Here is a 115343-nt window from a genome sequence, read left to right on the forward strand (position 1 = left end):
GCGCCGTCGTCGAGCCCTCCTTCTGGCTCGGTCAGCCCCGCACCTCGCCCGCCACCTTCCTCGACTACTTCGACTCCCTCCTCGGCTGGGAACCCTTCCGCGCCGCCCAGTACGGCATCGCCCACCACTGCACCATCGCCCTGAACCCCAAGGAGGCGAACGACCCGCGCTGCCGTCCCGTCCTCGACGAACTGCCCCGGTATCTCGTCAAGGACCACGTCGTGGCCGTCGGCGAGATCGGCTACGACTCGATGACCCCCGCCGAGGACACCGCCCTCGCCGCCCAGCTCCAGCTCGCCGCCGACCACGAGCTGCCGGCCCTCGTGCACACCCCCCACCGCGACAAGTCGGCCGGTTTGCGCCGCACCCTCGACCTCGTGCGGGAGTCCGCCCTGCCGCCGCACCGCGTCCTGCTCGACCACCTCAACGAGCCCACCGTCAAGGAGGCCAAGGACAGCGGCTGCTGGCTGGGCTTCTCCGTCTATCCGGACACCAAGATGGACGAGGACCGGATGATCGCGATCCTGCGCACCTACGGGGCCGAGCAGGTGCTGGTGAACTCCGCCGCCGACTGGGGGCGCAGCGATCCCCTGAAGACCCGCAAGGTCGGCGATCTGATGCTCGCCGAGGGCTTCACCGAGGACGACGTCGACCAGGTCCTGTGGCGCAACCCCGTCGCGTTCTACGGGCTCAGCGGCCGACTGAACCTCGACATCGCCGCGACCGACGCCACCCACGAGGGCAACTCCATCCTGCGCGGCGGGGAGTGAGCCATGCGCTTCCGCCATCCCGACGGCTCCACGGTGCACCTCGCCTACTGCACCAACGTCCACCCCGCCGAAACCCTCGACGGTGTCCTCGCCCAGCTCCGCGACCACTGTGAGCCCGTCCGCCGCCGCCTCGGCCGCGACCGGCTCGGCATCGGCCTGTGGCTCGCCAGGGACGCCGCCCACGCCCTCGTCACCGACCCGTCCGCGCTGCGCGTTCTGCGCACCGAACTCGACCGGCGCGGCCTCGAAGTCGTCACCCTCAACGGCTTCCCCTATGAGGGCTTCGGCGCCGAAGAGGTCAAGTACCGCGTATACAAGCCGGACTGGGCCGACCCCGAACGCCTCGACCACACCACCGCCCTCGCCCGCGTCCTCGCCGGGATCCTCCCCGACGACGTCACCGAGGGCAGCGTCTCCACCCTCCCGCTCGCCTGGCGCACCCCTCAGGACAGCCGACGGGCCGGCACCGCCCACACCGCCCTGCGCACCCTCGGCGAACGCCTCGACGCCCTCCAGGAACTGACCGGCCGCTCCATCCGCGTCGGCCTGGAACCCGAGCCCGGTTGCGTCATCGAGACCACCGGCGACGCCATCGCCCCGCTGACCGCGATCGCCCACGACCGCATCGGCATCTGCGTCGACACCTGCCACCTCGCCACCTCCTTCGAAGACCCGCACACCGCCCTGGACGCCCTCGCCCAGGCCGGCGTCCCCGTCGTCAAATCCCAGCTCTCCGCCGCACTGCACGCCGAACACCCCCATCTCCCCGAAGTCCGCGACGCCCTCGCCGCCTTCGACGAACCCCGCTTCCTGCACCAGACACGCACCGCCACCGCCGCCGGCCTGCGCGGCACCGACGACCTCGGCGCAGCCCTCCAGGACGACGCCCTGCCCGACGCCTCGCCGTGGCGCGCCCACTTCCACGTCCCGCTGCACGCGGCCCCCGCCGCGCCCCTCACCTCCACGCTCGCCGTACTGAAGACCGCCCTGGCCCGCCTCGTCGGCGGCACCAGCCCGCTCACCCACCACCTGGAGGTCGAGACCTACACCTGGCAGGCCCTCCCACCGGAGCTGCGTCCCCGCGCCCGCACCCAGCTCACGGACGGCATCGCGGCCGAACTCACCCTCGCCCGCGACCTGCTGACAGACCTCGGACTGAAGGAGCTGCCGTGAACGCCCCCGCCACCGCGCGCCCCACCCCGCTCCTCGTCCTCGACGTCGTGGGCCTCACCCCCCGTCTCCTCGACCACATGCCGCACCTGAAGACCCTCGCCCAGTCCGGCTCCCACGCCCCACTGGGCACCGTCCTGCCCGCCGTCACCTGCGCCGCCCAGTCCACCTTCCTGACCGGCACCACGCCCTCCGAGCACGGGATCGTCGGCAACGGCTGGTACTTCCGTGAACTCGGCGACGTCCTGCTGTGGCGCCAGCACAACGGCCTGGTCGCCGGCGACAAACTCTGGGACGCCGCCCGCCGCGCCCACCCCGGCTACACGGTCGCCAATATCTGCTGGTGGTACGCCATGGGCGCCGACACCGACATCACCGTCACCCCCCGTCCGATCTACTACGCCGACGGCCGCAAGGAACCCGACTGCTACACCCGCCCGCCGGGCCTCCACGACGAACTCACCGAGAAACTCGGTACCTTCCCGCTGTTCCACTTCTGGGGTCCCGGCGCGGACCTCGCCTCCAGCCGGTGGATCATCGCCGCGACCCGCCACATCCTGAGCACCCGGCACCCCGACCTGACCCTGTGCTACCTCCCTCACCTCGACTACGACCTGCAACGCTTCGGCCCCGACGACCCGCGCTCCCTGAAGGCGGCCGCCGACCTCGACGCGGCCATGGCCCCGCTGCTGGCCGACGCCCGCGCGGAGGGCCGTACCGTCGTCGCGCTCTCCGAATACGGCATCACCCGCGTGAGCCGGCCCGTCGACATCAACCGCGCACTGCGCCGGGCGGGCCTGCTGGAGGTGCACACGCAGGACGGCATGGAGTACCTCGACCCGATGGCGTCCCGGGCCTTCGCCGTCGCCGACCACCAGATCGCCCACGTCTATGTGCGCCGCCCCGAGGACCTCGACGCGACCCGCGCCGTGCTCGACGGACTGCCCGGGATCGAGCAACTCCTCGACGACGAGGGCAAGAAGGCCCACCATCTCGACCATCCGCGGGCCGGCGAACTGGTCGCCGTCGCGGAGCCGGACGCCTGGTTCACGTACTACTACTGGCTCGATGACGCCCGCGCGCCCGACTTCGCGCGACTCGTCGAGATCCACCGCAAACCCGGCTACGACCCGGTCGAGCTCTTCATGGATCCCCTCGACCCCTACGTCAAGGTCAAGGCGGCCACCGCACTGGCCCGCAAGAAGCTCGGCATGCGCTACCGCATGGCGGTCGTACCGCTGGATCCCTCACCTATTCGCGGCAGCCACGGCCGCCTTCCCGTGAGCGACGACGACGGTCCGCTCCTCATCTGCTCCACCCCCCGCGCAGTCGGCGGCCGTGTGGCGGCCACCGACGTGAAGTCACTGCTGCTCCAACTGGCCGGTCTGTCCTGACTGGTCACCAGTGAAGCACTCACCACTGACAACGCCCTCCGACATCGAGGAGTTCCAGGTATGAGCCGCAACTCCCAGCCCGATCCCGAACTCACCCACCGCCTCACCAGACGAGGCATGCTCGGCGTGGCCGCCGGCGCCACCGCCGCAGCCCTGCTGGGCGCCGCCACGACCCCCGCTGCGGCCGCCACCGAGACCGCGAGGGGCTCGCACGGCCGTGGCCGCCCCGTCCTGCCTCCCGGTCGCCTCGGCATCCAGCTCTACAGCCTGCGCGACAAGGTCTCCACCCTCGGCTTCGGCCCCGTCTTCGCCGAGCTGGAGAAGTACGGCTACGACGAGGTCGAGTTCGCCGGCTACACCCAGGGCTCGGCCGGCCCCATCACGCTCGCCCAGCTCAGGCGGCTGGCGCGGAACCACGGCCTGAACCCCATCGGCAGCCACGTCGGCTACTACTCCAGCGACCCCAACGCCTACACCTTCGCCCAGAACCTCACCAAGGTCCTCGACGACGCCGAGGCCCTCGGCCTGAAGCACATCGGCACCGCCGCCGGACCGTTTCGCTACGGCTCCACCGTCGACGCGTGGAAGCGCGCCGCCGAGGACTTCAACACGTACGGCGCGGCGGCGAAGGCGCGCGGCATGAAGTTCTACCAGCACAACCACTCCGAGGAGTTCTCCTTCGCGAGCGACAACCCCAAGGTCAGGCTCTACGACGTACTGCTCGCCGAGACCGACCCCGACCTCGTCCACCTGGAGATGGACATCTACTGGGCCTACGTCGGTCAGTTCCGCTTCTCCCAGCGGCCCGACGGCACACCCGCGCCGTTCGAGCCCCTCGACTACGTCCTGCGCCGGCCCGACCGCTACCCGCTCTTCCATGTCAAGGACGGCGTGAGCGACCCGTCGACGCAGCACGGCTACCGCATGGTCGACGTCGGCGACGGCGACATCGACTACAAGCGGTTCATCTCCGCCGTGACCCGGCTGCGCGGCCGGCGGTTCGCCCACCACTGGCAGGCCGAGCACGACAACCCGACCGAGTCCTTCACGTTCGCCCGGCGCTCCAGCGCCCACCTGCACTCGCTGCGGGAGAAGTGCTGACCGCTCCCACGGACACGAGGAGGTCCTCCCCACGCCGGGAGGGCCTCCTCGTAGCGCACCGTCGGCCGACGGCGCCCGCCGTCACCTCACGCCGTCTCCTCGCCGAGCGGCTGCGGGTTGGGGGTGATGCGCTTGGGCCGGGGCCGTCCCGGTGGGTGCAGGAACAGGGCCATGAAGCCCGCCAACAGGGAGATCGAGCCGGCCAGGATGAACGCGCCGGAGTAGTCCCAGGCGGCCACCACCACGGCGCCCATGCCGGAGCCGAGCAGCCCGGAGACCAGTTTCGACGAGTACACCAGGCCGTAGTTGGAGGCGTTGTTGTTCTCGCCGAAGTAGTCGGCGGTCATGGCCGCGAACATCGGGAAGATGGCGCCGCCGCCGAAGCCGGAGATGGACGAGAACAGCAGGAACAGCGGCAGGTTGCCGATGTTCCCGGAGAACAGGATCCCGTACTGGGACAGGCCGAGGACGACGCAGACGAAGATCAGGCACTGCTTGCGGCCGTACCGGTCCGAGAGCCAGCCGATGACCCCGCGGCCCGTGCCGTTGACGATCGCCTTCAGGGACATGGCGGTCGCCACGATGCCGCCCGCGAAGCCGGCCTCGTCACCGAAGGGCACCTGGAAGGCGATGCCGAAGATGTTCACGCCCGAGGTGCACAGCAGACAGAACCACATGAGGGCCACGCGGCCGGTCCGCCACGCCTCCATGGGGGTGTACTGGTGCACGGCCGGCGGGTTCTTCTCCAGCGCGCGCCGGGCCCGCGCGTCGTCGGGCTTCTTCAGCGGGTCGACGTCGGCCGGCCACCAGTTCTTCGGCGGGTCGCGGAAGAAGTAGCCCGACGTGGCGACGACCGCGGCGAGGAAGATGCCCACGCAGACCAGCACCCAGCGGAAGTTGGTGAGGTCCATGTAGCCGGTGAAGAGGAAGACGAACGGCACCGAGCCGTACGCGAAGCCGCCGTTGACGAAGCCCGTCTTGCCGCCCTTGCGCTCCGGATACCACTTGGCGACCATGTTCACGCAGGTCGCGTAGACCATGCCCGCGCCCATGCCGCTGAACATGCCGAAGCCGATGTAGGCGACGATCACATGCGGCGCGAAGGCGAGCGACAGATAGCCCAGCAGGGTGCCGACCGCGCCGAGCATCATGGCCCAGCGGGCCGGCAGCTTGCCGCTCTCGCGCAGCTTCCCGGCGGGGAAGGCGACCGCGGCCTGGAAGAACACCCAGACGCCCAGCATCCAGAAGATGTGCCCGCTGCTCCAGCTGTGCGCCGTGTGCAGCGTGTCCTCGGCAGACGCGAAGGCGTACTCGGCCGAGCTGATGCCCATCATGCCGACCCAGGGCAGGATGACCATCCACTTGCGTTTGCGACCCATGATGTCGATGTCGGACTCGCCGATGCGGTAGACGCGTCCGTTCGCGTCGGTCACCTCACGGTAGGGAGCCGACGTCGGCAGATCGGTGGTTGTCATGTCGTGTTGCACCCCTAGCGTCGAAAGTTCTGGCCAGCGCCCCCTGTCCAATGCCTTTCGTGCGCGCGCGGGTCCCGGAGCCGGCCGACGCGCACCGTCGGCCGGCTCCCTCCCCCCTCACCTCATGAGCCGCCCCCCAAGAGCCCCGCCGCCCGCGCCCACCGGTACTTCGCACCGAGCACGGCCACCGGCTTCTCCGTCGTGTACGGGTACGCCACGACCCCCCGCTCGTACAGGTACTGGCACGCCTCCTCCACCTCGACATCGCCCGCGAGCGAGGCCACCACGGGCTTGTCGATCCCGCGCTGACGGAAATCGGCCACCACGCGCGCGGTGAGCTCGGCGAAGACCATGGGAGGGGTCACGATGGTGTGCCAGTAGCCGAGGACGAGCGCATGGATGCGCGGATCCTCCAGGCCGAGCCGGATCGTCGCCTCGTACGTCGACGGCGGCTCGCCCCCGGTGATGTCCACCGGGTTGCCCGCGGCCCCGAAGGGCGGGATGAACTTCCGGAACTCCTCGTCCAGATCCGGGGGGATCTCCATCAGGGACAGGCCGTTGTCGGTCACCGCGTCCGAGAGCAGTACGCCGCTGCCGCCGGCCCCGGTGATGATCACGACGTTGTCGCCCCTGGGGGTGGGAAGCACCGGCAACGCGCGCGCGTACTCCAGCATGTCGTTCAGCCCGGGCGCCCGGATGACCCCGGCCTGCTTCAGGATGTCGTCGTACACCGCGTCGTCGCCCGCGAGGGCGCCGGTGTGCGAGCCGGCGGCCTTCGCGCCCGCCGCCGTACGGCCCGCCTTCAGGACCACCACCGGCTTCTTCGGCACGGTCTCCCGTGCGGCCTCCACGAAGGCGCGGCCGTCCTTGAGGTCCTCCAGGTGCATGGCGATGCACTCGGTGTGCGGGTCCTCGCCGAACCAGGTCAGCAGGTCGTCCTCGTCCAGGTCCGACTTGTTGCCGAGGCCCACGATCGCCGACACGCCCGTCTTCGTGGTCCGGGCGAAGCCCAGGATGGCCATCCCGATGCCGCCCGACTGCGAGGTCAGCGCGACCCCGCCCTTGACGTCGTACGGCGTGCAGAACGTCGCGCACAGGTCCTGCCAGGTCGAGTAGTAGCCGTAGATGTTCGGGCCGAGCAGCCGGGTTCCGTGCCGTTCGGCGATCGCCACGATCTCGGCCTGGAGCTCGTGCTCGCCCGTCTCCGCGAACCCGGAGGGAATCAGCACGGCGTTCGGGATCCCCTTGCGCCCCACCTCCTCCAGCGCCGCAGCGACGAACTTGGCGGGGATGGCGAACACGGCCACATCCACCTCACCGGGAACGTCCGTGACACTCTTGTACGCCTTGCGGCCCAGAATGTCATCGGCCTTGGGGTTCACCGGGTGGATCTCCCCGGAGAAACCGCCGTCGACGAGGTTGCGCATCACCGAGTTGCCGATCTTGCCCTGCTCGTTGGAGGCGCCGATCACGGCGACCGAACGCGGCTGCATCAACCGGCGCATGGAGGTGAGGATCTCCTCGCGCGCGTAGCGGAGGCGCTGCTTCACCGGCGCCTCCGACAGGATCACCCGGATGTCGGCGGCGACCGCGCCCTCCGGGGTGGCGATCACCGGGTTGAGGTCCACCTCGGCGATCTCCGGGAAGTCCGTGACGAGTTGGGACACCCGGCGGATCTGCTCGGCGATCGCCCACCGGTCCACACCCGCCGCGCCGCGCACCCCGCGCAGGATCTCCGCCGACCGGATCGAGTCCAGCATGGACAGCGCCTCGTCGGCGTCCACGGGGGCGAGCCGGAAGGTGACGTCCTTGAGGACCTCGACCAGCACCCCGCCGAGCCCGAAGGCCACCACCTTCCCGAACGTCGGGTCCGTCACCGCGCCGACGATGACCTCCTGCCCCTGGGGGAGCAGTTCCTGTACCTGTACGCCCTCGATACGGGCGTTCGCGTTGTACGCGCGCGCGTTGTCGATGATCGTGTGGAACGCGGCCCGTACGTCGGCGGCGCCCTCGACACCGACGATCACCCCGCCGGCGTCGGTCTTGTGCAGGATGTCCGGCGAGACGATCTTCATCACGACGGGCCCGCCGAGCCGTGCGGCACACGCCACGGCCTCGTCGACGTCGGTCGCCAGCTCCTCGCCGGGTACGGCGATCCCGTACGCGTCCGCGATCACCTTGCCCTCGGGAGCGGTGAGCGCCGTGCGCCCCTCGGCCCGGACGGTGTCGAGGAGCGTACGCACCCTCAGCACCCGGTCTTCGGCCATCACGTCAGATCACTCCGTTCGACTTGAGCAGGCGCAGCTCCTCGTCGCCGAGGCCGAGCTCGCCGACGTAGACCTCTTCGTTGTGCTCGCCCAGCAGGGGTGAGCTGGTCACCTCCACGGGGGAGTCGGACAGCTTCAGCGGGCTGCCCACGGTCACGAACTCGCCGCGCTCCGGGTGCGGCACCCGGACGACCATCTCGTTGGCGGCCAGCGAGGCGTCCTCGATGATCTCCTTGGTGGACAGGATCGGCCCGCACGGGATGTTGTGGGCGTTGAGCTTCTCCAGCACCTGCCACTTGGGCAGGGTCGAGGACCACTCCTCGATCAGCTGGAACATCTTGTTGAGCTTGGGCAGCCGGGCCTCCGGCGTCGCCCACTCCGGGTCGTCGGCCAACTCGGGCCGGCCGATCAACTCGCTGATCGGCTGCCAGCCGACGGGCTGCACGATGACGTACACGTAGTCGTTCGGGCCGCCCGGCGCGCACTGGACCGCCCAGCCGGGCTGGCCTCCGCCGGACGCGTTTCCCGAGCGGGGAACTTCCGTGCCGAAGTCCTCGTTCGGATATTCAGCAAGCGGCCCGTGTGCCAGGCGCTGCTGGTCCCGCAGCTTCACCCGGCACAGGTTGAGTACAGCGTGCTGCATGGCCACGTTGACCCGCTGCCCGCGCCCGGTGCGCTCCCGCTGGTACAGAGCGGCGAGGATGCCCGCCACGGCGTGCACGCCTGTCCCCGAGTCCCCGATCTGGGCTCCCGTCGCCAGCGGCGGCCCGTCCTCGAAACCGGTGGTCGACATCGACCCGCCCATGGCCTGCGCGACGACCTCGTACGCCTTGAAGTTGGTGTACGGGCCGTCGCCGAACCCCTTGATGGAGGCATAGACGACACGCGGATTGATCTCCTGGATGCGGTCCCAGGTGAACCCCATACGGTCGACCGCGCCCGGGCCGAAGTTCTCGACCATGACGTCGGAGCGCCGGATCAGCTCGGTGAGGAGTTCCTTGCCGCGCTCGGTCTTGGTGTTGAGGGTGATGCTCCGCTTGTTGCAGTTGAGCATCGTGAAGTAGAGGGAGTCGACGTCCGGGAGGTCGCGCAGCTGCTTGCGCGTGATGTCCCCGGTCGGCGCCTCAAGCTTGACGACGTCCGCGCCGAGCCACGCCAGGAGCTGGGTCGCGGAGGGCCCGGACTGGACGTGGGTCATGTCCAGGACGCGGATGCCTTCGAGAGCCTTTGCGGTCACCGGATCACCTCACTTGTACATGGTCTGGTTCATGGTTCCGGGGGCGTACGCGTCCGGGTCGACCCAGACGTTGATCAGCGACGGCTTGCCCGACTCGCGGGCGCGCCGCAGCGCGGGGCCGATGTCGGCGGGGTCACGGACCTCCTCGCCGTAACCGCCCAGCATCTGCGCGAACTTGTCGTAGTGGACGTCGCCGAGGGTGTTGCCGACCCGCTCGCGCTCCTTGCCGTACTTGGCGGCCTGGCCGTAGCGGATCTGGTTCATGGAGGAGTTGTTGCCGACGATGCCGACGAAGGGGAGGTTGTAGCGGACGAGGGTTTCGAAGTCCCAGCCGGTGAGCGAGAAGGCACCGTCGCCGAAGAGGGCGACGACCTCCTTGTCGGGTCGCGCCTGCTTGGCCGCGAGCACGAACGGCACCCCGACGCCGAGCGTGCCCAGCGGGCCCGGGTCCATCCAGTGGCCCGGTGACTTGGGCTGCACCACCTGACCGGAGAAGGTGACGATGTCGCCGCCGTCGCCGATGTAGATCGAGTCCTCGGTGAGGAAGTCGTTGATCTCGCTGACCAGCCGGTACGGGTGGATCGGCGAGGCGTCCGAGCGCAGCTGCGGCAGCCGCTTGTCCAGCGCGGTCTGCTCGGCGGCGCGCAGCTCGTCGAGCCACTCCTTGCGCTTCGACGCGCCGCCGTTGACGCGCCCTGAGGCGGCCTCGGTCACCGACTTCAGCACGAGTCCCGCGTCGCCGACGATGCCGAGGTCGATGTCGCGGTTCTTGCCGACGGTCCGGTAGTCCAGGTCGATCTGCACGACGGTCGCGTCCGCCGACAGCCGCTTGCCGTAGCCCATGCGGAAGTCGAAGGGCGTACCGACGATGACGATGACGTCGGCGTTGGAGAAGGCGTACCGGCGCGACAGCTGGAAGTGGTGCGGGTCGCCGGGCGGGAGCGTGCCGCGTCCTGCGCCGTTCATGTACGCCGGGATGTTCAGCGTGCGGACCAGCTCGATGGCCGCCTCGGTGCCGCGGGTCGTCCATACCTGGCTGCCCAGCAGGATCGCGGGCTTGGCGGCGTGCACCAGCAGGTCGGCGAGCTTCTCGATCGCCTCGGGGTCGCCGGCCGAGCGGGTCGAGGCGCGGTAGGCGCCGTGCTTCGGCACGCGCGCCTTGTCCGCGGGCACCTTGGCGTCGAGGACGTCGCGCGGGATCTCCAGGAAGGAGGGGCCGGGCGCGCCGTGGTAGCACTCGCGGAACGCCATCGACACCATGTCCGCCGCGCGTGCCGTGTCCGGCACGGTCGCCGAGAACTTGGTGATCGGCGTCATCATGTCGACGTGCGGGAGGTCCTGCAGGGATCCCATCTTGTGCTGGGTGAGGGCGCCCTGACCGCCGATCAGCAGCATCGGCGACTCCGCGCGGAAGGCGTTGGCGACCCCGGTGACGGCGTCGGTCGTCCCCGGGCCCGCGGTGACGACCGCGCAGCCGGGCTTGCCGGTGATCCGCGCGTAACCGTCGGCGGCGTGCGCGGCGACCTGTTCGTGACGGACGTCGACGACCTCGATGCCCTCGTCGACGCAGCCGTCGTAGATGTCGATGATGTGGCCGCCGCACAGGGTGTAGATGCGGTCGACCCCCTCGGCCTTCAAGGCCTTGGCGACGAGATGACCGCCGGAAATGACGTCCTGGGTGTCGTCGGGCATGGCGAAGTCCTGTCCCTTCCTAGGGGGTTGGAACGCTCTCGCGGTACATTGCATACAGTCGACGAATACTGTATGAAGCTTGTTATCCCGCATCCGGTGGGTGGTGTCCAGGGGGCGTGCGGCAGTTTTCGGGAGTCTCCGGGTCGCCCCGGAAGACTCAGGAGTCAGGAGCCGAGATGGACCTGTACGAACACCAGGCAAGGGAACTCTTCGAGGAACACGGCATCTTGGTGCCGAGGGCCGAGGTCACCGACTCGCCCAAGGAGGCGCGTGCGATCGCCCGCCGACTCGGCGGCCGGGTCGTGGTCAAGGCGCAGGTCAAGACGGGTGGGCGCGGCAAGGCGGGCGGTGTGAAGCTCGCCGCCGACCCGGCCGCCGCCGAACTGACGGCACGCCAGATCCTCGGCATGGACATCAAGGGCCACACGGTCCGCAAGGTCATGCTGGCCCAACCTGTCGACATAGAAACCGAGTTCTACGCCTCCTACGTCCTGGACCGCGCCGCCGGTCGCTTCCTCGCGATCGCCTCCGCGGAGGGCGGCATGGAGATCGAGGAGGTCGCCGCGAGCAGACCCGAGGCCGTGGCGCGCATCCCCGTCGACCCGGCCGAAGGCGTCACCTCCGCCAGGGCGGGCCAGATTGCCGAGGCGGCCGGACTGCCGCCGCAGACCGTCGACGTGCTCGTACGGCTGTGGGAGGTGCTGGTCCGCGAGGACGCCCTGCTCGTCGAGGTCAACCCGCTGGTCCGCACGGCACAGGGCCGGATCCTCGCCCTCGACGGCAAGGTCACCCTCGACGACAACGCCCGCTTCCGCCAGACCCGTTGGGGCGCCCAGGGGGCGCAACACGACGACCCGCTGGAGGCGGCGGCCGCCGAGCGGGGCCTGAACTACGTCAAGCTCGACGGCGAGGTCGGCGTCATCGGCAACGGCGCCGGACTCGTCATGTCCACGCTCGACGTCGTCGCGGGCTGCGGCGCCCGCCCCGCCAACTTCCTCGACATCGGCGGCGGGGCCTCCGCCCAGATCATGGCCGACGGTCTCTCCGTCATCCTCTCCGACCCGACCGTGAAATCGGTCTTCGTCAACGTCTTCGGCGGCATCACGGCATGCGACGCGGTCGCCGACGGCATTGTGCAGGCGCTGGACGCCGTGCGGTTGACCAGGCCGCTGGTCGTCCGGCTCGACGGCAACAACGCCGCACGTGGCCGCGCGATCCTCGACGCACGCGCACATCCCCTGGTCCAGCAGGCCACCACCATGGACGGCGCCGCCCGCACGGCCGCCGACCTCGCCAACGCCGCCTGAGGAGACGCACATGGCCATCTACCTCACCAAGGAGAGCAAGGTCCTCGTCCAGGGCATGACCGGTGGCGAGGGCATGAAGCACACCCGGCGCATGCTCGCCGCCGGCACCGACGTCGTCGGCGGCGTCAACCCGCGCAAGGCGGGCCACACCGTCGACTTCGACGACCGTGCGGTGCCCGTCTTCGGCTCGGTACGCGAGGGCATGGCGGCGACCGGGGCGGACGTGACCGTCGTCTTCGTACCGCCTGCCTTCGCCAAGGCGGCCGTCGTCGAGGCCGCCGACGCGGGTATCGGCCTCACGGTCGTCATCACCGAGGGCATCCCCGTCCACGACTCGGTCACCTTCACCGCGTACGCGAAACAGAAGGGCACCCGGATCATCGGCCCCAACTGCCCCGGCCTGATCACCCCAGGCCAGTCCAACGCGGGCATCATCCCGGCCGACATCACCAAGCCCGGCCGGATCGGCCTGGTGTCGAAGTCCGGCACGCTGACGTACCAACTCATGTACGAACTCCGCGACATCGGCTTCTCGACCTGCGTCGGCATCGGCGGTGACCCGGTCGTCGGCACCACGCACATCGACTGCCTGGCCGCCTTCCAGGACGACCCCGACACCGAACTGATCGTGCTGATCGGCGAGATCGGCGGCGACGCGGAGGAACGGGCCGCCGCGTACATCCAAGAGCACGTCACCAAGCCGGTCGTCGGCTACATCGCCGGTTTCACGGCTCCCGAGGGCAAGACCATGGGGCACGCCGGCGCCATCGTCTCCGGCTCGTCCGGCACGGCGCGGGCGAAGAAGGAGGCGCTGGAGGCGGTCGGCGTACGGGTGGGGAGCACACCGACCGAGACGGCCCGGCTGGTGCTGGCCGCGCTGCAATCCGCCGAGTGATGTCACTCATAGTCGCCGACAGGTGACTGTCGCGTTTCTTGACGCGTGAGTAGCTTCCTTCGTACGACGCTTCGTACGACGCCGCACATGGCTTCGTACGACGCCTCATACGACGCCCCGCACGGCAGTGCGAGCCGTGCGCGGCGTCGGGCCATGAACACCCCGCCCCGACTGTGCACCGAGAGCGGAGCTCACCAATGGCACCCACCCTCACCCTCAAATCAGGCACCTCCTGGGCCGACGCCTGGCAACGCTGCCTCGCCGTCGCCCCCGAGGCCTTCCGGGACGACCGCGTCCTCAACCACTGGAACGCCACCTGGCAGGCGGACGGCCATGCCCTGCCCGCCACCACCCCCGTCGACGGCACCCCCATCGCGGGCCCGCCGCGCCTGGACCGCGCCACCGCGCACCAGGCCGTCCGCGCCTCGCTCGACCAGCACCGCGCGTGGCGGCACATCCCGCTCGACGAACGCCGCGCCCGCGTCGCCGCCACCCTCGACGCGCTCACCGAGCACCGCGAACTGCTCGCGCTGCTGCTCGTCTGGGAGATCGGCAAGCCATGGCGGCTCACGCAGGCGGACGTGGGCCGGGCCATCGACGGAGTGCGCTGGTACGTCGACGGCATCGAGCCGATGCTCGCCGGGCGGGCCCCGCTGGGCGGGCCGGTGTCCAACATCGCGAGCTGGAACTACCCGATGAGCGTGCTCGTTCACGCAATGCTGGTACAGGCACTGGCAGGCAACGCGGTCATCGCCAAGACCCCGACCGACGGCGGTGTCGCCTGTCTGACCCTGGCCTGCGCGCTCGCCGCCCGCGAGGGGCTGCCCGTCACCCTCGTCAGCGGCAGCGGGGGCGAGCTGTCGGAGGCGCTGGTGCGGGCGCCCGAGATCGGCTGCGTCTCCTTCGTCGGCGGCCGCGACACCGGCGCCGCGGTGGCCACGGCCGTCGCCGACCTCGGCAAGCGGCACATCCTCGAACAGGAAGGACTCAACACCTGGGGCATTTGGAACTACTCGGACTGGGACGCGCTCACGGCGGTCGTGCCCAAGCTCTTCGACTACGGCAAACAGCGCTGCACGGCCTACCCGCGCTTCGTCGTCCAGCGTGCGCTGTTCGACGAGTTCCTGGCGGCGTACCTCCCGGCGGTCCGCACGCTCACGGTGGGACACCCGCTCGCGGTCGAGAAACGTGACGACCCCTACCCGGCGCTGGACTTCGGGCCGTTGATCAACGCCGCCAAGGCGAAGGAGCTGCACGACCAGGTGGCCGAGGCCATCGACCGCGGTGCCGTCCCGCTGCACCGCGGCAAGCTGGGCGACGCCCGCTTCCTGCCCGGCCAGGACACCTCGGCGTACGTCCAGCCGGTCACGCTCCTCAATCCGCCGCCCTCCTCCCCGCTGCACCACGCGGAACCCTTCGGCCCGGTCGACACCATCGTCCTCGTCGACACCGAGGCCGAACTGCTGGCCGCCATGAACGCGTCCAACGGCGCGCTGGTCGCCACCCTGTCCACGGACGACCGGGCGACGTACGAACGGCTCGCCCCGCAGATCCGCGCCTTCAAGACCGGCCACGGCACGCCACGCTCCCGCGGCGACCGCGAGGAGCTCTTCGGCGGCTTCGGCGCGTCCTGGCGGGGCGCGTTCGTGGGCGGTGAGCTGCTGGTACGGGCGGTGACGCAAGGGCCAGTGGGGGAGCGGTTGCCGGGGAACTTCCCCGAGTACCACCTGATGCCGTAAGGGTGACTACGTCCTGCAACGGGGAGATGGCAGTCCGTTGCATTGGGTCGCTCCGGCCTGGTCGGCGCCCCGTCCCAGGGGACGGAAACGCAGGTGAAGGGCACTCCGAAACCTTGGTATTGTTGTCCGTGTCGCCGCGCGGAGGATCTCCGGCAAGGCGGCAGACACCTGGTCCGGGTGGCGGAATGGCAGACGCGCTAGCTTGAGGTGCTAGTGCCCTTTATCGGGCGTGGGGGTTCAAGTCCCCCCTCGGACACAGATCATCGAAATACACAGATCACTGAAATGGTGGTCGGGAGCGATCCCGGCCACCATTTTGCGTTGTACTCACCCGTGCCGTCCGCGAGCGCGTGCGGCTGCGCCGAGGCAGTCGAGGGACTCGATGTGCCCTTCCGCTAGCGGGCCGACTCGGGCAGGACGACAAGCACGTCGCCGGCCGCGCGTTCGCCGTCGGGGTCGCTGGGGAGGCCCTGCGGCGCGTCGCGCACGACCATCGCCGTGGAGCCGCCGCCGTCCAGGTTGAGCGCGTTCACCGCCCCCAGGCTGCGCATGACCGCGGCGGTCTCGGTGATCGACAGCCCGGCGCTGTGGCCGGGCCGGCGGCCGTCGACGGTGAGCAGGACGACGCGCCCGTCCCGGGTGACTCCGGCGGCGGTGCGCGGATTGCGGCGCAGGTACCAGCCGTTGTAGAAGGCGGTGCGGTCCGCGCCCTTGACGTTTTCGGGGCTCCACCCGTCACGGACCGGGTCGAGGGCCGTCTGGCCGTTGCGGAGCAGCAGCGGACCGCCGTTGACGACGGACATCTTCGCCGTGAGCGGCAGCGCGGTCCCCTGCTCGGCGTCCACGACCGTGCTCCGCACCGTCAGCCGGGCACCGATCGGGGCGTGGGCGCGCAGCCACTGGGCTCCCGTCCCGGTGCCCTGGAGCACGGTGCCCCGCGCGGGGACGGAACCGCCTCGGCTGTCCCGCAGTGCGGTCACCCGTCCGTCGGCGTCGAGGGTGACCTGGTATCCGGGGCCCTGCGGAGCGGCGGTGCCGAACTTCGCGGTGACGGCGACGAGTTCATGGGCGTTGCCGCAGGTGTGGTCGTGCGCCGGGTGGGAGAAGGGGGTGGCGTTCCCGACGCCGCCGCAGTTCACGATCAGGCCCGGCTGCCGGTTGAGGCCGGTCACCTCGCGGGTGGCGCCGTCCGCCGCACGGACCGTGATGCTGGTCCTGAGCCGGCGTACCGAGGTGCCCCGCCCGAAGTCGCCGGGCACGACCAGGGCGGGCCGCCCGTTCACGGCCTCCGAGACCAGGGTGCCGCTGATCACCGAGATGCCGGCCGGATCGCCGTCGGTGCCCGCCACCCAGTTGCCGGGAGTCGTGTCAGTGCCACCGTTGACGAAGTAGCCGCCGTTGACCGCGGCGAGGGCACCGGTGCGGCGCGCCACCGAGCTGGTGGTCTCGCGGCCCGGCACGATTCCGTTGGTCAGCTCCGACCGCAGACTGCCGCGGAACCGCGCGGGGTCGACGACGAGCACGTCCAGGGACCAGGGGCCGGTCGTGGCGTGCCCGTCCTCGCCGCTGTGCTGGACGCTGCTGCCGGACAGCCCGCGGGCCGCGATCTCGTTCCTGACCCGGTCGGCGGCGGCCTGGTCGGAGTACCGGCCCACTCGCACCATCCAGCCGAGCGGCCGGTCGCGCGGGCCCCGGGGATCCGGCCCGGCGGTGCGGTCACGCCGCGGCTCGTACCCGGCCGCGCGGACCTTGCCCTCCAGCTCGGCGGCCTCCCTCTCGCTCGTGGCGAGGCCGACCGTGACGGTCCAGAAATCGTCCGCCGACGCCCGGCCGCGCTCGATCGCGATGTGGGTCACGCCCGGAGCGATCTCCCGGGAGGTGCGGGTCTCAGCAAGGGTGGCGGGTCCCAGCGGCAGCCTCTCGGCGGCCGCCGCGTCGGACTTCCGCCCGGCGGGCCGGGACTCTATGCTCGCGACGATCGTGGCGGCGACCACGAAGCCGGTCGTCGCCCCGCCGAACAGCCAGCGTCGTGCCGCTCGGAACTGCATCGGGCATGCCCTTTCAGGAGGGGGTCGGCTGCGACTGTGCACGCCACACATGTCGCGAATCCGACGGCCCACCCGACGCGTGGTGGCGAAGGGGTTGCCGTATGGGTCGCACAGCGCCCCGCGCACGGCTCGCGGGCTTGGTCCCCCGCCCCCGGGCACATGTCGTCGTCGCGGCGCTGGTTTTCGGCCATGATCGGCTGCGGCGCCATCATGCCATACGGCGATCAGGCGCTCGCATCCGGATCAGGGCAGCCCCGCTCCCCGTCAGGCGCTGTCGCAGGATCACGCCGCGTCGTCCGGGACTCACCGTCCCTCGCACCCGACGGCCCGAAAGCCAGGTCCTAGGAGCGCCGGCCCTCCAGGTCGTCCCCCAGCCTGATCCGTGCCACGACAGGCAGGTGATCACTGCCGGTCTCGGGGAGGGTCCGTACGTCGACCACAGCGGCGCCCCGCGCCATCACCTGGTCGATCCTGGCGACGGGGAAGACCGTGGGCCAGCTGAACTCGAGTTCCTCGTCCGCCGAGGCCAGCTGTGAGGTCAGCGGCGCCAGGCCACGGTCCCGGGTCGTGCCGTTGAGGTCTCCCGCCAGGATCACCGTGGCCGACTTCTCGCGGGCAAGCTTCTCGCCCAGCAGTCCCGCGCTCTCGTCCCGCCACCGGGTGTCGAATCCGGCGGCCGGCCTGATTCTGACCGACGGCAGATGCGCCACGTACACGGCGATGTCGCGCTCGGGTCCGACGCGGACAACCGCCCGGAGCCCTCGGTTCCAGTCGCCCGTGACCGCCTCGGGCCGGATGTCCGCCCTCCCCGTTTGCGTCAGCGGATAGCGAGACCAGAGACCGACCGTCCCGACGACCACGTGGTGCGGGAAGCGGCTTCGGAACGCCTTTTCGTACGCCGGGAGGGCCTGCCCCGTCAGCTCTTGGAGGGCCACGAGGTCGGGATCTGCGTCCATGAGGGTACGCGCGGTGGCAGCCGGGTCCTTGTTCACGTCGCTCACGTTGTGCTGCACCACCGTGAGGTCGTGTTTCCCGGGACTCCGGGGCAGCAGGGACGGGCCGAACGTGGCGGTCCAGACCACCGCCGCGGCAAGTGCTGCCAGCACAGCGGTTGCCGAACGGCGGACGGCGGCCAGGGTGAGCAGCGGGAGAATCGGCGCCCCGAGCCAGGGCAGGAAGTTCTCGATCAGGCTGCCCGGGTTTCCCACGGTGTCGGGCACGAGCGAGGGGCACAGCAGGAGGAGGGCGACCAGCACAGACAGCACCGCGTCGGCGCGCCCGCGAGTCCATGCCGTCCGCCCGCCCGCGTCCCGCCGTCTGAAGCTCCGGTTCCGGAAGCGGTTACGAAACCATCGCGCGGCCCGTTCCGGGGAACGGGCCGCGGCGCTGTCGGCCTTGCCGATGGCCACCCTCCCCGCCGAGTCCCAGTTGGTCTACGGCGACAGTACGCGGCGGCAGGTGACGGTCTCACCGGGCGGCAGGGCGACCTGGTGCCGGCTCACGCCCCGCCCGGGAGGGCACGGTGCTCCGTTACCGGTACGTCAGTGGCGCGGGAAGTAGGCCTTCGGCAGCCTCATCCCGCGGTCGGCCATGATCTCCCGCACCCGGTCCGGGTAGTTCGTGATGATGCCGTCGACGCCCATGTCCATCAGCGCCTCCACCGTGGCCGGGTCGTCGCAGGTCCACGGGACGACCTTCAGGCCCCGGGCGTGCGCCTCGGTGATCATCGCGCGGTCGGGGTAGAAGCGGAAGCCGGGGTCGCCGATCTTGCCGTTCTGCGGGAAGCCGTAGTTGGGGGAGAGGGCCTTGACGCCGGGGATGGTCGCGGCGGCCTTCACGAAGTCGCCGTCGTAGTCGTCGGCGTCGATCCCGCCCAGCCAGGGGGAGGCGCCGGGCTTGCCGACCTGGAGGAAGTCGTGGTTGGTCAGCGCCACCAGCGGCCACCTCGGCGCCAGCTTGTGCATCGCCTTCAGCGCGCCCCAGTCGAAGGACTGGATGGTCACCTGGCGCTCCAGACCCGAGGCGCGGATCTCCTCGAACACCCGGCGCACGAACAGCTCACGCGGCGCGGTCTGCTCGGGCGCGCCCGCCTCGACCTTCGTCTCGACGTTGAGGGTGACCTTCTTGGCCTTGTAGCGCTTGACCAGGTTCAGCACGTCCCGCAGTTCGACCATCCGGGCGCCCTTGATCTGCTCCTGCTCGGGGTGGCCGGGCAGCTGCTGGTAGCCGCAGTCCATGGTCCTGATCTGCGCCAGCGTCAGGTCCTTGATGTACTTGCCGACGTACGGGTACATCGGGTCGCCCGGCACGACCGGCCCCGTGTCCCGGCACTTCTGGGCGCTGACCTGCCGGTCGTGCGTGACGACGACCTTGCGGTCCTTGGTGACCTGGGTGTCCAGCTCCAGCGTGGACACCCCCAGCCGCAACGCCTTGCCGAACCCCTCCAGGGTGCTCTCGGTCGTCATGCCGAGGCCGCCGCGGTGGGCCTGCAGGTCGAAGCGCGCCTTGTGGGAGAACGCGCCGGGGCCGTCCGCCGGCGTCGCGTGGGCGGCCGTCGGGACGGCGAGCACCGGCACCAGGACCAGGCCGGCGAGGACATGTCGTGCGGACATCGAAACCTCACTCGTTCGGTTGGGGCGATCCCAGGACGCTAGTTCGGCACCGGTGCGCGCCCGAAGACCTGGATGTGATGCGGCTGTGAACGCCGGAGGAAGCCGAGGGTGACGACGCCCGGAAAATGACAAGCCGCCCGCCCGCCGGACGCTGCATCATGACAGTCCGCCGCCCGCCGTGCCAACGGGCGCGCGTCCGAACACCGGGGGCTCCAGTGACCGTGACCAACATCCTGCTGTCCGGCGTCGTCGGCTCGACCGCGTACGGACTCGCCCACCCGGGCTCCGACGTGGACCGGCTCGGCCTGTTCGCCGCGCCCACCGAGACCCTGCACGGCCTGCACGGCCCGAAGGAGTCCCACGTCACCACGGCACCCGACCGCACCCTGCACGAGGCGGCGAAGTGGTGCCGCCTCGCCCTCGGCGGCAACCCGACCGTCATGGAACTGGTCTGGCTGCCCGAGGAGTTGTACGAGGTGAGGACCTCTCTCGGGGACGAGCTGATCGGCATCCGGTCGTCCTTCCTCAGCGCCCGCCGGATCCGCGACGCCTATCTCGGGTACGCCACGCAGCAGTTCCGCAAGCTCGTCAGCCGCGGCGACGGCTCGTTCTCCGCGGACACCCGCAAGCGCACCGCCAAGCACGCCCGCCACCTCAGGCGGCTGTGCAGCCAGGGCTACGAGCTGTACACCACCGGCCGGTTGACGATCCGGGTCGCCGACCCCGAGAGCTACCACGCCTTCGGCGAGCAGGTCGCCGCCGACCCGTCGGCCGCCCTGCCGCTGCTGCGCCACTTCGAGGCGGCCTTCGACGAGACGCGGGGCGTGCTGCCCGAACAGCCCGACGACAGGGCCGCCGAGGCATGGCTGCGGCGGGTCCGGCAGCACTTCTACACACCGGGCACGGTGCCCGCGTGATTCCCGGACTCGTCCGAGACGGCGTTCCGGACGGCGGGCCGGTCCGGTCCGCAAGGTGCCCTGCGCGCCTGCGCGACGGCCCTGCTGGAGCCGGTCGTCGAGGTCACGGTCACCGTGCCCGAGGACGCCGTGGGCGGGGTCCTCGGTGACCTCGCCGCCCGGCGCGGCCGGGTCACCTGCTCGGTCACCGGGCGGGCTCGGCGGTCGTCACCGCCACCGTGCCGCTGGCCGAACTGTTCGGCTACGCGACCCGGTTGCGCAGCCGCACCAGGGCCGGGGCAGCGTGGTGGATGCGCCGTTCGTCCCGCACGACCGGTGGACTGGCCGCGAACTGTGCTCCGTACCCCTCCCGGAAGGTGCGCGGTGGGCCGCTGTGATCCACTCACAAGGGCTCATGCATATGATGTGCAAGTGCGTGACTACTGCATCCGAACCGCCACCCCCGAAGACCTCGACGGTGCGCGAGCCGTGATGCTCGACACCGTCTACCGCGACTTCGGCACCGGCTACGTCCCCCGCTGGCACGGCGACATCATCGACCCGGCCGCCGCCTATCTCGAACCCGCCCGGCACATCCTCCTCGTCGCCGTCGATCCGGTGGAGGGAGCCGTCGTCGCCACGGCCGCCCTCGACTCGCGCGGCCCGGCGCACCCGCCGAACCCGCGGCACATCGCCGAGCGGTTTCCCTCCGGGGAGACCGCTCAGTTGCGGCGGGTGTACGTCCGGCCCGAGCACCGGCGGCGCGGGCTCGCGCGGCGGATGGTCGGGGAGCTGATGGCGTTCGCCGAAGCAGATGGCGGATATCGGGCCGTCTACCTGCACACCGACCCGAGCGTGCCGGGCGCCGAGGGGTTCTGGCGGTCGCTGGGGAAGGTCGTGCACGACGGACGCGAGGAACCCGGTGGCGGTCAGGGCATCGTCCACTTCGAGATACCGATGGCGAAGTAGTCGATACGTTCCCCCTCGCCCGCCCGGCTGCTTGCCTCGCTGCTCGCCGGGTGCTTCTCCGCCAGCCCCGAGACGGCGGGCATCGCCGGTGCCGCCGCCGACGGCACCCGCCTCCGTGTCGCCCTCGCCTTCCCGCCCGCCGAGAACCTCTCCGCGTACGGCGCCGACGCTTCACCATCCTCAGCCGCCTCGGCGTCACCGAGGGCCTGACCGCGCTCGACTCCAACGGTGCCGTCGGCCCCGCGCTCGCCGCCTCCTGGCAGCGCGAGGACGACCGGAGTTGGCTGTTCGCCCTGCGGGAGGCCACCTTCCAGGACGGCACGGACGTCACCGCGCCCGTCGTCGCCGCCTCCCTCACCCATGCCACACAGGCCAAGCCCGAGCCCGCCGCCCTCACCGGCGTCAGCCTCACGCAGCTGCCCGTCACCCGCTGGGCCGGAGACCGGCTCGCGCTGCGCCGGTCGATGGCGGCGGGGCCGGCGCTGATCGCCGCCGGGTTCGCGGTCGCGGCCGTCGCGCGGCCCGCCGGGCGGACCGGCGTGGTGGGGTTGCTGCCCGCGGTCGGGTTCGTCGTGCTGCTCACCGTCGGGCAGATGCTCGTCGCTCCGGCCGCCCGGGCCTGGGTGCCGGATCTCGCGGAGACCGGGCGGCTCGGGCTGCATACCGGGGCGCTGTCCTCAGTCTCCGGCCTGATCGTGCTGGCCGGAAGCGCCGCCACCGGCCTGCTACTCGACGCCGGCTTGCCACCGGCCGTGCCGTGGCTGGTACTGGCGGGGGTGTCGGGGGCGGCGATCGGGTTGCTGCCGCGTCGTGCGTGACGTCTCGTGGGCCCGCGCAGCCTCTGACTGGCCGTGGGGTTGATGCCGCGCAGCCTCTGACTGGCCGTGGGGTTGATGCCGCGCCGCCTCCGACTGGCCGTGGGGTTGATGTCGCGTGGTTCGTGGTGGGGCCGTGGGGTTGATGCCGCGCCGCCTCTGACCGGTCGTGGACTCGCTGCCGTACCACCCCTGATCGGGCGTCACCCGGCGACCGGCTCCAGCACCCGCCCGGCCCGCTCGGCATGGAGCGCCGCCTCAGCAGTCCGCCGTACCCGCGACGTCCGCCACAGCCACACCACATCCCGCCCGAACGACCACACCAGCAGCCCCAACGCCAGCGCCACCACCGCCGCGTTCGCCGCCCACGGCAGCAGGTCCGCCCCCGCCACCAGCAGGAACACCCCCTGCGCCGCGGCCACCGTCTTGCGTGCCGTGCTCGGCGGCAGCGGCGCGTTCAGCCACGGCAGGAAACGGGCCGCCGCGACGAAGGCGTACCGCATACCGCCGATCAGCAGCACCCACGGCCCCAGTGACATCGACACATACACACTCAGGACGAGGATCAGAAACGCGTCGACCTCCATGTCGAACCGCGCCCCGAGCGCCGACGACGTGCCCGTCCGCCGCGCGACCTTGCCGTCCACCCCGTCGAGGATCAGCGCCACCGCCGTCAGACCGACCAGCAGCGTGACCGGCGGCGCGCTCTCGAAGGAGTCGGCGACCAGCGCGGTCACCCCGCCGACCAGGGTGGCCCGGCCGAGGGTGACCCGGTTGGCCGGGCCGAACGAGCGCAGCCCCGACCGGTGCAGGGCCCGCGAGAGCACCGCCCAGGTGGCGACGGCGAAGGCGAGGCCGGTCAGCCAGCCCGCCGGTCCCATGCCGATCGCCGATCCGAGCACGGCCAGCAACAGGATCTGCACGCCCGCGCCCATCGCGGTCTCCTGCTGGACCAGCCTCGCGTCATACGTGTTGTTCAGGGCCACCGCACATTCCTCCGGCCAGGTGACAGAGTCGATCAACGCCGCGTACTGTGCGCGGCCTGTGCACACCTCGGTACGTGAACCACTTGCCGATCGTTCAGGAGGCCCGCCGATGATCCGCGCCGCACGTGCGTTCTGGCTCAGCTGCCCCGGGCACGGGGAGACACGGGACGTCGAGCTTCCGGATCCCGCCGAGGACGAGGTGCTGGTCCGCACGCTCTACTCCGGCGTCAGCCGCGGCACCGAGACGCTGGTCTTCCGGGGCGGGGTGCCGCGGAGTCAGTACACGGCCATGCGGGCACCGTTCCAGGAGGGCGACTTCCCGGGGCCGGTGAAGTACGGCTACCTCAACGTCGGGATGGTGGAGGAGGGACCGGTGGACCTGGTGGGCCGTACCGTCTTCTGCCTCTACCCGCACCAGACGCGCTACGTCGTCCCCGCCGCCGCCGTGACACCGGTACCGGAGCACGTGCCCGCCGCCCGTGCCGTACTCGCCGGGACCGTGGAGACCGCCGTCAACGCGCTGTGGGACGCGGCGCCGCTGATCGGCGACCGGATCGCCGTGGTCGGCGGCGGCATGGTCGGCTGCTCGGTGGCCGCGCTGCTGGCCCGCTTCCCGGGCGTGCGCGTGCAGTTGGTGGACGCCGACCCCGGGCGGGCCGAGGTCGCCGAGGCGCTCGGCGTGGACTTCGCCGAGCCCGCCGACGCGCTCGGCGACTGCGACCTCGTCGTGCACGCCAGCGCGACCGACCAGGGCCTCGCCCGGTCGCTGGAACTCCTCGCCGCCGAGGGGACGGTGATCGAACTGAGCTGGTACGGCGACCGGCGCGTCGCCCTCCCGCTGGGCGAGGCCTTCCACTCCCGGCGCCTGACGATCCGCAGCAGCCAGGTCGGCACCGTCTCCCCGGCCCGCGCCGGCCGCACGTACGCCGACCGGCTCGCCCTCGCCCTCGACCTGCTCGCCGACCCGGCGCTCGACGTGCTCGTCACCGGGGAGTGCGCCTTCGAGGAACTCCCGGACGTGCTGCCCCGGCTCGCCTCGGGGCAGATCCCGGCGCTCTGCCACCGGGTGCGGTACACGGACGAGGCCTGACCTGGAACCGCCTGACCTCAGAAAAGACGTACGAGCCGCTGAACAAGGGAAGGACAGGAGCCGTACTACTCGGCATCCATGCCCCGCACCTGGAGGGTCGTTTCGTTGTTCAGTGTCACCGTCCGCGATCACATCATGATCGCCCACAGCTTCCGCGGCGAGGTGTTCGGGCCCGCGCAGCGCCTGCACGGAGCGACGTTCCTGGTGGACGCCACCTTCCGGCGGGAGCAGCTGGACGACGACAACATCGTCGTCGACATCGGACTGGCCACGCGGGAACTCGGCGCCGTCGTCAGCGAGTTGAACTATCGCAACCTCGACAACGAACCCGATTTCGCCGGGGTCAACACCTCCACCGAGTTCCTGGCGAAGGTCATCGCCGACCGGCTCGCCGAGCGCGTGCACAAGGGCGCGCTGGGGGAGGGGGCCAAGGGGCTCGCGGGCATCACGGTCACGCTGCACGAGTCGCATGTCGCCTGGGCCAGTTACGAGCGTGGCCTGTGACCGACACCACCGTGGAGCAGCTCTCCTACGTGCCCGCCCAGGCGGCCCCCAGGAACGGCGAGATCGTCCCCATGTCCCTGCGTACGGTGCACTTCGTCATGCCGGGCGGCGTGGACGACCCGGCCACGCCCAGCGGCGGCAACGCCTACGACCGGCGGGTCTGCCTCGACCTGCCCGGCTTCGGCTGGCGGGTCCACAAGCAGCTGGTGGACGGCTCCTGGCCGCGCCCGGGCGCCGCGGCCCGCACGGAACTCGCACGCACGCTGCGGGACTTGCCGGACGGCGCGGTCGTGCTGCTCGACGGGCTGGTCGCCTGCGGCGTACCGGAGATCGTCGTCCCCGAGGCCGAACGGCTGCGGCTCGCCGTCCTGGTGCACCTGCCGCTCGGCGACGAGACCGGACTCGAACCGGCCGTGGCCGCCGACCTGGACGCCAAAGAACGCGCGGTCCTGCGGTCCGTGGGTGCGGTGATCGCCACCAGCGACTGGGCGGTCCGCAGACTCGTCTCCCACCACGGCCTCGCCCCCGACCGCGTCCATGTCGCCGCCCCCGGCGCCGACATCGCGCCCCTCGCCTCCGGCACCGACGGCGTCTCACGCCTGCTGTGCGTCGCCGCCGTCACCCCGCGCAAGGGACAGCACCGGCTGGTGGAGGCGCTCGCCGCAGTGACCGACCTGCCGTGGAGCTGCCTGTGCGTCGGCGGGCTCGGCCAGGACCCGGAGTACGTCGCTCATCTGCGGGACCTGATCAGGGAGTACGGCCTGCAGGACCGCATCCGCCTCGCGGGTGCGCAGTCCGGCGCCGAACTCGACGCCAGCTACGCCGCCGCCGACCTCATGGTCCTCGCCTCCTACGCCGAGACCTACGGCATGGCGGTCACCGAGGCGCTCGCGCGCGGTATTCCCGTGCTGGCCACGGACGTCGGCGGCGTCCCCGAGGCGGTGGGGCGCGCCCCCGACGGCGGCGTCCCCGGCATCCTCGTCCCGCCGGAGGACCCCGCCGCGCTCGCCGCCGAACTGCGCCACTGGTTCGGCGAGGCCGACGTCCGCCGCCGCCTGAAGTCCGCCGCCCGCGGCCGCCGCGCCGCACTCGGCGGCTGGGCCACCACCGCCAAACACCTCGCCGGTGTCCTCAGCCGGCTCCCCGACGAACCCCGGAGGGCGGCATGAACGGAACGACGACGGCTGCGCAGGACACGGGGAACGCCGGGAGCATCCCTCCCCGACCGGGGGCGAGGGGTGCGGCGAACGAGCGGGACGGCTCGCCGAACGTGCCGCTGCGCGGGCCGGGCGCGAGCGGCCCGGAGGGCGGACCGGCGAGCGGGCGGGAGCGGCGGGAGCCTGCCACTGCCGAGGGCGCCCCACCAGCCGGGCCTCGCCCGGGGCAGCCGGACGCCGAGGCCGTCCGCGGCTCGGGGCCGCAGAACACCCCGGTCGGCTCCCGGGCCGGCCGCCAGGGGGCTGCCGCTGGTTCCGGGCCCGCCGCGCACGCCGCCGTGCACCCCGCCGACTCCGCGTCCGCTCCCACGCCCGTCATCCCGGGTGCGGGCCCCGTCGCCCCCCGCCCGGGCGAGCGCCCCACTCTGCGGCTGCGCGACTCGGAACCCGGTGACGAGCAACCCCGGTACGCCCCCGAGTGGCTGGAGCTGCGGGAGGGGGCCGATGCGGCTGCGCGGGCGCACGAGTTGCTGGATCCGTTGCGGATCCGGCTGGCCAATCTGCCGGGGCGGGCCGACGGGCTCGTCGTCCACGACCTGGGGTGCGGCACCGGGTCGATGGGACGGTGGCTCGCGCCCCGCCTCGACGGGGCCCAGCACTGGATCCTGCACGACCGCGACCCCTACCTCCTGCACTTCGCCGCCGTCGCCTCCCCGCGTTCCGCCGCCGACGGCAGCCGTGTCACCGTCGAGACGCGGCGCGGTGACGTCGCCCGCCTCACCCCGGACGCCCTCGCCGGTGCCTCCCTCGTCACCGCCTCCGCACTGCTCGACGTCCTCACCCGCGAGGAGGTCGACACGCTCGCCGCCGCCTGCGCCGGGGCGGGCTGCCCGGCGCTGCTGACGCTCTCCGTGGCCGGCCGGGTCGACCTCACCCCGGAGGACCCGCTCGACGCGGAGATCACCGAGGCGTTCAACGCCCACCAGCGCCGCACCGGCCTGCTCGGACCGGACGCGGTCACGGCGACGTGCGAGGCGTTCACCGAACGCGGCGCGACCGTCCACGTCCGGCCCAGCCCCTGGCGGCTCGGGCCCGGCGAGACCGAGCTGACCACCCAGTGGCTGCGCGGCTGGGTGGGCGCCGCCGTCGAAGAGCGCCCGGAGCTGGCGGCAACGGCCGAGAAGTACCTGGCCGCCCGTCTGGCGGCCTGCGCGGCGGGCGAGTTGCGCGTCACCGTCCACCACAGCGACCTGCTGGCGCTGGCCCGCCCGACCGGCCGAGCGTCATGAGCGCGCCGACGGTGAGCGCCCGTACGACGACAAGGACGGCTCACGCCTCCCCCCGCCTCACCGCGCGCGCCCTGCGCACCCACCTCGGCACCCTGGCCGGCGTCGCCATCCTCGCCGTCCTGCTGTGGCGCATGGGCACCGGCGTCTTCCTGGACGGGCTGCGCCGGATCGACGCCCCGACGCTGCTGGCGGCGCTCGGCATCGGCCTGGTCACCACCGCGTTCAGCGCCTGGCGTTGGCGGCTGGTGGCGCGCAGCCTGCACATCAGGCTGCCGCTCGGACCGGCGCTGGCCGACTACTACCGCGCCCTGTTCCTCAACGCCGCCCTCCCCGGCGGCGTCCTCGGCGATGTGCACCGGGCGGTACGGCACGGGCAGAGCACCGGCGACCTCGGCCGTGGCGTCCGCTCGGTGGTCCTCGAACGGACCGCCGGTCAGATCGTGCTGGCCGCGGTGGGGGTGGCGGTCCTGCTGACCGTCCCGTCCCCGGTGCTCGCCGAGACCCGGCACGTCGCCCTGCTGCTGATGTTCGCCGCGGTCGGCGCCCTCGCGGTCGGCCTCGCCCTGCGCATGAACCGGACGCCCGCCGCCCGCCGGCGCCGCGCCCTTCTCGACGAGGCCCGCGACGCCCTGCTCTCCCGTCGCAACGGGCCCGGCGTCATCGGCTCGTCCGTCGCGGTCCTCGCCGGGTACGTGGCGATGTTCCTGCTCGCCGCCCGCGTCACCGGCACCGCCGCCTCCGTCACCGTACTGCTGCCGCTCGCGGTGCTCGCCCTGCTCGCGATGAGCCTGCCGCTCAACGTCGGCGGATGGGGTCCGAGGGAGGGCGTCACCGCCTGGGCGTTCGGCGCCGCCGGACTCGGCGCGAGCAACGGCCTGACCGTCGCGGTGGTGTACGGCGTACTGAGCTTCGTGGCCAGCCTGCCCGGCGCCGTCGTCCTCATCGCCCGCTGCTGCAAACCCCTGAACCCCGCCCCCGGCCGCGACCACCCCCACTCACCTGCCACCACACCCGGCAGCGACTCCGCTCCCTCGGCTCCCGCCGCACTTGGCGGCGACTCCGTTCCCTCGGCTTCCGCCGTGCCCGGTGGCGACTCCGTTCCCTCGGCTTCCGCCGTGCCGGGCCATGACTGCCTCCGCTCGGCTTCCGCCGCACCTGGCGGCGACTGCCTCCGCTCGGTTTCCGTCGTGTCCGGTGGTGACTTGGTTGGGTCGGCTTCCGTCGTGCCGGGCCATGACTGCCTCCGCTCGGCGTCGGCCGCACCTGGCGGCGACTGCCTCCGCTCGGTTTCCGTCGTGTCCGGTGGTGACTTGGTTGGGTCGGCTTCCGTCGTGCCGGGCCACGACTGCCTCCGCTCGGCTTCCGCCGCGTCCGGTGGCGGTTCCGTTCGCTCGGCTTCCGTCGCGTCCGGCCACGGTCACGCCTGCTCGCCAGCGGCCCCGCCCGGTCGCGACCACGCCCGCTCGCCTTCCGTCGCGGCCGACCGCGACAACCTCCGCTCGCCAGCCGCCCGGCCCGGCCACGACTACCTTCGCTCGGCTCCCGCCGTACCCGAACGCGACTACGCCCGCCCGCCTTCGCCCGCACCAGGCCGCAACTGCCCCCGCTCGCCCTCCGCCACCCCCGACCGCGACTACGCCCGCTCGGTGTCCGCACTCTCCGACGTGAGCAGCGCGAAATACTCCCCGAACGATTCCGCGAGACTCGCCAGCAGCGCCTTCCCTTTATCCGCGTCGCCCAACGAAGGACGGCCTATGACCCCCGAATCGGTATAGGCGGACATCCCCAGGCTGAGCAGATGACGACGGTCGTCCGCGACGAAATCGGCGGTCTCATGGCCGGGCCTGACCAGTTCCGGATGAGTGTGCAGCAGGACGGAGGTCTCGATTTCCCCCGCGTGCATGTCGGTGAGCAGCGAGGTCCGCACCCCGGCCCGCTCCCGCGCCGTCTCCCAGTCCTCCGCGGCGGGGAACAGCGCCATTCGCTCACCCCGCGCGGAGGATTCCTGAACGACGTTTCCCAGGACATAGTTTCCGCCGTGCCCGTTGACCACGACCAGCGCCTCGACGCCCGACCGGCGGAGCGACTCGGCTATGTCCCGTATCACCGCGTGAAGGGTCACCGAGGAAATGCTGACGGTCCCCGGCCAGCCCGCGTGCTCGTGCGAGCAGGAGATCGTCACCGGAGGAAGGAGGTGCACCGGGTATGTGTCGGCGATCTCCCGCGCGACGGCGCAGGCGACGAGCGTGTCCGTCGCCAACGGAAGGAAAGGGCCGTGCTGTTCGAAACTCCCCACGGGAAGGACGGCGACCTGCCGTGAGACATCGGCGCCCCGCGTCCGTACGTCCTCCGTGGTGTCCCCGGGCACCAGCCCGTGCCGCACCGCACCGGATCCAGCCGACCGAATTCCCGAACCACTCATTTCTTCACGGCCTTTCGTCTCTGCTTAGGAACCAGATCATGACAGAAAACATCGGCGTCATAGGCAAGAAGTCAGCGCAGCGCACCGGCGTGGAACGCGTCGTAAATGCCCCGCTGCCCACGGTGTACGGGCAATTCCGGGCGGTCGGCTACCTCGACCACGACCGCGGCGACGAACAAGTGGCCCTGGTCCACGGCGACATCGGCACCGACGACGTCCTCACCCGGCTGCACTCGGAGTGCCTGACCGGCGACGCCTTCGGCTCCCAGCACTGCGAGTGCGGCGACCAGCTCGCCTCCGCGCTGCGCGCCGTCGCCGCCGAAGGAAGCGGCGTCGTCGTCTACTTGAGAGGGCACGAGGGCCGCGGCATCGGCCTGCTCGCCAAGCTGCGCGCGATGGCCCTGCAGGCGGAGGGCCTGGACACCGTCGAGGCCAACCTGGCGCTCGGCCTGCCGGTGGACGCCCGCGACTACGGCGTCGCCGCGGAGATCCTGCGCGACCTGGGGGTGGCGAGCGTCCGCCTGATGTCGAACAACCCGCGCAAGCGGGAGGCGCTGCTGCGGCACGGCATCACGGTCGCCGAGCAGGTGCCGCTGCTGATTCCGCCGTGCGAGAACAACATCACGTATCTGCGGACGAAGCGGGAGCGACTGGACCACCATCTGCCCCACCTGGACGCGGTCGCGCACTGGTCCTGACCCCGGGCCGGGGGTGTCCTGACGGGACAGACGGGGGACACAGGAGAGCAGCCCCGGCGGCCGGGCCGGGGCAACCGTTGCCAGTCCCCGCCGAGCTCACCAGCTCGGCGTGCCCAGCCGGCTGACCGACCCGGCCAAGGCCCGCCGTCCCTGGACGGCCCGCTGCCGCCGGGCCTCAGCCGTGCGGCCGGGACGGCGGCCCGGTCCGAGGAGGGGCGCGCGGAACCGGAGCGTGAGGGGATCCGGTTCACGCGTCCTTGAGCGCCTCGTGGACCAGCTGCTTGAGGTCCCGGAACATCGTGTGCGAGGTCCGCGGCCGCACCTGCGTCATGAACTGCACCGTCAGATCCCGGCTCGGGTCGACCCAGAACGTCGTGGTCGCCACCCCGCTCCAGCCGAAGGTGCCGAGCCCGGCGGGCGCCAGTGTGCGGGCCGGGTCGATCACGACGGAGACGCCGAGTCCGAAGCCGACGCCGTCGTTGCCGGGCTCGTCGTGGGCCGGGCGGCTGCCGAAGGAGCGCAGGTCGGCGCCGCCGGGCAGCTGGTTGGCGGTCATCATGTCCACCGTCTCCGGGGCGAGCAGCCGCGCCCCGTCGAGTTCGCCGCGGCGGCGCAGCAACTCCATGAAGCGGTGCACGTCGTACGCGCTCGCCACCATGCCGCCACTGCCCGACAGGAACCGCGGCCGGCCCCGCAGCGGCAGTCCGGGGATCGGCTCGATCCCGGTGCCGTCCTCCTTCTCGCCGTACATCTCGGCCAGCCGGGCGGCCTGTTCGTCGCTGACCTGGAATCCGGCGTCCGGCATCCCGAGCGGGCCGAAGATCCGCTCGGCGAAGTGCACGTCGAGCGGCTGCCCGGACACCACCTCGATCACCCGGCCGAGCACATTGCTGGCCACCGAGTAGTTCCACTGCGTGCCCGGCTCGAACTGCAGCGGCAGGCTCGCGTACACGTCGATCGTCTCGGCCAGGTTCGCGCCCGGTGGCACCGACGACTCCAGACCGGCCCCGCGGTAGAGGGCGTCGACGGGATGGGTGTGGTAGAAGCCGAAGGTCAGGCCCGAGGTGTGGGTCATCAGGTGCCGGACGAGTATCGGCCCGTCGGCCGGGTGGGTGCGGGTGTCCGCCCCGGAGCCGCTCTCGTAGACCCGCGCGTCGGCGAAGGCCGGGAGATACCGGGCGACCGGGTCGTCCAGCGACAGCCGTCCCTCCTCCATGAGCATCAGCGCGGCGACCGACGTGACCGGCTTGGTCATCGAGTAGATCCGCCACAGCGTGTCGGGCTCGACCGGCAGCCCGGCGGCGAGGTCGCGGTGGCCGTGCGTGGTGAGGTGCGCGACCCGGCCACCGCGGGCGACACAGATGAGGAAGCCGGGCAGGCGGCCCTCGTCGACGTAGTGGGCGAAGTGCTGGTCGAGCCGGTCCAGCGCCTTCCCGTCCAGCCCCACCTCGCGCGGGTCCACCTCTTGTCGCAGCAGTGCCATCGCCCCACCTCCGCTTTCGTTCGTCGAGGTGCGATCGGAGATACCCCCGACCGTGCGCCCTCAGACCTCATCGTCGCCCAGGAATCCGCACACCGTCGGAAAGATGATCGTGATGTGCCCGACTCGCGATCTTCGTCTCGGCGCGGCCCGGCAGCAGGAGAGCCGCCACCGCACCGGCCACGGCGACTCCCGCGAGGGCGAGCAGCGGCACACGGCCCGCGCCCATGAGCGCCGTGGCCATCGCCACGCCGAGCACCGGCCCGACGTTCATCGCCGTCTGCTGCAGACCGCCCGCCACTCCGGCCGACGCCACCGGGGCCTGCCGTACGACGACATGGGTCGCCGCCACCATCACCGTGCCGACCCCGGCCCCGAGCAGCGCGAAACCGACGCCGAGGGGGAGCGGGCGGGCGGCGACGAGCACGAGGACGCCCGGGGCGAGGACGGTCATCGCCGCCACGGTCGTACGGCGGGCGCCCGCCCGGCGCAGCAGCACCGCGCACACGGGTGCCGCCGTGATCATCAGCACCGCGAGCGGCAGGCCGAGCAGCGCGCTGCGGAGCGGGTCGAGGCCGAGGGCGCGCTGCAGGACGTAGGTGCCGACGAAGAGCGTTCCCGACAGGGCGGCGGATGCGGCGGTGAGTACACCGAGCGCGGCGGCGACGGGGGGTGGAGCCGATGACGTCCGGTGGGACGAGGGGCCGTGCGGTACGGCGCTCGTGGGCGGCGAACGCCACGGCGGCGAGGGCCGCCACGACCCACGTCGAGGGCGTCCGGGTGATCAGGGCGTGCACCAGGCAGGCCAGGGCGAGCGCGAGCAGCAGCGCGCCCGGGAGGTCCAGACGGACGGCCGACGTGCGCTGTTCCTGCCGACTCCCCCTGAGCGCGAGTGAGCCGAGGACCAGCGCCGGGACGACGTTGAGGAAGAACACGGCCCGCCGGCCGAAGGAGTGCACCAGCGCCCCGCCCACGACCGGACCCGCGGCGGCCGCCAGCCCGATGGCTGCCGTCCGCGCCGCGAGGGGCCCGCGCAGCCGGTCCGGCGGGAACGCGGCCCGCAGCATGCCGAGCGCGGCGGGCTGGAGCAGCGCGCCGAAGACGCCCTGCGCGATCCGCAGCCCGATTTCTCGGGTTCGTGCATAGACAGCGTCTACCGACTTCGCGTAGACACTGTCTGCCTCCAGTCCCGCGGGAATGCGAAGGGATCGCGGCGAGGTTGAGCGAGTCATGAGTGAGGACCCACTGCTCAAGCTGCTCTCCACAACCCACAGCGGGGTGCTGGTCACCCTCCGGCGCGACGGCCGACCGCAGCTGTCGAACGTCATGCACGCCTACTACCCCGACGAGCGCACCATCCGGATCTCCGTCACCGACGACCGCGCCAAGACGCGCAACCTGCGCCGCGACCCCCGCGCGTCGTACCACGTCACCACCGCCGACCGCTGGGCCTACACCGTCGTCGACGGCACGGCCGACCTCACACCGGTCGCCGCGGACCCGCACGACGAGACGGTCGAGGAACTCGTCCGTCTCTATCGCGACATCGGCGGTGAACACCCCGACTGGGACGACTACCGCGCCGCCATGGTCCGCGACCACCGCCTCGTGGTGCGGCTACGGGTGGAGCGGGCGTACGGCGCCCCCAAGGGCTAGCTGCCCATGGCTTTGCGGACCGCGTCCCTGGTGCGGTCCATGAGGGCGGCCACGGGGCCGACGGCCACGTTCGCGGCGGCCGACTCGACGCCGGGATGCGGGCGCGTCGGGGCCATGGCCTCCGCCGCCTTGACCGCCTTGGCCATGGCGGCGAGGTTGGTGACGTCGGTACTGCGGCGGATGTGCGTGAACTCGTAGCGTTCCTCCGCCCGGGCGTGCTCCTGCACATCCGTGCGCAGTGCCCTCAGCCGGGGCAGGAACTGGGGGTCGTCGGTGTCCATGTCGTCCAGCTCGGCGAGGGTCTCCTTGGCCGCGCGTTCCTCGGCGAGGCGGTCCTCGACGACCTGATCGCCGCCTGACAGCGCCCGCCGGGCGAAGGGGTGGACGACTTCCTCCTCCGCGGTCTCGTGGACGGCCAGCAACCGCACGAGGCGGCGGAAGGCGTCGCGGCGGGCGTCGCCCTGACTCTGCTCGACCTCGTCGAAGAGGTTGCGGATGTCCCCGTGCTGGCGCATCAGCAGCGCGACGACGTCCATGTCCTTGGCCTGGTCGGCACCGGCCTGGGGGGTGTGCAGCTCGGACATGTGCGACCGCCTCACTTCTCGCGCATCGAGGGGTCGGGGTGCTCGCCCTCGGACTGCACGCGGTACTCACGTCCGAACATCGCGTCGTGTTCGGCGATGACCCGCTCGCTCGGCGGCTGCTCACCGCCGTGGATCTGCTCCTGCATCTGCTCGAACCGCTCGTGCGCCTCGCGCACATAGCCCGCGCCCAGCGTGGTCAGGTCCATCTGGGTGTCGAGCAGTTCGCGCACGTACTGCTTGTTCGGTTCGAAGGTGAGCACGTTCGGCAGCGCGGGCGCCAGGATCTCCTGCGGCTCACGACCGTCCTGCCGGCGCATCAGGTCGCAGGCCTGGTGGAGGTGTTCCAGCTCCATGTTGAGGTGGAGCTCCCAGATCGCCTTGACCTTCGGATCGCTCTCCTGCTCCATGAAGGAGTAGTACAGGTAGCACTCGTTGTACTCGTGGTTGACCAGCTGCTCCCACCACGTCTCACCCGGGTCGACGAGGGACTCGTAGTGTGTGACGTGCTCCTCCTCGATCAGCCCGATCTCCTGGTAGAGCTGACGGGCGATGGGCTCCATGTAGGTGGGGCCGGTGTTCATGTAGAAGTTCATCGTCTGCTGCTCCGCGGACATGACCGTCAGCGCGTGCAGCTTCGACAGCGGGTTCGTGGCGTCCTTGTCGTAGGGGTCGCGCACGTTGTCCACGGGGTTGCGGTGGTGGTACTTGGTGGGGCGGCCCGGCATGACCTCGGTGAGGTTGTCGACGATCGACTCCGCCTTGCGGTGCTCGATCATCTCGTACAGGTTCGCGTACCGGTACAGGTGGTCGAAGTCCTCCAGCACGCCGAACTCGTATGCCTGCTTCAGATACGGGTCGGGTTCCATCCGGGCGACCCACGCCGTCAGGTCCACCGCGACCTGCTCGTAGGCGATCGTCGTCTCCAGCACCGACGACACCCCCGGCAGCAGCCAGTTCACGGCCTTCTGCTGCTGGTGCTCGATGTAACGCGTGTGGGCCAGCTGCCGTTTGACCTCGGGATCGACCGTGTTGCGGGCCAGCTGGTGGCTGAACAGGATCGCCTCCACCTCGATGCCGTTCATGGTGATGATCCGGCACCGGGTGTAGGGGTCGCAGCGGTCGGGGTCGATGGGCTGTACGTTCAGCTCCCGCCAGTTGCGCAGCTGGCGGTCCAGCGGGATGCCCCGCTGTTCGAGTGGATTGAAGGTCATGCGGCCTCCTGGGGAGCGGCGCGACTCGGACGCCTGCGGGTGCCCCGCCTCGGACGACGAGCACAGGTCTGCACCTGAGTCTGTGCGTCATGGGTGCGTTCCGGCCACCGCTGGCACCCGGGGAAGCCCCTGGTTCCCCCTGGTGGGTCACCCGACGCGACAGGGGGACCGGCAGGTGCCATGGCCGCAAGAACGGCGCGGCTCACCCGCACCCGCCTCCTGCCCTCAGCGCCCCAGCACCGCCGTCGCGGCCCCGATGGCGGTGGCGCAGGCCAGCAGGGCACAGCCGCAGGCCGCATGGCGTTTGAGGAGGGTACGCCGCAGCTCCGCGTACCGCGCCTCGTACGCCTGGTGCAGTTGGTCGGCTCGCCGGACCGAGCGACGCAGGATCCGGCGGGTGACCTCCAGGCGCTGGTCGATGTGGTGGCGTGTGAGGTCCTCGGCCTGTGCGGTGGTCAGCCACGGCAGACGGGAGCACAGCTCCTCGGCCTCACGTCGTGCCTCCTCCTGTTCGGCGCGGGCGATGAGATAGCCCTCGACCTCGTTCGCGAGCGCGTCGGCCATCCGGTGGTGATCCCCGTCGGCCGCTCTTCTCACCGCTGGTCACCCTCGTGGTCGATCGGTTCCACGACGTCGCGCCTGCCGGTGTACTGCTGCTGCTCCAGTTGGGCGATGTCCGGGTGGTGGAGGTCGAAGGCGGGGGATTCGGAGCGGATCCGCGGGAGCGTGGTGAAGTTGTGGCGGGGCGGCGGGCAGGAGGTCGCCCACTCCAGGGAGCGGCCGTAGCCCCAGGGGTCGTCGACGTCGACCTTCCGGCCGTACTGGGCGGTCTTCCAGACGTTGTAGAGGAACGGCAGCGTCGACAGGCCGAGCAGGAACGCGCCGATGGAGGAGACCATGTGCAGGGCCGTGAAGCCGTCGGCGGCGAGGTAGTCGACGTAGCGGCGGGGCATGCCCTCGGCGCCCAGCCAGTGCTGCACCAGGAACGTGGTGTGGAAGCCGATGAACAGCGTCCAGAAGTGGATCTTCCCCAGGCGCTCGTCGAGCATCGTGCCGGTCATCTTGGGCCACCAGAAGTAGAACCCGGCGAACATCGCGAAGACGACGGTGCCGAACACCACGTAGTGGAAGTGGGCGACGACGAAGTACGTGTCCGTGACGTGCCAGTCCATCGGCGGCGAGGCCAGGATCACCCCGGACAGACCGCCGAACAGGAACGTGACGAGGAAACCGGCCGACCACAGCATCGGCGTCTCGAAGGAGAGCGAGCCGTTCCACATGGTGCCGATCCAGTTGAAGAACTTCACGCCGGTCGGCACGGCGATCAGGAAGCTCATGAAGGAGAAGAACGGCAGCAGCACCGCCCCGGTCGCGAACATGTGGTGCGCCCACACCACCACGGAGAGCCCGGTGATGGCGAGGGTGGCGGCGATCAGCCCGGTGTAGCCGAAGATCGGCTTGCGGGAGAACACCGGGATGATCTCCGTGATGATCCCGAAGAACGGCAGCGCGATGATGTAGACCTCGGGATGGCCGAAGAACCAGAACAGATGCTGCCACAGCAGTGCCCCACCGTTGGCCGGGTCGAACACCTGCGCTCCGAAGCGCCGGTCGGCCTCCAGCACCAGCAGAGCCGCGGCCAGGACCGGGAAGGCCAGCAGCACGAGCACCGAGGTGAGCAGCACGTTCCAGGTGAAGATCGGCATCCGGAACATCGTCATGCCGGGGGCCCGCATCCCGATGATCGTGGTGATGAAGTTGACGGCGCCCAGGATGGTGCCGAACCCGGACAGGGCCAGACCCATGATCCACAGATCGCCGCCCAGCTCCGGGCTGCGCTGGTGCAGGCTCAGCGGGGTGTAGGCGGTCCAGCCGAAGTCGGCGGCGCCCTCGGGCGTGAGGAGGCTGCCGAGCACGATCAGGCCGCCGAACAGGAACAGCCAGTACGACAGCATGTTCAGCCGCGGGAAGGCGACGTCCGGAGCGCCGATCTGCAGTGGCATGACGGCGTTGGCGAACCCGGCGAACGTCGGGGTGGCGAACAGCAGCAGCATGATCGTGCCGTGCAGGGTGAACGCCTGGTTGTACTGCTCGTTGGAGAGGATCTGCAGGCCGGGGCGGGCCAACTCCGCCCTGAGCGCCAGCGCCAGCGCGCCGGCGACGACGAAGAAGGCGAACGAGGTGATCAGGTAGAGATGCCCGATCTTCTTGTGATCCGTGGTGGTCAGCCAGGACACCACCACGCGGCCCGGACCGCGGCGGCCTTCGACCGGCACCAACGTGGAAGGCTCCGCTCCAACGGCCATGAGTTCCCCAAACTGTGATGAAAGCCAAGAAATCGCATCGCAGCCACCAAGATTGCGCAACTCGGACGATCGCGCACGTTCATCACGTGCGCGGTCCTCCGTGTCGCCTCAGCGCGAGCCATACCGGCAGTCCCTACCGGGCGGGCGGGTACTCGGCGCACTGAGCGGAGGAAGGAAGGACCATGAGCGAAGATTCGCGGTACGACACCACTGGTGAGGTCCCCCTCAAGGGCTACGCCGTGCTCGCCGGCACGTTCGCCGCGGGCGTCGCGCTGTTCGCCGTGACCGCGCGACGTCGTGGGGTGCAACTTCCCGACCGGATTCCGCCCTGGGATCTGGCGCTGCTGGGCACGGCCACGTTCAAGGCGTCCCGGCTCCTGTCCAAGGACAAGATCACGAGCTTCCTCCGCGCCCCCTTCACCCGCCGCGAGGAGGACGCCCAGGCCGGCGAGGTCATGGACGCACCGCGCGGTGGCGGAGTCCGGCGCGCCCTCGGGGACCTGGTCGCCTGCCCGTTCTGTACGTCCACCTGGGTGGCCGGCGCTCTGATCGGTGCCTACGTCGGCGCCCCCAGGGCCACCCGCCTGGTGTGCGCCGGGCTGAGCGCCGTCACGGTGAGCGACTGGCTGCAGTACGTGTGGAGCGCGACCGAGCAGCGCGTGGAGGGGTGAGCGGCTTGAAGCGCCCGGTCCCCGGGCAGCCGCCATGAGCGCGGGCACCGGCACGCCTCACCCCTGGTCGGCGTGCGTGGGGCTGTGCGCGACCTCGTCGGGGCAGCCCCGTCCGCCGCCGTCGCTCGCGCGGTCACGCAGCCAGTCGCGCACGGCCAGCGCGAGCGCGCCCAGCACCGGCAGGATGCCGCAGCCGACGGCGAGCACGACGGCGGACCGGTAAGGGGCGTGGTCGCCGCCGCCGAGCGCCATGTAGAAGAGGCCGGGCAGCGCCGCCGTGCCCACGGCACCGCCCAGCCGCTGACCCGTCTGCAGGGCGCCCCCGGCGACGCCCGCCATCCGCACCGGTACGTCCCGCAGGGTCATGGTGACGTTGGGCGAGATGACACAGCCGCTGCCGAGACCGCCGACGAACAGCGCGGGAGCCTGGAGCCAGACCGCCATGTCGCCGGGCACCCAGCGGAGGATGAGCACGGCTCCTCCCAGGCCCACGGCGACGGCGGCCAGCCCGCACACCGTCAGCAGCCGCCCCAGCCGCTCCACCAGCCGTCCGGCCACCGCCGCGGCCACGGCGGAACCGATGGCGAACGGCGTCACGGCGAGCCCGGAACCCAGGGGTGAGTAACCCAGCCCGTTCTGGAAGTACAGCGCGAACACCAGCCACACCCCGCTGAACCCCACGAAGTACAGCGTGGCGATGGCGGCGCCCGTGGCGTATCCGCGCGTCGACGTGGCCAGCCGGGGATCGAGGAGCGGCTGACCGTGCCGCGTGGCGGCACGCCGTTCCCAGCGGGCGAAGACCACGAGGAACGCCGCCCCCACGGCGAACAGCCACCACAGCGTGCGCACCCCGCCCGACTCCGCCAGCACCAGGGGAAGCATCAGAGCCAGCACCCCCGCGCCGAGCAGCGCGACACCGGGCAGGTCCAGCCGCTGGCCGCCGCAGGGCGCCGTCCTGGGCAGCAGACGCAGGCCCAGCACCAGCGCGATGAGACCGACCGGCACGTTGACGTAGAAGATCCAGCGCCAGCCCCCGGGGCCGTCCGCGAGCGTCAGGATCAGTCCGCCGACCACCGGGCCGACGGCGCTGGAGACGCCGACCGTGGCACCGAACAGACCGAAGGCCCGGCCCCGCTCGGCGCCCCGGAACATCTGCTGGATGAGAGCGGAGTTCTGCGGTGCCAGGCAGCCCGCGCACAGGCCCTGCGCCATGCGGGCCACGACGAGCGGCACGATGGACGGAGCGGCCCCGGCGCCGGCGCTGCAGACCACGAAGCCGCCGAGAGCGATCAGGAAGATGCGGCGCCGGCCGATCGCGTCACCGATGCGGCCCGCCGTGACCAGGACGAGGGCGAAGGCGAGGGCGTATCCGGAGACGACCCACTGGATCGCGGGAGCCGACGCGTGCAGGTCGCGCTGCATGGACGGCAGCGCGACCGCGACGATCGTGACGTCGAGCAGACTCATGAAGCCGGCCACCAGCGTGACCCACAGCGCGCCCCACCGCCTCGGATCGGCTTCGGCGGCCGACCGTGCGGACGGTCCGCCGCTTCCCTCCATCTGCTCCCGGGTCGGCATCACCACTCCCTACCGCCGCCGTGTCGGTGTCACCGTGCGGGTTTCCGGACTGCGGGCCGGACACACCGCCCATGGTCCGGTGATCGGCCAGGTGGCGGCTGACGAGACCCCTTGGACGGTCGTTTCAGGCCGCGAGAGTGGGCCCTGTCACCGTCCGCAGGGGCTTGGCCGGGGTGCGCGTGGGACGGACCCGGTAGGTCGTCTTCGCCGGATCGACGACGGGTTCCCCGAGGGTGATCCGGCCGGCCGCGTGGAGCCGGTCGCACTCGTCGGTGGGCAGGGCGACGTAGCAACTGCCCTGCCCCGTCGCGGGGTCGTGCGCCCGCCAGTAGCCGTAGCGGCGGCGGCCGTTCGCGTGCACGGTGACGAACACCGGCGTGCTCGGGTCGGAGACGAGGCGCGCTATGGCCTTGCCGGTCGGGCTGACCGGGGCGGAGGACGCTGTGCGGGAAACGGCCCTGGTCAGACCTCGGCTCTGCGGGAGCGCGCGATCGGCGATCAGGGTGTGCGCCCGGTCGGGGGTGAGCGGCATCATCGGGACCTTTCGCGGGTGTGTGAACGAGACCGACTACCCGGCACGCCGTCGTTGATCTCTCTGCGCGGCATTCTTCGGTAGGGCACTGACAATGGGTGGCACCTGGGGCCGATCCGAGTGACGCAGGTCACTCCCTCGGCGGGGAACTTCCCCGCGGCGCTCTCCGACTCCCTGAGGACACCGCGGCTGTCACCCGTCGCCTCCCGCACCCACACCACTCGGAGTCCGTTGTGCACCGTCCCGGCAGAGCGCGCGTCGCGCGCCGTCTCAGCACCGTCAGCGCGACCCTCGCGGCGGCCGTCCTCGTCGCCGCCGGCCCAGCCTTCGCACACACCGAGGTCGAGGCGGAGAACGCCCGGGCCCTCGCCCAGGACGTCACCCTGACCTTCTCCGCGGCGTCGGAGTCCTCCTCCGCCGGCATCACCGGTCTGGAGGTGTTCCTCCCCGACGGGATCACCCCCGCCGACGTCACGTATGAAGACGGGCCGAAGGGCTGGAAGTTCGCCACCACCAGCCGCGGCTACAAGGTGTCGGGCCCCCGGCTCGCCGTCGGCGAGGACGCCGAATTCTCCGTCACCGTCCGCCAGTTGCCGGACGCCGAGGAACTCGTCTTCAAGACCCTCCAGAGCTACAGCGACGGCCGTGTCGACCGCTGGATCGAACTGGAGGACTCGGGCGACGAGCACGGCCACGGGCACCCGGCGCCGAAGCTTGAGCTGGGCCCCGCCGAGCCCGGCGCGAAGCTCGTGAGCCCGGCCCCCACCGAGACCGTGACGCCAGCGGCCCCGCCCAGCGCCGCATCGGCCGACGCGGCGGAGCGGACGCCGCCCCCGTCGCCGAAGGAGGCCGCCGACGAGGACGACGGGATCTCCCCGGCCGCGCTGACCGCCGGGGGCGCCGTCGTGCTGCTCTGCGCCGGCGCCGGCGTGTGGTGGTTCCGACGCCGCACCAACGCCTGACGCGGGCGCCCCTACGACGCAAGCCCCCGGAACCGCCTGGGCATCCGGGGGCAGGGCCTGCGGGTCAGGCCGTCACCGTCTCCGGCTGGGAGGCCTCGCGAGGGTTCCGTACGCCCAGCGCCTCGGTCGGCGCCTTGTGCGTCTCCCGGGCCGACAGCGCCGCGATGACCGGCGGGACCCACAGGGCCGCGGTGAACAGGGCCACCGAGGACCAGTCGTCGCCGTTCGGCCCGGCGATCTGCGCGGCGAAGGTCACCGCGAAACCGGCGACCGCGAAGCCGATCTGCGTGCCGATCGCCATGCCGGACAGCCGGGCGCGGGTGGAGAACATCTCGCCGTAGAAGGCGGGCCCCACCCCGTTCGCGGCGCTGTAGACGACACCGAAGGCGAGGATGCCCAGCAGCAGGGTCAGCGGGTAGGAGCCGGTGGAGATCGACCACAGGTACAGGAACATCGTCACCGCGCTGCCGGCCGCGCCGATCAGATGTCTGCATCCGGGACTGTGGATCGCGGAGGTGGTCTACCGCCCGTTGGAAACCGAACTGCTGCGCACTGCCTGCGCGTTGGGCTGCGCCACCCTTGACGGCGGGGCTGGCCACCGACGACGTGGTGGCCGCCGCCCGGCGTTTTCGGGAGACCGGGGGCCGCCTGCTCCCCGTCCCCGCGAACTACTACGACGACCTCGCGGCCCGGTACGACCTCACGGACGAGGAGCTGGCGACGTACCGCGAGCTCGGCATCCTCTACGACCGTGACCCGCACGGCGTCTTCCGCCACTGCTACGCGCGGACCGTCGGCCGGGTCTTCTTCGAGCTGGTCCAGCGCGACGACGGCTACCGCGGCTACGGCGCCCAGAACGCCCCGGTGCGGCTGGCCGCGCAGCACGCGGTGCCGGCGGTCACTGGCGGCTGATCATCCGGGTCACGCCCGCCGCCACCGTCGTCGCCAGGATCCAGCCGGTCAGGACGAGGACGTACGCCAGCGCCTGGTACCAGCCCTCGGGGGCGAACGCGGGCTCCTGGCCGAAGGAGATCACCGGCAGCAGCAGGTCGAGCGTGTAGAACACCGGGTTGAAGGCGGGCGCCTCGGACGGCTTCAACGCCGGCGGATGGTGCAGGGCGTACACGACGGAGCCCACGCAGAGCAGCGACAGCAGCCAGCCGGCCGCCCGCAGCGGGCGGTAGCCGTAGCCGACCGTGGCGTCCTGGAGGTGGCCCCACAGCCGGCCGATCCAGGGCAGCGTGATGCGGTGCCGGCGCTGTTTGGCGAGCTGGACCTGCCGGGCGGCACGGTCGTCGCCGATGCGCTGGTAGGAGGCGGTCAACTGCTCGTAGGCGTACGGGACATAGCCGTCGCCGTCGCGCTCCAGCATGGGCAGGCGGCGTTCGGCGGGCTCGTGCGGGGTGAGCGAGGTGTAGGTCAGGCTGTTGAGGAGGACCCGGTCCGGCAGCATCTCCGGCTCCAGGAAGAGCACTTCGAGCTGGGCCCGCCGCAGGTTGAGGGTGCCCTCCACGGGCGGGCCCTTGCGCAGCCAGAGTTCGCCGATCGTGCTGCTGCTCGCCCGCAGCGCCGCATCGCCGGGGTTCGACAGATGCGAGTACGCCAGGTCGAGCCGGCCCGCGATCCGGGCGCCGCGCAGACCGATCCACCCCTGCACGCGCGCGTGCCGCACCAGGAAGTGGCCTCCCACGCTGAGCGTCTCCGCGTCGAGGGCGGCGTGTTCGAGGTGGCTGAGCTGCGCCTCGTTGAGGTTGACCGTCCCGCCGACGTCGGCGCCGCTCAGCCGTATCTCCCCCTGGACCCGCAGACCGGGCGCCCACAGGTCGTCGCCCACGGTCACCTGGTTGAGCTGGAGCGCGGGTGCCGTCGCGTCCGGTGCGCTGATCTCCACGCCCTCCAGGTACAGGCTCCCGGCGATCTGCGCCCCGCCGAGCCGTACCACGCCCCGGAACCGGGACCGCGTCATGCGCAGCACGCCCTCCACGTGCACCCCGTGGGAGACCAGCCCGGGCAGCACGGACTCGCTGAGGTTCAGCTCGCGCAGTCGGCAGCCGTAGAAGCGCGGCACCTCGTCGAAGAAGCAGTGCCGCAGCCTCGCGGGGTGGTCGAACATGGCGTACTGGAGATCGAGCCTGCCCGTGATCCGGGCGCCCGCCAGGCTGAGGGAGGCTATCTCGCCGTCCTCCTGCGGGCCGTTGAGGAGCAGCGACCGCAACACGGCCGCGCGTATCGTGCGTTCGGGCCCCCAGTCCGCTCCCGTCGCCGCGTCGTCGTCCTCGGCGGTGCGGAAGTCCACGGACTCTCCGCGCGGAAAGGCCTGCCACACCCGTAGTTCGGCCGGTGTCAGATCGTCGATCTCCATCGCGGGCGACTCTGACCCGACCGAACCACCCGTGTCAACACGGCTTTTGCGGCAGGACGCGAAGGAAGCCGTCGCGCCGACCTCGGCCGGTGACTCGCCCGGGTGTCCCTCCGTGCCCGGCGGTACCCCGTCCGTCCACAGGTTCCGGTCGGGACGGGTGCGCTGGATCTCGCGGGTGGCGACCCCCTCGTAGCCGCCGTCATCCCACTCGTGCAGCTCGGGGTCGGACATGACCCCGGTCAGGCCCGCCGGCTCGGCGATGTCCAGCTTCTCCCACCGCCGGCTACTGCTCCGCCGACTCGACGGCGTGCCCGCCGAACTGGTTGCGCAGGGCGGCGACCATCTTCATCTGCGGGGAGTCGTCCTGCCGGGACGCGAACCGCGCGAAGAGCGAGGCCGTGATCGCGGGCAGCGGCACGGCGTTGTCGATCGCCGCCTCCACCGTCCAGCGGCCCTCGCCGGAGTCCTCCGCGTACCCGCGCAGCTTCTGAAGGTGCTCGTCCGCGTCGAGGGCGTGGACCGCCAGGTCGAGCAGCCAGGAGCGGATGACGGTGCCCTCCTGCCACGAGCGGAACACCTCACGGACGTTGTCCACCGAGTCGACCTTCTCCAGCAGCTCCCAGCCCTCGGCGTAGGCCTGCATCATCGCGTACTCGATGCCGTTGTGGACCATCTTCGTGAAGTGCCCGGCGCCCACCTTGCCCGCGTGGACGTAGCCGTAGGGGCCCTCCGGCTTGAGCGCGTCGAAGATCGGCTTCAGGCGGTCGACGTGCTCCTTCTCGCCGCCGACCATCAGCGCGTAGCCGTTCTGCAGGCCCCACACGCCGCCCGAGACGCCCGCGTCGACGAACCGGATGCCGTGCTTGCCGAGTTCCTCGGCGTGCTTCTCGTCGTCCGTCCAGCGGGAGTTGCCGCCGTCGATGACGGTGTCGCCGGGCTTGAGCACACTCGCCAGCTGGTCGATGACGCTCTGCGTGACGGCACCGGCCGGGACCATGACCCACACCACGCGGGGCGCGGCGAGCCGGTCGGCGAACTCGACCAGGTTGTCGACGTCGGAGAGTTCCGGATTGGTGTCGTACCCGACGACCTCGTGGCCGGCGTTGCGCAGGCGCTCGCGCATGTTGCCGCCCATCTTGCCCAGACCAACAAGACCGATCTGCATGTCAGCTCACTTCCTCAGTTCGCGATAGGCGGCCACCAGGGCGGCCGTGGAGGGGTCGAGACCGGGGACTGCGGTGCCCTCGGCCAGGGCGGGTCCGACGCGCTGGGCGAGAACCTTGCCGAGTTCCACGCCCCACTGGTCGAAGGAGTCGATGTTCCAGACGGCGCCCTGGACGAAGACCTTGTGCTCGTAGAGAGCGATCAGCTGGCCGAGGACCGAGGGGGTCGGCTCGGTCGCCAGGACGGTCGTGGTGGGGTGGTTGCCGCGGAAGGTGCGGTGCGGGACCTGCTCCTCGGGCACGCCCTCGGCCCGCACCTCGTCGGCCGTCCTGCCGAAGGCGAGCGCCTGGCCCTGCGCGAACAGGTTGGCCATCAGCAGGTCGTGCTGCGCCTTCAGCCGGTCGTCCAGCTCGCCGACGGGGCGGGCGAAGCCGATCAGGTCGGCCGGGACCAGCTTGGTGCCCTGGTGGATGAGCTGGTAGTAGGCGTGCTGCCCGTTGGTGCCGGGCGTGCCCCACACCACCGGCCCGGTCTGCCACTCCACCGGCCGGCCCTCGCGGTCCACCGACTTGCCGTTGGACTCCATGTCCAGCTGCTGGAGGTACGCGGTGAACTTCGACAGGTAGTGGCTGTACGGCAGCACGGCGTGCGACTGGGCGTCGAAGAAGTCGCCGTACCAGATGCCCAGCAGGCCCAGCAGCAGCGGGGCGTTCGACTCGGCGGGGGCGCTTCGGAAGTGCTCGTCGACGATGCGGAAACCGTCGAGCATCTCCCTGAACCGCTCCGGGCCGATGGCGATCATCAGGGACAGGCCGATCGCCGAGTCGTAGGAGTAGCGGCCGCCGACCCAGTCCCAGAACTCGAACATGTTCTCCGGGTCGACACCGAACTCGGTGACCTTCCCCGCGTTCGTCGACAGGGCGACGAAGTGCTTCGCGACCGCCTTCTCGTCGCCTCCGAGACCGGCGAGCAGCCAGGAGCGGGCCGATGTGGCGTTCGTGATCGTCTCGATGGTGGTGAAGGTCTTGGAGGCGACGACGAACAGGGTCTCCGCCGGGTCCAGGTCGCGCGTCGCCTCGTGCAGGTCGGCGCCGTCCACGTTGGACACGAAACGGAATGCCAGATCCCGTGCCGTGTACGGCCGTAGCGCCTCGTACGCCATCGCCGGACCGAGGTCGGAGCCGCCGATGCCGATGTTGACGACGGCGCGGATCGGCTTGCCGGTGTGGCCGGTCCACTCGCCGGAGCGGACGCGGTCTGCGAAGGCGCTCATCCTGTCGAGGACGGCGTGCACCTGGGGCACCACGTTCTCGCCGTCGACCTCGATCACCGCGTCCCGGGGTGCGCGCAGGGCGGTGTGCAGGACGGCGCGGTCCTCGGTGAGGTTGATGCGCTCGCCGCGGAACATGGCGTCGCGCAGCCCGAACACGTCGGTGGCGGTGGCCAGTTCCTGGAGCAGGGCGAGGGTCTCGTCGGTGATCAGGTGCTTGGAGTAGTCGATGCGCAGATCGCCGACGGTGACGACGTACCGCTCCGCACGGCCCGGGTCCGTCGCGAACAGCTCACGCAGGTGCGCCTTCCACCGGGCGCGATGGTCCTCCAGGGCGGTCCACTCGGGCCGCCGCGTGAGCAGTGGAGTGTCAGACATGAGAGGCGGTCTCCTTCGAGCCCTCGCCTTGCAGCGCGACGGCGTACATCTCGTCCGCGTCGAGGCGCCTGAGCTCCTCGGCGATGAGTTCGGAGGTGGGGCGCACCTTCAGCGCGAGGGTGCGCGGCGGCTGGCCCGGCAGGGACAGCGTGGCCAGCGGGCCCTCGGGCCGGTCGATGACGATCTCGCCGATCTCCGTGCCCAGCCGTACGCCGGTCACGACCGGGCCCGCGGTCTCCACCCGGTCGACCGTGACGTGCAGCCGGGCCTCCAGCCAGCGGGCCAGCAGCTCGGCACTGGGGTTGTCGGCCTCGCTCTCCACGGCCGCCGAGGTGATCCGCAGCCTGGCCTGGTCCAGGGCCGCCGCCAGCATCGAGCGCCAGGGGGTCAGGCGGGTCCAGGCGAGGTCGGTGTCGCCGGGCGCGTAGGACCTGGCGCGGGTCTCCAGCGCGGCCAGCGGTGCCTCGACGGCGTACATGTCGGTGATCCGGCGCTGGGCGAGCGCCCCGAGCGGGTCCTTCGCGGGCACCTCGGGCGCGTCCACCGGCCACCACACGACGACCGGCGCGTCCGGCAGCAGCAGCGGCAGCACCACGGAGTCGGCGTGGTCGGACACCTCGCCGTAGGTGCGCAGCACCACCGTCTCGCCGGTGCCCGCGTCGGCGCCCACCCGGACCTCGGCGTCCAGGCGGGACTGCTGACGGTCGCGCGGGGTGCGGGCGTGCCGCTTGATGACGACCAGGGTGCGCGAGGGGTGCTCGTGCGAGGCCTCCTCGGCCGCCTTGATCGAGTCGTAGGCGTTCTCCTCGTCCGTGACGACGACCATCGTCAGGACCATGCCCACGGCGGGCGTGCCGATGGCGCGGCGACCCTGCACCAACGCCTTGTTGATCTTGCTTGCCGTGGTGTCGGTCAGGTCGATCTTCATGGCCTGCGCCAGCTCCGTCCGTCTCGTGCGAGCATCTCGTCGGCTTCCGCGGGACCCCAGCTGCCCGCGACGTACTGTGCGGGCCTGCCGTGTGCGGCCCAGTACTCCTCGATCGGGTCGAGGATCTTCCAGGACTCTTCCACCTCCTGGTGGCGGGGGAACAAATTGGCGTCCCCCAGGAGGACGTCCAGGATGAGCCGCTCGTACGCCTCCGGACTCGACTCCGTGAAGGACTCGCCGTACGCGAAGTCCATCGTCACGTCGCGGATCTCCATCGACGTGCCCGGCACCTTCGATCCGAACCGGACCGTCATGCCCTCGTCCGGCTGCACGCGGATCACGATCGCGTTCTTGCCGAGCTCCTCGGTGGCCGTGGAGTCGAAGGGGGAGTGCGGCGCCCGCTGGAGGACCACCGCGATCTCCGTGACCCGGCGGCCGAGCCGCTTGCCGGTGCGCAGGTAGAAGGGCACGCCCGCCCAGCGCCGGTTGTCGACGTTCAGCTTGACGGCGGCGTACGTGTCCGTGGTGGACGCCGGATCGATGCCGTCCTCCTCCAGATAGCCGCGCACCTTCGCGCCGCCCTGCCAGGCGCCCGTGTACTGGGCGCGCACGGTGTGCTCGCCGAGGTCCTCGGGCAGCTTCACCGCCTTCAGCACCTTCAGCTTCTCCATCAGCAGCGAGGACGCGTCGAAGGAGGCGGGCTCCTCCATCGCGGTGAGGGCCATCAGCTGAAGGAGGTGGTTCTGGATGACGTCACGGGCCGAGCCGATGCCGTCGTAGTAATTGGCGCGGCCGCCGATGCCGATGTCCTCGGCCATCGTGATCTGCACATGGTCGACGAAGGACCGGTTCCAGATCGGCTCGAACATCTGGTTGGCGAAGCGCAGCGCCAGGATGTTCTGCACCGTCTCCTTGCCGAGGTAGTGGTCGATCCGGAACACCTGCTCCGGGTCGAACACGTCGTGCACGATCGCGTTGAGCTCCACAGCCGACTTCAGGTCGTGGCCGAACGGTTTCTCGATCACCGTGCGCCGCCAGGAGCCCTCCGGGGCGTCGGCCAGCCCGTGCTTCTTCAGCTGCTGGACGACCTTCGGGAAGAACTTCGGCGGCACGGACAGGTAGAAGGCGTAGTTGCCGCTGGTGCCCCGGGCGGCGTCCAGCTCCTCGACGGCCGACCGCAGCTGCTTGAACGCGTCGTCGTCGTCGAAGTCGCCGGGGATGAACCGCATGCCCTCGGCGAGCTGCTGCCAGACCTCCTCACGGAACGGGGTGCGCGCGTGCTCGCGCACCGCCTCGTGCGCGACCTGCGCGAAGTCCTGGTTCGCCCAGTCCCGGCGGGCGAACCCGACGAGCGAGAAGCCCGGCGGCAGCAGGCCCCGGTTGGCCAGGTCGTAGACGGCCGGCATCAGCTTCTTGCGGGAGAGGTCGCCGGTGACGCCGAAGATGACCAGCCCGGAGGGGCCGGCGATCCGGGGCAGGCGACGGTCCCGGGCGTCCCGCAGCGGGTTGCTCCAGTCGGGGGAGGGGGCGGCGGCCGCGGACGCCTCCTCGGCGGCCTGTTCCTCAGTGGTCGGCTTGGTGCTCATTCCCCGTCAACTCCCTTACCGGTCAGCGACTTCGTCACGGCGTCCAGCAGCTCCTGCCAGGCCGCCTGGAACTTGGCGACGCCCTCGTCCTCCAGCTGCCGCACCACCTCGTCGTACGAGATCCCGAGCCGCTCCACGGCGGCCAGGTCGGCCCGCGCCTGCGCGTAGCCGCCGCTCACCGTGTCGCCGTGGATGTTCCCGTGGTCGGCGGTGGCCTTCAGCGTGGCCTCCGGCATCGTGTTGACCGTGCCGGGCGCCACCAGGTCCTCTACATACAGGGTGTCCTTGTACGCCGGATCCTTCACGCCGGTCGAGGCCCACAGCGGGCGCTGCTTGTTCGCCCGCGACCCGGCCAGGACGGTCCACCGGTCACCCGAGAAGACCTCCTCGTACGCCTCGTAGGCGAGCCGCGCGTTGGCGAGCGCCGCCCGGCCCCTGAGCGCGAGGGCCTCGTCCGTGCCCAGCAGCGTCAGCCGCTTGTCGATCTCGGTGTCGACGCGGGAGACGAAGAAGGACGCCACGGAGTGGATGCCGGCCGGCTCGATCCCCGCCGCCTGCGCCTTCTCCAGGCCCGCGAGGTAGGCGTCCATGACCTCGCGGTACCGCTCCAGCGAGAAGATCAGCGTGACGTTGACGCTGATGCCGGCGCCGATCACCTCGGTGATCGCCGGGAGCCCCTCCTTCGTCGCCGGAATCTTGATCATCACGTTGGGCCGGTCGACGAGCCAGGCGAGCTGCCGGGCCTCGGCGATCGTGGCCGCCGTGTGGTGGGCGAGCCGCGGGTCGACCTCGATGGAGACCCGGCCGTCCCGGCCGCCGGTGGCGTCGTACACCGGCCGCAGGATGTCCGCGGCGGCCCGGACGTCGGCGGTGGTCATCATGCGCACGGCCTCGTCGACCGTGACGCCCCGCACGGCGAGGTCGGCGAGCTGCTCCTCGTAGCCCTCGCCGGAGCCGATGGCGGCCTGGAAGATGGACGGGTTGGTGGTGACGCCGACGACGTGCCTGGTCTGGACGAGTTCGGCGAGGTTGCCGGACGAGATCCGCCCCCGCGACAGGTCGTCCAGCCAGATGGACACGCCCTCGTCGGTCAGGCGCTTGAGTGCTCCCGCGGTGGCGGATGCTTCGGTCACAGTGATCATCTTCTTTCTGGCGATCGGATCAACCACGCGCGGCGGCGAGGGATTCCCGGGCTGCGGCGACGACGTTCTCGGCGGTGAAGCGCAACTCGGCGAACAGGGTCTTCGCGTCGGCGGAGGCCCCGAAGTGTTCGGGAGACGATGCGTCCTGCGTCACCTACGAAGCGGTACCACGTCAGACCCACCCCCGCCTCGACAGCGACACGCGCCTTCACGGACGGCGGAACATGACGTAACCGCCGCGCGCCGCGTCCTCGTTCGGCTCGGCGGACGAGGTTCAGCCCCGGGATCGCGCGCGGGGCGGCGAGGTGCTCGACGGGCTGGTGGGTCGGCCTCCGGCAGCGGATTGCGACGGCACGCCGGTCGCGGCCGGTCCACTCGAAGCTGCCGGGGCCGTCGGGTGTCTGCGTGCTCATCTGTGGGCAGTCCTCTTAAAGGTGACTGATAGCAGCGTCCTTGCTGGCCGGACGGGGTTCGACTTTAAAAGTCTGACTTTATTGTCGGAAGGTTGGGGTGTGCCGGCCTGGGCGAACGTGGGACACGCCCCGCACGTGAGTGAGGGCCGGTGACGTCCTGTGGATCCGCCCGGGACAGGTGCACCGCTTCATGGCCACGGGCGAGTACCGCGGAACCGTCCTGACCATGCAGCCCGGCTTCCTGCCCCGCGCCACCGTCGACGAGGACGCGGCGACGCTCCCCCTGAGCCTGCACACCGCGATCCTGCGCCACTGCCTCAGCGTGTTCCTGCTCCGCCTGTGCCGGCTGAGCGGCCGGCACGGCGGCGGCCGGGCAGCAGGCGGACACCGCCTTCCCGCTCTTCGGGCACGCGGCCGAGCGGGACTTCGCGACCACCCACAGCGTCAGCGCGTACGCCGACGCCCTCGGCTGCTCCCGCCGCACCGTCGTCCGCGCGGTCCGCGCCGCCACCGGCGGCACCCAAGGCCTTCATCGACAAACGCGTCGTCCTGGAGGCCGAACGCCTCCTCGCCCACACCGACCTGCCCATCGGCCGCGTCGGCGCGGCGGTCGGCTTCCCGGACGCGGTTCTCCCGGGTCCAGGCCGGCCGGATCGCGGGCGGTCAGGAAGCGGGTCGCGACCTCCGCCGGAGTACCCCTCAGTCCGACGACACCCGGCCGCTCCAGGCAGTGGCCCCTACCCCCAGTTCGACGGCGAGCTCTCCGAGTACTTCGGCCTGGGCGTGGTCAGGACGTGGGACGCCACGAACAGCATCACCAAGGCCATCCTCAGCAGCCTTCCCCTGGTGCCGGGCGCGGAGGGCGCGCTGCCCGAGCAGCACGTCCCCGAGCTGGACCGGATCTGGGAGCAGGGGTTCAAGCGGCTCAACGAGGTGCTGCCGGACTGTACGTGAGCCGTGGTCGGGCCGGGGGCATCCGGCCCCCGGCCCGGGTTGGACTCGGCTTGCCGACGGCCGGGTCAGCGGCCGAAGTTGAACCAGTTCACGTTCACGAAGTCGGCCGGCTGGCCGCTGGTGAAGGTGAGATACACATCGTGCGTCCCCGTCACCGAGCTGATGTTCGCCGGGACCGTCCGCCACGACTGCCAGCCGCCGGTGTTGCCGATGGCGAAACTCCCGATGGGCGCGTTGCCACGACTGTCCAGGCGCACCTCGACCAGCCCGCTCACGCCCGATCCTGCGCCGCTCGCCACCCGGGCGTAGAACTGCCTGGCCGGTGTGGAGCCGAAGTTGACGCCCCGGTAGAGCACCCAGTCGCCGTTGGCGAGGGCGCCGATGTTCTGGCCGCCGCCCGTGTCGGAGGTCGCCTCGGTCATCGTGCCGGACTGGCCGTCGTACGACTCGGCCTGGATGGCGCTGTAGGCGTCCCGGTTGCCGGTCGGCGGAGGTGTGGTACCGCTCCCACCGGCCGACAGCACCTGGACGTAGTCGACGACCATCGAGTGACCCGGCACCGTGGCCGCGTCCGGGCCGCCGCCGAAGGCGTCCACGAAGCCGCCGCCCATCGCCACGTTGAGGATGATGAAGAAGCCGTGGTCCGTGGCGTTCGCCCAGGTGGTCGCGTCGACCTGGTTCTCCCGCACGGTGTGGAAGTGCGTGCTGTCGACGTAGAAGCGGATCTCCTCGACGTCGGTCGAGCGGTCCCACTCCATGCGGTAGGTGTGGAAGCCGGACTGGCAGGTGGCGCCGGGGCAGGCGGTGGAACCGCCGATGCCGGTGGTCTCGTTGCACGGGCCGCCGGGCGAGGTGCCGCAGTGCATCGTCGCCCAGACGGTGTTGAGACCCTGGACGTTCTCCATGATGTCCAGCTCGCCCACGCTCGGCCAGTTCCAGTAGTTGCCGCGGTACGGGGCGCCCAGCATCCAGAAGGCGGGCCAGTAGCCGCGGGCCGCGGCGCCGGTGACGTTCGGCATCTGGATGCGCGCCTCGACGCGCAGTGTGCCACCGGCCGGGGGCTGGAAGTCGGTGCGGTTGGTCTCGATCCGGCCCGAGGTCCAGTTGCCGGATGCGTCGCGGCGCGGGGTGATGCGCAGGTTGCCGCTGCCGTCGAGGGAGACGTTGCTGGTGCTCGACGTCATCGTCTCGACCTCGCCGGTGCCCCAGTTGGCGGGGCCGCCCGGGTAGCCCGTCCCGGTCGCGTACTGCCAGTTGGCCGTGTTGACGCCGGAGCCGGCGGCGCCGTTGAAGTCGTCGACGAAGACCTGCGTCCAGCCCGACGGGGGCGGTGGCGCGGCCGCGGTGGCGGTCGGCGTCACCGTCGTGGCGGCGAGCGCGGCGAGGCCCAGCGTGCTCAGCACGGCGACGAGGGCCCGCCGGTAGGGCCTGTGTCTGCCGGGGGTGCCGGAGGTTTCGGTCATGGGCTGCCTCTCGGTACGGAGTGGGAATGCGCGGGTGCCTGTCGGAGAGCGCCCGCGGGGACTTCTTGAGAGCGCTCTCAGGCAAGGGGTGCGCGGCCAATGTGCTCCCGGGCACTCCGGTCGTCAAGAGGTGCAACCGAGAAAGTCTTTGCGAGGCCCGACAGTTCAAGTGATGAAGGCGGACATGCTCGGCATCTCCGCCTGGTGCGGCGAGAGCCGGGACCCGTCCCGCACGGGCGGGGCTAGCGTGCGCGTCATCGGCACGGCCCGTCGCGTGTCGGGACAGGAGGGGGAGGCATGGATCCGGTGACGGTCCACCGTCTGGTCGTCGCCGTCGTGGTGCTGGCGTGTGTGGTCGTCGCCGTCCGTGCCTGGCGACGCCGCCGGTCCGGCGGTGCTGCCGGCGTGCCGGGGCAGCGGACCGCCGACACCCGCGTGCGGCCGGGGAAGGGTTTCTCCATCACGTTCTACGACCGGGCGACCGGCGCCCGGGTGGCAGGCGACCCCGGACTGGTCGAGGCGTTGCTGGCCAAGCACGGCCGGTACGACCTGGTGGGTGCCCACTACTACGGACACCCGACCGAGGACGGCTACGAGATCACGTTCTACTGACCGCCCCGCGACCTCGGAGCCCGCTACGGGTGACGTCCGTCCCCCGGACGGCCGAGGTCGTACGGCCGGGGATACGGCGTCGGACGGTACGCCACGTACCGCGGCTGCGCCGCCGGTTCCTCCTGCCGCGCACGGGCGTTGAGCGCACCGGGCGAGGCGTCCCAGCGGCCCGTGGCCAGGCGGTGCTCCAGGGTGTGCAGGGCGGCGAGCATCTCGCCGGTGGTGAAGGTGCAGTGGCCGGGACCGTCGACGTACGCCTGGGCGAGGCGGCGGTCCGGGCCGGTGGCCCGGCGGTAGGCGCTCTCGGCCTGCACCGGGATCAGCGCGTCGCCGGTGGTGTGGATGTTCAGCTGTGGGTCGGTCAGCCGCCCGGTGAGGACGCTCGTGTCGCGCATCCACCGTACGGCGGCGGGGTCGGCGGAGATGCGGGGCGCGCGGTTCAGCGCCGCGAGGTCGGCGCGCAGGGACGCTCCCGCCTTCCGGTACAGCTCGGTGACCTCCTTGTACAGCGGCGAGCGGCGCAGCATCGCCGTGTAGTCGACGCCGGTGGTCCACGACGGGTTGCCGCCCGCCCGCCGCTCGGCCTCCTGGCGCCAGCTGAAGGCGGGCAGTTGGAGGAGCCCGGTGACGGCGGCGTACTGGTTGGCCTGCTGGGCGTCCCAGTCGGTCGGCGCCGGTTTCGGCTGGGTGGGGTCGTTGTGGCCGGGGATGTTGTGCAGCGCGGCGGAGAGGGCGATCCGGGCGCGGCCCTCGGGGGTCCGCTGGGCGGCGGCGACCTCGGCGGTGAGCGCCCGCGCTGCCGTCTGCGCGGCCGCCTGGTCCGCGAAGCCGGTGAGCGGGATGTCCGCCCCGGGAGCCAGCAGCGTCCTGAGCGCGAACACCGGGTCCAGCGTGCTGTTCCAGTTGGCGATCCCGCCCTGCACCAGCCCGCACATCGACAGCGAGCCGTCGAACCGGTCCGCGTGCCGCTCGGCGAGGGTCGTGGTGACGAGCCCGCCGTAGGAGGTGCCCCAGGCGAGGGTGCGCCGGGCGGTGCCGAAGCGGGACGTGAACAGGTCCAGGGTGGCCAGTTGGTCGGGGACGGCGTCCGTGACGGCCCAGCCGGTCGTGGCGTACGAGGAGCCGATGAGGGCGTAGCCGTCGGCGAGGAGTTCGGCCCTGCTCTCGGAACTGGGCGCGTTCTCGGCCGGGTTGGGCCGGCCGGAGGCCCGGTAGCCGTGGCTGTGGAGGAGGACGGTGCCGTTCCAGTCGGCGGGTACGTCCATCAAGTACGTGGCACCGGAGGGGAGTCGGCCCTCGATGTGCGTGTCCGTGGCGGCCTGTGCGGGCAGTGCGGTCACCGCGCACAGGGACACGGCCAGCAGTGCGATACGGGTCCTCAACGAGGCGTCCCTTCCGGGGTCGGCGCGGCGACGCGGGCGGCGGGGGACTCCAGGGTGTCGGCGTGTGTCTCGCGCAGCCGCCACACCGTGAGCGCGGTGATCGCCGCGCCGCCGCACAGCAGCAGCGACAGGGGCGCGCTGCCGCCGCCGTACGCGGCCAGCAGACTCCCTGCGATCAGCGGGGAGAACCCGGCGCCGACGAGGGTGGCCGCCTGGTAGCCCAGGGAGGCGCCGGTGTAGCGGACGCGGGTGCCGAACATCTCGGTGAACAGCGCGCCCAGCGGGCCGTACATCGTGGACTGGGCGACACCGTGACCCAGCGCCAACGCGAGGATCAGCAGTCCGGGGGAGCCGGAGTCGACCAGTGCGAGCACCGGGAAGGCGAGCGCCGCGGAGGCGACGGCGCCCGTGAGCACCACCGGACGGCGGCCGACCCGGTCGGACAGCGCCGAGGCCAGGGGCAGCACCAGCAGCGCCACGCAGGAGGCGATGGTCACCGCGGTGAGCACCTGCGGCCGGCTGTAGCCCTGCTGGACGGCGTACGAGATCATGAACCCGGTCAGCAGCGACTGGGCCGTGAACGCGCCGATGCCGACGCCCACCGCCTGCAGGACGGGCCCCGGGCGGCGCAGCACCTCCACGATCGGCGGCCGGTCCACCGGGGCCCGCTTGGCCTCGGCGAACAGCGGGCTCTCGGCGACCTTCAGCCGGACGAACAGACCGACCGCCAGCAGCGCGATGCTCAGCAGGAACGGCACCCGCCAGCCCCAGGTGCGGAACTGCTCGTCGGGCAGGGTGGAGACGAGCGTGACCACGCCCGCGGAGAGCACCGAGCCGAGCGGGGCGCCGAGCATGGTGAAGCTGGACCACAGGCCGCGCCGGGAGCCCTGGGCGCGTTCGGCGTGCTCGACGACCATCAGGGTCGCGCCGCCCCACTCGCCGCCGATCGCGATGCCCTGCACCACGCGCAGGGTGACCAGCAGGACCGGCGCCCACACGCCGATCGTGTCGTAGGTCGGCAGCAGGCCGATGAGGAAGCTGCCGCAGCCCATCAGGACCATGGTCAGCAGCATCATCGACTTGCGGCCGACCCGGTCGCCGAAGTGGCCGAAGACGATGCCGCCCAGCGGCCGGGCCACATATCCGGCGGCGAAGGTGCCGAAGGCGGCGATGGTGCCGACCGCGGGGTCGGCGTCGGGGAAGAACAGGTCGCCGAAGATGAGCGCGGCGACGGTGCCGTACACGAGGAAGTCGTAGAACTCCACTGCCGTGCCGAGCAGTCCGGACAGTGCGACGCGGCGCAACTGCCGGGATTCCGGGGATGGTTGACGGGCGGACGTGCGGGATGGCTGCACGGTGAGCTCCCTGGGGACGGGTCGCGGTTGCTCCGTGAAGTTAGGCATCGCACGTGCGGCCGTCAATCATTTGCGCAACATCAGCTGAGTCCGTCCTCCGCGATCCGCAGCAGCAGTGCGTGCAGCGTCTCCCGTTCGGCCGCGTCCAGCGGGTCCAGCAGTTCGTTGGTCACCCGCAGGCCCGCCTCGTCGGTGTCGCGCAGGAAGTCGCGGCCGCTGCCGGTGAGGACGACGATCCGGCTGCGGCGGTCGTCGGGCGCGGGGCGGCGCTCCGCGAAGCCCAGCTTCTCCAGGTCGTCGACCAGGCCCACGATCGCGCTGGGGTCGTAGCCGAGGCGGGCGCTCAGCTCGCGCTGCAGCGTCCCTTCGGTGGTGGCGAGGAAGCGCAGCACCGCGTAGTGGCGCAGGCGCAGTCCCGACTCCTGGAGGAAGGCGTTGAAGAGCTGCCCGGAACGCAGGCCCAGCCGGTACAGCAGGTAGCCCGTGTCCGCGTGCAGCCCACGCATCCACGGCTCGTTCGCGTCGATGGGCTTCGGGGTGACGTGCTGGCGTGTGATGGCGGGCTCCCTGTGTGCTCGGCGGGTCCTGAAGAGTCCAGCATGGCGCACCGGTAGGGCATCAACAACTATTGACGTCACCAATTATTGCTCTTAGCTTCGATCTCGAAGCCGCACCTTCGTAGTCGCACCTCCTGTGAAGGGACCCCCTGTGCCCAGCATCGATCTCACCGGCAAGGCCGCCGTCGTCACCGGCAGTGGCCGGGGCCTCGGCCTCGCCTACGCGCACGCCCTGGCCGCCCACGGCGCATCCGTGGTCGTCAACGACATCGACGAGGCCGTGGCCGGGGCGGCCGTGAAGTCCATCACCGAGGCGGGCGGCACCGCCGTGGCCGAGGTGGTCGCGGTCGGCACGTCCGAGACCGCCGACCGGCTGGTGGGACGCGCGGTCGAGGAGTTCGGCCGGCTCGACGTGCTCGTCACCAACGCGGGCATCCTGCGCGACAAGGTGCTGTGGAAGATGACCGACGACGACTTCGACGCGGTGATCACCACGCACCTGAAGGGCACGTTCACCTGCGCCCGCGCCGCCGCCGTCCGGATGCGCGAGCAGGGCGAGGGCGGCAGCCTGATCCTGGTCGGCTCACCGGCCGGGCAGCGCGGCAACTTCGGGCAGACCAACTACGCCGCCGCCAAGGCCGGTATCGCCGCCATGGCCCGGACCTGGTCGATGGAGCTGGGCCGGGCGAACATCACCGTCAACGCGATCGTGCCGGTCGCCGCGACCGCGATGACCGAGACCGTCCCCGCCTTCGCCCCGTACATCGAGGCGATGAGGAACGGCGAGCCGCTGCCGGACTTCCTGCGCAAGGGCGAGGGCTTCGGCACCCCCGAGGACTGCGCGGCCGTGGTGCCGTTCCTCGCGTCCGAGCAGGCGCGTGGTGTGACCGGTCAGTGCATCGGCATCGGGGGCGACAAGGTGGCACTCTGGTCGCATCCGCAGGAGATCAGGGCGGCGTACGCCGACGGCGGCTGGACGCCGGACAGCCTGGCCGACGCCTGGGCCACCTCGGTCGGCGCCGAACTGCAGACGGTCGGCATTCCGGCGCCGAAGCTCCCGGAGGCGTGATGGACATCAGCGAACTGGCCGCCATCGACGTCCACACCCACGCGGAGGTGTCCTCCAAGGGCCACTCCTCCCTGGACGACGACCTGCACGACGCCTCCTCCGCCTACTTCAAGGTCGAGGGCAAGCGGAAGCCGACGCTTGAGGAGACGGCGGCGTACTACCGCGAGCGGAAGATGGCCGCCGTGATCTTCACGGTCGACGCCGAGTCCGCCACCGGCACCCCGCCCGTCCCGAACGAGGAGGTCGCCGAGGCCGCCGCCGCCAACGCCGACGTCCTGATCCCCTTCGCCTCCATCGACCCCTTCCGCGGGAAGGCGGGCGTGCGGCAGGCCCGCCGCCTGGTCGAGGAGTACGGGGTGAAGGGCTTCAAGTTCCACCCCAGCATCCAGGGCTTCTTCCCCAACGACCGCGCGGTGGCGTACGACCTGTACGAGGTGATCGAGGAGACCGGCACCATCGCCCTGTTCCACACCGGCCAGACCGGCATCGGCGCGGGCGTGCCCGGCGGCGGCGGGATCCGCCTGAAGTACTCCAACCCCCTCCACGTCGACGACGTCGCCGCCGACTTCCCGCACCTGAGGATCATCCTGGCGCACCCGTCCTTCCCCTGGCAGGACGAGGCCCTCGCCGTCGCCACGCACAAGCCCGGCGTGCACATCGACCTCTCCGGCTGGTCGCCGAAGTACTTCCCGCCGCAGCTGGTGCAGTACGCCAACACACTGCTGAAGGACAAGGTCCTCTTCGGCTCCGACTTCCCCGTCCTCACCCCCGACCGCTGGCTCGCCGACTTCGCCAAGCTGTCGATCAAGGACGAGGTCAGGCCGAAGATCCTCAAGGAGAACGCCGCCCGCCTGCTCGGGCTGACGAAACCGTAAGGGGCGCGCCGATGCGCAACGAGGGACTGGGGTCATGGCCCGCACGCCGGGCCCGCAAGACCCCCCACCGCACCGCTTTGATCCACGGCGGGCAGTCGACCGACTACCGCGCCCTGCACCACCGCACCACCCGCCTCGCCCACGCCCTGCGCGCCCGGGGCGTGCGGCGCGGTGACCGGATCGCCTACCTCGGCCCGAACCACCCCTCCTACCTGGAGACGCTGTTCGCGGCGGGCACGCTCGGCGCGGTCTTCGTCCCGCTCAACATCCGCCTCACCGGCCCCGAGATCGCCTACCAGCTCGCGGACTCCGGGGCCAGGGCGCTGGTCTTCGGTCCTGCGTACGCGGGGCTCGTCGCGGGGCTGCCCGGCAGCACGGACGTACGCACGTACGTCGAGGTCGGCCCCGAGTACGAGGCCGCGATCGGGGGGGCGTCCGAGGAGCCGATCGACGAACCGGTCGGCGCCGACGACACCTGCATCATCATGTACACCTCGGGGACGACCGGCCGCCCCAAGGGCGCGATGCTCACCCACGGCAACCTGACCTGGAACGCGATCAACGTCCTGGTCGACACCGACCTGATCGCCGACGAACGCGCCCTGGTCTCCGCTCCGTTGTTCCACACCGCCGGGCTGAACATGCTGACCCTGCCGGTGCTGCTCAAGGGCGGCACCTGCGTGCTGGTCGAGGCGTTCGATCCGGCGGCCACCTTCGACCTGATCGAACGGCACCGGATCACCTTCATGTTCGGGGTGCCGACGATGTTCGACCAGGTGGCCCGGCATCCGCGCTGGCCGGACGCCGACCTGTCCTCCCTGCGGATCCTGACCTGCGGCGGCTCCCCGGTGCCGACCCCGCTGATCGTGGCGTACCAGGAACGCGGCCTGACCTTCCTCCAGGGCTACGGCATGACGGAGGCCGCGCCCGGGACGCTGTTCCTCGACGCCGAGCACGCCGTCAGCAAGGCCGGTTCGGCGGGTGTGCCGCACTTCTTCAGCGACGTACGGGTGGTCAGGCCCGACCTCGCGCCGGTGGACGTCGGCGAGGTGGGCGAGGTCATGGTGCGCGGGCCACACGTCATGCCCGGCTACTGGGGGCTGCCCGAGGAGACGGCCGCCTCTTTCGCCGATGGCTGGTTCCGCAGCGGTGACGCCGCCCAGGTCGACGAGGACGGTTACGTGTTCATCGTCGACCGCATCAAGGACATGATCATCTCCGGTGGGGAGAACATCTACCCCGCCGAGGTCGAGGACCAGCTCCTCGCCCACCCGGACATCGTCGAGTGCGCGGTGATCGGCGTACCGGACGACACGTGGGGCGAGGTGCCGCGCGCGGTGGTCGTGCCGCGCGAGGGCGCCGCGCTGGACCCCGACGAGGTCCTTGCCTCCCTGTCCGGACGCCTCGCCAAGTACAAGATCCCCAAATCCATGGTGATCGCGGACGAACTGCCGCGCACCGCCTCCGGAAAGCTCCGGAAGTCCCGGGTCCGCAAGGCCTACGGCAACTCCCAGTGAAGGACAGCTGCATGAGCATCACCGTCAACGGTCTCGACGAACTGAAGAAGCTCGCCGGAAGCGACCTGGGCACCAGTGAGTGGATCGAGGTCACCCAGGAGCGGATCGACACCTTCGCCGACGCGACCGGCGACCACCAGTGGATCCACGTGGACCCCGAGCGCGCCAAGGACGGCCCCTTCGGTGCCCCCATCGCCCACGGCTACCTCACCCTCTCCCTCTTCATCCCGCTGTTCACCGAGCTGCTGGACGTCCAGGGCGTCACCACCAAGGTCAACTACGGCCTGAACAAGGTGCGCTTCCCGTCACCCGTGAAGGTCGGCTCGCGCATCCGGCTGGCCGGGAGGCTGGCGGAGGTCGAGGAGGTGCCGGGCGGGGTGCAGATCACCGTCGACGGCACCATCGAGATCGAGGGCGGCGCCAAGCCCGCCGCCGTACTGCAGAGCCTGTCGCGGTTCTACGCCTGATCGGGGCGGACCGGTACGAGGTCGAGCAGGCGTTCCGCCGAGGCGTCCGCGAGCGGGGTGAGCCGCTCGTGCACCCTCCGGAACGTCTTCTCGGCTCCCTCCGCGGGCCAGTCGTCCGGCAGATGCACGACCGGCAGCCGGGGATCGCGCCGGATCAGCCGCAGCCACTCGGCCTGCAACAGCAGCCGCAGCGCGAGCGCGTCGTCCGCATCCGGCAGCTCCGTCTCCCACGGCTGCCAGCGCCGTACGAACGCCTCGTAGCGCGCCGCCAGTTCGGTGAGTTCCCAGGTCTCCTCGATCATCGCGCCGATGTCCGTGCCGGTGTCGGCGTGCGCCCGGAACACCTTCACATGGGCGGCCAGGCCCAGCTCGGCCACCAGCTCGGACACGTCGACCTCGCCGGGCGCGATCCACAGCCCGCTGAACAGCGGGCCGAAACCGCTCCAGGTCAGCTTGGAGCGCAGGTCGTGGCGCTGGCGCTGCCAGGACTCCGGCAGCGAGAACCCGAGCAGCGTCCAGGTGCCGTCCCACTGCCGGTTGACCGCGCCGGTTTCCCAGATGCGCCGTTCGCCGTCGCGCAGCACGGCCGCCGAGTGCTCGGTCAGCCCGAAGTACATCCGGCGGCCCTCACGCTGGCGGCGCAGCAGACCGCGCTGCACCATCCGGGTCAGCGTCGAGCGCGTCGCCTGCTCGCCGACACCGGCGCGGGCGAAGACGTCGATGACGCTGCCCGAGTACACGCACACGTCCCGGCCGAGCACCTGGTCGCCCAGGAACGTCAGCATCAGGGACTGGGGCCGCAGCGACTCCTCCATGGTCACGCGGCCCACCGTACGCCCCCGCGCGGGGAGGCGGTCAGGCCCCTGCCACGTCCACGAAGATCGGGTTCGAGTAGAACCACGTGTCCGCCCACGGGTCACCGTCGCCCGGCGCGTGGGTGACCGGCCCGTGCGGGTCGACGGAGGCGCCGAGGTAGCCGGTGCCGTGCCGGTTGCCGTCGCTGCCGCGCAGCCGGACGTAGAACGACTCGTCCCCGGCGGTGAGCGGAATGCGCAGGGTGTACGTCCCCCTGCGGCCGCCCACGTCCCGGCTGTGCACCACCCTGGTGGCGGGGGCCCGCCAGCTGTCCCGGTCGGCGACCGGGCCGCGCACCGCGCCCCGGATGACGTCGACGTGCGCCAACTCGGGCAGGATTCCGGCGGGGTTGCGGCGGGAGGCGGTGGTCACCGTGACGTACAGCGTGAGCCGCTCGCCCTTGCGGACCCGCAGCCGGCCGCCCAGCGTCACGCCCCGGCAGTGGTCGCGGACGCGCCTGAGGCGCACCTCCAGGCCGTCGAGCAGATGCCCGTGGTCGAGCCAGACCCGGCCCGCGCGCAGGCCCGCCATCACCGCGCGGTAGCCGTAGCGGGTGACGCCGACGTGGGTGCGGCTGAACTGGCCGGGCCAGAAGTCGCTGCCGGGCTGCGGGGTGTCGGTGTTCACCGGGTCGGGGAGCCTGCCGGTGTTGTCGAAGGTCTGCCCCGGCTGCCAGTCGCCGTTCCTCCAGGTGTCGAAGACGATCCGGTGGGCGTCGGAGTTGGTGGTGACCGAGAACAGCCTGCCCTCGGAGAGCATGGCGTCCCACAGGCCGCCGACGGTCGCGGTCGCCCAGTCGAAGCCGCCGTAGGTGAGGTAGGCGTCCGCCGGGTAGCCGGGCCAGGACTGGGCGGACGGCTTGTTCTCGTACTCGCCCCGGATGGAGTTGGCACCGCGCCAGCCGGGGATCGCCGCGCCCTGGGCGCCCGGCGCGCCCTCCATGCCGATCATGACCTCGGGGGCGGCGTCCCGCCAGGCGCGTATCTCGTGCGGGGAGTCGATGCCGAGGCGCATCGGGTGGTTGGCGAGCACGAGCACGTCGTCGGCATAGCCGGTGCGGCGCTGTTCGGCCAGCCACTGGATGGCCTTGACCGCGTGCTCCTCGTTGCGGGCGGTGTCGGCGTCGGCGGCGCCGCCCTTGTCGTAGCCGAGCAGCTTGCCGTCGTAGGCGCGCTCGAAGCGGGTGAGCAGGTCGACCTCGTGGGGGCCGGGCGCGGTGAACACCGTGCAGTGCTCGGCCGCCGGGATGTACCACTCCAGACCCTGGAAGATCAGTCGGCGCGGGTTCTCGGCGCGGGCCCTGCGGATCTCCTCGTGCTGCAGCGCGGCGCCGAAGTCGGCGTGCCCGAAGTTGGAGTGCTCGGTGAACACCATCCAGTCCAGGCCGTACTGGGCGCCCGCCTTCGCCAACTGGGAGAAGGTGTACTTCGCGTCGTGGCTGTAGACGGTGTGGATGTGGTGGTCGCCGACGAGATAGGCGAGTCGGGGGTCGCTGCCGCCGAGGCGGCGCTCACCCGCGGCCGCCGGGGACGCCCCCAGGGTGAAGGTCGTGCCGAACAGGCCCGCGGTGGCGAGGAGCCGGCGTCGGGACAGGCCCTGCGGGTCGAGGTCGGCGGGCGGGACGGACGGATCGGCCCACTCGGGCAGTTGCTGCTCGGTCATCAGGTTCCTCGACAGAGTCAGTGGTTCATGAACTGGGAGACGGGCAGGGCCCGTTCGACGATCCGGACGTCGCCGAGCCACCCGTTGTGGATCTGGTCGATCCGGCCCCCGTACTCGTAGCCGCCGAGCAGCCAGGGCAGCCCGAGCGAGGTCAGCCCGACCGAGCGGGCGGTGGGGTTGCGCACGACCGGGCAGCCCTCGACGTACATCGTGGTGTGCCGCCCGTCGTTGACGACGGCCACATGCCACCAGGTCTCGCGGCCCGTCTCGTGGCCCCAGTTGGTGGCGATGCCCTGCTGGTTGAGCGGCCGCACCGCCCACTGCGGGCCGGGCCCGTCGGACAGCGACAGCGTGGCGAGCGGCTCCTCCGGGTCGCCCCCGGTCTTGCCCGCGGCACCACCCGTGCCGGTCCGGCTCACCAGCCCGCCCCATGCGTTGCGGGACGCGGTCCAGTCGCTCGGCACCTTGTAGAAGGCCTCCACGGTGTAACCGCGCTCGAACGTCGCCGAGTTGAGCGGCGCGCCGTCCACCGTGCGCAGATACGCGCCCCGCAGGGGCGACTTGTCCCCGCGGAACCGCAGGCTGCCGTGCCCCGGCTGGTCCGGGTGGTGGCCGGCCGACCAGGTGAGGGTGCCGTCACCCACCCGGACCACGGTCAGGTCGTTGCCCCGCCCGGACAGATCACGGACGGTGCCCTCGACAGCCGCGCCCTCGTCGTGCCCGTCGAAGCGCCAGTAGGCGACCGTGCCGCGCACCAGCAGCTCCGAGGCCGGGCGCGCGGGCCGGGCGGGCACCGGGGCGAAGCCCGCGAAACGCCGCTCGAAGTCGATCGGCACGGAGAACCGGTCGTCCGGGCCGGTCAGTTCGATCTCCTGCCGCTCCAGCGCGTTGAGCCCCTTGGCGGCCCGGCCCAGGATCCACGGGGAGATCGTCTCCACGTCGATGGTGTTCCGGTCGAGGTCGAAACGGTAGAGGCGAATCATCGCCGCGCCGCCGTAGTACCGGTTCTGGTAGTTCGTCAGGTGCAGGTGTACGTCGTTCCCGGCGGCGTTCTCGCGGGTGGCGCGCGCGGCGGGCCAGAAGTGGCCGTTCAGGGTCAGGAAGATCTGGTCGTGGTCCTTGATCAGCTGGTCCCAGAGCTTCTGGCCGTACGAGGAGAGCACGTCATCGCCGTACACCAGTTCGTGCGTGGTGAGGATGACGGGCGCCTTCGGGTGCCGGGCGATGACCTCCTTCGCCCAGGCGGATCCTTTCGCCGACAGTCGCCAGTCCAGGGAGAGCACCAGCCACTCCCGCCCGGCCGCCTCGAAGAGGTGGAAGGTGTTGTAGCCGTCGGGCGAGGCCCCGCCGAAGGTGCCCTTGCCTTCGAACCGCTCCGGCCCGAAGGCCTCCAGGTACGGCGTCGGCCCGCGCTGGTCGTCGGTGGACGAGCGGACGTCGTGGTTCCCGGCCAGCACGCTGTACCCGACGCCGTACCGGTCGAGGAGCCGGAACGCCCGGCTCGCCGCCTCGACCTCGGCCGCGGTGCCGTTCTCGGTGAGGTCGCCGAGGTGGGACAGGAAGACGATGTTCTCCTCCCGGCCCTGCTCCAGCAGATAGCGCAGTGAGGCCTCGATCGGCTCCGGGTCGATGCTGGGCCCGTCGAACAGGTACTGCGTGTCCGGCATCACGACGAACGTGAAGCGCCTGCTCTCCCGGTCCGGCCGCCACCTGCCCTGCCCGGCGGCCTCGGCGGCGGTGGCCGGGAGCGCGACCCCGGCGGTGGCGGCGGCGCCGATCAGCGCGGTGGCGCGCAGGAAGGTGCGTCTGCCGGCGTCGGCCTGCGGGGTCTCGCCCCGGTCGTGGTCATGGGAGGTACACACGGGAGCTCCGTAAAGGGGTACGGGGGTTCACAGGACGCGCAGGATCCAGCCCCAGCGGTGGGTGCCGGTCGGAACCAGGTATGCCGGTGAGGTGTCGGGCCCGCAGGAGGCGGTGCCCAGGCCGCGGTGGGCGGCGTCGAGGTGCACGACACAGCCGGCGCGCGGGACGAGTTCGTCGTGGTGGGCGGCCGCGGCGAGGTCCGCGGCACGGTAACGGGTGACGGAGATCTGGCTGGGCCGCCCCAGCTCCACCGCGAGACCGGTGGCGTCCGGCGCGGACAGCGTGAAGTGCCGTACGCCGTGCCGACCGCCGCTCTCCTGCGGCCGCAGATAGGGGGTGAACAGCTCGTCCACGGGGAGGGCGTGGTGACCGACGGGCGCGCCCGCGCTGCGGTCCGGGTACGACTCCCAGGGCCCCTGCCCGAACCACTCCAGCAGGTCCAGCCCGGCCACCGTCTCGAACACCGACCCGACCCGGGCCACGTCGTTCAGTGTCTCGGGCAGCTGAGCCGACTCCTCGACCCGGATGCCGCCCTCGACGGCCGTGAACACCTGCTCGTGCCGGACGACCCCGGCGTCACAGACGTACTCGGCGAGCACACCGACACTCGCGCCCGCCCGGCGTACGGCGACCAGCTTGCGGACGGGCGCGTCGAGCCCCCACTCCCGCCAGCGGTCCGCCATGCCGCCCAGCTCGTCGTTGTCGGTGGGCGCCCGCCACAGCGACAGCGTGGGCGCGGCGATGAGCAGGGGGTGGACCAGCAGTCCGTCCGCGTCGACCTCGACGGTGCGGTCGGCGACCGGGAGGGTCCGTTGCACGGGAGTCGCCCGGAGCCGCACCTGCGGCAGGCACACGACCGTGCCGCGCGGTGCCCACGGCTCGTCCCGCGCGGTCATCACCTTCAGCGTCAGCCAGGCCTCGCCCCCGCCCTCCGGCAGCTCGAACGGCAACGGCACCGCCGCCGTCTCGCCCGGGCGCAGATCGGGCAGCTCGGCCCGTGCGGTCAGGGTCCGGCCGTCCGCGAGGGACAGCCGCCACTCGCCGGTCAGCCAGTCCAGACCCCGGAAGTGCTGGTGGTTGGCGATGACCGGCCCCTCGTGCCGCAGGCACGCCAGCCGCACCGGCGCCGCGATCTCCCGGTGCTCGTACAGCACCGGCTTGGGCGTCCGGTCCGGAAAGACCACACCGTCCGCGATGAAGGCGCCGTCGTGGGGCACCTCGCCGAAGTCGCCGCCGTACGCCCAGCGGTGGCCGGGCGCGGCGACGCCCCGCTCGTACAGCCCGGCGCCCGCGCGCCCGGCCGGTCTTCCGTCACTCACGCGCTGGAGAATGCCGTGGTCCCAGAACTCCCAGATGAAGCCGCCCTGAAGACCCGGGGTGGCCTCGATGGCGGCCCAGTGGTCGGCCAGCGTGCCGTTGCTGTTGCCCATGGCGTGCGAGTACTCGCACTGGATGAGCGGTTTCGTCTGTTTCCCGGACAACGCGTGCGCGACGCACTCCTCGATCGGCGCGTACATCGGGCAGGCGATGTCGGAGGCCACGTCCGGATCCGCCCAGCCCCGCCGGGCCGCCCCCTCGTACTGCACCGGGCGCGTCGGATCGTGCCGCCGCACCCAGCCCGCCGCCGCGTCGTGGTTGGCGCCGTAGTCCGACTCGTTGCCCAGCGACCAGATGATGACCGACGGGTGGTTCTTGTCGCGGAGGACCATGCGCGAGACGCGGTCCACGAAGGCGTTCAGGTAGCGCGGGTCGTCGGCGATCTCGTGGGCGTGGTCGTGGGACTCGATGTCCGCCTCGTCGACGACGTAGAAGCCGAGTTCGTCGGCGAGGTCGTACAACGCGGGATCATTGGGGTAGTGGGCCGTGCGGATCGCGTTGAAGCCGAACCGCTTCAGCAGCACGAGGTCCGCGCGCATGTCGTCGTACGACACCGTGCGCCCGGTCAGCGGATGGAAGTCGTGCCGGTTCACGCCCCGGACGAACACCCGCTCGCCGTTGATCAGCAGGTCCCGGCCGACGATCTCCACGTCACGGAAGCCGACGCGGTGGTACGAGGTGTCGGCGACCGTTCCGTCCGGGCGGTGCAGCCGGACGGTCAGGCCGTACAGCTCGGGTGTCTCGGCGGTCCAGGTGCGCACGTCGGGGACTCTTGCCAGCAGCCGCGCCTCGCCCAGGAACTCGGACACCCGCTCGTCCTCGGCGTTGGCCCTGTCGAACTCGGCGTCCTGTGCGATGAGTTGCCCGTCGAGATCGCCGGTGACATACCAGCCCTCGGGCAGCGGCCCGCGCACCGCGCAGTCCACCCGCAGCTCACCACTGCGCCGTGCCCGCACGGTCACGTCCGCCAGACCCAGCGGGTCCGTGGCGTACAGCAGCACCGACCGCGTGATCCCGCCGTGCCACCACTGGTCCTGGTCCTCGATGTGCGAGGCGTCCGACCACTTGACGACGGTCAGCCGGACCACGGCCGGGAAGCCGGGACGCACGACGCCCGTCAGATCGAACTCGGACGCCAGACGCGAGTCCTTGGAGATCCCCACCGGCCGCCCGTCCACCTGCACGAGCAGCACGCTCTCGGCCGCCCCCACCTGGAGCACGATCCGCCGCCCGGCCCACTCGCCCGGCACGTCCACCGCACGCTCGTACACCCCGGTGGGGTTGGCGGCGGGGACGTGCGGCGGGAACTCGGGGAACGGCATCCGCACGTTGGTGTACCGCGGCGGGTCGTCCGTGTCCTGCAGGGTCCAGGCGCCGGGGACGTACGACGTCGACCAGGACTCCGAAAGGGCCGCCTCCGGCGACGGCAGCAGCTGGAAGCACCACTCGCCGTCCAGACAGAGGGCCTGGTGACGCCGGTCCACGGCACACATCGGCAGCCGCCCCCAGGAGGTCACCTCGGGTGCCTCCCAGGGGCGGAGCCAGGCGAAGGGTGCGGTCATCCGCGGACGGCCCCCTTGGCGAGGTCGCCGATGATCTGCCGGGCGCCGATCGCGAAGACGATCAGCAGCGGGACGAGGGCGAGGAGGGCACCCGTCATCACCATGCCGTAGTCGGTGGTGCCGTGGTTGCCGTTGAGCTGGGAGAGGGCGACCTGCAGGGTCACGTTGTCGGGGTTGGTGAGGGCGATCAGGGGCCAGGCGTAGTCGTTCCACTGGGCCATGAACGTGAAGATGCCGAGGAAGGCCAGGCCCGGCCGGACCACCGGGAGCGCCACGTGCCAGTACTGGCGCAGGAATCCGGCGCCGTCCAGCTTCGACGCGTCCAGCAGCTCGTCGTGGATGGCGCCCTTCATGTACTGGCGCATCCAGAAGATGCCGAACGCGTTGGCCGCCGCCGGGACGATCAGGGCGGTCATGGAACCGATCCAGCCGAGCTTCGCCATGATCACGAACTGCGGGATGGCCGCCAGCTGCGCCGGGACCATGAAGATGGCCATCAGCAGCGCGAACAGCAGCTTGCGGCCAGGGAACGCGAACTTCGCGAAGACGAAGGCGGCCAGCGAGTCGAAGAACAGCACCAGCACGGTCACCGAGACGGCGACCAGCAGGGAGTTGAGCATCGACCCGAAGAAGTCGATGGTGTCGAAGAGATTGCGGACGTTCTCGGCGAAGTGCGAGCCGGGCAGCAGCTTCGGCGGGTAGGAGAAGATCTCGGTCGACGTGTGCGTCGACATGATCACGGCCCAGTAGAAGGGGAAGGCCGACAGCAGCAGGCCGACGACGAGGACCGCGTGGAGCGCGATGCCCCGGCGGCGCGAGCCCTTGATGGTGGATGCCATGGTGACCGGCCTCCCTATGCTTCGCCCCGGCGCTGCACCAGGCGCCAGTTGATGATCGAGAAGAGGACGACGACGAGGAAGATGCCCCACGCGACGGCGGCGCCGTAACCGAAGTCGTTGTTGTCGAAGGTCTGCTGGAAGAAGTAGAGGACCATCGTCCGGCCGGCGTGGTCGGGGCCGCCCGAGAACGTCGACTCGTTGGCCGTGGTCTGCAGCAGCACCTGGGGCTCGGCGAAGCTCTGCAGTCCGGTCACCGTCGAGACGACCAGCACGAACAGCAGCACCGGCCGCATCAGCGGCAGCGTCACCCGGAAGAACGTCTGCACCGGCCCGGCGCCGTCGATACGGGCCGCCTCGTACAGATCGCTCGGGATGGTCTGCAGCCCGGCGAGGAAGATGATCGCGTTGTAGCCGGTCCACTGCCAGGTCATCAGCGTGGCGATGGCGGCCTTGATGCCCCACGGCGTGTTCAGCCACGCCACCTGGTCCACGCCGACCGCCTGCAACAGGGCGTTCATCAGGCCGAAGTTGGTGGAGAAGACGGAACCGAAGATGATCGCTACCGCGACGATCGAGGTGACGTTCGGCAGGAAGTACGCGAAGCGGTAGACGTTCTTGAAGCGCACCGCCGAGTTGAGCATCACGGCCGTCACCATGGCGAGGAAGATCATGGGGAAGGTGGCCAGCGCCCAGATGACGATCGTGTTCCCGATCGACTGCCAGAAGTCGCTGTCGGTCAGCAGGTACTGGTACTGCGCCAGGCCCGCCCCCTCCATCGAGCCGAGGCCGTCCCAGCGGTGGAAGGAGAGGTAGAGCGAGAAGCCGACGGGGATCAGGCCGAAGGCGAGGAAGAGGAGGTAGAAGGGGGAGATCGCGGCGTAGAGGTGCCAGTGCTTGCGGAGGCCGCTCTTCGGCCGGGCCGCGGGTGTGTCCTGAAGAACCGTCGGGGGCTTCTCCACTGCGGGGAGGGTGGCCATCAGTGGCTCACCCCCAGGTGGTCGGCGATCCGCCGGCACTTGCTCATGGCGTCACTCCAGGCTTTCTCCGGGTCCTTGCCGAGGACACCGACGTTCTTGATCTCGTCCCGGATCGGCTGCCCGAGCGCGATGTCGTACGGGCTGTTGAAGGCGACCGGGATCCGCTCGGCGGCCGGACCGAAGACGTCCATCGTGATCTGGTCGCCGAAGAACGGGTCGGGCTCGCGCAGCTTCTTCATCGCGTACGAGGCCGGGGTGGACGGGAACAGCCCGGCCTCGACGAAGCCCTGCGCCTGGTTGTCGGCGTTGAGCATCCAGGTGATGATCTCGAAGGCCCGCTCCGGCTCCCGGCACGCCTTGGTGATCGACAGGAACGAGCCGCCGACGTTCGAGGGACCGCCGGGGCAGCCGGCGACCCGCCACCTGCCTTTGGTCCCGGGCACCTCCAGCTTGAGGTCGCCCGCCGCCCAGGAGGCGTTGAGCGCGCTGGGCAGCAGGCCCTTCTCCTTGGCCGAGATCGAGTCCGGCGTGCCCGAGACGATGTTCGACACGATCCCGCGCCGCTTGGCCTCCACGGCCCGGTCCCAGCAGGCGCGGACGTGCTCGCCGTCGCCGATGAAGTGGCGGTCCCTGTCGACGAAGCGCGTGGTGCCCTGGCCGATCGACATCTCGAAGACGCTGCCGACGTCGGTCAGGATGTACGTCCCCGGAATCCGCCTCTTGAGCTGCTCGCCCGCCGAGAAGAACTTCTCCCAGGTGTCCATCTCGCGGGAGACGTCGTCGGGCTCGGAGGGCAGTCCTGCCTGCTCGTACACGGCGGGCTGGTAGTACTGCACCACCGGCCCCACGTCGATCGGGAACCCGATGAGGCTGCCGTCCGGGGCGATTCCCTGCTCCCACTTCCAGTCCAGGTACTGGCTCTTGAGCCGGTCGGCGCCGAACGTCCGCAGGTCCACGAACTGGTCGGCGTTCGGCAGGTACGAGGCCATGTCCTCGCCCTTGAGCCCCGCGATGTCGGGGACGTGGGCGCGCCCGGCCATGGTGGTGATCAGCTTGGACCGGTAGTAGCCGCCGATCTGCTGGGCCTTGAGGCTGACGACGTTGTCGTAGCGGGCCTTGGCCTCCTTGACGACGGTGTCGCTCAGACCGCCGCTCCAGTACCACAGGACCATGTTCCGCCCGGTCGAACCGGTCGGAACGGCGCAGCCGGACGCCAGGCCGCCGAGCGCCGTGGCGGCCGTACCGGCCAGGCCCGCGCGCAGCAGGCCTCTTCGTGAGAGCCGCACAGCTCCCACCGCCTTTCGGATGTGTGACGTGTGCGAGAGGGGTCAGCGGGAAGTGCCGTTCGGGGGTGTGACGGGGGCGTGGTGGACGGGTGGTCCCGGATCCGCCGGGATGCGGTCGCCGAGGAAGCCGTACGCGCCCTTCAGCTCGGAGTCCCTCAGCGCACGCCACCACCGGTCGACGCCGTACCAGCCGGGGGCGGCGAGCGCCCCGCCGTGGTGCCGGACGGACAGCCCGGCCGCGAGCACCGAGAAGCGCAGCCGTTCCACAAGCGGCCAGCCGCCCAGCGACGCGGTGACGAAGCTCGCGCCGAAGACGTCCCCGGCGCCCGTCGCGTCCAGGACATCGATGTCGAGCGCGGGCACCTCCGCGTACTCGCCGGTGATCTGGTCGACGGCGACCGCGCCCTCGCCGCCGCGTGTCACCACGGCCACCGGCACCAGCTCGGCGAGGACGCCGAGCGCCGCGACCGCGCTGTCGGTGCGGGTGTAGGCCATCGCCTCGCTCGCGTTGGGGAGGAAGGCGTGGCACAGGGAGAGCTGTTCGAGGAGGTCGGTGGACCACTGCCGACTCGGATCCCAGCCCACGTCGGCGTATATCTGTGTGCCGTTCGCGGCCGCCTTGGCGAGCCAGGCGTGGGATTCGGCCTCGATGTGCACGAGGGCCGTGCGTGCCTCGGGCGGATCGCCCATGAGTGCGTCCTGCGAGTACGGCGGCCGACTGCCGTGGGTGACGAGGGCCCGGTCGTCGCCGTGCGCGATCGAGACGGTGACCGGGGTGTGCCAGCCGTCGGCGGTGCGGGACAGGGAGAGGTCGACACCCTCCTGGCCGGCGAGGATCTCGCGGCAGTGGCCGCCGTAGAAGTCGTCGCCGAAGACGGTGGCGAGGGAGGTCGACAGGCCGAACCGGGAGGCGGCCACCGCCAGGTTGGCGATCCCGCCCGGGCCGCAGCCCATGCCGGTGGTCCAGATCTCCTCGCCCGGCGTCGGTGGCCTGCCCAGACCCGTGAGGACGAGGTCGTAGAAGAGCAGCCCGGTCAGCAGCACATCGGGCCGTTGGTCGTCCACGCGCACATCCTCTCGCTCAAAAGTCGTCAACCTCTCTGGCGGGGTTGACGGGAGTTGACGGGAATCGTGCGCCGCTCCGGGAGTTTGGTCAATACCCGAGCAGGAGTGAGCATAGAAATGATTGCGAATGACGAGTACTGTTCGCGGCGTGCTGGCAGAACGACGACACCAACTCATCCTGCGGGCCCTGCGCTCCGGCGGCCCCGCGGCCGTGACCGATCTCTCCGAGCAGCTGGGGGTGAGCCCCGCCACCATCCGGCGTGACCTGGTGAAACTGGAGGAGGACGGCCTGCTCACGCGGGTGCACGGCGGCGCCGTGGTCGAGGAGGGCGACCAGCCCTTCGCCGAGGTCGCCGAGGTCCGCGTGCCCGAGAAGGACGCCATAGCGGTGCACGCGGCCGCGATGATCGAGGACGGTCAGTCGGTGCTCCTCGACATCGGCACCACCGCCTACCGGCTGGCCCGCCAGCTGCACGGCCGCCGGCTCACCGTGATCACCAGCAATCTGGTGGTCTACGAGGAACTCGCCGACGACGAGGGCATCGAGCTGGTGCTGCTCGGCGGCATGGTCCGCCGCGAGTACCGCTCCCTGGTCGGCTTCCTCACCGAGGACAACCTGCGCCAGCTGCACGCCGACTGGCTCTTCCTCGGCACCAGCGGGGTACGGCCCGGCGGGCAGGTGATGGACACGACCGTCGTCGAGGTTCCGGTCAAGCGGGCCATGATCAAGGCCGGTGAAAGGGTCGTACTGCTCGCGGACTCGGCGAAGTTCCCGGGTACGGGAATGGCGAAGGTCTGCGGTCCCGAGGACCTGGACGTGGTGGTGACGAACGCGCCGCTGAACTCGGCGACGCGGGCCTCCCTGGAAGAGGCCGGTGTCGAGGTGGTCGTGGCAGGAAAGGTTCAAGCGTGAAGCTGACGATTCTGGGCGGTGGCGGATTCCGGGTGCCGCTCGTGTACGGGGCGCTCCTCGGGGACCGTGCCGAGGGCCGGGTGACGCGCGTCGTGCTGCACGATCTGGACGCCGGTCGGCTGCACGCGGTCACCCGCGTGCTGGCCGAACAGGCCGCCGGTGTCCCCGACGCGCCCGAGGTCACCGCCACCACCGACCTCGACGAGGGCCTGCGCGGCGCCGACTTCGTGTTCTCCGCGATCCGCGTCGGCGGCCTTCAGGGGCGCGCCGACGACGAGCGGGTGGCGCTGGCCGAGGGTGTCCTGGGCCAGGAGACCGTCGGCGCGGGCGGCATCGCCTACGGCCTGCGGACCGTGCCGGTCGCCGTCGACATCGCCCGGCGCGTCGCCCGGCTCGCGCCCGACGCGTGGGTCATCAACTTCACCAACCCGGCCGGACTGGTCACCGAGGCCATGTCCCGCCACCTCGGCGACCGCGTCATCGGCATCTGCGACTCGCCGGTGGGCCTCGGCCGCCGTATCGCCCGCGTGCTCGGCGTGAAGAACCCGGCGGAGGCGTGGATCGACTACGTCGGCCTCAACCACCTCGGCTGGGTGCGCGGCCTGCGCGTCGCGGGCCGCGACGAACTGCCGCGTCTGCTCGCCGACCCGGACCTGCTGGGCTCCTTCGAGGAGGGCAAGCTCTTCGGCGTCGACTGGCTCCAGTCGCTGGGCGCGATCCCCAACGAGTACCTGCACTACTACTACTTCAACCGCGAGGCCGTCCGCGCCTACCAGGCGGCCGAGCAGACCCGTGGCGCCTTCCTCCGCGACCAGCAGGCCCGTTTCTACGCGCAGATGCGCAACGCGGACGCCTCCGCGCTCCAGGCCTGGGACGCCACCCGCGCCGAGCGCGAGGCCACGTACATGGCGGAGAACCGGGAGACGGCGGGCGCCGGTGAGCGGGACGCCGACGACCTGTCCGGCGGGTACGAGAAGGTGGCGCTGGCACTGATGCGGGCCATCGCGCGGGACGAGCGGACGACCCTGATCCTCAACGTCCGCAACCGCAGCACGCTGTCGGTGCTCGACACGGAAGCTGTCATCGAGGTGCCCTGCCTGGTCGACGCCAACGGCGCCCACCCGGTCTCCGTCGACCCGCTGCCCGGCCACGCCACCGGCCTGGTCTGCGCGGTGAAGGCGGTCGAGCGCGAGGTGTTGTCGGCTGCCGAGTCCGGTTTTCGTACGACGGCTGTGAAGGCCTTCGCGCTGCATCCGCTGGTCGACTCGGTCAACGTGGCCCGGCGGCTCGTCGACGGCTACAGGGCCGTCCACCCCGGCCTGTCGTACCTCAAGTAGAGCCCCGAGGAGGGCAGTTCCATGCACGACGAACGCCGCCGGATCGAGGAGCGCGTCGAGCGCCTCCACAACCAGCGCATCAAGCCCGCGATCTACGCGGCCACCGTCCCCCTCACCGTCGAGTCCTGGCAGGCACCGGGCGAGCCGGTCCCGTTCGCGGAGGCCGCAGGCGCCCCGTACGAGCCCTTCGCCATGAACACCCCCTGGGGCCCGCCCTGGGGCACCACCTGGTTCCGCATGCGCGGACAGGTCCCCGCCGACTGGGCGGGCCGGCGTGTCGAGGCGGTCATCGACCTCGGCTTCGTCGGCGACTGGCCCGGCAACCAGGCCGAGGCCCTGGTCCACCTCGCGGACGGCACCCCGCTGAAGGCGGTCAACCCGCAGAACCAGTACGTGCCGATCGCGCACCCGGCCGCGGGCGGGGAGCCGGTCGACTATCTGGTCGAGGCGGCCTCGAACCCCGACATCCTGGCGAACGACTTCGCGGAGCCGACGCCCCTCGGAGACGTGCGCACCGCCGGGGACAAGCCCCTCTACACCTTCCGCCGAGCCGACCTCGCGATCCTCGACGAGGCGGTCTGGCACCTCTCCCTCGACGTCCAGGTGCTGCACGAGCTGATGCTGGAGCTGGGCGAGCACGACCCGCGCCGCCACGAGATCATGCACGCGCTCGACCGGGCGATGGACGCCCTCGACCTGGACGACATCTCCGGTACGGCGGCCGACGCCCGCGCGGTCCTGCGCCCCGTCCTCGCCAGGCCCGCGCACGCCAGCGCGCACACCCTCTCCGCCGTCGGCCACGCGCACATCGACTCCGCGTGGCTGTGGCCGATCCGCGAGACCAAGCGCAAGACCTCCCGCACCTTCTCCAACGTCACCGCGCTCGCCGAGGAGTACGACGAGTTCGTCTTCGCCTGCTCCCAGGCCCAGCAGTACGAGTGGGTGCGCGACAACCACCCCCAGGTGTGGGAGCGGATCAAGAAGGCGGTCGCCGACGGCAGCTGGGCGCCGGTCGGCGGCATGTGGGTGGAGGCCGACGGCAACCTGCCCGGCGGTGAGGCCATGGCCCGCCAGCTGATCCACGGCAAGCGCTTCTTCATGGAGCACTTCGGCATCGAGACCAAGGGCGTCTGGCTGCCCGACTCCTTCGGCTACACCGCCGCCTACCCGCAGCTCGCCAGGCTCGCCGGGAACGAGTGGTTCCTCACCCAGAAGATCTCCTGGAACCAGACCAACAAGTTCCCGCACCACACCTTCTGGTGGGAGGGCATCGACGGCACCCGCGTCTTCACCCACTTCCCGCCCGTCGACACCTACAACGCCGAGTTCTCCGGCAAGGAGATGGCCCACGCCGTCCGCAACTACCAGGACAAGGGCCGCGGTACGAGGTCGCTGGCGCCCTTCGGCCACGGCGACGGCGGCGGCGGTCCCACCCGCGAGATGCTGGAGCGCGCCCGGCGGCTGGCCGACCTGGAGGGCTCGGCGAAGGTCCGCATCGAACACCCGGACGCCTTCTTCGCCGCCGCCCGCGCCGAGTACCCGGACGCCCCGGTCTGGGTCGGCGAGCTCTACCTGGAGCTGCACCGCGCCACGTACACCACCCAGGCCCGCACCAAGCAGGGCAACCGGCGCAGCGAACACCGGCTGCGCGAGGCGGAGTTGTGGGCGACGACGGCGGCCCTGCACGCGCCGGGCTACGCGTACCCGTACGAGCGGCTCGACCGCCTGTGGAAGACGGTCCTGCTCCACCAGTTCCACGACATCCTGCCGGGCTCGTCGATCGCGTGGGTGCACCGGGAGGCGGAAGCCGAGTACGCGCGGGTGGCGCAGGAGCTGGAGGCGCTGACGCGGGAGGCGTTGGCGGCGCTGGGGACGGGCGAGGCGCGGGCGTTCAACACCAGCCCGTTCGACCGGCACGAGGTGGTCCGGAGCGCCGACGGCGAGACCACCGTCGTGCAGGTCCCGGCGAACGGCAGCGCGCCCCTGGACAACACCCCGACCCCCGACATGGTGATCGTCACCGACCGCACCCTCGACAACGGCCTCGTCCGCGTGACCGTCGCAGACGACGGCACCCTCGCCTCCGTCCGCGACCTGCGCGCCCACCGCGAGGTCCTCGCGGGCCCCGGCAACCTGCTGCGCCTCCACACGGACCTGCCCAACTACTGGGACGCCTGGGACATCGACAAGCACTACAGGAACCGCTGCACCGACCTGCTGGACGCCGACTCCATCACCATCGTGGAGCGGGACCCCCTGCTGGGCGCGCTGAAGATCGAGCGCTCCTTCGGCCGGGGCTCGAAGATCACCCAGACGATCACCCTCCGCTCCGGCAGCCCCCGCATCGACATCGAGACCGAGATCGACTGGCACGAGGCCGAGAAGATCCTCAAGGCGGCCTTCCCGGTGGACCTCCGCGCACCCCACTCCTCCGCCGAGATCCAGTTCGGCCACGTCCAGCGCCCCACGCACACCAACACCAGCTGGGAGTCGGCCCGCTTCGAGGTCTCCGGCCACCGCTGGGTGCACATCGGCGAACCCGGCTACGGCGTAGCGGTCCTCAACGACTCCACGTACGGCCACGACGTCACCCGCACGGTCCGCGAGGACGGCGGTACGACCACGACCGTCGCCCTCAGCCTCGTCCGCGCCCCGCGTGTCCCGGACCCGGAGGCCGATCAGGGCCGCCACCGCTTCACGTACGCCCTGCTGCCCGGAGCGACCGTCGAGGACGCGATCGCCCAGGGCTACGCCCTCAACCTCCCGCTGCGCGTCGCGGACTCCGCGGGCGCCCCGGAGCCCGTCGTCTCCGTGGCGGGCGAGGGCGTGACCGTCGAGGCCGTGAAGCTCGCCGACGACCGCTCCGGCGACGTCGTCGTACGGCTCTACGAGTCCCGGGGCGGCCGCGCCACCGGCGTCCTGCGCACCGGCTTCCCCCTCGCGGGTGCTCAGGTGACCGACCTCCTGGAACGCCCCCTCGGTGCAGCGGACCTCGACGGCGAGGGAGCGGTCCGGGTCGAGCTGCGGCCGTTCCAGATCCTGACCCTTCGACTGGCCAGGAGCTAGCCGTGCCCATGCAGCCCTGGTTCACCGACGCCAAGCTCGGCATCTTCGTCCACTGGGGCGTCTACGCCGTCGACGGCGTCCAGGAGTCCTGGTCGTTCTACGACGACATCGTGCCGTACGACCAGTACATGTCCCAGCTGGACCGCTTCACGGCCTCCCGCTACGACCCGCGCGCCTGGGTGAAGCTCTTCGCGAGCGCCGGTGCCAGGTACGCCGTCCTGACCAGCCGCCACCACGACGGCGTCGCCCTGTGGGACACCGCCCACGGCGACCTGAACGTGGGCCGCGACCTGATCGCCGGATACGCCGACGCGCTGCGCGAGCAGGGCCTCAAGGTCGGTCTGTACTACTCGCACTCCGACTGGAGCCACCCCGACTACGCCTCCACCCGCAAACCGGGCCGACCACCGGAGCTGGCGGACAACCACTACTCGGAATGCCCGGCCGGGGAGGAGGACCCGGCCGCCTGGGAGCGGTTCCTCGCCTACCGCGACGGCCAGATCCGCGAACTCACCTCCCGCTACCGGCCCGACCTGATGTGGTTCGACGGCGAGTGGGACCGCAGCGCGGAGCAGTGGCGCATCCCCGAGCTCGCCGCGCTGATCCGCTCCGAGGTGCCGGACGTCGTCCTCAACGCCCGCATGCTCAGCGAGGGCGACTACGCCACACCCGAACAGGGCGCCCCGGTGGTCCCGCCCGAAGGCCCCTGGGAGCTGTGCCTGACGATCAACGACTCGTGGGGCCACCAGCACCACGACCACCACCACAAGTCGGTGGACCAGCTGATCCGCTACTTCACCGAGACGATCGGCGGCGGTGGCAACCTGCTGCTCGGTGTCGGCCCGCGCGAGGACGGCACCATCCCCGCGGAACAGGCCGAACGGCTTCAGGGGCTCGGCGCGTGGATCCGCAGGCACGCGGAGGCCGTGTACGGGACCGGTCGGGGCCTCCCCGCCGGGCATCACTACGGCCCGAGCACCCTCTCCCCGGACCGCCGCACGCTGTACCTGACCCTCTTCGACGCCCCACGCGCCGAGATCAACGTGCGCGGACTGCTCAGCCGGGCGCGCCGGGTGACGGTGCTCGGCGTCGGCACCGAGCTGTCCCACCACGTCACCGGCGGCCTGCACGAGACACCGGGCGTGCTCTGGATCGAGCCACCCGCCGAGGCCGACCTCGACCCGCACGCCACCGTGCTCGCCGTCGAACTGGACGGCGAACTGGAGCTGTACCGCGGGCCGGGCCGGTTCTGACCCCCGTCGCCGAGCAGATGGACAGGGAGTCGTAGGAACTTTTAAGGAAGTGGTAAAGCGCCAGGTCACCGACGGAAAACGGCCGTCCGTGACCCCGGCGCTTTGCTCTTTGGACACCTGGAGTTCGCCTGATGCCCGTGACATTCGGAAGCACGGCGGCAAGAGAGAGGTGTCACGGTGCGAGACCCGCGTATGTCTTCGATCAGCAAGGGCCTGAGGCGTCGAGGGAGGCTGATGATCCAGGCGGTGAGCCCGCCGCGCCGTACCCTGAGCGCCATTCCCTCGCCGCGGAACGCCGGGCAGGGGAAGTCGTCGTACACCGCCCCGCGCGCCCCACGGCTGGTGGACTCGCCGGTCTTCGTGCTCTCCTCGGTGCGCTCCGGCTCGACCCTCCTACGGGTCCTGCTCAACAGCCACAGCCGCATCCGGGCCCCGCACGAGATGCACCTGCGCACGGTCCATGTGCAGCTGACCCGCAGCTTCACCGCGGCCGCCATGCAGGAACTGCAGCTCGACAGGCAGGAGCTGGAGCACGTCCTGTGGGACCGCATCCTGCACCTGGAGCTGACCCGCAGCGGCAAGGACGTCATCGTCGACAAGACGCCGCCCAACACCCTCATCTGGCCCCGGCTGGAACGGGGTTGGCCGAACGCCCGCTACATCCTGCTGCTCCGCCACCCGGGCGCGGTCATCGCGTCCCTGACGGACCGCCGCCAGAACCCTGATCTCGAGGCCATCCACGAAGAGGTGCTCCAGTACGCGGAGAAGCTGGAGGAGGCGCGCCGGAACCTCACCGGCACACACGTGATCACGTACGAGGAACTCACCGCCGAGCCGGAGAAGACGACGCGCGGCGTCTGCGAGTATCTCGGCGTCGAGTGGGAGAGCGGCATGCTCGACTACGGCAGCCGCGACCACGGCACGTTCCGCCCCCAGCTCGGCGACTGGAGCAGCACGATCAAGTCGGGCCGCATCCATCCCGCCCGCGGGGCCGACCCCACAGCCGAACTCCCGCCCAGGCTGGCGGAGTTGGCAAAGGCGTGGGGGTACCCGACCTAGCCACGGAAGCAGACGGCAAGGGGGCGCCGGTAAAGGGGCGCGGGGAACTGCGCGACCAGCCCCCACACCCCCGCACCCGGCACACAACCTAAAGCGGCAGTACCTCCGCCGCAGACTGAACCCGCGCAGCCTCCGGAACGGCCGTCGGCAACACCGCGGCCTTCTCCGTCCGCTGCGGCAGAACGGAAACCGCCCGCACCGGCCGAGGAGCGGCCACCACCGTGTAGTCCTGCCCGAGGAACGGCGGCTCGATCACCCCCGGGTCATCGCCCAGCGCCAACCGCACAGCGGCCCACGGCGCATTCACCCCGCACAGCGACAGCTGGTGCAACCCACCGGCCGGACGCGCGTTGACATCCATCAGCACCGGCTGCTCACCGAACATCCGGAACTGGATGTTGGACAGACAGTGCAGCCCGAACCCCTCGGCGATCCGCCGCGCCGGCTCCACGAACCGCTCGTCCAGCGTGAACCCGCGACGACGCCCGCGCTTCGTCCGCCCGACGGCCAGCCGGACCACGTTGTCGCGCCCGGTGAGGCAGTCGACGGACACCTCCGGCTGCTCCAGCCGCGGCATCACCAGCCAGTCCACCGGCTCGTCGGCCTGCCGCAGCGCCTGCAGCACCAGGTCGAGCTGGACGTACGGCGTAGGGAACCCGTTGAGGTGCAGCAGCGAGAAGGGGGCGCGCGTGATCACGCGGAAGCCCACCCCGCCCGCACCGGACGCCGGCTTGAAGCAGGCCTTGTGCCCGCCCGCCTCCAACTCCTCGACAGCGGCGAGGAGTTCGTCGGCGCTGCGCACCCGCCACCACGGCGGCACGGGCCCGCCGATCGCCTGGACCGCCTCGTAGGCGACCACCTTGTCCTGGAAGACGGCCACCGCCTCCGGCGGTGGCGCCAGCAGTGCCGTACCGACCGCCTCGAACTCGGCGCGGTGCGCCACGATCGCCGCCTGGTGCAGCCGCGGCACGAACACGTCGATCGAGCGCCTGGCGCACACGTCCAGGGCGTACTCGACGTACCCGGCGGGGGACAGGCCCTCGGGCTCCAGATCGGCGGTGTCGGCGGCGGCGAGGACGGGCGAGTCGGGATCGCCGTGCGTGGCATGGATCTCGACGGCCCGGTCGCTGGGATTTCTCCGCAGCTGATCCATGAAGAACACGTTCTCCGCGTACGTGCGGTTGAGCCAGACGCGTACGCGAGAGACCATGCAGGCCGCCTTTCACGGTTCGCGGGCACGGCGGAGCGGGGCCGGCCCGGCCTGGGGGTGGTTGGAGGGACACCGAACCGCCCCGTGTGAAGGGAGGCAGTGGGCGGTGGTGTTGGGGCGATCATACGGCTTCTCGGGCCCGCCGCGTGCAACATGCGGGTTACGGAATTTCCGATCGCACCCGCCCGTGGCGGGGCTTCCTGATATCCCCCAGCGCGCTCCGGTCGCCCTTGCCGACCGAGGCGGGCATGTGATCTCGTGGTCCCGACTGTGTGATCGTGAGGGGGCGACAGGTGACATCGACGGCCGGTGGTGCCGGGCAGCTGCTGGCCATCAGTGACCTGCACATCGGGTACGCGGAGAACCGCGAGCTGGTGGAGAGGATGCGCCCCGAGACCGATGACGACTGGCTGCTGGTGGCCGGGGACGTGGCGGAGAGCGTGGCCCGCATCCGCTGGGCGCTGCAGACCCTCGCGGGCCGCTTCCGCAAGGTGATCTGGACCCCCGGCAACCACGAGCTGTGGACCCACCCGTCCGACACCGTCACCCTGCGCGGCGTCGCCCGCTACGAGCACCTCGTCGACATGTGCCGTGAGCTGGGCGTGACGACACCCGAGGACCCGTACCCGATCTGGGAGGGCCCCGGCGGCCCGGTGGCCGTGGCGCCGCTGTTCCTGCTGTACGACTACTCGTTCCTGCCGACCGGCTGTACGACCAAGGAGGAGGGGCTCGCGTACGCGCACTCGACCGGGGTCGTGTGCAATGACGAGCATCTGCTGCACCCCGACCCGTATCCCACGCGCGAGGCCTGGTGCCGGGCGCGGGTCGCGCAGACCGAGCGGCGGCTCGCCGAGATCCCGCAGGACCTGCCGACCGTGCTGGTCAACCACTATCCGCTGGACCGTCACCCGACCGAGGTCCTGTGGTACCCGGAGTTCGCCATGTGGTGCGGCACGCGGCTGACCGCCGACTGGCACCGCAGGTTCCGGGTCGAGACGATGGTCTACGGCCATCTGCACATCCCGCGGACCACCTACCACGAGGGCGTCCGCTTCGAGGAGGTGTCGGTGGGCTATCCGCGCGAGTGGCGCAAGCGCGAGCAGCCGCCGGGCCGGCTGCGCCGCATTCTGCCGAGAAAGGACGCGACGCCGTGATCGAGGAGCTGCTGCCCGACTCGGTGGTGTCCGTGGAGGTGCACGGCGACGACGGGACCGAGCCCGCGCCGCTGTACCCGGAGGAGGCGGCGATCGTCGCACAGGCGGTCGCCAAGCGGCGGCGCGAGTTCGCCGTCGTACGCGCCTGTGCGCGCCGTGCCATGGAGAAGCTCGGCGTGCCCCCGCAGGCCGTGCTGCCCGGCGAGCGCGGCGCCCCCGGCTGGCCGGCCGGGCTGGTCGGCAGCATGACCCACTGCGACGGCTACGGCGCCGCCGCACTGGTCCGCGCCACCGACCTGGCCTCCCTCGGCATCGACGCCGAACCGCACGCGCCGCTCCCGGCCGGCGTGCTGGAGGCCGTGGCCCTGCCGAGCGAGCAGGACCGGCTGCGCGGGATCACCGCGCGTCACCCGGGCGTCCACTGGGAGCGCCTGCTGTTCAGCGCCAAGGAGTCCGTCTACAAGGCGTGGTTCCCGCTCACCCGGAAGTGGCTGGACTTCTCCGAGGCCGACATAGAGATCGTCGTCGGCCCCGACGGGGCGCCGCACGGTCGTTTCTACGCCGAACTCCTCGTCCCCGGCCCCGTGGTCGACGGCCGCCGCCTCGGTTCCTTCGACGGCCGCTGGACGGTCCAGCGGGGGCTGGTGGCGACGTCGGTGACGGTGCCGCACGCCTGACGGCGTGCGGTCGTCGTCCCTCCCTCAGTGCTCGGGGCACCAGCTCTTCAACAGGTGGAAGAAGGCCTCCTCATTGCCCGTCAGGCCCGCCTGCGCCAGGGCCTGTTCCGCCTCGGCGAGGACGGTGGGCGGGACCACGGGTGGTCGACGGGCCTCCGGCGGGCCGGCCGCAGTGTCGAACGCCGCTCGTACCGTGTGCAGCAGGCGCAGATAGGCCTGCACGGCGGTGCGTTCCCGGTCGGTCAGTACGGCAGTGTGCATCGGTCGGCTCTCCCGGCCTCGTCGTCGCCACACGCGCCCGCACGGCACGTACGCCCCCGCATTCGGCGGCGCACTCCCAGCTTGCCGTCCACCACTGACAATCCGGCTCGGCCGCGCCCCGGTTCGCCCGCTCAGCGGAGGCGAAACCCATCGCGGGGAAGGCGAAACCCACTGCGGCGAAGCCGAAACCCAGTGCTGTGGTGAAACCTAGTGCTGCGGTCCGACGTAGCCCAGTGACGCCTCGATCCGCCCCGCCAGACGATCCCGCTGCACCGGCCCACGGAGCGCCGAACCGGCCAGCCATGTGCGGCACTTGCTGGCGAGCAGCAGTCCGAAGCGCTCCGCCTCCTTCTCGTCGGCGAGGTCGAAGCGGGTACGGGCGGCGACCTTCAGGACGGTCGCCTGGAGGTCGGCGTTGTCGTCGAGTAAGCGGGCCGCGACCGCGGCGCCCTCGACGTGATGGCTGCAGTGCCCGGCCTTCATGTGCCACAGCTCGTGCCCGAGGATCACCAACTGGTGGTCGGGGGCGGTGCGTTCCTCGATGACCACGAGGTCCTGGTCGGCCATGTCGAGCCACAGCCCGCTGGCCGTGCCGGGCGGGAAGGCGGCCGTACGGAAGTGGACCGGGCGGCCGCGGCGTCTGCTCATCGCGTCGCACAGCGCGGCGTACAGGTCGGCGGGCCGCGCCGGCGCGGGCAGCGCCAGCTCCGCGACCAGTTCGCCGCACAGGCGGCGCATTTCCTTACCGATGCCCACAGTTCTCTCCCGGATCACGACTCGGGCCGCTTGACGCTCTCCAGGAGCATGTCCAGCCACTCGGCGACCTTGTCGCGGTGCTGGTCGGTGGGCAGTTGGGCGGCCCGCCAGGCGATCCCGCGCACGCCGTGGTCCTGGAGCAGCCGCTCCAGCGGGTCGTCGGCCGCCGCGGCCGCCTCTCGCTCACGGTCGGCGAGCTTCTGCAGTAGTTCCTGCTCGGTGCGCTGGAGGGTGTCCGCGAGCGCCTCGGGGTCCTCGGCCGTGAGGAAACCGGCGCGCACCCGGAAGAAACGCTGGATGGCGTCGCAGTGCTCCATGGTGGGGCGCCGGTCGCCGTTGATGAGGGCGCCCGCCTGCTGCCGCGACATCCCGGCGCCGTCGGCGATCTCCTGCTGGGTGTACTTGCGCCCGTTGGGTTTCAGCCGGGTGCGGCGCAGCAGGTCCAGGCGTTGCAGGAACCGTGCCTGCACATCGGGCTCGCCGGCGGGGCGGCCGCGCAGCAGGTCCTTGACGACGGGCTCGGGGACGCCGCAGGCCACGGAGAGCCGGGCGGTGTCGAAGACCTCCGCGTGCGGCACGCCGAGCCGGTCGGCGAGCGCGGTGACGCGGGCGATCACGGCCGGCAGGGTGGCCGTCGCCGTGGCGCCGGGAACCTCGTAGCCATCCGTCACCGACAGGTCTCCTACGTCTCTCACGTACTTCTCGCGAGTGGTTGCCGTGAACTTCCCGGAGAGTAGCGGGTGCTTCGAACTCACATCCAGGACTCGCCACAACTGTGGCCAATTTCAGCCGTCAACCGGCATGAAATGCCACGATAGTTGACACAGAAAGCTTCGGGGCAGCAGGATCGGGGCGCCGCGTGAAGGCCGCATAGGCAAGAGGGGTGACCTCCCGATGGCACAGCAGGCAGGAGGGCAGCGGTCCGCGTTGCGGTCCGTCCCCGAGGATCCCGAGGCCCGGTCGTATCTCCAGGACTACGCCACCTTCATGGAGGCCGTGCCCTTTCCGTCCGTGGTCGTCGACCACCGCTGGGACGTCGTCCTGGCCAACAGCGCTTTCGCGTCACTCTTCCGCGGGGTCGCGCCGCATCCGACGGCCATGCCCGGCGACAACTTCCTGAGGTTCGTGCTGTTCCACCCGGACGCCTCCAGTGTGCTCGGTGAGCACGAGTCGAGCTGGTGCCTGCCGATGCTGGCGCACTTCGCGGACGCCGTGCAGCGGCACGGCCACGACCAGGGGTTGCAGGCCATCCGCCGGGAGATCGCGCAGGACCCCATCATGGAGGCCGCCTACCGGCACGGGCTGCCGCACTGGGTGCGCGCGGTCGGGGAGGCGGCCGTCGAGCACGACGGGGCGGTCCGTCCGCTGCTGCACCCGGACCCGCGCTGGGGCGCCACCGACTGCCGGATCGTCGCCGAGACGCCCAGGACCCTGCGGGACCTGGGCTGCACCCGGCTCACGATGGTGCTGCGCGAGCCCCGCAAGCCCGTCGCCCCGCGCCGCCGCTCCCGCGACCGACGTACGGCGAGCCATCTCACGGTGGTGCCCACCCCCGAGGCCTGACCGGGCACCGTCGGCGTTCAGGTCGCCGACGGCGCCACGGTCGGGCCGGGGCCGGCGTCGGGCGCAGGCGTGTCCGCCTTGGCCACGGGTCCCCCGCGCTGCGCTGCCTGGATCTGCTCGTACACATGGGTGCGCAGGTCGGCGAAGCGCGGGGATGCCCGTGTGTGCACCTGGTCGCGGGCGTCCGGCAGGTCGACCTTCAGCTGTTCCTGTACGACGGTGGGGGAGGCGGACAGGACGATCGCCCGGTGGCCGAGGTACACGGCCTCGTCGATGTCGTGGGTGACGAACAGGATCGTCATCGCGCGCTCCCGCCACAGCCGCCGTACCAGGTCCTCACCGCCCGCCCCGCCGGCCGCGCCTCCCCGGCCGTCGGCGTGAGCAGCCCGTCCACGCATTTCAGCAGCGTGGTCTCGCCGCAGCCGGACGGGCCGACGAGGCAGACCAGTTCACCGGCCTCGACGGTGAAGGTGAGGTCGCGCACCGCCTCCACCCGCCGCCCTGACCGCTCGTACACCTTCTTCAGGCCGCGTACGTCGAGCATGGTCCGCCCTTTCGGATGTGTCACCGGGACCGCCCGGTGGCGGCGCGCAGCCCGTGGGCGCCCGGGTGTGAGCGACCCGGCGGTCATCACGGTGTAGCTGCCGTTCACAGTGGCGTGAGGTGCCCCGGCTGCCGTCGCCGGGGCACCGGCGTTTCCGCCTCGGGCATCGCCGGGTGGTCGTCCGGTGCCGTCCGGGACAGCAGCACCACGCCCCAGGAGGCCAGCAGCGCCCCCGCGAGCGCCACCAGTGCGCCCGCCACCCCGCCCTGGAGCCGTTCGCCCAGCAGGGAGAGGCCGATCACCGCGGCCGCCACCGGATTGCTGAGGGTGACCACCGCCAGCGGGGCGCCGAGGCCACCCCGGTAGGCGGTCTGGGACAGCAGCAGGCCGCCGGTCGCGAACACCGCGACGAGCAGCGCCACGCCGACGACCCGGGCACCGAGCAGCGGCCCCGAGTCGTCCGTCGCGGCCACCGTCACCGTCTGGGTGAGGGCGGAGCCGACCCCGGAGGCGACACCGGACGCGGTGGCGTGCCGCAGGCCGGGCCGGGTGCCGGGCCGGGCCAGCGCGCCGATCAGCACGGACGCCGATCCCGCGACCGCCGGCGCCTCGGTCACGCTGAGCACGTCGTCGGGCGCGGGCCCGGACGCCGCGACGAGCAGCGCGCCCAGGCCGACCAGGGTGAAGGCGGTGCCCCGCCACTCCACCGCGCCGACCCGTCGCCCCGCGAGCCGCGCGCCCATCGGCACCGCCGCGACCAGCGTCAGCGCCCCCAGCGGCTGCACCACCGTCAACGGCCCGTAGGTCAGGGCGACGACATGCAGCACGGCGCCGGAGGCGTTCAGCGCCACCGACCCCCACCACGCCGCGCTGCCCAGCAGCCGCAGCACGCCCGGGCCGGAGGAGCGGGCGGCGAGCCGCTCCTGGGCGACGGCGGCGGCCGCGTAGGCGACGGCGGAGCACAGCGACAGCGCGACGGCGAGCACGGTGGTGCTCATCGGCCCGCCTCCACGAGCGCCGGTTCCTGCGCCGGTACGTCCCTCGCCCGTGCTTCCTTTCCTGGTACGACGGCCTGGGCGCCCGGCGCGGACGCGTGCACCGTCGGCCGGATCGCCGCGAGCGTCCCGCCCAGCAGCGCGGCCACGACGATCGAGTCGAGCCAATAGTGGTTCGCCGTCCCCACGATCACCACCAGGGTCAGCAGCGGATGCAGCAGCCACAGCCACCGCCAGTGCGACCGGGTCGCCACGATCAGGCCGATCGCCACCATCAGCGCCCAGCCGAAGTGCAGGGAGGGCATCGCCGCGAACTGGTTCGACAACTGGTCCGTCTGCGGGGAGCCGTACACCGACGGCCCGTACACCCGCCCGGTGTCCACCAGCCCCGTCGCCGCGAGCATCCGCGGCGGCGCGAGCGGGAACGCCAGATGCAGCACCAGCGCGGCGGCGGTGACGGCGGCGAGCACCCGGCGCGCCCAGACGTAGTGACCCGGGCGCCGTAGGTACAGCCAGACCAGGAAGGCCGCCGTCGCCGGGAAGTGGACGGCGGCGTAGTAGGTGTTGGCGAGGTGCACCAGGGTGTCGCCGTGCAGCAGCAAGGACTGCACCGCGCCCTCGCCCGGGAGACGCACGGCCCGTTCGAGGTCCCACACCCGGTGTGCGTTGCGGAACGCCTCGTGGGTGTGGTCGGTCGCCAGCAGCCGGCCGAACTTGTAGACGAGGAAGAGTCCCGCGACCGGCAGGAACTCCCGGACGAGAGGGGGCCGCGCCATCGCGGCGTCCTCCTCGGCAGGCTCGGTGCGGGCATTCATCCCCCGGCCCCTTCGCTGACGGTGGTGCAAACGCTGCTCATCGAAGCGGTGAGATCGGTGAGCCACATCGATACGGTGTCGTACCGATACGGCAGTGTACCGATACGCCGGAGTACCGGTACACTGGCGTATCGATTGCGTACGACACACTGGACTGCGGTGCCCTTGGCCGCGGGACGGGAACGAGGAGACGGACCGATGACGTCGCAGGCCGCGGACCGACCGGAGACGGTCGGCGCCTCGCGCCGCTCCAAGCTGACGCGGGAGCGTGAGCAGGAGTTCTTCGACGCGGTGATCGAGCAGATCCGCGAGTGCGGTTACGACGCCGTGACCATGGACGGCGTCGCCACCAGCACGCGGTGCAGCAAGTCCACGCTGTACCGGCAGTGGAAGACCAAGCCCCGGTTCGTGGCGGCGGCCCTGCGCTCCCGGCGCCGGGTGAGGTTCGCCGGGATCGACACCGGTTCACTGGCCGAGGACCTGCGGCAGGCCGCGCGGGCGGTGGGGGAGTGGTCCGGCCGGGACCACCGGCTCGTTCAGGCGCTCGGCCACGCGGTCATGGAGGACAAGGAGCTGGCGCAGGCGCTGCGGGAGGCGCTCGTCGAGCCCGAGATCGCCGCGATCGAGGAGATTCTGCGGCGCGGGGTGGAACGCGGCGAGATCGCCGCCGACCATCCGGCGCTGCCGTATGTACCCGCGCAGATGTTCGGTGTGCTGCGGGCGCGGCCCATGCTGGAGGGGCAGGACGCCGACCCGGACTACCTGCTGAAGTTCGTGGAGGCCGCCGTGCTGCCGTCGCTCGGCCTCACGTGAAGACCCGGGCCGCGTCGTCCAAGGGATGACGGGACGACCGGCCTGCTCGCGCCGCACCGTGGGGACGGGGGCGGCGCGCACCCCGGCCGGGTGGGGTACCTCTGAAGCGGAGGGGCACCCCACCCGGCCGAACGCCACCGTGCGCGGCTCAGACGCTCTGCCCGTTGCCCCCGCCGGACGAGGCCTTGATGCCCTTGGTGATGTCGTCGATGAGGGACGCCTTCTGGTCGGCGTCGATGCCGAAGCGGACCACCACCAGCTGCTCGGAGTTGGCGGGCGAGGGGAAGACGAGCGACTCGACCAGGCCGTCGGCGCCCTTGCTGGTGATCGCCTTCCAGCGGACCAGGTAGCCCTTCTGCCCGGCCACCGTCACCGCCTTGGACGCCAGCACCTCGTGCGAGGTGATCCTTCCGTAGCTGTTGCCGCCGTACGACTCCTCGGCGTTCGCCGCGATGTCCGCCTTCGCGACCTCCTCCGGTGTGCTGCCCTTGGTGCCCAGCAGCTGGACGGGCGCCGAGTACGCGCCGCCCTTCGTGCACGACTTGGACGTGTCGCCCGGGCACTTGTAGCTGTCGTCGGACGTCATCTGCGCGCCCACGCTGAAGGACTGACCGGTCCAGCCCTCCGGCACGGGCATGCTGATCCCGTTCACCGGGTCGGACAGCGTGCCGCCGCCCTCGACCTCCGGCGCGGCGGACTCCCCACCGGACCCTCCGGAACCGCCGGAACCGCCCGAGTCACCGAACGGCCCGCCCTGGCCGCCGTCCTGCCCGTCCTGCCCGCCCGGCCCCTGCTGCTGCGAGTCGGCACGGCTCGCGCCGCCGCCGTCGTCCTTGGTCAGCGCGTACACACCGATGCCGATGCTGGCGAGGACCGCGGCCGCCGCCGCGACGGCTATCCCGGTCCGCAGCGCACGCCGCCGCCCGCCCGGCGGTTGAGCCGGATACCCGGGATACCCGGGATACCCCGGCTGACCCGGGTATGCCGGGTATCCCGGGTACCCCGGATGACCCGAAGCCCCCGGTCCCCCCGGATACGCGGGATACGTCGGCTGGGCCTGCTGCGCGTCAGAGACCGACGGCGGTCCCGCCGGGGGACCCCAGCCCGCGGCCGACCCCGCCGGACGGGTCTGGTCCGTCCATGCCTTGCCGTCCCACCAGCGTTCGGTGGCGGGACCGTCACTTGTCTGCCCGGGGTCGGGATACCACCCGGGAGGAGTCACCTGCGTCATGACCCCACCGTATGAGGCCTCGGTGAAAGCGGGATGAGAGGGCTCCTCCGACGGCTCCTTCCGACACGGCACACGGACCGCACAGCCGGACCCCCACTCATTCCAGCACCAGCCGCACCAAACCCTCCCCAACGGCCGTGGGCAGCCGCAACCCGTCCCGCCCCGGTGCCACCGACCCCAGCACGCTCGGATGCCGGGCCCCGTGCTCGTCGGGATGGTGCGGAGCAGGCGGTTGCGCATGCGCGGCACGCGTTATTCCAGGACCAGTCGCGGGGGGCCCTTGCGGGCGGCCCTGGGTAGCGGCAATCCGTCCCGCCCCGGTGCCACCGACCCCAGCACGCTCGGATGCCGGGCTCCGTGCTCGTCGGGATGGTGCGGAGCAGGCGGTTGCGCATGCGCGGCACGCGTTATTCCAGGACCAGTCGCGCGGGGCCCTTGCGGGCGGCCGTGGGCAGCCGTAGTCCGTCCCGCCCCGGTGTCACCGACCCGAGCACGCTCGGATGCCGGGCCCCCGTGCTCGTCGGAACCGTGCCGGGCAGGCCGTGCGCCGTCAGGAAGCCCAGCACCGCGAACGCGTACGCCTCCTTCGCGTCCGACGGCAGGCCGAGTTCGTCGGAGCGGCGCACGGCCACGCCCGGCAGCAGCTCCCCGAGCATCCGCATCAGCACCGGATTGCGCGTGCCGCCGCCGGACGCGACGACCTCCGTGGCGGCCACCGTCCGCACGGCGTCGGCGACCGTGCGCGCGGTGAGGTGGGTGAGCGTCGCGATCACGTCCTCGGCGGGCAGCCTGCCGACCCCGGCCAGCGCCTCGTGCAGATAGCCGACGTGGAACAGCTCCTTGCCGGTCGTCTTGGGCGCGGGAAGGGCGTAGTACGGCTCCGCCAGCAGCCGCTCCAGCAGCGCCGGACGGACCCGGCCCCGGGCGGCCAGGGCGCCGTCCACGTCGTACGCCGGCCGCCCGCCGCTGAAGCCGTGCGCCGCCGCGTCGATCAGCGCACACCCCGGCCCGGTGTCGAAGGCCGTCCCGTCGGGCGCGGTGAGGTTGGCGATCCCGCCGAGGTTCAGGGCGACCGGCGTGCCGGGGCGGCCGCGCAGCCACAGCAGGTCGACCAGGCTCACCAGCGGTGCGCCCTGGCCCCCCGCGGCGATGTCCCGGGGCCGGAAGTCGGCGACCACCGGCAGCCCGGTCGCCTCGGCGATCCACGCGGGCTGCCCGAGCTGCAGGGTGCCGCGCACCCGGCCCTCGTCGACCCAGTGGTACACCGTCTGCCCGTGCGAGGCCACCAACTCGGCCCGCCCGCCGCACAGTTCCCGATCGGCCCGCACCGCCGCCGCCGCGAAGGCCTGCCCGATCAGGGTGTCGAGTCGGCACACCTCCGCCACAGACGTCGCCCCCGGCGGCAGCGCCGCCGCGAGTGCCGCCCGCAGTGCGTCGTCGTACGGCTCGCTCACCATGCCGAGCGGCTTCAGCACGAGGCTGTCACCGACGAGGCTCAGCTCGGCCGCCGCCGCGTCGATGGCGTCGTACGACGTGCCGGACATCAGCCCGATCACCCGCATCCGTTCACCTCGTCTTCCTCGAAGCGCCCTGCGCCGGGAGCGTGGCGAGGGCCAGCACGCTGACCGCGCAGGTGGCCGCCGCGTAGTACGCGGGGATGTCCACGTCGCCGGTCCGTTCGATCGTCTCCGTGATGATGAGCCCGGCACAGCCCGAGAACACCGCATTGGACAGGGCGTAGGCGAGTCCCAGGCCGGTGTAGCGCACGGTCGTCGGGAACATCTCCGACAGCATCGCCGGGCCCGGCCCCGCCATCAGCCCCACCACGGCGCCCGCGCCGAACACCGCCAGGCCCTTGACGGCGTTGGACGCGCCCGGGTCCTGGAGCAGGTTCAGCAGCGGCACCGCGAGCATCACCACCAGCAGCGCCCCGGTCAGCATCACGGCCCGCCGCCCCACCCGGTCGCTGCACAGCCCCGCCGGGATGATCGTCACCGCGAAGCCGAGATTGGCCAGCACGGTCGCCATCAGCGCCTGCTGGAAGCTCGCGCCGAGACTGCTCTGCAGGTAGGACGGCAGTACGACCAGGAAGGTGTACCCGGCCGCCGCCCAGCCCATGATCCGCCCGGCGCCCAGCGCGACGGCCCGCACGACCTCGCGCGCGGGCGGGTGCCCAAGCTCCCGCTCCCGGCTGAACGCCGGTGTCTCCTCCAGCCGCAGCCGCAGCCACAGCGCGCCCAGCCCCATCGGCAGCGTCAGCAGGAACGGCAGCCGCCAGCCCCAGTCACCGAGCTGGTCCTCCGTCAGCACGCCGGCCAGCAGCGCCGCCGCACCCGCCCCGCCGAGCAGCCCCAGCGCGACGGTGAACGACTGCCACGAGCCGTACAGCCCGCGCCTGCCCGGCGGCGCGAACTCCGTCATCACGGACACCGCCCCACCGAACTCCCCGCCCGCCGACAGTCCCTGGAGAACCCTCAGGAAGGTGAGCAGCCAGGGCGCGAGAGCCCCCACCGTGTCGTACGTCGGCAGTGCGCCGATCAGCGTGGTCGCGCCCGTCATCAGCCCGATCACCAGGATCAGCACCGGACGCCGGCCGATCCGGTCGCCCAGCCGCCCGAACAGGGCCGCCCCGACGGGCCGGAAGAAGAAGGCCAGTGCGAAGGAGGCGTACGTCTTCACCAGCGCCTCGACCTCGCTGCCGCCCTCCGGCGTGAAGAAGCGGGCGGCGATGACCGTGGCGAAGTAGCCGTAGACGCCGAACTCGTACCACTCGATGAAGTTGCCCACCGAGCCCGCGACCAGCGCCCGGCGGGACCGTTCCGGTCTGGTACCGGTCACCTTCGCAGGGGCGCTCATCGCGTGCCTCCCGTCCCACCGCCGCTGTGGGCCTCGCTGGTTGGAAAATTAGCGTCAGTACCGGTCTGTTGACTGTCAATAACTTTCACGAGGACGTCACCCGTGACGGCAACAACTCCCCGACCACCCACCGCCGGACCTGCCGTGCGGCTACGCTCGCCCTGTACGTCGTTCGGGCGACTTGGGGAGGTAGCGGGATGACGGAGGTACCGCCGGCGGCGGGCGCCTCGGCTTCCCTGTGGGAGCGGGAGGAGGAGGTCGCCGCGGTCGTCGAGGCGCTCGACGCCCTGTGCGCGGACCGTTCCTCGTCGGGCGGTCTGCTGGTGTTCCGGGGCGAGGCCGGACTCGGCAAGACCGCGCTGCTCGCCGAGACCCGCCGACTGGCCGAGGAACGCGGCTGCACGGTGTGGTCGGCACGCGGCGGCGAGACCCTCAGGTCCGTCCCCTTCAACGTCGTACGCCAACTGCTCCAGCCCGCCCTCGTGTCCCTGCTGCCCGAGGAGGCCCGCGAGTACCTCGGCGACTGGTACGACATCGCCGGCCCCGCCCTCGGCATCGCGGACCCCGGCGGACGGCAGGCCGACCCGCAGGGCGTGTGCGACGGACTGGTCGCCGCTGTGCGCCGACTGGCCAAGCGGGACTGGCCGCTGGTGCTGCTGATCGACGACGCCCACTGGGCCGACCAGGAGACGCTGCACTGGCTCGCCGCGTTCGCCGAGCGGCTGCACGACCTGTCCGTGCTGGTCGTGGTGGCCCGCAGACCCGGCGAGGTGACCGGCGAGAGCGCCCGCCACCTCGACGCGGTCGCCGCGGCCGCGGGCCGCCCGGAGACGACGCTGAGCGCCCTCACCCCGGACGCCACCGCCGGGCTCACCCGCGCGACGGTCGGCCGGCACGCCGACGCCCCGTTCTGCCGCGAGGTCTGGGCCGTCACCGGCGGCAACCCCTACGAGACCGTCGAACTCCTCGCCAAGGTGCAGGACAGCGAGATCGAGCCGACCGAGTCCTCGGCCGGTCAACTGCGCGCCCTGAACCGCTCCGCGCGCGGCGGCGGACTCGTCACCCGCCTCGAAGGGCTCGGCATCGACGCCACCCGGTTCGCCTGGGCGGCCGCCATACTCGGCACCGGCATCTCCGTCGGCCTGGTCGCCCGGCTCACCACCATGCGCCCCGAACAGGCGCTGCGCTGCGCCGAGTTACTGTGCACGGCCCGGATCCTCACCGCCCCCGACCCGGCGGGCGCACAGGCCGACGACGGCGACCTGGAGTTCGTCCACCCGCTGATCGCCACCGCCGTCTACAACTCCATCCCCGACGCCCTGCGCACCGCCATGCACGGCATCGCCGCGCAGATCGTCACCGACTCCGGCCGCGGCGCCGCGGCCGCCTCCCGGCATCTGCTGCAGGTCCACCCGGACGACGACGCCGAACTCGTCGACCAGCTGCGCGAGGCCGCCCGCGAACACCTCGCCGTCGGCGCGCCCGACGCCGCCCGCCGCTGCCTCGAACGCGCCCTGAAGGAACCGCCCCGGCCCGAGGTGCACGCGCGCGTGCTCTACGAACTCGGCTGCGCCACCCTGCTCACCGCGCCCGCGAGGACCATCGACCACCTCCAGACCGCGCTCGCCATGCCCGGCCTCGACGGCCCCGCCCGCGTCGACGCCGTCTTCCGCCTCTCCCAGGCGCTGCTCCACAACGACCAGCTGGATCAGGCCGTCCGCACCGTCGAGGCCGAGGCCGCCCGGCACGAGGAGGGGCCCGCCCGGCTGCGGCTGCGGGCCGTGCAGTACATGTGGGAGGGCATCTACGCCGGTGAGTCGTCCACCCCGGGCCGCTCCGAGCGGCTCGCCGAACTCGCCCGCACCTGCACCGGCCGCGACAACTCCGAGCGCGCCCTGCTCATCCTCCGTGGCTTCGACGCCATGACGCACGGCGAGAACGCCGAGGAGGTCGTCGAGGTGTGCGACCGCGCCCTCGTCAACGGCCGGCTCGCCCCCGGCCTCGGCTGGACCGACACCGAGTGGGGCATAGAACTGCTGATGATGCTCGGCAGCTCCTACGCCTACGCCGACCGCCTCGACCGCGCCGAGAACCTATTCGCCGAGGCCCTGCGCACCTACACCACGGCCGGGTGGAGCGGCGGCCACCTCGCCCTCGCCAACGCCTTCCTGGGCCTGGCCTTCCGCAGGCAGGGCCGCCTGAAGGACGCCGAGACCGTCCTGCGCGAATCCCTGCGCCTCGCCGAGCGGGTCGGGCGTGGACTGCCGCTGTACTGGTCGGCGACCTGCGGCCTGGTCGACACCCTGCTCGCCCGCGGGCATGTGCGGGAGGCCTGGTCGATCGCCGAGCACTACGGCTTCACCCCGCCCTACCCGTCCACCATCGTCCTGCCCGACACCCGGTCGGTGCGCGGCCGACTGCTGCTCGCCGTGGGCCGCACCGAGGAGGGCGTCAACGAACTGGAGGCCGCCGAGAAGGCCGCCGCCGCGCGGGGCGGCCACAACCCGGTGCTGGCCCCCTGGACCGTCGACCTCGCCCGTGCCCTCGCCACCCAGGACCCGACCCGCGCCGCCCGGCTCGCCGCCGACGCCCGCCGCCAGGCCGAGCGGTTCGGCACCGACACCGCCATCGGCGAGGCCCTGCGCTGCGCCGCCCACCTGGAGACCGGCCAGCGCAAGGTGCGCCTCGCCGCGCAGGCCGTCACCTACCTGGAGGCCTCACCCTGTCAGTACGAGCACGCCGCCGCCCGCATCGAGTACGGCCTCGCCGCTCGCTCCACGACCGAGCTCAACCGGGGGCTGACGCTGGCCCGTTCGTGCGGGGCGGACGGCCTGGCCCGGCAGGCACGGGAGGGGTTGGCGGAACTGGAGGCGTAACGGGGTGCCACGTCACATGCCGAGCAGCTGCTCGGTGACCGCCGCCAGCCGCTTGCGCACCTGCGGGTCGTACGCCGCCTCGTGCGCCCGCGCCTCGGTGGTGCCGTCGAAGTAGCCGCCGGAGCCCATGTCCCGCGTGGCCAGGGCCAGCACACCGGGCGCGCCGTCGGCGACCGAGTTCCACGGGGTGACACCGCCCTCGCGGACCATCGCCGTGTCCATGAAGGTCGCCGGGTGCAGCACGTTCACGGCGACGCCGGTGCCCGCCAGCTCCTCGGCCAGCGCGAACGTCCACGCGGCGAGCGCGAACTTGCTGCGGCAGTACGCCGAGAAGCCCTCGTAGCCCCGGGCGAACTCGGGATCGTCGAAGTCCAGCGGCTCCTGGCCCGCCGAGCCGACGTTCACGATCCGGGCGGGCGTGTTCGCGCGCAGCACCGGCAGCAGGGCACGGGTGAGCACGACAGGCGCGAGGTAGTTCACCGCGAGCCGCAGCTCGTGCCCGTCGGCGCTCAGCTCACGCCCCGCACCACGCGGACCGCTGCCCACCCCGGCGTTGTTGACCAGCACGTCCAGCGCGGGAAACGCCTCGGCGACCCGGGCGCCCAGCTCGCGCACCTCGGCGAGGCAGGAGAGATCGGCGACGGCCCCCTCGGCCGCGCCCTCGGCGCGCAGCTCGGCGACGAGCCGTTCGGTACGGCCCGGATCGCGGCCGTGCGCGAGGACGCGGTGCCCGGAACGCGCCAGCTCGAAGGCGACGTACCGGCCGAGCCCCGAGGTGGCGCCGGTGATCAGAACAGTGGCCATGCCCCCCACCCTAGGCACGCCGCCCGCACCCTTGCGAGGTGCTGCTGAGGCTACGACCAGCAGGGACACCCTGAGGGACTTTCGGGTGGGCCCTACCCGTCGTCCTCCTCGGCGAGCACCCGCTGGGCCGCCGCGAACGCCGAGTTCGCCGCCGGCACCCCGCAGTACACGGCCGTCTGCAGCAGTACCGCGCCGATCTCCTCGGGTGTGAGCCCGTTGCGCCGCGCCGCCCGGACGTGCATGGCCAGCTCCTCGTGGTGGCCGTGCGCCACCAGCGCCGTCAACGTGATCATGCTGCGCTCCCGGCGGGAGAGCGTCGGGTCGGCCCAGATCTCACCCCAGGCATAGCGCGAGATGAAGTCCTGGAAGCGTGCCGTGACGGGGGTCTGGCGCGCCTGCGCCCGGTCGACATGCGCGTCACCGAGCACCTGTCGCCGTACCTCCATGCCGCGCGGCGCGGGGCCGTCGACGTGCGCACGCAGAGCCGTCAGCACCGCCTCGGGGCACTGCGCGGGCGCCAGATGCGAGGCGCCGGGAATCTCCACCAGCGCCGCACCCGGCACCGCGTCCGCGATCTCCCGCAGATGCGCGGGCGGCGTCGCCGGATCCTCACGGCCCGCTATCAGCAGCGTCGGCGCGGAGATCTCCGCGAGCCGCTCCCGCAGGTCGAATGCGGCGAGCGCGTCACAGCAGGCCGCGTACGCCGCCGGATCGGCGTCCCGGTGGTCCCGCACCAGCCGGGGCACGGTGAACCCGGGCGTGAACCAGCGGGCGTCCGCGCTCCCGGCGAGTGAGGCCAGACCCTCGCGCCGCACCAGCGCGGCCCGCTCCCGCCACGGCCGCGCCCCGTTGAAGTGGGCCGACGAGCAGATCACCGCCAGGGACGACACCCGCTGGGGGTGATGCACGGCGAGGTGCAGCCCCACCGCACCCCCCAGCGACACCCCGGCGTAGGCGAACCGCTGCACGCCGAGGGAGTCGGCGAGCGCGAGCACCAGGTCGGCGAGGTCTCCGACGGTGGCCCCGGCCCCGATCAGCTCGGCCGCCGAGCCGCCGTGCCCCGGCAGATCCCAGCGGATCACCCGGTGGGTGGCCGACAGCTCGGGGGCGACCTCGTCCCACAGGGCGTACGAGGTGCCCAGCGAGGGCCCGAGGAGCAGCGGGGGCGCGGAAGCGGGCCCTTCGGCACGATGGTTGAGCAGTTTCAACGTCGCTCCAGAGCACGATCGACGAGTGTTCCGGCGGAGCCGGTGTAATGGGCGGGATCGAGGTCGGCGTCCTTCAGTTCCGGGGCGTGAGCCAGGGGACGTCCCTCGGCGGCCAGCCGGGTGAGCAACTCCTTGGCGCGGGCCCGGCCCACCACGGGCGTGAGCTCGGCGGACAGCCGCTCCGAGACGATCAGCCCCTGGGTGAGGCCCAGGTGGGCACGCATGACGTCCGGGTGGACCCGGAGTCCCTCGGCCAGTTCGGCGGCGTCCCGCGCGGCCCCGCCGACCAGCCGCAGCAGCTCGCGGAGCGGCTCCCACTCCGCGTGCCAGGCCCCGGCGGGCCGCTCGTCCTCCGCGACCAGGCAGGCGTACAGGGTGGCGGCGAGCTGAGGCGCCCGCCGGGCCGCCGCGGCGATCAGGGTGGACCGTACGGGATTGGCCTTGTGCGGCATCGCGGACGAACCCCCGCCACTGCCCTCCGTGACCTCGGCGATCTCGGTCCGGGAGAGGGTGAGGACATCGACGGACGCCTTGCCGAGCGCTCCGGCCGTCAGCGCCAGACACCCGGCGAGGTCGGCGAGGGGCGTCCGCAGCGTGTGCCAGGGCAGGTCCGGCGCCTGCAGGCCCAGTTCGCGGGCGTACGCCGTCGGCAGCGCGGTCGGATCGCTCGCGCCGTACGCCCCGAACGCCGCCAGCGTCCCGGCGGCGCCGCCGAGTTGGGCGGGCAGCGCGTCGCGTACGGCCGCCACCCGGTCCCGTGCGTCCAGCACCAGGGACCGCCAGCCGACCGCCTTCAGGCCGAAGGTCGTCGGTACGGCGTGCTGCGTGAGCGTGCGTCCCGGCATCGGCGTGTCGCGGTGCCCGGCGGCCAGCCGGGCCAGCGCCCGCTCGGTGCGGGCGAGGTCGGCCAGGATCAGGTTCAGGGTGCGCCCCGCGACCAGCATGGTCGCCGTGTCCATGATGTCCTGGCTGGTCGCCCCCCGATGGACGTACGGCCCGTACTCCGTACCGACCGCCTTCGTCAGGTCGGCCACCAGCGGGATGACCGGATTGCCGCCGCCCCGGGCACGCTCCGCCAGGGACCGTACGTCGTACCGGCCGGCGTCGGCCGCGTCGGTGACCGCCGTCGCCGCCTCGGCCGGGGCCAGCCCGAGCGAGGCCTGCGCGCGGGTGAGCGCCGCCTCCGCGTCGAGCAGGGCCTGGAGGTAGGCGGTGTCGCTCGTCGCGGACGCGGTGGGGGAACCTGCCCACCCGGGGGCGAGCAGGCCGGTGTCGGGAACCGCAGAAGTCACTGGAACTCCAGGAAAACCGTCTCGCCTTCGCCCTGAAGGCGGATGTCGAAACGGTAGGTGCCGTCGCTCTCGGCGTGCGCGACCAGCGTGTCGCGGCGCGTCTTCGCCAGCCGGGACAGGAGCGGGTCCGCGGCCAGCACGGCCTCGTCGCCCGGCAGATAGATCCGGGTGAACAGATGCACCAGCAGGCCGCGCGCGAAGACGCACACGCTGATGTACGGGGCGCTGCTCCCGCGCGCGCCGGGGCGGAGCGTACGGGCGTACCAGTGGCCGTTGGCGTCTGTCTGGACGCGGCCCCAGCCGGTGAACTCGACGCCGTTGCGGCCGAGGAAACCGCCGGACGCCGGGTCGCGGCGCATCGAGCCGTCCACCTGGGGCAGTGTGCCCTCCGGGTCCGGGCCCCACAGCTCCACGAAGGCGTCCGGCAGCGGCGTGCCCTCGCCGTCCGTGATGTACCCGTGCACGGTGATCGTGTCCGGGTGCCCGGCGGGCGCGATGTCCTCACCGCCGGGGAAGGGCAGCGCATACCCGTAGAACGGGCCCACCGTGTGCGACGGGGTGGGCAGCACGTGCTCCGGGCTGCTTGTGTCGATCTTCGTCATGGCGGTCAGCGTCCCTCTTCCATCCAGGTGGCGTTCGGGCCGTCGAGCACGATGTCCCAGTGGTAGCCCAGCGAGAACTCCGGCACCGACAGGCTGTGGTCGTAGCTGGCGACCAGACGCTGCCGGGCGGCGTCGTCCGTCACGGACTGCAGGATCGGGTCGTACCCGAAGAGCGGGTCGTTCGGGAAGTACATCTGCGTCACCAGCCGCTGGGTGAACGCCGTACCGAAGACCGAGAAGTGGATGTGTGCCGGGCGCCAGGCATTGACGTGGTTGCGCCACGGGTAGGGGCCCGGCTGAATCGTGGTGAACCGGTAGCACCCGTCGGCGTCGGTGAGGGTGCGGCCCACGCCGGTGAAGTTGGGGTCCAGCGGGGCGTCGTGCTGCTCGCGCTGGTGGGCGTAGCGGCCGGCCGAGTTGGCCTGCCAGATCTCGATGAGCTGGCCGCGGATCGGCCGCCCGGTGCGGTCCAGCAGGCGGCCGGAGACGGTGATGCGCTCGCCGATGGGCTCGCCGGTGTGCTGGCGGGTCAGGTCGTTGTCGATCTCGGTGATGTCGCGCTCGCCGAAGGCGGGCGAGGCGAGCTCCACCAGCTCCGGGTCCTTGGCCACGTCGATCGCGACCAGCGGCTGCTTCGGGTGACGCAGCAGCGAGGAGCGGTACGGGGCGTAGTCCCGGCGCGGGTGGTGCTCGACGGGCCCGCCGTCGGCGACGCGCTTCGCGTAGGCGGCGTGCTCGGCCGCTATCTCCTGGTCGATGTCGTGCTGAGTGAGAGTCATGGGGGTCCCTGCGGGTTCTTAGGGGTCCTTGCACTGTGCCCGCCCTGGTCGCGTGGTCTGGCACCGCACCTCGCCGCGTTGCCGAAACGCCCAGGTAGCTCCGCTACCAGGGAGCTCCGGCGCCTTGCGATGCACGCCACCAGACCACGCGACCTGATCGGACGCTCATAGTGCAAGGACCCCTTAGCGTTCGAGGACGAGGGCGAGGCCCTGGCCCACACCGATGCAGAGGGCGGCGACGCCGGTGCCGGTGCCCTGGCGGGCGAGCTGGTGGGCGACCGTGCCGGTGAGGCGGGCGCCGGAGGCGCCGAGGGGGTGGCCGAGGGCGATGGCGCCGCCCTGGGGGTTGAGGATCGCCGGGTCGAACTCGGGCCACTCGGCGACACAGCCGAGCACCTGGGCGGCGAAGGCCTCGTTGAGCTCCAGGACCGACAGGTCGTCGAATCCCTTGCCCGCCTTGGCGAGCGCCCGGTTCACCGCGTCGACGGGGGCGAGGCCGAAGTAGTGCGGGTCGAGCGCGGAGACTCCGGTGGCGCCGACGCGGGCCAGGGGTTCGCGGCCGGTGGCCTTCAGCCCTTCCTCGTCCACGAGCAGCAGGGCGGCGGCGCCGTCGTTGAGCGGAGAGGCGTTGCCCGCGGTGACCGTGCCTCCGTCCGTGCGGAAGGACGGCTTGAGCTTGGCCATCGCCTCCAGTGACGCGTCCGGGCGTACGCACTCGTCGGCGGCGAAGACGACCGGGTCGCCCTTGCGCTGGGGAAGGGCCACGGGGGCGAGTTCGGCGTCGAAGAGGCCCTGGCGCTGGGCCTCGGCGGCCTTCTGGTGGCTGTGCAGGGCGAACTCGTCCTGCTGCTCGCGGGTGATCCTGTGCTTGTCGGCGATGAGTTCGGCGCTCTCACCGAGCGGGACGGTCCACTGCGGGTCCATTCTCGGGTTGACCATGCGCCAGCCGAGGGTGGTGGAGTACAGCTCGGTGTGGGCGGCCGGGAAGGGCTTGTCGTTCTTGGGCAGGACGTACGGCGCGCGGGTCATCGACTCCACACCACCGGCCACGGCGATGGAGGCGTCCCCGCACGCGATGGCGCGGGCCGCCTGGATCACCGCCTCCAGGCCGGACGCGCACAGCCGGTTGACGGTCACGCCGGGCACGGAGGTGGGCAGACCGGCGAGCAGGGCGGCCATGCGGGCGACGTTGCGGTTCTCCTCGCCGGCGCCGTTGGCGTTGCCCAGGTAGACGTCCTCGATCCGGGACGGGTCCAACGCGGGAGTACGGGCGAGCAGTTCGCGGATGACGTGGGCGGCGAGGTCGTCCGGGCGGACGGTGGCGAGACCGCCGTTGTAGCGGCCGATCGGCGTGCGGACGGCGTCGACGACGTAGACGTCCCTCATGACTGCGCCTCCTCGCTGACCCGCACCGTCGCGGCGGTCCTGGCGGTGACCTCCTCCGCGGTGACGCCCGGCGCGCACTCGGTCAGCACCAGCCCGCCGTCGGTCACGTCGAGCACGCCGAGATCGGTGATGACCCGGTTCACACACGACTTGCCCGTGAGCGGCAGCGTGCACGTGTCGAGGATTTTCGGGCTGCCGTCCTTGGCGGTGTGGGTCATCACGACGATGACGGTACGGGCGCCGTGCACCAGGTCCATCGCCCCGCCGATGCCCGTGACCAGCTTCCCCGGGACGGCCCAGTTGGCCAGGTCGCCCTTCTCCGACACCTGCATGGCGCCGAGTACGGCGACATCGATGTGCCCGCCGCGGATCATCCCGAAGGACAGTGCCGAGTCGAAGAAGGACGCGCCCGGCAGGACCGTGACGGTCTCCTTGCCCGCGTTGATCAGGTCCGGGTCGACCTGGTCCTCGGTCGGGTAGGGGCCGGTGCCGAGGATGCCGTTCTCCGACTCCAGCACCACCTCCACGCCGGGCGGGAGATGATTGGGGATCAGGGTCGGCAGGCCGATGCCCAGATTGACGTACTGCCCGTCCGTCAGCTCACGTGCGGCCCGCGCGGCCATCTCCTGGCGTGTCCAGGCCATCAGTTGCTCACCGTCCGCTGCTCGATCCGCTTGTCGGCGGTCTGCTCCGGGGTCAGGGCCACCACCCGCTGGACGAAGACGCCGGGCAGGTGCACGGCGTCCGGATCGACGTCGCCCGGCTCGACCAGCTCCTCCACCTCCGCGATCGTCACCCGACCCGCCATCGCCGCGAGGGGGTTGAAGTTGCGGGCGGACTTGTTGAAGACCAGGTTTCCGTGCCGGTCGCCCCTGGCGGCGCGGACGAGGGCGAAGTCGGTGCGGATGCCGCGCTCCAGCACGTACTCCGCGCCGTCGAACTCCCGTATCTCCTTGGGCGGTGAGGCGAGAGCGACCCCGCCCTGGCCGTCGTAGCGCCACGGCAGTCCGCCCTCGGCGACCTGCGTGCCCACTCCGGCCGGCGTGTAGAAGGCGGGGATACCGGCCCCGCCCGCCCGCAGTCGCTCGGCCAGCGTGCCCTGCGGGATCAGCTCCAGCTCCAGCTCCCCGGCCAGGTACTGGCGGGCGAACTCCTTGTTCGCGCCGATGTAGGAGCCGGTCACCCGGGCGATCCGCCCGGCCGCGAGCAGCACCGCCAGGCCGGACTCCATCGCGCCGCAGTTGTTCGACACCACCGACAGCCCGCTCACGCCGCGCTCGTAGAGCGCCTCGATCAGTACGTTCGGGACACCGCTCAGCCCGAAGCCGCCCACCGCGAGCGACGCGCCGTCGCCCACATCGGCCACCGCCTCCAGGGCCGTGGCGACCACCTTGTCCATTCCGAGAAGCCCCATCTCTCCCGAGCCCGCAATTGCTCAGCGCACTGAGTACCGCAGTGAAATTTTCTTCACGCTCCCACCGGGAAGGTACTACGGTCAAGACCTCGGACCATTGACGAGGACCTCGACGACAGCCAGGCACCGCAGAGGTATCGTTCAGTGCACTGACATGCATACGACCTCGGGAGGCGGACATGGCGGCGGTGGATCTCACCAACCACCCCGGGCATCTCGCCCGGCGGCTCCAGCAGGCGCACTACCTGCTGTGGAACGCGATGGTGTCCGAGGAGATCACCTCACCGCAGTTCGCCGTGCTCAACGCGCTCGCCGACGAGCCGGGGCTGGACCAGCGCACGGTGGGGGAGCGGGTGGGGCTCGACCGGTCCACCGTCGCCGAGGTGATCAGTCGGCTCGGCCGCCGGGGACTGCTGCACAAGGTCCGCGACCCGCGTGACGGCCGCCGCTTCCTGCTGCGCCTGACCCAGGACGGGGTGCGCACCCATCGCAAGCTGGCGCTGCGCACCGCCCGGATGAACCAGGTGTTCCTCGCGCCGCTGTCCGCCGCGGAGCAGACACAGTTCCTGGACCTCGTCCGGCGGGTCGCGGACGCGGCGGAGGGGCTCCGCACCCCGGGCACCCCGGTGGAGCCCCTCGTGGGCCGGACCTGACTCCAGCCCTCAGCCCCGGCTCGCGGCCCTGGCGAGCACCACCCACACCTGGCCGCCGGCGAAGTTCACCGGCTCGCCGTCCACCGTGGTGAACCGGGTGCCGTCGCCCGGCTCCGGGCGCTTCCAGAGCGCTTCGTACGTCCTTCCGTCGCGCAGCACCTGCGCGGTCCCCGAGCCGGTGGTCTCGGTGTACGGCGTGTTGCTGCCCCGGGAGTCGAAGTAGTCGGACTGGCGCATCCGCACGTACTGCACGACGACCGTCGCGGGCGCCACCGGCTGCCCGTCGGTCGTGACGGCGGCCGTGCCGTCCATCGCGACCCGGTAGCGGTCCCGGCTCTCGTCCCAGGTGAAGGTGAAGCGGGCCGCCGGGTAGCGGACGGTCCGGGTGGTCTCCGTCCTGCCCCCGTCGGGGGCCTCGCCATAGGTGAAGCCGGTGGTGAGGGCGGCCTTGCCGGGGGCGGAGGGCGCGAGGTGGTGCGGGCGCAGGTAGAGGTTGTGCGGGGCGGCCTTGGCGCTGTCGCGGTAGTAGGCGCCGGGGGTCCGGCCCGGCGGCTCGGCGCGCAGCGGGGCTCCGTCGATCAGCGGCAGCAGCTTGGTCTGGGCGCCGGAGAAGGCGAGGGTGGGGTGGTCGAACTGACGCAACAGCTCCAGATCCGTCTCACGGGCACTGCGCACGGGCCCGACGGCCTTCGGCAACGCGCTCGCGTACACCGCGAGCAGTCGGCTCAGGCCGCCCTCGACCTGCTCGACGTAGACGATGTCCGCCGCGCCGAGGCCGGTGTGGGGCCGGGCCCGGGGCGCGTTGTCGATCTTCACGGCGAGCACCGAGGCCGCGCGCTCCGCACCCCGGGTCGGCGACGGTGTCGGCTTCGGCTCGGACGCCCGCCCGTCGTCGTCCGGCGCGCCCCCGGCCGTACAGCCCGCCGTCAGCGAGCCCGCCGCCACGACGCCCCACACCACCGCCGCCACGGTGAAATCCCGCGCGCGCGTTCTTCGACCCGTGTCCTTGCCCACCGCTGCCACCCCGACCAGTCCCGTGCCCTCGATTGTGCGCTTATCTGCTCATTGCTGGCCATACCCGAGTGATCCGGCTCCTGCCTCCGAATCCACCGATCGCACCCGCCGAGTAGCCCTGTCGGCCGAGCGGCTCGCCGGGCGCATAACGGCGGGTGGGGGCGGAGAACACCGCTGTTCAGCGGCGGCCGGACCGGACGACCGGCCCGATCGGCCTGCTGCTCGGCGTCCCCGCCGGTTCGGCCGCCCCAGTGGCTCGGCCCAGCGGCCCGGCCGGTGTCTCATGGCTGGGCGAGGTCCGCGATCGCCACGGGTTCAGCGGCGGCCGGACCGGGCGACCGGCTGGAACGGCCTGCTGCCTCGGCCATCCCGCTGGTTGGGCCGTCGCGCCGGTTCGGTCGCCCGCTGGATCGACCTGGCGGTACGCTCGGCCGGCCCGCCGCTCGGCCCGGCTCCGGCCTGGCTCAGTGCCCATCTCGACCGCCGCCGCCCACGGTTCGGCGCAGCCCCCCTCGGGTACCCGGGGCGCACCGCAGTACCGGCAGGCGTGGTGTGCGACGGAGGGAGTGCGGGCGATGAGGGCTGTGACGTGGCAGGGGAAGCGGGACGTGCGGGTGGAGCACGTGCCCGATCCGCGGATCGAGGAGCCGACCGACGCCGTCATCCGCATCACCTCGACCGGGCTGTGCGGTTCCGATCTGCATCTGTACGAGGTGCTCACCCCGTTCATGACGCCGGGCGACATCCTCGGTCACGAGGCCATGGGCATCGTGGAGGAGGTCGGACCCGGCGTACCGGACCTGGCGGTGGGCGACCGCGTCGTCGTGCCGTTCCAGATCGCGTGCGGCAACTGCTGGATGTGCCTCAACTCGCTGCCCACCCAGTGCGAGACGACCCAGGTCACCGGTGAGGGCATGGGCGCCGCCCTGTTCGGCTACACCCGTCTGTACGGTGCCGTACCGGGCGGCCAGGCCGAATATCTGCGCGTCCCGCAGGCCCAGTACGGCCCCATCAAGGTGCCCGAGGGCCCGCCCGACGACCGGTTCCTGTATCTGTCCGACGTCCTGCCCACCGCCTGGCAGGCGGTCGCGTACGCGGACGTCCCCCAGGGCGGCTCCATCGCCGTCCTCGGGCTGGGCCCGATCGGCGACATGGCCTGCCGGGTCGCCCAGGTCCGCGGCGCCGGACGGGTGTTCGGGGTCGACCTGGTCACCGAACGGCTGCGCCGGGCCCAGGTGCGCGGCGTGGAGACGTACGACCTGCGGGAATTCGACCACGAGAAGGAGCTCGTCGCCGCGATCCGCGACGAGACCGACGGCCGCGGCCCCGACGCCGTGATCGACGCGGTCGGCACCGAGGCGCACGGCAGCCACGCGGCCCGCCTCGTCCAGCAGGCCGCCGGCATGCTGCCCCGCAAGATCGGCGGCCCCGTCGCCGATCGCTTCAGCGTCGACCGGCTCGCCGCCCTGCACACCGCCATCGAGCTGGTCCGCCGCGGCGGCACCCTCTCACTCGTCGGCGTCTACGGCGGCACCGCCGACCCGCTGCCGATGCTCACCATGTTCGACAAGCAACTCCAGATCCGCATGGGCCAGGCCAACGTCCGCCGCTGGACCGACGAGATCCTGCCCTACCTGACCGACGAGGACCCGCTCGGCGTCGACGACTTCGCCACCCACCGGCTGCGGCTGGACGAGGCTCCCGAGGCGTACGAGATGTTCCAGCGCAAGCGGGACGGCGCCGTGAAGATCCTGATGCAGCCCTGACTCACGCACTCACGCCTGCGGCGCGAAGATCTCCGCGAGGTCGTACCGCACCGGCTCCTCCAACTGCGCGTACGTGCAGCTCTCCGGCGTCCGGTCCGGCCGCCAGCGGCGGAAGCGGGCCGTGTGCCGGAACCGCAGGCCGTTCTCCATGTGGTCGTACGCCACCTCGCACACCCGCTCCGGCCGAAGCGGCACCCACGACAGGTCCTTCTTGCCGGACCAGCGGCTCGGCGCCCCGGGCAGCCGGGCCGTCTCGTGCGCCGCCTCCTCCGCCCAGGCCGCCCACGGATGCCCCGCCACGTCGTCCATGCGCAACGGCTCCAGCTCCTCCACCAGCTCGGCGCGCCGTGCCATGGAGAAGGCGGCGGACACGCCGACGTGCTGCAGGGCGCCACCGTCGTCGTACAGACCGAGCAGCAGCGAGCCGACCACGGGCCCGCTCTTGTGCAGCCGGTAGCCCGCCACCACGACGTCCGCCGTGCGCTCGTGCTTGACCTTGAACATCGCCCGCTCGTCCTGGAGATAGCGCAGCGTGAGCGGCTTGGCGATCACGCCGTCCAGCCCGGCCCCCTCGTACTGCTCGAACCACTCCCGCGCCACGTCGATGTCGGTCGTCGCCGGTGCCACATGCACCGGCGCCGTCACCCCGGACAACGCCATGACCAGCAGCGCACGGCGATCGGCGAGCGGCACGTCCAGCAGCGACTGGTGGGCCAGCGCCAGCAGGTCGAAGGCGACGAACGAGGACGGCGTCTTCTCCGCCAGCATCCGCACCCGCGAGTCGGCCGGGTGGATCCGCTCGGTGAGCGCGTCGAAGTCCAGCCGCCCCTCCCGCGCGATCACGATCTCCCCGTCCAGCACACAGCGCCCCGGCAACCGCTCCTTCAGCGCCGCCACCAGCTCCGGGAAGTACCTGGTCAGCGGCTTGGTGGTACGGCTGCCGAGTTCCACCTCGTCGCCGTCGCGGAACACGATCGCCCGGAAGCCGTCCCACTTCGCCTCGTAGTGCATGCCCGGCGGGATCTTCGCCACGGACTTGGCGAGCATCGGTTTGACAGGCGGCATCACCGGCAGGTCCATGCTTCGACTCTAGGCGGACTCCGGATGCGGCGCCGCGTCGGCCGAGACTACCGTGGCTCGCATGGGTGACGCGGTGGAACTGGAAGCGGGCGGCCGGACCGTACGGCTGTCCAGTCCCGGCAAGGTGTTCTTCCCCGAGCGCGGCTTCACCAAGCTGGACCTCGCCCGGTACTACATCGCCGTCGGCCCCGGCATCCTGCGCGCCCTGCACAACCGGCCCACCACCCTGGAGCGCTACCCGGACGGCGTCACCGGCGAGTCCTTCTTCCAGAAGCGGGCCCCCAAGAACATGCCCGACTGGATCCCCACCGCCCACATCACCTTCCCCAGCGGCCGCAGCGCCGACGAGATGTGCCCCACCGAGGAGGCCGCGGTGCTGTGGGCCGCCCAGTACGGCACGCTCACCTTCCACCCGTGGCCGGTGCGCCGCGACGACGTCGACAGCCCCGACGAACTGCGCATCGACCTCGACCCGCAGCCCGGCACCGACTACGAGGACGCCGTCCGCGCCGCCCACGAACTGCGCGCCGTACTCGACGAGTTCGGCGGCCTGCGCGGCTTCCCCAAGACCTCCGGAGGCCGTGGCCTGCACGTCTTCGTGCCCATCGAGGCATGCTGGACCTTCACCCAGGTCCGCCGCGCCGCCATCGCCGTGGGCCGGGAGATGGAACGCCGGATGCCCGAGTACGTCACGATCAAGTGGTGGAAGGAGGAGCGGGGCGAGAAGATCTTCCTCGACTACAACCAGACGGCGCGGGACCGCACGATCGCCTCCGCCTACTCCGTACGCCCCCGCCCGCACGCCCCCGTCTCGGCGCCCCTGCGCTGGGAGGAGGTCGGTGTGGCCCACCCCCGGGACTTCGACCTCGCGACCATGCCCGCGCGCTTCGCCGAACTCGGCGATGTGCACGCGGACATGGACGACCACCGTTACTCGCTGGACGCGCTGCTGGAGCTGGCCAACAAGGACGAGCGCGACCACGGGCTCGGCGATCTGCCGTACCCGCCCGAGTACCCCAAGATGCCGGGGGAGCCCAAGCGGGTACAGCCGAGCCGCGCGAAGAAACCCGGGCCCACAACTTCCTGAGCCCTGCAACTCCCTGATCTCCACGCCTTCCTGACCTCTACAGCTCCTTGATCCGGATGTCCCGGTACGAGATCACATCCGTCGTGCCGTGCACCTGGAGCCCGATGTAGCCGGAGGCGAACCGCCGCCCGTCCGTGCCCGGGTCGTCCGAGCGGGGCGGGTGGAAGTCCTGGCCGCCGATGTTGTCGAACTCGTTGATCAGCACGCCGTTGCGGTAGACCGAGTAGTGCTGGTCCACCACGCGGATCTCGTAGTCGTTCCACGTGCCCTTCTGCGTGACTCCCGCACCCGCGAGCCCCACCCGGTCGAAGCCGTAGACCGACCCCGTCTTGTACATGTCGCCGTCGGGCCGGTCGAGCACCTGCACCTCGTGCCCGTACTTGATGGCGACCCACTCCGGCCGGGACTCCTCCGGGTGGTCATGGACGTACGGGAACCGCACGAACACCCCGGAGTTGGCGTTGCCGGTGCCCGGAGCGTCGTCGCGCCACTGGAGCTTCAGCGAGAAGTCGCCGTACTTGCGCTGCGGGAACCACAGCATGCCGAGCCCCGGCTCGGTGGTGCCGCTGGTCATCGTCCCGTCGGCGTTCAGCGCGAAGGAACCGCCGCCCACGTGCTGCCACTTGGCGAAGGAGCCCTCGGTGCCGTCGAACAGCGAGCGGTAGCCCTCCGTCTGACCGGGCTTGCCGATGCCGGACTGGCGGGCGGCCTTGGTGATGGCCCGGTACTCGCGCCGGTCGATCACGCCCTCGGTACGGAGCCTGTCCAGGACCGTCTTCACGTGCTTCAGGAACAGCGCGTGCGACGTCCACTCCTTCTCGTCCTCGATCAGCTCGTTGATCCGGCACCGGTTGTCGGTGAGCCGGTTCGGCACGCCCGAGTCGACCGTGCCGACGATCACCGTCAACCGCTCGTCGTACTCGGGGCAGGGCGGCGCGGGCACGCCGCCCGCCACCACCGTGAAGCTCACGGTCTGCGCCGCGGAGGTGTTGCCCGCCCGGTCCGTCGCCCGGTACGCCACGGTGTGCGCGCCCGCCCGGTCGACGATCACGGGCCCGGTGTACGTGAGATAGGGCCCGCCGTCGAGCGAGTACTCGATGCTCGCGACCTCTCCCTCGTCGGTCGCACGGACGGTCACCTTGGCGCTCGCCACATAGGCCCCGTCGGAGTTCCGCGTGCCCTCGACGGTCACCCCCGTCACCGGCGGGGTCGTGTCCTGCGGCGGCGCGGCGACCACCGTGAACTCGACGCTCTTCTCCGCCGTCACGTTCCCCGCCTTGTCGGTGGCCCGGTAACGGACGGTGTGGGTGCCCACCTGATGCACCATCACCGGCTGGATGTACGGCTGCCAGGCCCCGGACGCGCCGACGGCGTACTCGATCGTGTTGACCCCGGACCCGGTGTCGGACGCGGTGACGGTGACCGTCGCCATGTCGACATACGTGCCGTCGGGATTCCGCTCACCGCTCACCGTGGCCGACGTCTCCGGCGGCGTCGTGTCGTCCGTCGGCGGGGCCACCACCGTGAACTCGGCGCTCTTCTCGGCGGAGACGTTGCCCGCCTTGTCGAACGCCCGATAGCGGACCTTGTGACTGCCGACCTGGTCGACGACCACCGGGGTGGTGTACGGCTGCCAGGCGCCGGCGTCCCCGATGGCGTACTCGATCCGGTCGACACCGGAGCCGCCGGTGTCGTCGGTCGCGTGCAGCGTCACGCTCGCCGAGCCGACGTACTGGCCCTGCTGGTTCTGCGTGCCGCTGACATGCGCCGACGTCTCCGGCGCGGTCGTGTCCTCGCCGCCGCCCTCGGTCACCGTCAGGATGCCCTGCATCTGGCCGTGGCCGGGGATCGTGCAGTGGTAGAAGTACCGGCCCGGCGTGAGCGTGACCTCGGCGGTGTGGCGACCGCCCTGGTCGTCGCCCGGATTGGCCAGGATGTTGAGCTGGACGTCGCTGTTGAACTCCGGGTCGCTGGTGACGAACGTCAGCGTGTGCGGCATGCCGGTGGTGTTGCCGGTGGCCACGCTGTTCTCGAAGACGATCGTCGCCGGACCGGCCACCGCCGTCGTCGGCGCGGAGAGGTACTTGTCGATGTCGTTGCCCGCCGTCCAGGTGAGGACCTGGGCGGCTGCCCGGCCGGACTTCTCCGGCTGGCCGGTTGCCGTCGTGGCCTGGAGGCCGAGCACCATCAGGAGCGCGGCCAGCAGGGCCGCCCACACTCTTCGTTGGCCTGTCACCGCTGTGCCCCCCTCGCCAGCTGGTCGGCGGCCGGCGTCGGACCGCCGCCCTGGTATGTCACGCGCCACAGCGCGGACTTGGCGTCCGAGGTGAAGAAGCCGCGCCCGTAGTCGAGGACGTACAGCGCGCCGTCCGCACCGAACTTCCAGTCCATGAGGTTCTTGATGCCGTCGTTGCCGACCGGCACGATCTTCTTCAGCGACTCCGAGTGCACCGGCAGCCCGCCGTCACCCAGGGTCTTCGGATCCATGAGGACGGCGTTGCGCGGCTGGTCGGCGTCGTAGAAGTCGCCCACGAACCACTTGCCGTCCCAGTACGCGGGCCACTTGATGTCACTGGTGGCCGACACGTCGTCGTACCGGTACACCGGCCCGTTCATCGCGGCCTGCCCGCCGCCCTTCAGCCACGGCAGCCGGTAGGTGGCCTCCTCCTGCTGGTAGGAGGGGACGCCGTTCGCGTCACGCGGGAAGTCCGGCCCCCCGCCCTGGGGCGAGTACCAGATGTTGTTGCCGGTGACCGGCGGAAGGTTGACCAGGCCGTCGTTGTTCGGGGACTCGTTCTTCGGGTGGTCGCAGTCGTACCAGCCGAGCGGCTTCGACGGATCCGGCAGATTGCGGTCCCGGTAGGGCTGCTTGTTGCCCATGCAGTACGGCCAGCCCCGGTTGCTCGCCTCGGTGATGGCGGCGAAGGTGTCGTACTTGGCGGGGCCCCAGGTCGTCGACGGCTGCCCGGCGTCCGGACCGACCCAGCCCGCGTACAGGATGTCCGTCTTCTGGTCGACGAAGATACGGGCCGGGTTCCTGACCCCCATCACATAGATCTCGCCGCGCGTCTTCCCGCCGCCCTCGTCGGTCTCCTCGCCGGTGAAGAGGTTGCCCTCGGGGATGGTGTAGGTCCCGTCGGGTTCCGGGTGGATGCGCAGGATCTTGCCGTTGAGGTTGTTGGTGTTCCCGGCGGTGCGGCGCGCGTCGGCGAAGGAGACGCCCTTGTAGTTCGGCTCCGGGTTGTTGCCCGAGTAACCGTCGCTGAAGCGGCTGGAGTTGTTGTCACCGGTCGCGATGTACAGGTTGCCCTGGGAGTCCCAGGCCATCCCGCCGCCCGCGTGACAGCAACTGTGGATCTGCACCGGCCACTTGAGCAGCACCTTCTCGCTGCTCAGGTCGAGCTTGTCGGTGGCCGGGTCGAGGGTGAAGCGGGAGACGCGCCGCTCGGCCATCCGGGTGTCCCGGTTGATCTGCGCGTGCGGGGTGTAGTGCAGATACACCCACCCGTTCTGCTCGAACCGCGGGTCCAGCTCGATGCCGAGCAGGCCCTCCTCGACCTTGACCAGCTCGTCGCCGCCGCCCTTGTTGCCGAAGACGGTGAGCGCGCCGGCCAGGGTGACCCGCTTGGTCTTCGGGTCGTAGACGTGGATCTCGCCCTTGCCCTTGCCGATGTCCGGGTTGTTCCAGTCGGTGATCACCGGCCGGGAGGAGTCGGCACCGCCGCGGCCGATGTAGAGGACGCGGCCGTCGGGGGCGGTGACCAGGCCGTGGGGTTCGCCGATCTGGTCGTTCTGCCCGGGCTGGTTGGGCTTGGTCAGCCGCTCGGCCCGGTAGTTGCCGTTGATCGTCGCCTTGCAGTCGGCCTGGACGAGCCGGGTGGTCCACAGCAGGGCGCCGCGCAGATGGGTGCGGAAGTCGGTCTCGTCGTACGACGACACCGTGCCGCCCATGCCGGTGTAGAAGGAGCGGCCGCCGTCGTAGTCGCGGCACCAGCTGATCGGGTGGTCCCAGCCGTTGGCGCTCGCGCCGGGCTGGTACGTCGACTCGCGCACCCGGGCCACCGTGTGCACCTCGCCGGACGGGTTCTTCACCCAGTTCGGCCACTGGTCGGGGCGCTTCCACTGGACCGGCAGGTCCTTGGTGGCCGGATGCCGCCGGTCGCCGACCTCGACGGTCGCCCGCTGGACGGCCGTCGGGCTGTTCGGCGCCGGGCGGGCGCCGACAAGGCCGGTGAACCAGTCGGAGTACGGCTCCGCGCGGGCCGCGTCATGGATGCCGACGAAACCGCCGCCCGCCTCCATGTAGGCCTCCAGGCCCGCCTCCTGCTCCGGCTCCAGGACATCGCCGCCGCCGGTCAGGAACACGATCGCGTTGTAACGGCCCAGCCTGGTCCCGTTGGTGAAGACCGAGGCGTCGTCCGTGGCCTCGACCTTGAAGCGCTGCTTCGCGGGGCCGGACAGGCCGATCTGTTCGATCGCCTCGATTCCGGCGTTCACCACCGGCGACTCGTCGCCGGGCGCCGCCGACCCGTAGAAGATCAGTACGCGGACCTTCGCGCCGCCGGGCGGCGACTTGACGGACATCGTTGTCAGGGAGGGTTCCGGGGCCGGGAGCGCGCCCGCGGCGGGGCCGGAGAGCAGGCCCGCGGTGACGAATCCGGCCGTCAAGACGGCCGTCCAGGCCCGCTTTGAGGCTCTTTTCCGGCTCAACTCCCTTGAGGCCAAGGATATTTGATGCGATGTGGACCGCATGTGGTCATCCACCCCTCGTCGGTCACAGCAACAGCGCCTAGGAAGCTAGACCTCTTTGCCTCGCCCGCCAATAGGTATGACCGCGATGGCACGAACTTTGTCCTGGGTGTGGATAAACGCCGCCTGCCTCGCTACCGTCTCGAATCCCGTACCGGAGTGGGGAGTTCGGCATGGACAGACGTGGGTTCAACCGGCGGGTCCTCCTGGGCGGCGCCACCGTCGCGACATCGTTGTCCCTGGCGTCCGAGGCGACCGGCGCCGGGGAGAGGGCGCGCAGCGGCGTGGCCGCGCGGACGGCCCCGGCCGGGGGTGCGGTCAGGCACGTCAAGCTCTACGCCGAGAAGCTCACCGACGGGCAGCTGGGCTACGGCTTCGAGAAGGGCAGGGCGACCATCCCGGGTCCGCTGATCGAGCTCAACGAGGGCGACACGCTGCACATCGAGTTCGAGAACACCACGGACGTGGCGGTGAGCCTGCACGTGCACGGCCTGGACTACGAGATCACCAGCGACGGCACCAAGCTGAACAAGAGCCACGTGGAGCCGGGCGCCACCCGCACCTACACCTGGCGCACCCATGCCCCCGGCCGCCGCAAGGACGGCACCTGGCGGGCGGGCAGCGCGGGCTACTGGCACTACCACGACCACGTGGTGGGCACGGAACACGGCACCGGCGGAGTCAGGAAGGGCCTGTACGGCCCGGTGATCGTCCGCAGGAAGGGCGACGTCCTGCCGGACCGCACCCACACGATCGTCTTCAACGACCTGCTGATCAACAACAGGCCACCGCACACCGGCCCCGACTTCGAGGCCACGGTGGGCGATCGCGTCGAGTTCGTCGTGATCACCCACGGCGAGTACTACCACACCTTCCACATGCACGGTCACCGCTGGGCCGACAACCGCACCAGCATGCTGACCGGTCCCGACGACCCCAGCCAGGTCATCGACAACAAGATCACGGGCCCCGCCGACTCCTTCGGCTTCCAGGTGATCGCGGGGGAGGGGGTCGGCGCCGGGGCGTGGATGTACCACTGCCATGTGCAGAGCCATTCGGACATGGGGATGGTGGGGCTCTTCCTGGTGAAGAAGCCGGACGGGACCATTCCGGGCTATGAGCCGCATGAGCCCCATGAGCCGCATCGGGCCGACGGCGCTCAGGGCGCGGAGGGGGCAGGCGGGGCTCACCGGCACTGAATGGGGCGCCGACCCGGCGAGAGCGCTCTCTCCAACCGCCTGGCCTGCCGTTACCCTGATCGGCAGTCGCCGGTGAGGAGTCCCGAAGTGTCCGAGGCAGTGTCGCGTCCCACGTTGGAGGCCGTGGCCGCCCGGGCCGGGGTGTCGCGCGCGACCGTCTCGCGGGTGGTCAACGGCGGGGACGGGGTGCGTGAGCCGCTGGTCGAGCGGGTCCGGCGGGCGGTCGAGGAACTCGGCTACGTCCCCAACCAGGCTGCCCGCAGTCTGGTGACCAAGCGGCACGACGCCGTCGCCGTCGTCATCGCCGAGCCGGAGACCCGCGTCTTCGCCGACCCCTTCTTCGCGCTCCAACTGCGCGGCATCAGCAAGGAGCTGACCGCCCACGACAACCAACTCGTGCTGCTGCTCACCGAAGACCGCGACGACCACGCCCGCGTC

Annotated in this window: 94 protein-coding genes, 1 tRNA gene and 10 pseudogenes (2 of these 105 running past the window's edge); 46 read left to right on the plus strand and 59 right to left on the minus strand. The window is 71.6% G+C overall.

Annotation, left to right across the window (positions count from 1 at the left end):
- The 4 genes in view from KWI83_RS00740 to KWI83_RS00755 are tightly spaced (at most 60 nt apart) and all read left to right on the plus strand, a layout consistent with a single transcriptional unit that may run on beyond the window.
- A protein-coding gene (locus tag KWI83_RS00740; RefSeq protein ID WP_218512252.1) for a TatD family hydrolase crosses the window boundary here: on the plus strand, positions 1–770 show its 3' portion. 79 nt of this gene lie to the left of the window's left edge; only the last 770 of its 849 coding nucleotides appear in the window; its start codon lies beyond the left edge, outside the window; its stop codon occupies positions 768–770.
- A 3-nt stretch (positions 771–773) separates the two neighbouring features.
- Entirely contained in the window at positions 774–1943 is a 1170-nt protein-coding gene (eboE, locus tag KWI83_RS00745) for a metabolite traffic protein EboE (protein WP_218512253.1), read from the plus strand.
- Positions 1940–3334, plus strand: coding sequence for a nucleotide pyrophosphatase/phosphodiesterase family protein (locus KWI83_RS00750; protein ID WP_218512254.1), 1395 nt, complete (start codon positions 1940–1942; stop codon positions 3332–3334). The genes eboE and KWI83_RS00750 overlap by 4 nt, the downstream gene beginning before the upstream one ends.
- 60 nt (positions 3335–3394) lie before the next feature.
- Entirely contained in the window at positions 3395–4435 is a 1041-nt protein-coding gene (locus KWI83_RS00755) for a sugar phosphate isomerase/epimerase (protein ID WP_218512255.1), read from the plus strand.
- An 86-nt stretch (positions 4436–4521) separates the two neighbouring features.
- Here KWI83_RS00755 and KWI83_RS00760 read toward each other — a convergent pair whose 3' ends face one another.
- From KWI83_RS00760 to KWI83_RS00775, 4 genes are all read right to left on the minus strand, one after another.
- A complete protein-coding gene (locus KWI83_RS00760; RefSeq protein ID WP_218512256.1) occupies positions 4522–5910 on the minus strand; it encodes an OFA family MFS transporter in 1389 nt (462 codons plus the stop codon).
- Positions 5911–6032: 122 nt separating this feature from the next.
- Positions 6033–8177 (minus strand): acetate--CoA ligase family protein, encoded by a 2145-nt coding sequence (locus tag KWI83_RS00765; RefSeq protein WP_218512699.1) that lies wholly within the window; start codon positions 8175–8177, stop codon positions 6033–6035.
- Positions 8178–8181: 4 nt separating this feature from the next.
- The gene (frc, locus tag KWI83_RS00770; protein WP_218512257.1) at positions 8182–9414 is read right to left on the minus strand and encodes a formyl-CoA transferase; all 1233 of its coding nucleotides are present in this window, start codon (positions 9412–9414) and stop codon (positions 8182–8184) included.
- 9 nt (positions 9415–9423) lie between these two features.
- A complete protein-coding gene (locus KWI83_RS00775; RefSeq protein WP_218512258.1) occupies positions 9424–11106 on the minus strand; it encodes a thiamine pyrophosphate-binding protein in 1683 nt (560 codons plus the stop codon).
- Between the two features lie 176 nt (positions 11107–11282).
- Here KWI83_RS00775 and sucC point away from each other — a divergent pair, with 176 nt between their 5' ends.
- From sucC to KWI83_RS00795, 4 genes are all read left to right on the plus strand, one after another.
- Complete coding sequence (gene sucC, locus KWI83_RS00780; protein ID WP_218512259.1) at positions 11283–12413, plus strand: ADP-forming succinate--CoA ligase subunit beta; 1131 nt, start codon at positions 11283–11285, stop codon at positions 12411–12413.
- Between the two features lie 10 nt (positions 12414–12423).
- The gene (gene sucD / locus KWI83_RS00785) at positions 12424–13308 is read left to right on the plus strand and encodes a succinate--CoA ligase subunit alpha (protein ID WP_218512260.1); all 885 of its coding nucleotides are present in this window, start codon (positions 12424–12426) and stop codon (positions 13306–13308) included.
- A gap of 197 nt (positions 13309–13505) precedes the next feature.
- Complete coding sequence (locus KWI83_RS00790; protein ID WP_218512261.1) at positions 13506–15047, plus strand: aldehyde dehydrogenase family protein; 1542 nt, start codon at positions 13506–13508, stop codon at positions 15045–15047.
- A 171-nt stretch (positions 15048–15218) separates the two neighbouring features.
- Positions 15219–15303: transfer RNA gene (locus KWI83_RS00795), tRNA-Leu, on the plus strand.
- Between the two features lie 139 nt (positions 15304–15442).
- On the opposite strand, the gene KWI83_RS00800 is transcribed toward KWI83_RS00795, so the two are convergent.
- From KWI83_RS00800 to KWI83_RS00810, 3 genes are all read right to left on the minus strand, one after another.
- On the minus strand, positions 15443–17095 hold the full coding sequence (locus KWI83_RS00800; RefSeq protein ID WP_218512262.1) for a phosphodiester glycosidase family protein: 1653 nt from the start codon (positions 17093–17095) through the stop codon (positions 15443–15445).
- A 341-nt stretch (positions 17096–17436) separates the two neighbouring features.
- Positions 17437–18360 carry an endonuclease/exonuclease/phosphatase family protein gene (locus KWI83_RS00805; protein WP_308121958.1) on the minus strand — a complete coding sequence of 308 codons (924 nt, stop codon included), beginning with the start codon at positions 18358–18360 and terminating at the stop codon, positions 17437–17439.
- Positions 18361–18636: 276 nt separating this feature from the next.
- Positions 18637–19707: a glycerophosphodiester phosphodiesterase family protein gene (locus tag KWI83_RS00810; RefSeq protein WP_218512263.1), complete on the minus strand. Its 1071-nt coding sequence runs from the start codon at positions 19705–19707 to the stop codon at positions 18637–18639.
- A gap of 215 nt (positions 19708–19922) precedes the next feature.
- Here KWI83_RS00810 and KWI83_RS00815 point away from each other — a divergent pair, with 215 nt between their 5' ends.
- The 4 genes and pseudogenes from KWI83_RS00815 to KWI83_RS00835 form a co-directional block, all read left to right on the plus strand.
- On the plus strand, positions 19923–20624 hold the full coding sequence (locus KWI83_RS00815) for a DNA polymerase beta superfamily protein (RefSeq protein WP_308121959.1): 702 nt from the start codon (positions 19923–19925) through the stop codon (positions 20622–20624).
- A gap of 6 nt (positions 20625–20630) precedes the next feature.
- Positions 20631–21001: pseudogene (locus tag KWI83_RS00820) on the plus strand (hypothetical protein); the annotation flags it as partial.
- A 34-nt stretch (positions 21002–21035) separates the two neighbouring features.
- Entirely contained in the window at positions 21036–21572 is a 537-nt protein-coding gene (locus KWI83_RS00825) for a GNAT family N-acetyltransferase (protein ID WP_218512265.1), read from the plus strand.
- 401 nt (positions 21573–21973) lie between these two features.
- Positions 21974–22390: pseudogene (locus tag KWI83_RS00835) on the plus strand (MFS transporter); the annotation flags it as partial.
- A 200-nt stretch (positions 22391–22590) separates the two neighbouring features.
- Here KWI83_RS00835 and KWI83_RS00840 read toward each other — a convergent pair.
- A complete protein-coding gene (locus KWI83_RS00840) occupies positions 22591–23373 on the minus strand; it encodes a CDP-alcohol phosphatidyltransferase family protein (protein ID WP_218512266.1) in 783 nt (260 codons plus the stop codon).
- A gap of 109 nt (positions 23374–23482) precedes the next feature.
- On the opposite strand from KWI83_RS00840, the gene KWI83_RS00845 reads away from it, so the two are divergent.
- From KWI83_RS00845 to KWI83_RS00865, 5 genes and pseudogenes are all read left to right on the plus strand, one after another.
- On the plus strand, positions 23483–24463 hold the full coding sequence (locus KWI83_RS00845) for a zinc-binding alcohol dehydrogenase (protein ID WP_218512267.1): 981 nt from the start codon (positions 23483–23485) through the stop codon (positions 24461–24463).
- A 105-nt stretch (positions 24464–24568) separates the two neighbouring features.
- Positions 24569–24967 (plus strand): 6-carboxytetrahydropterin synthase, encoded by a 399-nt coding sequence (locus KWI83_RS00850; RefSeq protein ID WP_218512268.1) that lies wholly within the window; start codon positions 24569–24571, stop codon positions 24965–24967.
- Positions 24964–26136: a glycosyltransferase family 4 protein gene (locus tag KWI83_RS00855; protein WP_218512269.1), complete on the plus strand. Its 1173-nt coding sequence runs from the start codon at positions 24964–24966 to the stop codon at positions 26134–26136. Before KWI83_RS00850 ends, KWI83_RS00855 begins: the two co-directional genes overlap by 4 nt.
- Before the next feature lie 326 nt (positions 26137–26462).
- Positions 26463–27413: a class I SAM-dependent methyltransferase gene (locus KWI83_RS00860; RefSeq protein WP_218512701.1), complete on the plus strand. Its 951-nt coding sequence runs from the start codon at positions 26463–26465 to the stop codon at positions 27411–27413.
- Positions 27410–28528: pseudogene (locus KWI83_RS00865) on the plus strand (YbhN family protein); the annotation flags it as partial. The gene KWI83_RS00860 and the pseudogene KWI83_RS00865, both read left to right, overlap by 4 nt.
- A gap of 518 nt (positions 28529–29046) precedes the next feature.
- Here the strand turns inward: KWI83_RS00865 and KWI83_RS00870 are convergent.
- Positions 29047–29835, minus strand: a complete 789-nt coding sequence (locus tag KWI83_RS00870) for a creatininase family protein (RefSeq protein WP_218512270.1) — start codon at positions 29833–29835, stop codon at positions 29047–29049.
- 38 nt (positions 29836–29873) lie between these two features.
- Here KWI83_RS00870 and ribA point away from each other — a divergent pair, with 38 nt between their 5' ends.
- Positions 29874–30533, plus strand: a complete 660-nt coding sequence (gene ribA, locus KWI83_RS00875; protein ID WP_218512271.1) for a GTP cyclohydrolase II — start codon at positions 29874–29876, stop codon at positions 30531–30533.
- A gap of 247 nt (positions 30534–30780) precedes the next feature.
- On the opposite strand, the gene KWI83_RS00880 is transcribed toward ribA, so the two are convergent.
- Positions 30781–32016, minus strand: a complete 1236-nt coding sequence (locus KWI83_RS00880) for a serine hydrolase (protein ID WP_218512272.1) — start codon at positions 32014–32016, stop codon at positions 30781–30783.
- A 67-nt stretch (positions 32017–32083) separates the two neighbouring features.
- Positions 32084–33140, minus strand: a pseudogene (locus tag KWI83_RS00885) (MFS transporter); the annotation flags it as partial.
- A gap of 103 nt (positions 33141–33243) precedes the next feature.
- Between KWI83_RS00885 and KWI83_RS00890 the strand changes: the two are divergent.
- Positions 33244–33669, plus strand: coding sequence for a PPOX class F420-dependent oxidoreductase (locus KWI83_RS00890; protein WP_218512273.1), 426 nt, complete (start codon positions 33244–33246; stop codon positions 33667–33669).
- On the opposite strand, the gene KWI83_RS00895 is transcribed toward KWI83_RS00890, so the two are convergent.
- From KWI83_RS00895 to ctaD, 4 genes are all read right to left on the minus strand, one after another.
- Entirely contained in the window at positions 33666–34253 is a 588-nt protein-coding gene (locus KWI83_RS00895; protein ID WP_218512274.1) for a hemerythrin domain-containing protein, read from the minus strand. The genes KWI83_RS00890 and KWI83_RS00895 overlap by 4 nt on opposite strands.
- A gap of 11 nt (positions 34254–34264) precedes the next feature.
- On the minus strand, positions 34265–35464 hold the full coding sequence (locus KWI83_RS00900; protein ID WP_218512275.1) for a hypothetical protein: 1200 nt from the start codon (positions 35462–35464) through the stop codon (positions 34265–34267).
- Between the two features lie 225 nt (positions 35465–35689).
- Positions 35690–36061 carry a hypothetical protein gene (locus tag KWI83_RS00905; protein WP_308121960.1) on the minus strand — a complete coding sequence of 124 codons (372 nt, stop codon included), beginning with the start codon at positions 36059–36061 and terminating at the stop codon, positions 35690–35692.
- Positions 36058–37770: a cytochrome c oxidase subunit I gene (gene ctaD / locus KWI83_RS00910; protein ID WP_218512276.1), complete on the minus strand. Its 1713-nt coding sequence runs from the start codon at positions 37768–37770 to the stop codon at positions 36058–36060. The genes KWI83_RS00905 and ctaD overlap by 4 nt, the downstream gene beginning before the upstream one ends.
- Before the next feature lie 182 nt (positions 37771–37952).
- Here ctaD and KWI83_RS00915 point away from each other — a divergent pair, with 182 nt between their 5' ends.
- The gene (locus tag KWI83_RS00915) at positions 37953–38441 is read left to right on the plus strand and encodes a DUF1360 domain-containing protein (protein ID WP_218512277.1); all 489 of its coding nucleotides are present in this window, start codon (positions 37953–37955) and stop codon (positions 38439–38441) included.
- Between the two features lie 57 nt (positions 38442–38498).
- Here the strand turns inward: KWI83_RS00915 and KWI83_RS00920 are convergent, their stop codons facing one another.
- Together KWI83_RS00920 and KWI83_RS00925 are read right to left on the minus strand one after the other, a co-directional pair.
- Positions 38499–40019, minus strand: coding sequence for an MFS transporter (locus KWI83_RS00920; protein ID WP_218512278.1), 1521 nt, complete (start codon positions 40017–40019; stop codon positions 38499–38501).
- 124 nt (positions 40020–40143) lie between these two features.
- Positions 40144–40551, minus strand: coding sequence for a hypothetical protein (locus tag KWI83_RS00925; protein WP_218512279.1), 408 nt, complete (start codon positions 40549–40551; stop codon positions 40144–40146).
- A 233-nt stretch (positions 40552–40784) separates the two neighbouring features.
- Here KWI83_RS00925 and KWI83_RS00930 point away from each other — a divergent pair, with 233 nt between their 5' ends.
- Positions 40785–41513, plus strand: coding sequence for a DUF1775 domain-containing protein (locus KWI83_RS00930; RefSeq protein ID WP_218512280.1), 729 nt, complete (start codon positions 40785–40787; stop codon positions 41511–41513).
- 64 nt (positions 41514–41577) lie between these two features.
- Here the strand turns inward: KWI83_RS00930 and KWI83_RS00935 are convergent.
- Positions 41578–41997: pseudogene (locus KWI83_RS00935) on the minus strand (MFS transporter); the annotation flags it as partial.
- Here KWI83_RS00935 and KWI83_RS38020 point away from each other — a divergent pair.
- Positions 41990–42103: pseudogene (locus KWI83_RS38020) on the plus strand (shikimate dehydrogenase); the annotation flags it as partial. The pseudogenes KWI83_RS00935 and KWI83_RS38020 sit on opposite strands and share 8 nt — an antisense overlap.
- A gap of 1 nt (position 42104) precedes the next feature.
- Positions 42105–42425, plus strand: a pseudogene (locus KWI83_RS00940) (sugar phosphate isomerase/epimerase and 4-hydroxyphenylpyruvate domain-containing protein); the annotation flags it as partial.
- On the opposite strand, the gene KWI83_RS00945 reads toward KWI83_RS00940, so the two are convergent.
- From KWI83_RS00945 to KWI83_RS00975, 7 genes and pseudogenes are all read right to left on the minus strand, one after another.
- Positions 42412–44142: a histidine phosphatase family protein gene (locus KWI83_RS00945; RefSeq protein WP_374106268.1), complete on the minus strand. Its 1731-nt coding sequence runs from the start codon at positions 44140–44142 to the stop codon at positions 42412–42414. The pseudogene KWI83_RS00940 and the gene KWI83_RS00945 overlap by 14 nt on opposite strands.
- Positions 44143–44158: 16 nt before the next feature.
- A complete protein-coding gene (gene gnd / locus KWI83_RS00950; protein WP_218512282.1) occupies positions 44159–45040 on the minus strand; it encodes a phosphogluconate dehydrogenase (NAD(+)-dependent, decarboxylating) in 882 nt (293 codons plus the stop codon).
- A 6-nt stretch (positions 45041–45046) separates the two neighbouring features.
- Positions 45047–46687 (minus strand): glucose-6-phosphate isomerase, encoded by a 1641-nt coding sequence (gene pgi, locus KWI83_RS00955; protein WP_218512283.1) that lies wholly within the window; start codon positions 46685–46687, stop codon positions 45047–45049.
- Positions 46680–47615, minus strand: a complete 936-nt coding sequence (opcA, locus tag KWI83_RS00960) for a glucose-6-phosphate dehydrogenase assembly protein OpcA (protein ID WP_218512284.1) — start codon at positions 47613–47615, stop codon at positions 46680–46682. Before opcA ends, pgi begins: the two co-directional genes overlap by 8 nt.
- Positions 47612–49201: a glucose-6-phosphate dehydrogenase gene (gene zwf / locus KWI83_RS00965; RefSeq protein WP_218512285.1), complete on the minus strand. Its 1590-nt coding sequence runs from the start codon at positions 49199–49201 to the stop codon at positions 47612–47614. Before zwf ends, opcA begins: the two co-directional genes overlap by 4 nt.
- Positions 49198–50343: a transaldolase gene (gene tal, locus KWI83_RS00970; RefSeq protein WP_218512286.1), complete on the minus strand. Its 1146-nt coding sequence runs from the start codon at positions 50341–50343 to the stop codon at positions 49198–49200. Before tal ends, zwf begins: the two co-directional genes overlap by 4 nt.
- Before the next feature lie 19 nt (positions 50344–50362).
- Positions 50363–50570 (minus strand): annotated as a pseudogene (locus KWI83_RS00975) (hypothetical protein); the annotation flags it as partial.
- A gap of 331 nt (positions 50571–50901) precedes the next feature.
- Between KWI83_RS00975 and KWI83_RS38025 the strand changes: the two are divergent.
- Together KWI83_RS38025 and KWI83_RS00980 are read left to right on the plus strand one after the other, a co-directional pair.
- Positions 50902–51380, plus strand: a pseudogene (locus KWI83_RS38025) (helix-turn-helix domain-containing protein); the annotation flags it as partial.
- Positions 51381–51539: 159 nt separating this feature from the next.
- Entirely contained in the window at positions 51540–51710 is a 171-nt protein-coding gene (locus KWI83_RS00980; protein ID WP_218512287.1) for a hypothetical protein, read from the plus strand.
- A gap of 65 nt (positions 51711–51775) precedes the next feature.
- Here the strand turns inward: KWI83_RS00980 and KWI83_RS00985 are convergent, their stop codons facing one another.
- The gene (locus KWI83_RS00985; RefSeq protein WP_218512288.1) at positions 51776–53173 is read right to left on the minus strand and encodes a glycoside hydrolase family 16 protein; all 1398 of its coding nucleotides are present in this window, start codon (positions 53171–53173) and stop codon (positions 51776–51778) included.
- Between the two features lie 172 nt (positions 53174–53345).
- Here KWI83_RS00985 and KWI83_RS00990 point away from each other — a divergent pair, with 172 nt between their 5' ends.
- Positions 53346–53483 (plus strand): hypothetical protein, encoded by a 138-nt coding sequence (locus tag KWI83_RS00990; protein ID WP_218512289.1) that lies wholly within the window; start codon positions 53346–53348, stop codon positions 53481–53483.
- Positions 53471–53785 (plus strand): hypothetical protein, encoded by a 315-nt coding sequence (locus tag KWI83_RS00995; RefSeq protein WP_218512290.1) that lies wholly within the window; start codon positions 53471–53473, stop codon positions 53783–53785. Before KWI83_RS00990 ends, KWI83_RS00995 begins: the two co-directional genes overlap by 13 nt.
- 23 nt (positions 53786–53808) lie before the next feature.
- On the opposite strand, the gene KWI83_RS01000 is transcribed toward KWI83_RS00995, so the two are convergent.
- The 3 genes from KWI83_RS01000 to KWI83_RS01010 all read right to left on the minus strand — a co-directional run bounded on the left by KWI83_RS01000 (position 53809) and on the right by KWI83_RS01010 (position 57028).
- Positions 53809–55167, minus strand: a complete 1359-nt coding sequence (locus tag KWI83_RS01000) for a prolyl oligopeptidase family serine peptidase (RefSeq protein WP_218512291.1) — start codon at positions 55165–55167, stop codon at positions 53809–53811.
- Positions 55164–56522, minus strand: coding sequence for an MFS transporter (locus KWI83_RS01005; protein ID WP_308121961.1), 1359 nt, complete (start codon positions 56520–56522; stop codon positions 55164–55166). The genes KWI83_RS01000 and KWI83_RS01005 overlap by 4 nt, the downstream gene beginning before the upstream one ends.
- Positions 56523–56602: 80 nt before the next feature.
- Positions 56603–57028 (minus strand): MarR family winged helix-turn-helix transcriptional regulator, encoded by a 426-nt coding sequence (locus KWI83_RS01010; RefSeq protein ID WP_218512293.1) that lies wholly within the window; start codon positions 57026–57028, stop codon positions 56603–56605.
- A 202-nt stretch (positions 57029–57230) separates the two neighbouring features.
- Here KWI83_RS01010 and KWI83_RS01015 point away from each other — a divergent pair, with 202 nt between their 5' ends.
- Genes KWI83_RS01015 through KWI83_RS01030 form a run of 4 tightly spaced genes read left to right on the plus strand, consistent with a single transcriptional unit; the run spans position 57231 to position 61007 of the window.
- Positions 57231–58148: an SDR family oxidoreductase gene (locus KWI83_RS01015; RefSeq protein WP_308121962.1), complete on the plus strand. Its 918-nt coding sequence runs from the start codon at positions 57231–57233 to the stop codon at positions 58146–58148.
- Positions 58148–59023 carry an amidohydrolase family protein gene (locus tag KWI83_RS01020; RefSeq protein ID WP_218512294.1) on the plus strand — a complete coding sequence of 292 codons (876 nt, stop codon included), beginning with the start codon at positions 58148–58150 and terminating at the stop codon, positions 59021–59023. The genes KWI83_RS01015 and KWI83_RS01020 overlap by 1 nt, the downstream gene beginning before the upstream one ends.
- Positions 59024–59034: 11 nt before the next feature.
- The gene (locus tag KWI83_RS01025) at positions 59035–60540 is read left to right on the plus strand and encodes a long-chain fatty acid--CoA ligase (protein ID WP_218512295.1); all 1506 of its coding nucleotides are present in this window, start codon (positions 59035–59037) and stop codon (positions 60538–60540) included.
- An 11-nt stretch (positions 60541–60551) separates the two neighbouring features.
- The gene (locus KWI83_RS01030; RefSeq protein ID WP_218512296.1) at positions 60552–61007 is read left to right on the plus strand and encodes a MaoC family dehydratase; all 456 of its coding nucleotides are present in this window, start codon (positions 60552–60554) and stop codon (positions 61005–61007) included.
- Here the strand turns inward: KWI83_RS01030 and KWI83_RS01035 are convergent.
- From KWI83_RS01035 to KWI83_RS01070, 8 genes are read right to left on the minus strand one after another with little or no spacing between them, the layout of a single operon-like run.
- Entirely contained in the window at positions 60998–61822 is an 825-nt protein-coding gene (locus KWI83_RS01035; RefSeq protein WP_218512704.1) for a PaaX family transcriptional regulator C-terminal domain-containing protein, read from the minus strand. The genes KWI83_RS01030 and KWI83_RS01035 overlap by 10 nt on opposite strands.
- Before the next feature lie 40 nt (positions 61823–61862).
- A complete protein-coding gene (locus KWI83_RS01040; RefSeq protein WP_218512297.1) occupies positions 61863–63524 on the minus strand; it encodes a PHP domain-containing protein in 1662 nt (553 codons plus the stop codon).
- Positions 63525–63541: 17 nt separating this feature from the next.
- Positions 63542–65386, minus strand: coding sequence for a LamG-like jellyroll fold domain-containing protein (locus KWI83_RS01045; protein WP_218512298.1), 1845 nt, complete (start codon positions 65384–65386; stop codon positions 63542–63544).
- 27 nt (positions 65387–65413) lie between these two features.
- Complete coding sequence (locus KWI83_RS01050; protein WP_218512299.1) at positions 65414–68326, minus strand: glycoside hydrolase family 2 TIM barrel-domain containing protein; 2913 nt, start codon at positions 68324–68326, stop codon at positions 65414–65416.
- On the minus strand, positions 68323–69165 hold the full coding sequence (locus KWI83_RS01055) for a carbohydrate ABC transporter permease (RefSeq protein WP_218512300.1): 843 nt from the start codon (positions 69163–69165) through the stop codon (positions 68323–68325). Before KWI83_RS01055 ends, KWI83_RS01050 begins: the two co-directional genes overlap by 4 nt.
- Before the next feature lie 14 nt (positions 69166–69179).
- Entirely contained in the window at positions 69180–70142 is a 963-nt protein-coding gene (locus KWI83_RS01060) for a carbohydrate ABC transporter permease (protein WP_218512301.1), read from the minus strand.
- Positions 70142–71428, minus strand: coding sequence for an ABC transporter substrate-binding protein (locus KWI83_RS01065; protein WP_218512302.1), 1287 nt, complete (start codon positions 71426–71428; stop codon positions 70142–70144). Before KWI83_RS01065 ends, KWI83_RS01060 begins: the two co-directional genes overlap by 1 nt.
- A gap of 42 nt (positions 71429–71470) precedes the next feature.
- Entirely contained in the window at positions 71471–72493 is a 1023-nt protein-coding gene (locus KWI83_RS01070; protein WP_218512303.1) for a carbohydrate kinase family protein, read from the minus strand.
- A 148-nt stretch (positions 72494–72641) separates the two neighbouring features.
- Between KWI83_RS01070 and KWI83_RS01075 the strand changes: the two genes are divergently transcribed.
- From KWI83_RS01075 to KWI83_RS01095, 5 genes are all read left to right on the plus strand, one after another.
- The gene (locus KWI83_RS01075) at positions 72642–73406 is read left to right on the plus strand and encodes a DeoR/GlpR family DNA-binding transcription regulator (RefSeq protein ID WP_218512304.1); all 765 of its coding nucleotides are present in this window, start codon (positions 72642–72644) and stop codon (positions 73404–73406) included.
- Complete coding sequence (locus tag KWI83_RS01080) at positions 73403–74743, plus strand: 6-phospho-beta-glucosidase (protein ID WP_218512305.1); 1341 nt, start codon at positions 73403–73405, stop codon at positions 74741–74743. Before KWI83_RS01075 ends, KWI83_RS01080 begins: the two co-directional genes overlap by 4 nt.
- Positions 74744–74764: 21 nt before the next feature.
- Positions 74765–77809: a glycoside hydrolase family 38 C-terminal domain-containing protein gene (locus KWI83_RS01085; RefSeq protein WP_218512306.1), complete on the plus strand. Its 3045-nt coding sequence runs from the start codon at positions 74765–74767 to the stop codon at positions 77807–77809.
- A gap of 2 nt (positions 77810–77811) precedes the next feature.
- Positions 77812–79062, plus strand: coding sequence for an alpha-L-fucosidase (locus KWI83_RS01090; RefSeq protein WP_218512307.1), 1251 nt, complete (start codon positions 77812–77814; stop codon positions 79060–79062).
- A gap of 234 nt (positions 79063–79296) precedes the next feature.
- Positions 79297–80121, plus strand: coding sequence for a sulfotransferase (locus KWI83_RS01095; RefSeq protein WP_256361602.1), 825 nt, complete (start codon positions 79297–79299; stop codon positions 80119–80121).
- 88 nt (positions 80122–80209) lie between these two features.
- Here the strand turns inward: KWI83_RS01095 and KWI83_RS01100 are convergent, their stop codons facing one another.
- A complete protein-coding gene (locus KWI83_RS01100) occupies positions 80210–81331 on the minus strand; it encodes an ATP-grasp domain-containing protein (protein WP_218512309.1) in 1122 nt (373 codons plus the stop codon).
- A 293-nt stretch (positions 81332–81624) separates the two neighbouring features.
- On the opposite strand from KWI83_RS01100, the gene KWI83_RS01105 reads away from it, so the two are divergent.
- Together KWI83_RS01105 and KWI83_RS01110 are read left to right on the plus strand one after the other, a co-directional pair.
- Entirely contained in the window at positions 81625–82485 is an 861-nt protein-coding gene (locus KWI83_RS01105; protein WP_218512310.1) for a metallophosphoesterase, read from the plus strand.
- Complete coding sequence (locus KWI83_RS01110) at positions 82482–83162, plus strand: 4'-phosphopantetheinyl transferase superfamily protein (RefSeq protein ID WP_218512311.1); 681 nt, start codon at positions 82482–82484, stop codon at positions 83160–83162. Before KWI83_RS01105 ends, KWI83_RS01110 begins: the two co-directional genes overlap by 4 nt.
- A gap of 24 nt (positions 83163–83186) precedes the next feature.
- Here the strand turns inward: KWI83_RS01110 and KWI83_RS01115 are convergent, their stop codons facing one another.
- From KWI83_RS01115 to KWI83_RS01125, 3 genes are all read right to left on the minus strand, one after another.
- Positions 83187–83423 (minus strand): hypothetical protein, encoded by a 237-nt coding sequence (locus tag KWI83_RS01115; RefSeq protein ID WP_218512312.1) that lies wholly within the window; start codon positions 83421–83423, stop codon positions 83187–83189.
- A gap of 207 nt (positions 83424–83630) precedes the next feature.
- Positions 83631–84161, minus strand: coding sequence for a toxin-antitoxin system, toxin component (locus tag KWI83_RS01120; RefSeq protein WP_218512705.1), 531 nt, complete (start codon positions 84159–84161; stop codon positions 83631–83633).
- A gap of 32 nt (positions 84162–84193) precedes the next feature.
- Positions 84194–84850, minus strand: coding sequence for a helix-turn-helix transcriptional regulator (locus KWI83_RS01125; protein WP_141307383.1), 657 nt, complete (start codon positions 84848–84850; stop codon positions 84194–84196).
- Between the two features lie 223 nt (positions 84851–85073).
- Between KWI83_RS01125 and KWI83_RS01130 the strand changes: the two genes are divergently transcribed.
- A complete protein-coding gene (locus KWI83_RS01130; protein ID WP_218512313.1) occupies positions 85074–85742 on the plus strand; it encodes a hypothetical protein in 669 nt (222 codons plus the stop codon).
- Between the two features lie 17 nt (positions 85743–85759).
- Here the strand turns inward: KWI83_RS01130 and KWI83_RS39880 are convergent.
- From KWI83_RS39880 to KWI83_RS01145, 3 genes and pseudogenes are all read right to left on the minus strand, one after another.
- A pseudogene (locus KWI83_RS39880) lies at positions 85760–86286 on the minus strand (ATP-binding cassette domain-containing protein).
- 104 nt (positions 86287–86390) lie between these two features.
- Positions 86391–87284, minus strand: a complete 894-nt coding sequence (locus KWI83_RS01140) for a hypothetical protein (RefSeq protein WP_218512314.1) — start codon at positions 87282–87284, stop codon at positions 86391–86393.
- Positions 87281–88096: a phosphatase PAP2 family protein gene (locus KWI83_RS01145; RefSeq protein ID WP_218512315.1), complete on the minus strand. Its 816-nt coding sequence runs from the start codon at positions 88094–88096 to the stop codon at positions 87281–87283. Before KWI83_RS01145 ends, KWI83_RS01140 begins: the two co-directional genes overlap by 4 nt.
- Before the next feature lie 198 nt (positions 88097–88294).
- On the opposite strand from KWI83_RS01145, the gene KWI83_RS01150 reads away from it, so the two are divergent.
- Positions 88295–88909, plus strand: coding sequence for a TetR/AcrR family transcriptional regulator (locus KWI83_RS01150; protein ID WP_218512316.1), 615 nt, complete (start codon positions 88295–88297; stop codon positions 88907–88909).
- A 148-nt stretch (positions 88910–89057) separates the two neighbouring features.
- On the opposite strand, the gene KWI83_RS01155 is transcribed toward KWI83_RS01150, so the two are convergent.
- The 3 genes from KWI83_RS01155 to KWI83_RS01165 form a co-directional block, all read right to left on the minus strand.
- Positions 89058–90140: a DUF2510 domain-containing protein gene (locus KWI83_RS01155; protein ID WP_218512317.1), complete on the minus strand. Its 1083-nt coding sequence runs from the start codon at positions 90138–90140 to the stop codon at positions 89058–89060.
- Positions 90141–90547: 407 nt separating this feature from the next.
- Positions 90548–91702, minus strand: a complete 1155-nt coding sequence (locus KWI83_RS01160) for an anhydro-N-acetylmuramic acid kinase (protein WP_218512318.1) — start codon at positions 91700–91702, stop codon at positions 90548–90550.
- Between the two features lie 4 nt (positions 91703–91706).
- Positions 91707–92996 (minus strand): MFS transporter, encoded by a 1290-nt coding sequence (locus KWI83_RS01165; RefSeq protein ID WP_218512319.1) that lies wholly within the window; start codon positions 92994–92996, stop codon positions 91707–91709.
- 197 nt (positions 92997–93193) lie between these two features.
- On the opposite strand from KWI83_RS01165, the gene KWI83_RS01170 reads away from it, so the two are divergent.
- Positions 93194–95872, plus strand: coding sequence for an AAA family ATPase (locus KWI83_RS01170; protein WP_218512320.1), 2679 nt, complete (start codon positions 93194–93196; stop codon positions 95870–95872).
- A 12-nt stretch (positions 95873–95884) separates the two neighbouring features.
- Here the strand turns inward: KWI83_RS01170 and KWI83_RS01175 are convergent, their stop codons facing one another.
- The 8 genes from KWI83_RS01175 to KWI83_RS01210 all read right to left on the minus strand — a co-directional run bounded on the left by KWI83_RS01175 (position 95885) and on the right by KWI83_RS01210 (position 103342).
- Positions 95885–96676, minus strand: coding sequence for an SDR family NAD(P)-dependent oxidoreductase (locus KWI83_RS01175; protein ID WP_218512321.1), 792 nt, complete (start codon positions 96674–96676; stop codon positions 95885–95887).
- Between the two features lie 92 nt (positions 96677–96768).
- The gene (gene pcaD / locus KWI83_RS01180; protein WP_218512322.1) at positions 96769–97884 is read right to left on the minus strand and encodes a 3-oxoadipate enol-lactonase; all 1116 of its coding nucleotides are present in this window, start codon (positions 97882–97884) and stop codon (positions 96769–96771) included.
- Positions 97881–99176, minus strand: a complete 1296-nt coding sequence (gene pcaB / locus KWI83_RS01185) for a 3-carboxy-cis,cis-muconate cycloisomerase (protein ID WP_218512323.1) — start codon at positions 99174–99176, stop codon at positions 97881–97883. The genes pcaD and pcaB overlap by 4 nt, the downstream gene beginning before the upstream one ends.
- Positions 99173–99778 (minus strand): protocatechuate 3,4-dioxygenase subunit alpha, encoded by a 606-nt coding sequence (pcaG, locus tag KWI83_RS01190; RefSeq protein WP_218512324.1) that lies wholly within the window; start codon positions 99776–99778, stop codon positions 99173–99175. The genes pcaB and pcaG overlap by 4 nt, the downstream gene beginning before the upstream one ends.
- Before the next feature lie 5 nt (positions 99779–99783).
- Positions 99784–100557, minus strand: coding sequence for a protocatechuate 3,4-dioxygenase subunit beta (gene pcaH / locus KWI83_RS01195; RefSeq protein WP_218512325.1), 774 nt, complete (start codon positions 100555–100557; stop codon positions 99784–99786).
- A gap of 183 nt (positions 100558–100740) precedes the next feature.
- Positions 100741–101943: a thiolase family protein gene (locus KWI83_RS01200; RefSeq protein WP_218512326.1), complete on the minus strand. Its 1203-nt coding sequence runs from the start codon at positions 101941–101943 to the stop codon at positions 100741–100743.
- Entirely contained in the window at positions 101940–102587 is a 648-nt protein-coding gene (locus tag KWI83_RS01205) for a CoA transferase subunit B (protein WP_218512327.1), read from the minus strand. The genes KWI83_RS01200 and KWI83_RS01205 overlap by 4 nt, the downstream gene beginning before the upstream one ends.
- Positions 102587–103342, minus strand: coding sequence for a CoA transferase subunit A (locus KWI83_RS01210; protein WP_218512706.1), 756 nt, complete (start codon positions 103340–103342; stop codon positions 102587–102589). Before KWI83_RS01210 ends, KWI83_RS01205 begins: the two co-directional genes overlap by 1 nt.
- A gap of 194 nt (positions 103343–103536) precedes the next feature.
- Between KWI83_RS01210 and KWI83_RS01215 the strand changes: the two genes are divergently transcribed.
- Complete coding sequence (locus KWI83_RS01215; RefSeq protein WP_218512328.1) at positions 103537–104010, plus strand: MarR family winged helix-turn-helix transcriptional regulator; 474 nt, start codon at positions 103537–103539, stop codon at positions 104008–104010.
- Positions 104011–104019: 9 nt separating this feature from the next.
- Here KWI83_RS01215 and KWI83_RS01220 read toward each other — a convergent pair whose 3' ends face one another.
- Entirely contained in the window at positions 104020–104979 is a 960-nt protein-coding gene (locus KWI83_RS01220) for a DUF3048 domain-containing protein (RefSeq protein WP_308121963.1), read from the minus strand.
- Positions 104980–105599: 620 nt separating this feature from the next.
- Between KWI83_RS01220 and KWI83_RS01225 the strand changes: the two genes are divergently transcribed.
- Complete coding sequence (locus tag KWI83_RS01225; RefSeq protein WP_218512329.1) at positions 105600–106790, plus strand: zinc-dependent alcohol dehydrogenase; 1191 nt, start codon at positions 105600–105602, stop codon at positions 106788–106790.
- Between the two features lie 9 nt (positions 106791–106799).
- On the opposite strand, the gene KWI83_RS01230 is transcribed toward KWI83_RS01225, so the two are convergent.
- Positions 106800–107870, minus strand: coding sequence for an ATP-dependent DNA ligase (locus KWI83_RS01230; protein WP_218512330.1), 1071 nt, complete (start codon positions 107868–107870; stop codon positions 106800–106802).
- Positions 107871–107931: 61 nt separating this feature from the next.
- Between KWI83_RS01230 and ligD the strand changes: the two genes are divergently transcribed.
- On the plus strand, positions 107932–108957 hold the full coding sequence (gene ligD, locus KWI83_RS01235) for a non-homologous end-joining DNA ligase (protein ID WP_218512331.1): 1026 nt from the start codon (positions 107932–107934) through the stop codon (positions 108955–108957).
- A 37-nt stretch (positions 108958–108994) separates the two neighbouring features.
- Here ligD and KWI83_RS01240 read toward each other — a convergent pair whose 3' ends face one another.
- Together KWI83_RS01240 and KWI83_RS01245 are read right to left on the minus strand one after the other, a co-directional pair.
- Positions 108995–111145: an OmpL47-type beta-barrel domain-containing protein gene (locus KWI83_RS01240; RefSeq protein WP_218512708.1), complete on the minus strand. Its 2151-nt coding sequence runs from the start codon at positions 111143–111145 to the stop codon at positions 108995–108997.
- A 44-nt stretch (positions 111146–111189) separates the two neighbouring features.
- Complete coding sequence (locus KWI83_RS01245) at positions 111190–113625, minus strand: ThuA domain-containing protein (protein WP_256361605.1); 2436 nt, start codon at positions 113623–113625, stop codon at positions 111190–111192.
- Between the two features lie 254 nt (positions 113626–113879).
- Between KWI83_RS01245 and KWI83_RS01250 the strand changes: the two genes are divergently transcribed.
- A complete protein-coding gene (locus KWI83_RS01250; RefSeq protein ID WP_218512333.1) occupies positions 113880–114905 on the plus strand; it encodes a multicopper oxidase domain-containing protein in 1026 nt (341 codons plus the stop codon).
- Positions 114906–114992: 87 nt separating this feature from the next.
- On the plus strand, positions 114993–115343 hold the 5' end (the start) of the coding sequence (locus KWI83_RS01255) for a LacI family DNA-binding transcriptional regulator (RefSeq protein WP_218512334.1). Its footprint extends 723 nt past the window's final position; 351 of the gene's 1074 nt are visible here — the first part of the coding sequence; its start codon is at positions 114993–114995; the stop codon falls past the right edge of the window.

Source organism: Streptomyces sp. TRM70350, assembly GCF_019219825.1.
In the GTDB taxonomy this organism is placed as follows: domain Bacteria; phylum Actinomycetota; class Actinomycetes; order Streptomycetales; family Streptomycetaceae; genus Streptomyces.

Bases quoted from the DNA above. Each gene is read 5' to 3' on its own strand.
- eboE (WP_218512253.1), top strand. From the start codon at position 774: ATGCGCTTCCGCCATCCCGACGGCTCCACGGTGCACCTCGCCTACTGC.
- KWI83_RS00755 (WP_218512255.1), top strand. From the start codon at position 3,395: ATGAGCCGCAACTCCCAGCCCGATCCCGAACTCACCCACCGCCTCACC.
- KWI83_RS00760 (WP_218512256.1), bottom strand. From the start codon at position 5,910: ATGACAACCACCGATCTGCCGACGTCGGCTCCCTACCGTGAGGTGACC.
- KWI83_RS00765 (WP_218512699.1), bottom strand. From the start codon at position 8,177: ATGGCCGAAGACCGGGTGCTGAGGGTGCGTACGCTCCTCGACACCGTC.
- KWI83_RS00775 (WP_218512258.1), bottom strand. From the start codon at position 11,106: ATGCCCGACGACACCCAGGACGTCATTTCCGGCGGTCATCTCGTCGCC.
- sucC (WP_218512259.1), top strand. From the start codon at position 11,283: ATGGACCTGTACGAACACCAGGCAAGGGAACTCTTCGAGGAACACGGC.
- sucD (WP_218512260.1), top strand. From the start codon at position 12,424: ATGGCCATCTACCTCACCAAGGAGAGCAAGGTCCTCGTCCAGGGCATG.
- KWI83_RS00790 (WP_218512261.1), top strand. From the start codon at position 13,506: ATGGCACCCACCCTCACCCTCAAATCAGGCACCTCCTGGGCCGACGCC.
- KWI83_RS00800 (WP_218512262.1), bottom strand. From the start codon at position 17,095: ATGCAGTTCCGAGCGGCACGACGCTGGCTGTTCGGCGGGGCGACGACC.
- KWI83_RS00810 (WP_218512263.1), bottom strand. From the start codon at position 19,707: ATGTCCGCACGACATGTCCTCGCCGGCCTGGTCCTGGTGCCGGTGCTC.
- KWI83_RS00845 (WP_218512267.1), top strand. From the start codon at position 23,483: ATGATCCGCGCCGCACGTGCGTTCTGGCTCAGCTGCCCCGGGCACGGG.
- KWI83_RS00870 (WP_218512270.1), bottom strand. From the start codon at position 29,835: ATGAGTGGTTCGGGAATTCGGTCGGCTGGATCCGGTGCGGTGCGGCAC.
- ribA (WP_218512271.1), top strand. From the start codon at position 29,874: ATGACAGAAAACATCGGCGTCATAGGCAAGAAGTCAGCGCAGCGCACC.
- KWI83_RS00880 (WP_218512272.1), bottom strand. From the start codon at position 32,016: ATGGCACTGCTGCGACAAGAGGTGGACCCGCGCGAGGTGGGGCTGGAC.
- KWI83_RS00890 (WP_218512273.1), top strand. From the start codon at position 33,244: ATGAGTGAGGACCCACTGCTCAAGCTGCTCTCCACAACCCACAGCGGG.
- KWI83_RS00895 (WP_218512274.1), bottom strand. From the start codon at position 34,253: ATGTCCGAGCTGCACACCCCCCAGGCCGGTGCCGACCAGGCCAAGGAC.
- KWI83_RS00900 (WP_218512275.1), bottom strand. From the start codon at position 35,464: ATGACCTTCAATCCACTCGAACAGCGGGGCATCCCGCTGGACCGCCAG.
- ctaD (WP_218512276.1), bottom strand. From the start codon at position 37,770: ATGGCCGTTGGAGCGGAGCCTTCCACGTTGGTGCCGGTCGAAGGCCGC.
- KWI83_RS00915 (WP_218512277.1), top strand. From the start codon at position 37,953: ATGAGCGAAGATTCGCGGTACGACACCACTGGTGAGGTCCCCCTCAAG.
- KWI83_RS00920 (WP_218512278.1), bottom strand. From the start codon at position 40,019: ATGCCGACCCGGGAGCAGATGGAGGGAAGCGGCGGACCGTCCGCACGG.
- KWI83_RS00925 (WP_218512279.1), bottom strand. From the start codon at position 40,551: ATGCCGCTCACCCCCGACCGGGCGCACACCCTGATCGCCGATCGCGCG.
- gnd (WP_218512282.1), bottom strand. From the start codon at position 45,040: ATGCAGATCGGTCTTGTTGGTCTGGGCAAGATGGGCGGCAACATGCGC.
- pgi (WP_218512283.1), bottom strand. From the start codon at position 46,687: ATGTCTGACACTCCACTGCTCACGCGGCGGCCCGAGTGGACCGCCCTG.
- opcA (WP_218512284.1), bottom strand. From the start codon at position 47,615: ATGAAGATCGACCTGACCGACACCACGGCAAGCAAGATCAACAAGGCG.
- zwf (WP_218512285.1), bottom strand. From the start codon at position 49,201: ATGAGCACCAAGCCGACCACTGAGGAACAGGCCGCCGAGGAGGCGTCC.
- tal (WP_218512286.1), bottom strand. From the start codon at position 50,343: ATGATCACTGTGACCGAAGCATCCGCCACCGCGGGAGCACTCAAGCGC.
- KWI83_RS00985 (WP_218512288.1), bottom strand. From the start codon at position 53,173: ATGACCGAAACCTCCGGCACCCCCGGCAGACACAGGCCCTACCGGCGG.
- KWI83_RS00990 (WP_218512289.1), top strand. From the start codon at position 53,346: ATGAAGGCGGACATGCTCGGCATCTCCGCCTGGTGCGGCGAGAGCCGG.
- KWI83_RS00995 (WP_218512290.1), top strand. From the start codon at position 53,471: ATGGATCCGGTGACGGTCCACCGTCTGGTCGTCGCCGTCGTGGTGCTG.
- KWI83_RS01010 (WP_218512293.1), bottom strand. From the start codon at position 57,028: ATGCGTGGGCTGCACGCGGACACGGGCTACCTGCTGTACCGGCTGGGC.
- KWI83_RS01020 (WP_218512294.1), top strand. From the start codon at position 58,148: ATGGACATCAGCGAACTGGCCGCCATCGACGTCCACACCCACGCGGAG.
- KWI83_RS01025 (WP_218512295.1), top strand. From the start codon at position 59,035: ATGCGCAACGAGGGACTGGGGTCATGGCCCGCACGCCGGGCCCGCAAG.
- KWI83_RS01030 (WP_218512296.1), top strand. From the start codon at position 60,552: ATGAGCATCACCGTCAACGGTCTCGACGAACTGAAGAAGCTCGCCGGA.
- KWI83_RS01035 (WP_218512704.1), bottom strand. From the start codon at position 61,822: ATGGAGGAGTCGCTGCGGCCCCAGTCCCTGATGCTGACGTTCCTGGGC.
- KWI83_RS01040 (WP_218512297.1), bottom strand. From the start codon at position 63,524: ATGACCGAGCAGCAACTGCCCGAGTGGGCCGATCCGTCCGTCCCGCCC.
- KWI83_RS01050 (WP_218512299.1), bottom strand. From the start codon at position 68,326: ATGACCGCACCCTTCGCCTGGCTCCGCCCCTGGGAGGCACCCGAGGTG.
- KWI83_RS01055 (WP_218512300.1), bottom strand. From the start codon at position 69,165: ATGGCATCCACCATCAAGGGCTCGCGCCGCCGGGGCATCGCGCTCCAC.
- KWI83_RS01060 (WP_218512301.1), bottom strand. From the start codon at position 70,142: ATGGCCACCCTCCCCGCAGTGGAGAAGCCCCCGACGGTTCTTCAGGAC.
- KWI83_RS01085 (WP_218512306.1), top strand. From the start codon at position 74,765: ATGCACGACGAACGCCGCCGGATCGAGGAGCGCGTCGAGCGCCTCCAC.
- KWI83_RS01095 (WP_256361602.1), top strand. From the start codon at position 79,297: ATGATCCAGGCGGTGAGCCCGCCGCGCCGTACCCTGAGCGCCATTCCC.
- KWI83_RS01100 (WP_218512309.1), bottom strand. From the start codon at position 81,331: ATGGTCTCTCGCGTACGCGTCTGGCTCAACCGCACGTACGCGGAGAAC.
- KWI83_RS01115 (WP_218512312.1), bottom strand. From the start codon at position 83,423: ATGCACACTGCCGTACTGACCGACCGGGAACGCACCGCCGTGCAGGCC.
- KWI83_RS01120 (WP_218512705.1), bottom strand. From the start codon at position 84,161: ATGCGCCGCCTGTGCGGCGAACTGGTCGCGGAGCTGGCGCTGCCCGCG.
- KWI83_RS01130 (WP_218512313.1), top strand. From the start codon at position 85,074: ATGGCACAGCAGGCAGGAGGGCAGCGGTCCGCGTTGCGGTCCGTCCCC.
- KWI83_RS01140 (WP_218512314.1), bottom strand. From the start codon at position 87,284: ATGAGCACCACCGTGCTCGCCGTCGCGCTGTCGCTGTGCTCCGCCGTC.
- KWI83_RS01145 (WP_218512315.1), bottom strand. From the start codon at position 88,096: ATGAATGCCCGCACCGAGCCTGCCGAGGAGGACGCCGCGATGGCGCGG.
- KWI83_RS01150 (WP_218512316.1), top strand. From the start codon at position 88,295: ATGACGTCGCAGGCCGCGGACCGACCGGAGACGGTCGGCGCCTCGCGC.
- KWI83_RS01155 (WP_218512317.1), bottom strand. From the start codon at position 90,140: ATGACGCAGGTGACTCCTCCCGGGTGGTATCCCGACCCCGGGCAGACA.
- KWI83_RS01160 (WP_218512318.1), bottom strand. From the start codon at position 91,702: ATGCGGGTGATCGGGCTGATGTCCGGCACGTCGTACGACGCCATCGAC.
- KWI83_RS01165 (WP_218512319.1), bottom strand. From the start codon at position 92,996: ATGAGCGCCCCTGCGAAGGTGACCGGTACCAGACCGGAACGGTCCCGC.
- KWI83_RS01170 (WP_218512320.1), top strand. From the start codon at position 93,194: ATGACGGAGGTACCGCCGGCGGCGGGCGCCTCGGCTTCCCTGTGGGAG.
- KWI83_RS01175 (WP_218512321.1), bottom strand. From the start codon at position 96,676: ATGGCCACTGTTCTGATCACCGGCGCCACCTCGGGGCTCGGCCGGTAC.
- pcaG (WP_218512324.1), bottom strand. From the start codon at position 99,778: ATGACGAAGATCGACACAAGCAGCCCGGAGCACGTGCTGCCCACCCCG.
- pcaH (WP_218512325.1), bottom strand. From the start codon at position 100,557: ATGACTCTCACTCAGCACGACATCGACCAGGAGATAGCGGCCGAGCAC.
- KWI83_RS01200 (WP_218512326.1), bottom strand. From the start codon at position 101,943: ATGAGGGACGTCTACGTCGTCGACGCCGTCCGCACGCCGATCGGCCGC.
- KWI83_RS01205 (WP_218512327.1), bottom strand. From the start codon at position 102,587: ATGGCCTGGACACGCCAGGAGATGGCCGCGCGGGCCGCACGTGAGCTG.
- KWI83_RS01210 (WP_218512706.1), bottom strand. From the start codon at position 103,342: ATGGACAAGGTGGTCGCCACGGCCCTGGAGGCGGTGGCCGATGTGGGC.
- KWI83_RS01215 (WP_218512328.1), top strand. From the start codon at position 103,537: ATGGCGGCGGTGGATCTCACCAACCACCCCGGGCATCTCGCCCGGCGG.
- KWI83_RS01225 (WP_218512329.1), top strand. From the start codon at position 105,600: ATGAGGGCTGTGACGTGGCAGGGGAAGCGGGACGTGCGGGTGGAGCAC.
- KWI83_RS01230 (WP_218512330.1), bottom strand. From the start codon at position 107,870: ATGGACCTGCCGGTGATGCCGCCTGTCAAACCGATGCTCGCCAAGTCC.
- ligD (WP_218512331.1), top strand. From the start codon at position 107,932: ATGGGTGACGCGGTGGAACTGGAAGCGGGCGGCCGGACCGTACGGCTG.
- KWI83_RS01240 (WP_218512708.1), bottom strand. From the start codon at position 111,145: ATGGTGCTCGGCCTCCAGGCCACGACGGCAACCGGCCAGCCGGAGAAG.
- KWI83_RS01250 (WP_218512333.1), top strand. From the start codon at position 113,880: ATGGACAGACGTGGGTTCAACCGGCGGGTCCTCCTGGGCGGCGCCACC.